General features: G+C 37.7%; 121 protein-coding genes, 2 tRNA genes, 1 pseudogene and 3 other annotated features (1 of these 127 cut by a window edge). Of the genes and pseudogenes, 101 read left to right on the forward strand and 23 right to left on the reverse strand.

Annotation, left to right across the window (positions count from 1 at the left end; genetic code table 11):
- Nucleotides 1-1,070, forward strand: partial view of an acetate kinase gene (locus tag MUN88_RS13790; RefSeq protein ID WP_244716013.1) — the 3' portion only. It extends 118 nt beyond the left edge of the window; 1,070 of the gene's 1,188 nt are visible here — the last part of the coding sequence; its start codon lies off the left edge, out of view; the stop codon is at nt 1,068-1,070.
- Between the two features lie 101 nt (nt 1,071-1,171).
- On the opposite strand, the gene MUN88_RS13795 is transcribed toward MUN88_RS13790, so the two are convergent.
- Entirely contained in the window at nt 1,172-1,486 is a 315-nt protein-coding gene (locus MUN88_RS13795; RefSeq protein WP_244716015.1) for a hypothetical protein, read from the reverse strand.
- Between the two features lie 753 nt (nt 1,487-2,239).
- Nucleotides 2,240-2,683, reverse strand: a complete 444-nt coding sequence (locus tag MUN88_RS13800) for a universal stress protein (protein ID WP_244716017.1) — start codon at nt 2,681-2,683, stop codon at nt 2,240-2,242.
- 205 nt (nt 2,684-2,888) lie between these two features.
- Between MUN88_RS13800 and MUN88_RS13805 the strand changes: the two genes are divergently transcribed.
- The 8 genes from MUN88_RS13805 to MUN88_RS13840 all read left to right on the forward strand — a co-directional run bounded on the left by MUN88_RS13805 (nt 2,889) and on the right by MUN88_RS13840 (nt 10,419).
- Nucleotides 2,889-3,641 (forward strand): SDR family oxidoreductase, encoded by a 753-nt coding sequence (locus tag MUN88_RS13805; protein ID WP_244716019.1) that lies wholly within the window; start codon nt 2,889-2,891, stop codon nt 3,639-3,641.
- Between the two features lie 86 nt (nt 3,642-3,727).
- On the forward strand, nt 3,728-4,237 hold the full coding sequence (locus tag MUN88_RS13810; RefSeq protein ID WP_244716021.1) for a DUF4178 domain-containing protein: 510 nt from the start codon (nt 3,728-3,730) through the stop codon (nt 4,235-4,237).
- Between the two features lie 19 nt (nt 4,238-4,256).
- Nucleotides 4,257-4,925 (forward strand): PspA/IM30 family protein, encoded by a 669-nt coding sequence (locus MUN88_RS13815; RefSeq protein WP_244716024.1) that lies wholly within the window; start codon nt 4,257-4,259, stop codon nt 4,923-4,925.
- 166 nt (nt 4,926-5,091) lie between these two features.
- Nucleotides 5,092-5,757 carry a DUF4247 domain-containing protein gene (locus MUN88_RS13820; RefSeq protein WP_244724534.1) on the forward strand — a complete coding sequence of 222 codons (666 nt, stop codon included), beginning with the start codon at nt 5,092-5,094 and terminating at the stop codon, nt 5,755-5,757.
- A gap of 22 nt (nt 5,758-5,779) precedes the next feature.
- Nucleotides 5,780-6,175 (forward strand): DUF350 domain-containing protein, encoded by a 396-nt coding sequence (locus MUN88_RS13825; RefSeq protein WP_244716026.1) that lies wholly within the window; start codon nt 5,780-5,782, stop codon nt 6,173-6,175.
- Nucleotides 6,176-6,295: 120 nt separating this feature from the next.
- Nucleotides 6,296-7,834, forward strand: coding sequence for a polyamine aminopropyltransferase (locus MUN88_RS13830; protein ID WP_369809995.1), 1,539 nt, complete (start codon nt 6,296-6,298; stop codon nt 7,832-7,834).
- Nucleotides 7,835-7,902: 68 nt separating this feature from the next.
- On the forward strand, nt 7,903-8,583 hold the full coding sequence (locus MUN88_RS13835) for a metal-dependent hydrolase (protein ID WP_244716030.1): 681 nt from the start codon (nt 7,903-7,905) through the stop codon (nt 8,581-8,583).
- Nucleotides 8,584-9,105: 522 nt separating this feature from the next.
- The gene (locus MUN88_RS13840) at nt 9,106-10,419 is read left to right on the forward strand and encodes a DRTGG domain-containing protein (RefSeq protein WP_244716032.1); all 1,314 of its coding nucleotides are present in this window, start codon (nt 9,106-9,108) and stop codon (nt 10,417-10,419) included.
- A gap of 64 nt (nt 10,420-10,483) precedes the next feature.
- Here MUN88_RS13840 and MUN88_RS13845 read toward each other — a convergent pair whose 3' ends face one another.
- Entirely contained in the window at nt 10,484-10,780 is a 297-nt protein-coding gene (locus tag MUN88_RS13845; RefSeq protein WP_244716034.1) for a YtpI family protein, read from the reverse strand.
- 165 nt (nt 10,781-10,945) lie between these two features.
- Here MUN88_RS13845 and MUN88_RS13850 point away from each other — a divergent pair, with 165 nt between their 5' ends.
- Nucleotides 10,946-11,884 carry a DHH family phosphoesterase gene (locus MUN88_RS13850; RefSeq protein ID WP_305852467.1) on the forward strand — a complete coding sequence of 313 codons (939 nt, stop codon included), beginning with the start codon at nt 10,946-10,948 and terminating at the stop codon, nt 11,882-11,884.
- A 57-nt stretch (nt 11,885-11,941) separates the two neighbouring features.
- Here the strand turns inward: MUN88_RS13850 and ytrI are convergent, their stop codons facing one another.
- A complete protein-coding gene (ytrI, locus tag MUN88_RS13855; RefSeq protein WP_244716036.1) occupies nt 11,942-12,406 on the reverse strand; it encodes a sporulation membrane protein YtrI in 465 nt (154 codons plus the stop codon).
- A gap of 44 nt (nt 12,407-12,450) precedes the next feature.
- A complete protein-coding gene (gene ytrH, locus MUN88_RS13860; protein ID WP_244716038.1) occupies nt 12,451-12,783 on the reverse strand; it encodes a sporulation membrane protein YtrH in 333 nt (110 codons plus the stop codon).
- Between the two features lie 143 nt (nt 12,784-12,926).
- On the opposite strand from ytrH, the gene dnaE reads away from it, so the two are divergent.
- From dnaE to MUN88_RS13895, 7 genes are all read left to right on the forward strand, one after another.
- Nucleotides 12,927-16,214, forward strand: a complete 3,288-nt coding sequence (gene dnaE, locus MUN88_RS13865; RefSeq protein WP_244716040.1) for a DNA polymerase III subunit alpha — start codon at nt 12,927-12,929, stop codon at nt 16,212-16,214.
- Nucleotides 16,215-16,302: 88 nt separating this feature from the next.
- Nucleotides 16,303-16,866 carry a FadR/GntR family transcriptional regulator gene (locus tag MUN88_RS13870; protein WP_244716042.1) on the forward strand — a complete coding sequence of 188 codons (564 nt, stop codon included), beginning with the start codon at nt 16,303-16,305 and terminating at the stop codon, nt 16,864-16,866.
- A gap of 58 nt (nt 16,867-16,924) precedes the next feature.
- Nucleotides 16,925-17,803, forward strand: coding sequence for an acetyl-CoA carboxylase, carboxyltransferase subunit beta (gene accD / locus MUN88_RS13875; protein ID WP_244716044.1), 879 nt, complete (start codon nt 16,925-16,927; stop codon nt 17,801-17,803).
- A complete protein-coding gene (gene accA, locus MUN88_RS13880; protein ID WP_244716046.1) occupies nt 17,781-18,746 on the forward strand; it encodes an acetyl-CoA carboxylase carboxyl transferase subunit alpha in 966 nt (321 codons plus the stop codon). Before accD ends, accA begins: the two co-directional genes overlap by 23 nt.
- Nucleotides 18,747-19,108: 362 nt before the next feature.
- The gene (gene pfkA / locus MUN88_RS13885) at nt 19,109-20,068 is read left to right on the forward strand and encodes a 6-phosphofructokinase (RefSeq protein WP_244716048.1); all 960 of its coding nucleotides are present in this window, start codon (nt 19,109-19,111) and stop codon (nt 20,066-20,068) included.
- Between the two features lie 59 nt (nt 20,069-20,127).
- Nucleotides 20,128-21,888, forward strand: a complete 1,761-nt coding sequence (gene pyk, locus MUN88_RS13890; protein ID WP_244716050.1) for a pyruvate kinase — start codon at nt 20,128-20,130, stop codon at nt 21,886-21,888.
- 252 nt (nt 21,889-22,140) lie between these two features.
- Nucleotides 22,141-22,533, forward strand: coding sequence for an FxsA family protein (locus MUN88_RS13895; protein ID WP_244716052.1), 393 nt, complete (start codon nt 22,141-22,143; stop codon nt 22,531-22,533).
- Here MUN88_RS13895 and ytvI read toward each other — a convergent pair.
- Nucleotides 22,514-23,635: a sporulation integral membrane protein YtvI gene (ytvI, locus tag MUN88_RS13900; RefSeq protein ID WP_244716054.1), complete on the reverse strand. Its 1,122-nt coding sequence runs from the start codon at nt 23,633-23,635 to the stop codon at nt 22,514-22,516. The two genes, MUN88_RS13895 and ytvI, sit on opposite strands and share 20 nt — an antisense overlap.
- A 96-nt stretch (nt 23,636-23,731) precedes the next feature.
- On the opposite strand from ytvI, the gene MUN88_RS13905 reads away from it, so the two are divergent.
- From MUN88_RS13905 to MUN88_RS14015, 23 genes are all read left to right on the forward strand, one after another.
- The gene (locus MUN88_RS13905) at nt 23,732-24,202 is read left to right on the forward strand and encodes a DUF441 domain-containing protein (protein ID WP_244716056.1); all 471 of its coding nucleotides are present in this window, start codon (nt 23,732-23,734) and stop codon (nt 24,200-24,202) included.
- A 178-nt stretch (nt 24,203-24,380) separates the two neighbouring features.
- Nucleotides 24,381-25,496 carry a citrate synthase gene (gene citZ, locus MUN88_RS13910; RefSeq protein ID WP_244716058.1) on the forward strand — a complete coding sequence of 372 codons (1,116 nt, stop codon included), beginning with the start codon at nt 24,381-24,383 and terminating at the stop codon, nt 25,494-25,496.
- Nucleotides 25,497-25,552: 56 nt separating this feature from the next.
- On the forward strand, nt 25,553-26,818 hold the full coding sequence (icd, locus tag MUN88_RS13915; protein WP_244716060.1) for an NADP-dependent isocitrate dehydrogenase: 1,266 nt from the start codon (nt 25,553-25,555) through the stop codon (nt 26,816-26,818).
- A gap of 813 nt (nt 26,819-27,631) precedes the next feature.
- Nucleotides 27,632-28,327, forward strand: coding sequence for a response regulator transcription factor (locus MUN88_RS13920; RefSeq protein WP_244716062.1), 696 nt, complete (start codon nt 27,632-27,634; stop codon nt 28,325-28,327).
- A complete protein-coding gene (gene pnpS / locus MUN88_RS13925) occupies nt 28,327-29,706 on the forward strand; it encodes a two-component system histidine kinase PnpS (RefSeq protein WP_244716064.1) in 1,380 nt (459 codons plus the stop codon). The genes MUN88_RS13920 and pnpS overlap by 1 nt, the downstream gene beginning before the upstream one ends.
- Nucleotides 29,707-30,321: 615 nt before the next feature.
- A complete protein-coding gene (hflK, locus tag MUN88_RS13930) occupies nt 30,322-31,320 on the forward strand; it encodes an FtsH protease activity modulator HflK (protein WP_244716066.1) in 999 nt (332 codons plus the stop codon).
- On the forward strand, nt 31,313-32,245 hold the full coding sequence (gene hflC / locus MUN88_RS13935) for a protease modulator HflC (protein WP_244716068.1): 933 nt from the start codon (nt 31,313-31,315) through the stop codon (nt 32,243-32,245). Before hflK ends, hflC begins: the two co-directional genes overlap by 8 nt.
- 526 nt (nt 32,246-32,771) lie before the next feature.
- Nucleotides 32,772-35,411 (forward strand): DNA polymerase I, encoded by a 2,640-nt coding sequence (gene polA, locus MUN88_RS13940; protein ID WP_244716070.1) that lies wholly within the window; start codon nt 32,772-32,774, stop codon nt 35,409-35,411.
- A gap of 12 nt (nt 35,412-35,423) precedes the next feature.
- The gene (gene mutM, locus MUN88_RS13945; protein ID WP_244716072.1) at nt 35,424-36,257 is read left to right on the forward strand and encodes a DNA-formamidopyrimidine glycosylase; all 834 of its coding nucleotides are present in this window, start codon (nt 35,424-35,426) and stop codon (nt 36,255-36,257) included.
- A gap of 68 nt (nt 36,258-36,325) precedes the next feature.
- Nucleotides 36,326-36,913, forward strand: coding sequence for a sporulation membrane protein YtaF (ytaF, locus tag MUN88_RS13950; protein ID WP_244716074.1), 588 nt, complete (start codon nt 36,326-36,328; stop codon nt 36,911-36,913).
- 122 nt (nt 36,914-37,035) lie between these two features.
- The gene (gene coaE / locus MUN88_RS13955; RefSeq protein ID WP_244724536.1) at nt 37,036-37,581 is read left to right on the forward strand and encodes a dephospho-CoA kinase; all 546 of its coding nucleotides are present in this window, start codon (nt 37,036-37,038) and stop codon (nt 37,579-37,581) included.
- A gap of 245 nt (nt 37,582-37,826) precedes the next feature.
- On the forward strand, nt 37,827-38,204 hold the full coding sequence (gene speD, locus MUN88_RS13960) for an adenosylmethionine decarboxylase (RefSeq protein WP_244716076.1): 378 nt from the start codon (nt 37,827-37,829) through the stop codon (nt 38,202-38,204).
- A 514-nt stretch (nt 38,205-38,718) separates the two neighbouring features.
- Nucleotides 38,719-39,108, forward strand: a complete 390-nt coding sequence (locus MUN88_RS13965; protein ID WP_244716078.1) for a cytosolic protein — start codon at nt 38,719-38,721, stop codon at nt 39,106-39,108.
- Between the two features lie 21 nt (nt 39,109-39,129).
- A complete protein-coding gene (gene nrdR, locus MUN88_RS13970) occupies nt 39,130-39,594 on the forward strand; it encodes a transcriptional regulator NrdR (RefSeq protein WP_244716080.1) in 465 nt (154 codons plus the stop codon).
- Between the two features lie 22 nt (nt 39,595-39,616).
- Complete coding sequence (locus MUN88_RS13975) at nt 39,617-40,978, forward strand: replication initiation and membrane attachment family protein (RefSeq protein WP_244716082.1); 1,362 nt, start codon at nt 39,617-39,619, stop codon at nt 40,976-40,978.
- A gap of 11 nt (nt 40,979-40,989) precedes the next feature.
- Entirely contained in the window at nt 40,990-41,925 is a 936-nt protein-coding gene (gene dnaI, locus MUN88_RS13980; RefSeq protein ID WP_244716084.1) for a primosomal protein DnaI, read from the forward strand.
- A 93-nt stretch (nt 41,926-42,018) separates the two neighbouring features.
- Entirely contained in the window at nt 42,019-42,867 is an 849-nt protein-coding gene (gene ytxC / locus MUN88_RS13985; RefSeq protein WP_244716086.1) for a sporulation protein YtxC, read from the forward strand.
- A gap of 40 nt (nt 42,868-42,907) precedes the next feature.
- Nucleotides 42,908-43,137: a binding site (T-box leader), on the forward strand.
- 75 nt (nt 43,138-43,212) lie between these two features.
- Nucleotides 43,213-45,159: a threonine--tRNA ligase gene (gene thrS / locus MUN88_RS13990; protein ID WP_244716088.1), complete on the forward strand. Its 1,947-nt coding sequence runs from the start codon at nt 43,213-43,215 to the stop codon at nt 45,157-45,159.
- A gap of 737 nt (nt 45,160-45,896) precedes the next feature.
- Nucleotides 45,897-46,029, forward strand: a sequence feature (ribosomal protein L20 leader region).
- A gap of 76 nt (nt 46,030-46,105) precedes the next feature.
- Complete coding sequence (infC, locus tag MUN88_RS13995) at nt 46,106-46,609, forward strand: translation initiation factor IF-3 (RefSeq protein ID WP_244724537.1); 504 nt, start codon at nt 46,106-46,108, stop codon at nt 46,607-46,609.
- Between the two features lie 58 nt (nt 46,610-46,667).
- A complete protein-coding gene (rpmI, locus tag MUN88_RS14000; RefSeq protein WP_244716090.1) occupies nt 46,668-46,862 on the forward strand; it encodes a 50S ribosomal protein L35 in 195 nt (64 codons plus the stop codon).
- Nucleotides 46,863-46,924: 62 nt separating this feature from the next.
- Nucleotides 46,925-47,281: a 50S ribosomal protein L20 gene (rplT, locus tag MUN88_RS14005; RefSeq protein ID WP_244716092.1), complete on the forward strand. Its 357-nt coding sequence runs from the start codon at nt 46,925-46,927 to the stop codon at nt 47,279-47,281.
- 322 nt (nt 47,282-47,603) lie between these two features.
- Nucleotides 47,604-47,813: a DUF1294 domain-containing protein gene (locus MUN88_RS14010; RefSeq protein WP_244724539.1), complete on the forward strand. Its 210-nt coding sequence runs from the start codon at nt 47,604-47,606 to the stop codon at nt 47,811-47,813.
- A 52-nt stretch (nt 47,814-47,865) separates the two neighbouring features.
- The gene (locus MUN88_RS14015) at nt 47,866-48,447 is read left to right on the forward strand and encodes a TVP38/TMEM64 family protein (protein WP_244716094.1); all 582 of its coding nucleotides are present in this window, start codon (nt 47,866-47,868) and stop codon (nt 48,445-48,447) included.
- Nucleotides 48,448-48,453: 6 nt separating this feature from the next.
- Here the strand turns inward: MUN88_RS14015 and MUN88_RS14020 are convergent, their stop codons facing one another.
- Complete coding sequence (locus MUN88_RS14020; protein ID WP_244724541.1) at nt 48,454-48,837, reverse strand: sigma-w pathway protein ysdB; 384 nt, start codon at nt 48,835-48,837, stop codon at nt 48,454-48,456.
- Between the two features lie 124 nt (nt 48,838-48,961).
- On the opposite strand from MUN88_RS14020, the gene MUN88_RS14025 reads away from it, so the two are divergent.
- A complete protein-coding gene (locus MUN88_RS14025) occupies nt 48,962-49,447 on the forward strand; it encodes a dUTP diphosphatase (RefSeq protein WP_244716096.1) in 486 nt (161 codons plus the stop codon).
- Between the two features lie 18 nt (nt 49,448-49,465).
- A complete protein-coding gene (locus MUN88_RS14030; protein ID WP_244716098.1) occupies nt 49,466-50,548 on the forward strand; it encodes a M42 family metallopeptidase in 1,083 nt (360 codons plus the stop codon).
- A gap of 323 nt (nt 50,549-50,871) precedes the next feature.
- On the opposite strand, the gene MUN88_RS14035 is transcribed toward MUN88_RS14030, so the two are convergent.
- On the reverse strand, nt 50,872-51,501 hold the full coding sequence (locus MUN88_RS14035; RefSeq protein WP_256463970.1) for a lytic transglycosylase domain-containing protein: 630 nt from the start codon (nt 51,499-51,501) through the stop codon (nt 50,872-50,874).
- 286 nt (nt 51,502-51,787) lie between these two features.
- On the reverse strand, nt 51,788-52,000 hold the full coding sequence (gene sspI, locus MUN88_RS14040; protein ID WP_244716100.1) for a small acid-soluble spore protein SspI: 213 nt from the start codon (nt 51,998-52,000) through the stop codon (nt 51,788-51,790).
- A gap of 99 nt (nt 52,001-52,099) precedes the next feature.
- Here sspI and MUN88_RS14045 point away from each other — a divergent pair, with 99 nt between their 5' ends.
- The 3 genes from MUN88_RS14045 (at nt 52,100) to pheT (ending at nt 56,688) form a co-directional block, all read left to right on the forward strand.
- Entirely contained in the window at nt 52,100-52,843 is a 744-nt protein-coding gene (locus tag MUN88_RS14045; protein WP_244716102.1) for a TrmH family RNA methyltransferase, read from the forward strand.
- Between the two features lie 76 nt (nt 52,844-52,919).
- Nucleotides 52,920-53,161 (forward strand) — a binding site (T-box leader).
- A gap of 53 nt (nt 53,162-53,214) precedes the next feature.
- The gene (gene pheS / locus MUN88_RS14050; protein ID WP_244716104.1) at nt 53,215-54,249 is read left to right on the forward strand and encodes a phenylalanine--tRNA ligase subunit alpha; all 1,035 of its coding nucleotides are present in this window, start codon (nt 53,215-53,217) and stop codon (nt 54,247-54,249) included.
- Nucleotides 54,250-54,264: 15 nt separating this feature from the next.
- A complete protein-coding gene (pheT, locus tag MUN88_RS14055; RefSeq protein ID WP_244716106.1) occupies nt 54,265-56,688 on the forward strand; it encodes a phenylalanine--tRNA ligase subunit beta in 2,424 nt (807 codons plus the stop codon).
- A gap of 70 nt (nt 56,689-56,758) precedes the next feature.
- Here pheT and rnhC read toward each other — a convergent pair whose 3' ends face one another.
- The gene (gene rnhC, locus MUN88_RS14060; protein WP_369809888.1) at nt 56,759-57,706 is read right to left on the reverse strand and encodes a ribonuclease HIII; all 948 of its coding nucleotides are present in this window, start codon (nt 57,704-57,706) and stop codon (nt 56,759-56,761) included.
- A gap of 121 nt (nt 57,707-57,827) precedes the next feature.
- On the opposite strand from rnhC, the gene zapA reads away from it, so the two are divergent.
- From zapA to uvrC, 7 genes are all read left to right on the forward strand, one after another.
- The gene (gene zapA / locus MUN88_RS14065; protein WP_244724543.1) at nt 57,828-58,088 is read left to right on the forward strand and encodes a cell division protein ZapA; all 261 of its coding nucleotides are present in this window, start codon (nt 57,828-57,830) and stop codon (nt 58,086-58,088) included.
- A gap of 7 nt (nt 58,089-58,095) precedes the next feature.
- Nucleotides 58,096-58,647 carry a CvpA family protein gene (locus MUN88_RS14070; RefSeq protein ID WP_244716110.1) on the forward strand — a complete coding sequence of 184 codons (552 nt, stop codon included), beginning with the start codon at nt 58,096-58,098 and terminating at the stop codon, nt 58,645-58,647.
- Nucleotides 58,648-58,708: 61 nt separating this feature from the next.
- Nucleotides 58,709-60,424, forward strand: a complete 1,716-nt coding sequence (gene polX / locus MUN88_RS14075) for a DNA polymerase/3'-5' exonuclease PolX (protein ID WP_244716112.1) — start codon at nt 58,709-58,711, stop codon at nt 60,422-60,424.
- 128 nt (nt 60,425-60,552) lie between these two features.
- A complete protein-coding gene (locus MUN88_RS14080; protein ID WP_244716114.1) occupies nt 60,553-62,901 on the forward strand; it encodes an endonuclease MutS2 in 2,349 nt (782 codons plus the stop codon).
- Nucleotides 62,902-62,915: 14 nt separating this feature from the next.
- On the forward strand, nt 62,916-63,320 hold the full coding sequence (locus MUN88_RS14085; protein ID WP_244716116.1) for a DUF350 domain-containing protein: 405 nt from the start codon (nt 62,916-62,918) through the stop codon (nt 63,318-63,320).
- Between the two features lie 197 nt (nt 63,321-63,517).
- On the forward strand, nt 63,518-63,832 hold the full coding sequence (gene trxA, locus MUN88_RS14090) for a thioredoxin (RefSeq protein ID WP_244716118.1): 315 nt from the start codon (nt 63,518-63,520) through the stop codon (nt 63,830-63,832).
- A 143-nt stretch (nt 63,833-63,975) separates the two neighbouring features.
- Nucleotides 63,976-65,694: an excinuclease ABC subunit UvrC gene (gene uvrC / locus MUN88_RS14095; RefSeq protein WP_369809996.1), complete on the forward strand. Its 1,719-nt coding sequence runs from the start codon at nt 63,976-63,978 to the stop codon at nt 65,692-65,694.
- Nucleotides 65,695-65,717: 23 nt separating this feature from the next.
- Here uvrC and MUN88_RS14100 read toward each other — a convergent pair whose 3' ends face one another.
- A complete protein-coding gene (locus tag MUN88_RS14100) occupies nt 65,718-66,143 on the reverse strand; it encodes a DUF2507 domain-containing protein (RefSeq protein WP_244716122.1) in 426 nt (141 codons plus the stop codon).
- A gap of 343 nt (nt 66,144-66,486) precedes the next feature.
- Here MUN88_RS14100 and MUN88_RS14105 point away from each other — a divergent pair, with 343 nt between their 5' ends.
- From MUN88_RS14105 to MUN88_RS14120, 4 genes are all read left to right on the forward strand, one after another.
- Nucleotides 66,487-67,095 carry a succinate dehydrogenase cytochrome b558 subunit gene (locus tag MUN88_RS14105; protein ID WP_244716124.1) on the forward strand — a complete coding sequence of 203 codons (609 nt, stop codon included), beginning with the start codon at nt 66,487-66,489 and terminating at the stop codon, nt 67,093-67,095.
- 34 nt (nt 67,096-67,129) lie between these two features.
- Entirely contained in the window at nt 67,130-68,881 is a 1,752-nt protein-coding gene (sdhA, locus tag MUN88_RS14110) for a succinate dehydrogenase flavoprotein subunit (RefSeq protein WP_244716126.1), read from the forward strand.
- Between the two features lie 15 nt (nt 68,882-68,896).
- On the forward strand, nt 68,897-69,658 hold the full coding sequence (gene sdhB, locus MUN88_RS14115; RefSeq protein ID WP_244716128.1) for a succinate dehydrogenase iron-sulfur subunit: 762 nt from the start codon (nt 68,897-68,899) through the stop codon (nt 69,656-69,658).
- Between the two features lie 787 nt (nt 69,659-70,445).
- Complete coding sequence (locus MUN88_RS14120; RefSeq protein ID WP_369809889.1) at nt 70,446-70,631, forward strand: helix-turn-helix domain-containing protein; 186 nt, start codon at nt 70,446-70,448, stop codon at nt 70,629-70,631.
- Nucleotides 70,632-70,666: 35 nt separating this feature from the next.
- Here MUN88_RS14120 and MUN88_RS14125 read toward each other — a convergent pair whose 3' ends face one another.
- The 5 genes from MUN88_RS14125 to MUN88_RS14145 form a co-directional block, all read right to left on the reverse strand.
- Nucleotides 70,667-71,515, reverse strand: coding sequence for a DUF4435 domain-containing protein (locus MUN88_RS14125; RefSeq protein ID WP_244716130.1), 849 nt, complete (start codon nt 71,513-71,515; stop codon nt 70,667-70,669).
- A complete protein-coding gene (locus tag MUN88_RS14130) occupies nt 71,505-72,797 on the reverse strand; it encodes an AAA family ATPase (RefSeq protein ID WP_244716132.1) in 1,293 nt (430 codons plus the stop codon). The genes MUN88_RS14125 and MUN88_RS14130 overlap by 11 nt, the downstream gene beginning before the upstream one ends.
- A gap of 57 nt (nt 72,798-72,854) precedes the next feature.
- Nucleotides 72,855-73,328 carry an ImmA/IrrE family metallo-endopeptidase gene (locus MUN88_RS14135; protein WP_244716134.1) on the reverse strand — a complete coding sequence of 158 codons (474 nt, stop codon included), beginning with the start codon at nt 73,326-73,328 and terminating at the stop codon, nt 72,855-72,857.
- A gap of 96 nt (nt 73,329-73,424) precedes the next feature.
- Entirely contained in the window at nt 73,425-74,108 is a 684-nt protein-coding gene (locus tag MUN88_RS14140; protein WP_244716136.1) for a restriction endonuclease, read from the reverse strand.
- A 1-nt stretch (nt 74,109) separates the two neighbouring features.
- On the reverse strand, nt 74,110-74,442 hold the full coding sequence (locus tag MUN88_RS14145; protein ID WP_244716138.1) for a helix-turn-helix domain-containing protein: 333 nt from the start codon (nt 74,440-74,442) through the stop codon (nt 74,110-74,112).
- A 168-nt stretch (nt 74,443-74,610) separates the two neighbouring features.
- On the opposite strand from MUN88_RS14145, the gene MUN88_RS14150 reads away from it, so the two are divergent.
- The 28 genes from MUN88_RS14150 (at nt 74,611) to MUN88_RS14285 (ending at nt 89,826) form a co-directional block, all read left to right on the forward strand.
- A complete protein-coding gene (locus MUN88_RS14150) occupies nt 74,611-74,829 on the forward strand; it encodes a helix-turn-helix domain-containing protein (protein WP_244716140.1) in 219 nt (72 codons plus the stop codon).
- Nucleotides 74,830-74,879: 50 nt separating this feature from the next.
- Nucleotides 74,880-75,194: a hypothetical protein gene (locus MUN88_RS14155; RefSeq protein WP_244716142.1), complete on the forward strand. Its 315-nt coding sequence runs from the start codon at nt 74,880-74,882 to the stop codon at nt 75,192-75,194.
- A gap of 101 nt (nt 75,195-75,295) precedes the next feature.
- Nucleotides 75,296-75,454 (forward strand): hypothetical protein, encoded by a 159-nt coding sequence (locus MUN88_RS14160; RefSeq protein WP_244716144.1) that lies wholly within the window; start codon nt 75,296-75,298, stop codon nt 75,452-75,454.
- A gap of 249 nt (nt 75,455-75,703) precedes the next feature.
- Nucleotides 75,704-77,914, forward strand: a complete 2,211-nt coding sequence (locus MUN88_RS14165; protein WP_244716146.1) for a phage/plasmid primase, P4 family — start codon at nt 75,704-75,706, stop codon at nt 77,912-77,914.
- A gap of 129 nt (nt 77,915-78,043) precedes the next feature.
- Nucleotides 78,044-78,463 (forward strand): hypothetical protein, encoded by a 420-nt coding sequence (locus tag MUN88_RS14170; RefSeq protein WP_244716148.1) that lies wholly within the window; start codon nt 78,044-78,046, stop codon nt 78,461-78,463.
- 12 nt (nt 78,464-78,475) lie between these two features.
- Nucleotides 78,476-78,772 carry a hypothetical protein gene (locus tag MUN88_RS14175; RefSeq protein WP_244716150.1) on the forward strand — a complete coding sequence of 99 codons (297 nt, stop codon included), beginning with the start codon at nt 78,476-78,478 and terminating at the stop codon, nt 78,770-78,772.
- Nucleotides 78,773-79,064: 292 nt separating this feature from the next.
- A complete protein-coding gene (locus tag MUN88_RS14180; RefSeq protein WP_244716152.1) occupies nt 79,065-79,238 on the forward strand; it encodes a hypothetical protein in 174 nt (57 codons plus the stop codon).
- A 135-nt stretch (nt 79,239-79,373) separates the two neighbouring features.
- Complete coding sequence (locus MUN88_RS14185; protein WP_244716154.1) at nt 79,374-79,517, forward strand: hypothetical protein; 144 nt, start codon at nt 79,374-79,376, stop codon at nt 79,515-79,517.
- Nucleotide 79,518: 1 nt separating this feature from the next.
- Entirely contained in the window at nt 79,519-79,677 is a 159-nt protein-coding gene (locus MUN88_RS14190; protein ID WP_244716156.1) for a PTS ascorbate transporter subunit IIC, read from the forward strand.
- A gap of 2 nt (nt 79,678-79,679) precedes the next feature.
- Nucleotides 79,680-79,892, forward strand: a complete 213-nt coding sequence (locus tag MUN88_RS14195) for a hypothetical protein (RefSeq protein WP_244716158.1) — start codon at nt 79,680-79,682, stop codon at nt 79,890-79,892.
- A 63-nt stretch (nt 79,893-79,955) separates the two neighbouring features.
- A complete protein-coding gene (locus MUN88_RS14200; RefSeq protein ID WP_244716160.1) occupies nt 79,956-80,132 on the forward strand; it encodes a hypothetical protein in 177 nt (58 codons plus the stop codon).
- A 21-nt stretch (nt 80,133-80,153) separates the two neighbouring features.
- Nucleotides 80,154-80,345, forward strand: a complete 192-nt coding sequence (locus MUN88_RS14205) for a hypothetical protein (protein WP_244716162.1) — start codon at nt 80,154-80,156, stop codon at nt 80,343-80,345.
- 79 nt (nt 80,346-80,424) lie between these two features.
- Complete coding sequence (locus MUN88_RS14210) at nt 80,425-81,462, forward strand: hypothetical protein (protein ID WP_244716164.1); 1,038 nt, start codon at nt 80,425-80,427, stop codon at nt 81,460-81,462.
- A 16-nt stretch (nt 81,463-81,478) separates the two neighbouring features.
- Nucleotides 81,479-82,861, forward strand: a complete 1,383-nt coding sequence (locus MUN88_RS14215; protein WP_244716166.1) for a fibronectin type III domain-containing protein — start codon at nt 81,479-81,481, stop codon at nt 82,859-82,861.
- Nucleotides 82,862-82,863: 2 nt separating this feature from the next.
- Nucleotides 82,864-83,025 carry a hypothetical protein gene (locus MUN88_RS14220; protein WP_244716168.1) on the forward strand — a complete coding sequence of 54 codons (162 nt, stop codon included), beginning with the start codon at nt 82,864-82,866 and terminating at the stop codon, nt 83,023-83,025.
- Nucleotides 83,025-83,474: a hypothetical protein gene (locus MUN88_RS14225; RefSeq protein ID WP_244716170.1), complete on the forward strand. Its 450-nt coding sequence runs from the start codon at nt 83,025-83,027 to the stop codon at nt 83,472-83,474. Before MUN88_RS14220 ends, MUN88_RS14225 begins: the two co-directional genes overlap by 1 nt.
- 1 nt (nt 83,475) lies before the next feature.
- Nucleotides 83,476-83,757, forward strand: coding sequence for a hypothetical protein (locus tag MUN88_RS14230; RefSeq protein ID WP_244716172.1), 282 nt, complete (start codon nt 83,476-83,478; stop codon nt 83,755-83,757).
- Nucleotides 83,751-83,891 (forward strand): hypothetical protein, encoded by a 141-nt coding sequence (locus MUN88_RS14235; RefSeq protein WP_244724704.1) that lies wholly within the window; start codon nt 83,751-83,753, stop codon nt 83,889-83,891. The genes MUN88_RS14230 and MUN88_RS14235 overlap by 7 nt, the downstream gene beginning before the upstream one ends.
- The gene (locus tag MUN88_RS14240) at nt 83,892-84,278 is read left to right on the forward strand and encodes a hypothetical protein (protein WP_244716174.1); all 387 of its coding nucleotides are present in this window, start codon (nt 83,892-83,894) and stop codon (nt 84,276-84,278) included.
- Nucleotides 84,279-84,296: 18 nt separating this feature from the next.
- Nucleotides 84,297-84,452: a hypothetical protein gene (locus tag MUN88_RS14245; RefSeq protein WP_244716176.1), complete on the forward strand. Its 156-nt coding sequence runs from the start codon at nt 84,297-84,299 to the stop codon at nt 84,450-84,452.
- Nucleotides 84,453-84,511: 59 nt separating this feature from the next.
- Nucleotides 84,512-84,880: a hypothetical protein gene (locus MUN88_RS14250; RefSeq protein WP_244716178.1), complete on the forward strand. Its 369-nt coding sequence runs from the start codon at nt 84,512-84,514 to the stop codon at nt 84,878-84,880.
- A complete protein-coding gene (locus MUN88_RS14255) occupies nt 84,880-85,506 on the forward strand; it encodes a zonular occludens toxin domain-containing protein (RefSeq protein WP_244716180.1) in 627 nt (208 codons plus the stop codon). Before MUN88_RS14250 ends, MUN88_RS14255 begins: the two co-directional genes overlap by 1 nt.
- Entirely contained in the window at nt 85,493-85,837 is a 345-nt protein-coding gene (locus MUN88_RS14260) for a hypothetical protein (protein ID WP_244716182.1), read from the forward strand. The genes MUN88_RS14255 and MUN88_RS14260 overlap by 14 nt, the downstream gene beginning before the upstream one ends.
- A gap of 15 nt (nt 85,838-85,852) precedes the next feature.
- Nucleotides 85,853-86,233 carry a hypothetical protein gene (locus MUN88_RS14265; RefSeq protein ID WP_244716184.1) on the forward strand — a complete coding sequence of 127 codons (381 nt, stop codon included), beginning with the start codon at nt 85,853-85,855 and terminating at the stop codon, nt 86,231-86,233.
- Entirely contained in the window at nt 86,223-86,933 is a 711-nt protein-coding gene (locus MUN88_RS14270) for a C40 family peptidase (RefSeq protein ID WP_440136854.1), read from the forward strand. The genes MUN88_RS14265 and MUN88_RS14270 overlap by 11 nt, the downstream gene beginning before the upstream one ends.
- Nucleotides 86,934-87,017: 84 nt before the next feature.
- Nucleotides 87,018-87,860, forward strand: coding sequence for a nuclease-related domain-containing protein (locus tag MUN88_RS14275; RefSeq protein WP_244716188.1), 843 nt, complete (start codon nt 87,018-87,020; stop codon nt 87,858-87,860).
- Between the two features lie 145 nt (nt 87,861-88,005).
- A complete protein-coding gene (locus MUN88_RS14280; protein ID WP_244716190.1) occupies nt 88,006-89,523 on the forward strand; it encodes a recombinase family protein in 1,518 nt (505 codons plus the stop codon).
- A 102-nt stretch (nt 89,524-89,625) separates the two neighbouring features.
- Complete coding sequence (locus tag MUN88_RS14285; protein ID WP_244716192.1) at nt 89,626-89,826, forward strand: hypothetical protein; 201 nt, start codon at nt 89,626-89,628, stop codon at nt 89,824-89,826.
- A 34-nt stretch (nt 89,827-89,860) separates the two neighbouring features.
- On the opposite strand, the gene MUN88_RS14290 is transcribed toward MUN88_RS14285, so the two are convergent.
- Complete coding sequence (locus MUN88_RS14290) at nt 89,861-90,457, reverse strand: hypothetical protein (protein ID WP_244716193.1); 597 nt, start codon at nt 90,455-90,457, stop codon at nt 89,861-89,863.
- Between the two features lie 1,146 nt (nt 90,458-91,603).
- Here MUN88_RS14290 and MUN88_RS14295 point away from each other — a divergent pair.
- Together MUN88_RS14295 and gerE are read left to right on the forward strand one after the other, a co-directional pair.
- Nucleotides 91,604-92,788: a DUF6161 domain-containing protein gene (locus MUN88_RS14295; protein ID WP_244716194.1), complete on the forward strand. Its 1,185-nt coding sequence runs from the start codon at nt 91,604-91,606 to the stop codon at nt 92,786-92,788.
- A gap of 92 nt (nt 92,789-92,880) precedes the next feature.
- Nucleotides 92,881-92,967: pseudogene (gene gerE, locus MUN88_RS14300) on the forward strand (spore germination transcription factor GerE); the annotation flags it as partial.
- Nucleotides 92,968-93,755: 788 nt separating this feature from the next.
- Here gerE and MUN88_RS14305 read toward each other — a convergent pair.
- From MUN88_RS14305 to MUN88_RS14315, 3 genes are all read right to left on the reverse strand, one after another.
- Nucleotides 93,756-94,163, reverse strand: a complete 408-nt coding sequence (locus MUN88_RS14305; protein WP_244716195.1) for a DUF5391 family protein — start codon at nt 94,161-94,163, stop codon at nt 93,756-93,758.
- Between the two features lie 323 nt (nt 94,164-94,486).
- Nucleotides 94,487-95,830, reverse strand: coding sequence for a S8 family peptidase (locus MUN88_RS14310; RefSeq protein WP_244716196.1), 1,344 nt, complete (start codon nt 95,828-95,830; stop codon nt 94,487-94,489).
- Nucleotides 95,831-96,273: 443 nt separating this feature from the next.
- Nucleotides 96,274-97,047: an alpha/beta fold hydrolase gene (locus MUN88_RS14315; protein WP_244716197.1), complete on the reverse strand. Its 774-nt coding sequence runs from the start codon at nt 97,045-97,047 to the stop codon at nt 96,274-96,276.
- A 598-nt stretch (nt 97,048-97,645) separates the two neighbouring features.
- Between MUN88_RS14315 and MUN88_RS14320 the strand changes: the two genes are divergently transcribed.
- The 5 genes from MUN88_RS14320 to MUN88_RS14340 all read left to right on the forward strand — a co-directional run bounded on the left by MUN88_RS14320 (nt 97,646) and on the right by MUN88_RS14340 (nt 103,421).
- On the forward strand, nt 97,646-99,388 hold the full coding sequence (locus MUN88_RS14320) for an ABC transporter ATP-binding protein (RefSeq protein ID WP_244716198.1): 1,743 nt from the start codon (nt 97,646-97,648) through the stop codon (nt 99,386-99,388).
- The gene (locus tag MUN88_RS14325) at nt 99,388-101,424 is read left to right on the forward strand and encodes an ABC transporter ATP-binding protein (protein ID WP_244716199.1); all 2,037 of its coding nucleotides are present in this window, start codon (nt 99,388-99,390) and stop codon (nt 101,422-101,424) included. The genes MUN88_RS14320 and MUN88_RS14325 overlap by 1 nt, the downstream gene beginning before the upstream one ends.
- A gap of 196 nt (nt 101,425-101,620) precedes the next feature.
- Nucleotides 101,621-102,448: an STAS domain-containing protein gene (locus MUN88_RS14330; RefSeq protein ID WP_244716200.1), complete on the forward strand. Its 828-nt coding sequence runs from the start codon at nt 101,621-101,623 to the stop codon at nt 102,446-102,448.
- 193 nt (nt 102,449-102,641) lie between these two features.
- A complete protein-coding gene (locus MUN88_RS14335; protein ID WP_244716201.1) occupies nt 102,642-102,887 on the forward strand; it encodes a hypothetical protein in 246 nt (81 codons plus the stop codon).
- An 81-nt stretch (nt 102,888-102,968) separates the two neighbouring features.
- Nucleotides 102,969-103,421 (forward strand): hypothetical protein, encoded by a 453-nt coding sequence (locus MUN88_RS14340; RefSeq protein ID WP_244716202.1) that lies wholly within the window; start codon nt 102,969-102,971, stop codon nt 103,419-103,421.
- A gap of 203 nt (nt 103,422-103,624) precedes the next feature.
- Here the strand turns inward: MUN88_RS14340 and MUN88_RS14345 are convergent, their stop codons facing one another.
- The gene (locus tag MUN88_RS14345; protein ID WP_244716203.1) at nt 103,625-106,873 is read right to left on the reverse strand and encodes an FIMAH domain-containing protein; all 3,249 of its coding nucleotides are present in this window, start codon (nt 106,871-106,873) and stop codon (nt 103,625-103,627) included.
- Nucleotides 106,874-107,197: 324 nt separating this feature from the next.
- Between MUN88_RS14345 and MUN88_RS14350 the strand changes: the two genes are divergently transcribed.
- From MUN88_RS14350 to MUN88_RS14385, 8 genes are all read left to right on the forward strand, one after another.
- Complete coding sequence (locus MUN88_RS14350; RefSeq protein WP_244716204.1) at nt 107,198-107,659, forward strand: MarR family winged helix-turn-helix transcriptional regulator; 462 nt, start codon at nt 107,198-107,200, stop codon at nt 107,657-107,659.
- Between the two features lie 14 nt (nt 107,660-107,673).
- Entirely contained in the window at nt 107,674-108,489 is an 816-nt protein-coding gene (racE, locus tag MUN88_RS14355; RefSeq protein ID WP_244716205.1) for a glutamate racemase, read from the forward strand.
- An 814-nt stretch (nt 108,490-109,303) separates the two neighbouring features.
- The gene (locus MUN88_RS14360) at nt 109,304-110,443 is read left to right on the forward strand and encodes a GerMN domain-containing protein (protein ID WP_244716206.1); all 1,140 of its coding nucleotides are present in this window, start codon (nt 109,304-109,306) and stop codon (nt 110,441-110,443) included.
- A gap of 1,024 nt (nt 110,444-111,467) precedes the next feature.
- Nucleotides 111,468-112,211 carry a ribonuclease PH gene (gene rph / locus MUN88_RS14365; protein WP_244716207.1) on the forward strand — a complete coding sequence of 248 codons (744 nt, stop codon included), beginning with the start codon at nt 111,468-111,470 and terminating at the stop codon, nt 112,209-112,211.
- A gap of 14 nt (nt 112,212-112,225) precedes the next feature.
- Nucleotides 112,226-112,819: an XTP/dITP diphosphatase gene (locus MUN88_RS14370; RefSeq protein ID WP_244716208.1), complete on the forward strand. Its 594-nt coding sequence runs from the start codon at nt 112,226-112,228 to the stop codon at nt 112,817-112,819.
- 15 nt (nt 112,820-112,834) lie between these two features.
- The gene (locus MUN88_RS14375) at nt 112,835-113,359 is read left to right on the forward strand and encodes a metallophosphoesterase family protein (RefSeq protein WP_244716209.1); all 525 of its coding nucleotides are present in this window, start codon (nt 112,835-112,837) and stop codon (nt 113,357-113,359) included.
- A 216-nt stretch (nt 113,360-113,575) separates the two neighbouring features.
- Nucleotides 113,576-113,649 (forward strand) — tRNA-Gly (locus MUN88_RS14380).
- Between the two features lies 1 nt (nt 113,650).
- Nucleotides 113,651-113,724 (forward strand) — tRNA-Arg (locus MUN88_RS14385).
- Nucleotides 113,725-113,736: 12 nt separating this feature from the next.
- Here the strand turns inward: MUN88_RS14385 and MUN88_RS14390 are convergent.
- Entirely contained in the window at nt 113,737-114,141 is a 405-nt protein-coding gene (locus MUN88_RS14390; protein ID WP_244716210.1) for a site-specific integrase, read from the reverse strand.
- Nucleotides 114,142-114,263: 122 nt separating this feature from the next.
- A complete protein-coding gene (locus MUN88_RS14395; protein ID WP_244716211.1) occupies nt 114,264-114,545 on the reverse strand; it encodes a site-specific integrase in 282 nt (93 codons plus the stop codon).
- On the opposite strand from MUN88_RS14395, the gene MUN88_RS14400 reads away from it, so the two are divergent.
- Together MUN88_RS14400 and MUN88_RS14405 are read left to right on the forward strand one after the other, a co-directional pair.
- Nucleotides 114,521-114,790 carry a holin gene (locus MUN88_RS14400; protein WP_244716212.1) on the forward strand — a complete coding sequence of 90 codons (270 nt, stop codon included), beginning with the start codon at nt 114,521-114,523 and terminating at the stop codon, nt 114,788-114,790. The two genes, MUN88_RS14395 and MUN88_RS14400, sit on opposite strands and share 25 nt — an antisense overlap.
- A 56-nt stretch (nt 114,791-114,846) precedes the next feature.
- Nucleotides 114,847-115,077, forward strand: a complete 231-nt coding sequence (locus MUN88_RS14405) for a peptidoglycan-binding domain-containing protein (protein ID WP_244716213.1) — start codon at nt 114,847-114,849, stop codon at nt 115,075-115,077.
- Nucleotides 115,078-115,343 lie beyond the last annotated feature (266 nt).

A 115,343-nucleotide genomic window follows, 5' to 3' on the forward strand; every position in this document is an offset into this window, starting at 1 on the left:
CGGTTTTTTCTATTGAGTTCGGAGAAAAAGAAGATGAAGAAACAGCTGATATCCCTGACCATGCGGTTGCGGTAAAATTATTACTAGAAAAATTAACATCTTTTGGTGTTATTAAAAGTTTAGATGAAATTGACGGAATCGGTCACCGTGTCGTTCATGGTGGTGAAAAGTTTAATGATTCTGTTGCGATAAATGACCACGTGATCGAGGAAATAGAGGAAGTGTCTGATTTAGCACCACTTCACAACCCTGCTAACTTAACAGGTATTCGTGCTTTCCGTGAAGTGCTTCCTAATGTACCTTCCGTGGCAGTGTTTGATACAGCCTTTCATCAGACGATGCCTGAACAGTCTTATTTATACAGCTTGCCATATGAGTATTATCAAAAATATGGCATCCGTAAATATGGTTTTCACGGTACATCACATAAATATGTATCAGAACGTGCTGCAGACTTAATGGGTGTACCACTAGAGCAGTTGCGCTTATTATCTTGTCATTTAGGAAATGGTGCAAGTATTGCAGCCATTGAAGGTGGTAAATCGATTGATACTTCCATGGGCTTTACGCCATTAGCTGGTGTAACAATGGGGACAAGATCTGGTAACATTGATCCAGCCTTAATCCCTTATATCATGGAAAAGACAGGTCAATCTGCAGCAGAAGTCATGAACGTATTAAATAAGAAAAGTGGTATGCTAGCATTGTCTGGATTCTCCAGTGACTTGCGAGATATTGAAGAGAAAGCCAATAATGGTGATGAGAGAGCAGAATTAGCCCTACAAGTATTTGCGGAAAGAATTCACAAATATATCGGTTCTTATGCTGCAAGAATGCATGGCGTGGATGCGATTATTTTCACAGCAGGTGTTGGTGAAAATAGTGTAACGATCCGTGAGCGCGTACTAAAAGGATTAGAATTCATGGGCGTTTATTGGGACCCATCCTTGAATAACATTCGTGGAAAAGAAAAATTTGTTAATTATCCACACTCACCTGTAAAAGTAATCGTGATTCCAACCGATGAAGAAGTTATGATTGCTCGCGATGTGGTTCGTTTAGCGCAATAAATAACACAACCGACTTTTTTCTGTGTAGTTAATCTATGTGGAAGGAAGTCGGTTTTTTATTATAATTTATCGTTATTGATTTCCATAGCAAAGGAATAGTGTTATTGTTCCTTATCAAATGAATAGCCGTGCTCTTTTAATCTGTAACTGATAATAAATAATTGTTTGATGACTTCCGCTATGCCAACTAATCCTAATCCAGTGGCTGTTCCAATTGAGGCATAAATGATAAAAACAAAAAATGAATTATTGGGAGTATTCATGGAGACAAATAATGACAAAACTGCGCCTGCTGTTAAAATAATCCATCCAGCGTAAGTCAAAAGCGTAGAAATCCAGTTTACCGGTGTCCCATTGGAGAGCCGTTTGACTTGATGTCTTCTGAAATCATTGAATTCGTTATGTTCCTCTGTCATAATTAAATACCTCCTCGAGCAATCTCTAACATATTTTACCACGCGCGCTAAAAACAGAACAGATTAAATAATGGAAAGATGTGGTGATGAAGGAATTTTCATACATTGTTCTAGTTCGAAAATCAAGTGTTGGTTATTAGTGTTGTTTTAATACACAATATTGAGCGAAACCCGATTGTCCTATCGAAATTACATATGGCTGGCTATAATAACGATTATATTAACTGGCATAGCGGTCATTTTAAAATGTTATTAGTGCAAGGATAACGCTTCGGCCAACCACTTCGCGTCCTGCGGCTACGGGAGTCTACATGGTTGTCCTACGCTAGGATAGTACTCTATAACTTTTATAAGAGCTAGCATATTCAGCGCCTTCCTTAAGCGTAGGAAGGAAATATGCGGAGACACCGTATGCGTCAGCGCGAGCTGAAGATCTACTGTGTCTGAACCTGTGTCTACAAGTATCGGTTTGAATCGGGCTCACTCGGCACAGGCAACAAAGAAGTTGTTCAAGTAGTAGCCTAGCTGAAGCCGTGCCCTACAGAACGCGGAGCATATTTCCGGAGCTTTGCCACGAATAAAAAATCTATCAAAATTACCATATTGTCATACAGTTCCCCTTTACATAATCTGTATTATAGAAACCTTTCCTATTTCAATCTTTTACACCATTCTTTCAATTGTGGCAATGACAGCAACATTATCTTTTCATCACGTATCAAAGAAAATCCGGGCATTGATGGCCCGGATTTTTTAGCTTCTGACGACTAATACATCGCATTTGGCATATCTGGTAATGCTTTCCGAAACGCTGCCGATTAAAAAGCGTTCGACTGCATTCATCCCTGTTGCGCCGCATATAATTAAATCGGCATCAAATGTTTTTGCAAGATCTTTCGGTATTTTCATTTTTGGTGATCCGATTTCAACGTGTGTTGTTATACTATTTATTCCATGCTTTTCCGCTTTTTCCTTATATTCATCAAGTAAAGTCTTGGCATAATTTTCAGATCGATTTGCCAAGGATTGATCATATACCTCAGGCGCGACTGTTGTAATGGTTCTGGTGTCAATCACATGAGCTAAAAACATCTGAGCATTATTTCGCAGGACAATGTCTACTGCTTTCTTAAATGCTAGTTCGGAGGCATCAGAGCCATCGACAGCTACTAAAACACGATTATATTCAAAAGCCATGTTATTTCACTCCTTCTTATATCTTATAAACAGTATATCATGTATCCGTTTACATGTGTTTAATGATACTAAATTATATTTATGTAATTCCACATATAATGCCTTTTTAAACGTTCGGAGAAAGGAACTGCACATTAATAGAAAAAAACGAAACATTGATGTAACATAGAACTATCATGTGTTTGAAGAAGTAAGGAGGATGAAAATGGGGCACGCCTTTATTACGGCTGGCACAAAAGGATTAGGTCGACAGGTAACCGAAGCCTTTTTGAAAGAGGGTCACAACGTATCCATTACATATTTTCGAGATTATAAACGCGCTCAGGAACTGGTGAACCTTTATCCTGATGCATCGATCGAAATTATCCAAGCTGATGTAAGCGACAAAGAAGATTTAAGTGCTGCAGTCAAGCAAGCCGTGGAAAGGTATGGTACCATAGATTATGTAATCAATAATGCTGGACCATTTGTGTTTGAAAGGAAAAAATTAATCGATCATACCGAAGAAGAATGGGACCAGATGATTCGAGGAAATTTAGATGCAGTCTTTCATCTATTGAAATTAACAATACCATCGATGCGGGAGCAGCGATTTGGCAGGATTATCAATTATGGATTCCAGAGTGCTAATACGGCTGCTGGATGGATTAATCGGGCAGCCTTCTCTGCTGCTAAAGTCGGTCTGGTCTCTTTGACGAAATCCGTTGCATATGAAGAGGCAGAAAATGGTATCACCGTCAATATGGTATGTCCTGGGGATATAGCGGGTGAAATGAAAGAAGCGACAATTAAACAAAGTAAACAAATTGCGGATCCTCATACACCGATTGGAAGGTCCGGTACAGGAGAAGATATTGCGCGTGCGGTGATGTTTTTTTGTGATGAAAATGCCGATATGGTAACAGGCACCATCCTTGATATAAATGGTGGGCTAGACGTCATCCATCAGCATCGTTAAATTTTTTTTGAAAAATTGAAACCTTTTTTGTCGAGAGATCGTAAATAAGAATAATAACCCATCACGGAAGAAAAGAGGTGCACCAAATGGGTTTCTTCTCGAAGTTATTTAAGAAAGAAGAAAAAAAACCAGAAGTAAGAAAACGAAATTTGCTATCCGTTGAGATAGGCGATATTATTGAGTACGACCTTACTGATTATGAAGTGATTGGTAAGATTACATATCGGCAAAACCGGTATGAATGGTACAGCTATCAGCTTCTGGGTGAGGCGAAGACCATCTGGCTTTCTGCAGAGATGGATGATGCATTAGAGATTGGTATTTATGAAACCATTCAATTGCCTGAAGCAAACAACTTTCCTGACAAATTAGTATATCAGGATAAACAGTTCTCCTTAGATGAAAAGGGGGAGGCGAATATTATCGGAGAAGGTAGGAGCAAATCCTTAACTGGTCAACGGATCCGATATGCCGAATATTATGATGAAGAGGAAGAAACATTCATAAGTTTGGAAGCGTGGGATAGTGATGTAGAAGCAAGTATTGGTTACTCAATAGAAGAATATGAAATTAAAATTATTGCAGGATCCCATTAATTATTAGGAGGAGATTTATATGTTTCAATTTTTTAAGCGTGTCAAAACGGTTGTAGGTTCTGAGTTGAATTCCATGCTGGATAAGGCAGAAGATCCGGTGAAAATGCTAGATCAATTTATGCGCGAAATGGAATCAGATATTCGTGAAGTAGAATCAGCAGTTGCAAAACAAATTGCTAACGAAAAAATGTTAAAACGTAAAGCAGATGATGCCCAGGCATTAGTAGACAAAAGACAAAAACAAGCAGAGCAGGCAATCGAATCTGGAAATGAAGATTTAGCTCGCCGTGCATTAGAAGATAAGAAAGATCACGAATCACAAAGCACGATGTTACGTGAATCATGGGAACGTTCGAAACAAGATGCGAATCAATTACGTGATAAATTAGACGAAATGAAAAAAGAACATCAGCAAATGAAAATCAAGAAAGATTCCTTGAAAGCACGTGCTGAAACAGCAAAAACACGTACGAAAATGAATCGCACTATGTCTTCTATCGGTAACGATGAATCAAAACGAGGCTTTGAGCGCATGGAGGAAAAAGTCATGCAATTTGAAGCGGAGGCGGACACAAGTGATGATATGTCCATGGCAAGTAAGTCTTTAGACGATGAATTCGAGGCGTTAGATAATAATGAAGTAGATGACGAATTGGCTGCTTTGAAAAAGAAAATGGGGAAAGAATAAGCGATTCTGAAAAACGTCAAGTAACTTCACTGTTTATAACGGATAATTTCTGATAAAGTAACAAATAGAGAATGAACTGGAATATGGGTGCTCATATTCCAGTTCTCTCTGTAATAGACTGTTGAAGGATAGATTATATATTGGGATTGGAGGTGGTGCGTCAGTGATGAAAAAAATCAGCTATGCGATCGGACTGCTTTTTCTATGTTTATTAGTCGGCTGTGGATCAAATTCATCATCAAACCTTTCTGCATTTAATGAGTCTAACGATATTTCAGAAGATGATTTAAAAGTGGAGGAATCGAAAGATGAAGTGCTAAATCAATTGCAAAATAACAGCAATGGGAATTTAGAAGCACTGATTTCTAATCATTTTCCATTTGTAGATTCTGTGACTGGTGAAGACACAACTGCTAATGTTTATGGAACGTTACTGTTTGAAGTTGAAGAATTAGCGGACATTTTATCCGAAATCGAACAACCTGATGAAAAAAGTGACTTTATTGATGGACAGCTAATTTTGATGTACTCAAATGATAATTTCATCATTCTCAAAGAAAGCGAAGAAATACCAGGTGCTACATTTATTGAGGTTGCCAGTGAACAATTTGTTCGTGATAATTATTCACCTAATTTCCTAACTACATATTTCACCATACGGATGCTAGATAGCGTCTTTGGAAATAATTGGGTTACAAACAGACGAAGCTACTGTAGCTCAAATGACTGTTATGGTGGTTATTCGACGTCACGAAGTTATAACAATGGAAATCTATCGACGAACAGAGGAATGGGGACATTCCGAGGTGGCGGTCCAAGTTCAGGTAAGTAAAAATAACAAAGGAGTGTGAAAAATGGGACCATTTATTTCAACGTTTATTTATTTCGCTGCAGCGATTATTATTGTCGTTATTGGACTTATTATTTTTGAATGGCTCACAACGAAATACAAAGATTGGGATCAAATCAAATCAGGTAATCAAGCTGTTGCATTATCCATTGCTGGAAAAATAATTGGAATTTGTGTTATTTTATCTTTTGCTATTTACCATAGTATTAATGTGGTAGAGACATTAATCTGGGGTGCCTATGGCGTAATCCTCCAGTTGATTGCTTATTTAATTTTCGAGGGTTTAACACGCCATTTTTCAGTGGAAGAACAGTTGAAAGCAAATAATGTTGCGGTCGGTATTGTTTCTTTTGCTGTTTCTGTAGGATTGGCATTTGTAATTGGTTCGTCAATTACATAATCGCAGTTCCAAAAAGAAGCGACAGTGTTATCTCGATGGTGGAGAGAAAACAAAGAAGCCTGATCATTATCAATGGTCAGGCTTTTTATATCAAGTTTAACTAGGAAGCGTGGATGAATGATGGATGATATAAAAAAGAAACAGAGTCATTTTATATATTGGGCATCAGGAATAGTTTCGATATGCGGCATAATCTTTGAAGTATTGTTTGGCGCACTGGGTTCATATATTTTAGGTGACGGTGTCAAACAGTATACATTGACGATTTCGCTGTTTTTAACCGGCATGGGAATTGGAGCTAGTCTTAGTGAACGTGTGACGAAAAAGTTAATTTTATCTTTTATTTACATAGAATTTCTAGTAGCGCTCATTGGTGGGTTTTCCAGTTTTCTAATGTTTGCTGTGACGGCCTTCTCATCCGATGGGACGGATGCTCTATTCCTCTATGTTGTGACGTTAATTATCGGGGCGCTTACAGGTGTCGAATTACCAATCCTGATTCGCAAAGCTAACGAAATTGGTGTAACGCTGCAAAAAAGCACGGCAAGAGTTTTATTTTCAGATTATGCTGGTGGTCTGATCGGCGGTTTATTGTTCGTCTTTTTGCTACGACCTCAGTTCGGGATGGTAAAATCAGCATTTATTGTAGGGTTGATCAACCTAACCGTTGCAATGGTTGTGTTGTATTTATTCCGCAAAGAAGTTAAACACCGATGGGTACATGGCATTATTGGTTCTATTATCGGTGCCCTGTTGCTTGCTGGCGTGTTTGTCGGGGAATCAATTGCTTTAACATTTGAACAGAAATTATATAAGGATCCTATTGTCCATATGGAAGAGAGTCAGTATCAAAAAATCGTCATTACCAAGCAAAATGAAGATATCCGATTATACTTAGATGGGGGATTGCAGCTAAGTTCAATTGATGAACACCGTTATCATGAAGTACTTGTCCATCCAGCAATGACCGCTTCTGACTCCCGAGAGCAAGTACTTATTTTAGGGGGCGGAGATGGTTTAGCAGCTAGGGAACTGTTAAAGTATAAGGATATCAAGGATATTACGTTAGTAGATTTGGATCCCGCCGTTATTGAACTAGCAAATGAAAATCCTCATCTGCTGAAATTAAATCAAGGATCACTTAAAGATGATCGAGTGCATGTTCAAAATCAGGATGCATTTGAATTCCTTGAACAGAGTGAAAACTGGTATGATGTCGTCATCGTAGATTTGCCTGATCCTAATAATGAAAGCTTAAATAAATTATATACAAAAGAGTTTTATTCCTTAATTCGAAATCACCTTAAGCCTGGCGGAGCAATGATGGTACAATCAACAAGTCCGGTTTTTGCGAGAGAAGTATATTGGACCATTTCTAACACGATTGCTTCGACTGGATTAACAACAGAAAACCTTCATGTCGATGTTCCGAGCTTCGGCAATTGGGGATTTGTATTAGCTTCCAGAGAAGAAATAGCTATAGAGGATCTCAATATAAATGTGCCGACTGACTTTTTAAACAACCATATGTTGGAGAGTTTAACTGTTTTCGGAAAAGATGAAGATGACAGTTTTGCAGATGAAGACAAATTAGAAGTCAATACTTTAATTGATCCGGTATTAATCGAAATGTATGAAAATGCTTGGAAATATTATTAAACATGTTTAAACTAGCGATGGAAAGGTAATATCTTAAGAAGAATGTCTAATAGAAGGAGTGTCGTTTGATGAAAGTTTCTTTTCACGGACAATCTTGTGTAAAGGTGGAAACTGCGAAACATACTATTTTAATTGATCCTTTCATTTCTGGAAATGAGACAAGTGATTTAGATCCAAACACGCAAAAACCAGATGTAATTCTGTTAACCCATGGACATAATGATCATGTTGGGGATACAATTCAGATTGCGGAACGGACGAACTGTCTCGTAGTTGCTCCGAACGAACTAGCAGAATATTTGGGTTCAAGAGGATTGAATACACATCCAATGCATATTGGCGGTGCCCATGCGTTTGATTTTGGTATAGTGAAGCTGACACCTGCATTCCATGGTTCAATGTTTCAGGATGAAGAAGGTAATCTTATTTATGGTGGTATGCCGGCTGGTATTTTACTATTTGCCGATGGACAAACCATTTACCACGCGGGCGATACCGGTCTATTCTCAGATCTGAAATTAATTGGAGATATGAATGAAATCGATCTTGCCTTCTTACCCATTGGCGATAATTTCACAATGGGACCAGAAGATGCACTGATTGCTGCTGATTGGATAAAAGCAAAAAGAGTAGTGCCAATGCATTACAACACCTTCCCACTCATTGAACAAGACGGCAAGGCATTTTGCGAACAAGTAAAAACAGGGGACGGAATCCACCTGCAACCAGGAGAAGCAATCGAACTCTAAGGTCAAAGCATTAATGCTTTGACCTTTTTTATACGTCAGGAACAAGTAAAATCATAAAACTGACTTAATCATGCTCAAGATTAAGTATGAATTCTTATAATACGGATTATGTAAAGTCGACTGTTTCGATATGTTCATTTTAACAAATAGTGTGTGCTTAACAAAGCTCCGGTAATATGCTCCGCAGGACGCGAAGTGATTGGTAGAAGATATCACATCACTAACAACATGTCAAAATGACCTCTTCGCTAGCATTACATAATCCGTATTAAAGGAACATTGATTTAATATCAATCATTTTCTTCGCTGCTTCCTTAAATTAGTCTGTCCAAAAAGTGATAACAGTTCGGATATTTTATTAATACAGATGCTTTCAGAAAATTACTACAGAAGAAGTTGTATAAATTTTCAAGTATAAGTAATCATAATATTTGCAGAAAAAATTGAATATTATGGTTATAAACTGTATAATAAAAATAGATAGCAAATTACTAGTACAGATGAAAGAATGGTGAGCTGCGATTGGCTACAAAACATGAACAAATTCTATCTTTTATAGATTCATTAAAAGTAGGAAACAAAATATCTGTAAGACAAATTGCGAAAGAATTAAATGTAAGTGAAGGAACAGCTTATCGTGCCATAAAAGAAGCGGAAAATAAAGGATTGGTTAGTACCATTGAGCGAGTTGGTACGATTCGAATCGAACGAAAGCAGAAAGAGAATTTTGAAAATCTAACGTTTGCTGAAATTGTCAGCATTGTCGATGGTCAAGTATTGGGTGGCAGAGACGGACTGTATAAAACGCTAAACAAATTCGTAATCGGTGCCATGAAGCTTGATGCGATGATGAGATATACGGAAAAAGATTCACTGTTAATTGTCGGGAATCGTACGGAGGCTCATCAGCTGGCTTTGAAAGAAGGGGCGGCGGTTTTAATTACCGGTGGGTTTGACACAGATGAGGAAACGAAGCAATTGGCAGACGAGAAACAGTTGCCAATTATTTCTACAAGCTATGATACCTTTACGGTAGCCGCGATGATAAATCGTGCAATCTATGATCAATTGATCAAAAAAGAAATTGTGTTAGTTGGCGATATCTATACGAACCTGGAAGATACTTATTACTTATCTGTAAAAGATCAGGTAACCAAATGGTATGAATGGGAAGAACGAACAACACACAGTAGATATCCTGTTGTAGATGACCGAAATAAAGTAGTTGGAATTGTTACTTCTAAAGATGTTATCGGAAGAAAAGCCGATGCATTGATTGATAAAGTAATGACGAAGAATCCATTAACCGTAATGAAGGAAACATCATTAGCGTATGCGGCACACATGATGGTATGGGAAGGGATTGAAATCATGCCAGTGGTGGATCAGCACCACCAGCTGGAAGGATTGATTTCGCGTCAAGATGTGCTGAAGGCATTACAGCATATTCAGAAACAGCCTCAAGTAGGAGAAACCATTGATGATATTCTCTCTAATTATTTGGAACCATCATCAGGCGACCCTCATTTATCTACATATCATGCTGAAGTAACACCTCAAATGACAAATCAGCTAGGGACCCTTTCCTATGGTGTTTTTGTTTCCTTTGTTATTGATGCAGCAAGACGAATGATGAGGCATCAGAAAAAACGAGATTTAGTAGTAGAAAATACAACCGTTTATTTTATCAAACCGATTCAGTTAGAAACAACGATCACCTTCCATCCGAGGATCATTGATCTTGGAAGGAAATCAGTCAAAATTGACGTTGAAGTATATCATGAAAAAAAAGTTGTAGGAAAAGCCTTGTTAATGGCACAGTTAATTGAGCGCTAAATAACAAAAGCAAATTGTCAGCTGGCAATTTGCTTTATTATCTATGTAACCTGCTACATCTGCATTATTCAGAAGTTGCTCTTTTTTGAAATTCACCTTTGTAATGGATCCACCTTTTAATTCCTCCGGTACCTTGTAACACACCAAAGAAAAGAAAGACAATCGTGATAAAAAGCGCTAATCGAGTTTGATAAAATAGATATTGATTAATACCGAAGAAGCTGATACAGACACCTAGTGCAATCCGTGCTTTAGCATTCTTAATTTCTTGTGCGAGCGGGTCACGATCTCGCAAAATCATTATTTTATAATAAAAATACATAAAAAATGAGACGATAATAATAATTGGAAACACAACCATTTTTTGCAAACCTCCATCTTCTTAAACAAAACGGTAACACTCTGTATTCGTATCTATTGTATCGCGTCAAATCGACAATTGCTAGTAAAATTACACAAGAACTGATAATCTAATAATCGAAAGTCGAAACGTAAATGTTAGACAGTAAAAAAAAGGAGAAATAATATGACAATAACTACAGACATACTATCCACAATTAATCAATACGAGACCATCATTATTCACCGCCATGTCCGACCGGATCCAGACGCTTATGGTTCTCAAGCTGGCCTTGCAGAAATCATCAAAGCAAGCTTTCCTGACAAATCAGTACATATCGTAGGAGAGGAAGAGGATTCGCTTGCATTTTTAGCGACGATGGATCGCCTGGAAGATCAAGCTTACCAAGGGGCACTTGTGATTGTGTGTGATACAGCTAATCAGGAGCGAATCTCTGACTCGCGTTATCAATCAGCGGATGCGATTGTGAAAATTGATCACCATCCTGTCGTTGACGTGTATGGTGATATTCAATGGGTGGATGTCAATGCAAGTTCTACGAGTGAATTAATTTATCGATTCTATCAAGAGCAGAAAGACAAAGGATTGAAGATGACGGATAAAGCGGCATTTCTTTTGTATAGTGGTATTGTTGGAGATACAGGCCGATTTCTATTTCCGAGTACTACGAAACAGACCTTTCAGATCGCTGCTGAGCTTGTGGGCTATGATTTTGATCGAACAGCGCTTTACGAGCAAATGTACAAAACGAATTTGCGAATTGCGAAATTAAAGGGGTATATCTTACAGAATATTAACATGTCGGATGCTGGTGTAAGTTATGTGAAGCTTACGAAAGAAACGTTGAAAGCATTTGATGTGACTCCATCTGAAACAAGTGCTGTTGTAGGCGTGTTAGGAGATATCGAAGGGATCAGAGTATGGGCAATTTTTGTCGAAGAAGACGAAGTAATACGCGTTCGTTTACGCTCGAAAGGTCCAGTCATTAACGAAATTGCTGCGAAATATGAAGGTGGAGGGCATCCACTGGCTTCTGGAGCGAAAATTCATCAATGGGAAACAATGCAACACGTATTAGCTGATTTAGAAGAAGCATGCAAGTAAACAAAAATAGCGGAAAGTACGCTTATCATCTGAAAGTGTATTTTCCGCTAGCAATACCTAATTGGCTTTTTCTAATTCTATTGATAAACGCAATGTCTCCCCAACGATAATCCGGCTCACTGTAGCTTGGAAACGGAAATCATCGATATTTATGACTTTATTTTCAATAGTGGAAATAAGAAGGTCAATTGAACTGGATAGATCATCCACGCTTTTTCCGATGGCATTCGATGCTTCGGTCCGTAATACTTGTTCAAGCTGCTGTACCATCGGTCTGTCATTATCGATATTTAATTCCTCTAAATTTAAAAATTCAATCTCGAGTTCTTGAATTTGGATACCGTCTTTCGTTTCCTGATCAAGCTGCTGGTGGTTTTTTAACAGCGTATCATAGCTGTGCTGTAAATCTTGTAATTCGCCCTGCATTGCCAACTTTTCTTCAATCCATTTTTGCTGTAATTCACCAAACATATAAATAAACACGAAATAACCTACGATGGCACCTATGCAAACGCCTGCCAAAAAACGCTGCCACCCCGGCCTTTTGTAATAAGGAGGAATATGCATTACTCGATCTCCTCTTGAATCAGCCACTCTATTATGAGTAAGGCAGTATGTGCACCACCCATTGCGGTGATGATCAGTAATATTTGTTTAAATAAATCTATCGTAGATCCATAATATAATCCTCTTTCAAAATTATAAATTGCATCAAATGTACCACCGATGGCAGCAACAATTGCCCAAATTCGTAACCCCTTCGCAATACGACCCATATGTGTAATTGGTGCATCCCCCGTAAGAAAAGCGCCGATACTTCCTATCATGGAACCGCCTATCATGACACCAAAGGCGATAAAAAAACAATGTATCGCCGTTTGCATAAATCGCTCTTCCATCCACACCCCTCCATCGTACAAGTGCATCTATACTACAATATATGTGAACTTGTCTACTATATGTTTATCAACTTACAAGTTTTACTTCGTCTGCTATAATAGAAGAACGAAACATTTGCTCGTATTTAGAAGGAGGTGAATCGATGCCGGAATTAACAGCTCTTCAATTAAAGAGTGGTTACTCGTTAATGAAGAGTACCATCCAAATTGATTCCCTGGTTGAGCAAGCTAAGCAGCTCGGCTATTCTTCACTTGCTATTACCGATCATCAAGTAATGCATGGTGCTATTCGTTTTTATACAGCATGCAAAGAAGCGGGAATTAAACCGATCATCGGTTTGTCCTTTGAATTGATGGTGGAGAATGAAGCGGTGCAAGTCATTAGCTTAGCGAAGAATTATCATGGTTATCAGCAATTATTGCAATTAAGTACTGCCATTCAATACGGGGAAAATATAACAATTGAGCGCATGAAAGATTTTCAGGAGGATCTGCTGTTAATTATTTCTGCTGAACAATGGAGTATAGATGATATAGAGGCTCAGGTCAATGCGTTATCCAGATTGCTGGCTCCGATGCGTTACTATTTAGGAATTTCTGAGAATATGTTGCCGTATCGTGAGCAATTACAAGGACTGACAATCGAAAAAGTGGCCATGCAGGATATTCGATATCTGACCAAGCAAGATGCTGTGGCCTATTCCTGTGTGAGAGCAATGGATCAAGGTGTGAAATGGAATAAAAATATACTTGATGATTTAGAAGGTACTTATCTGCCAACAAATCAGGAATTAGAATGGATATATCAATCATGGCCTGACCTGAGAAGCAATGCGAATCGAGTGGCAGATCAATGTGCAGTTGATCTGCCGTTGGATCAGCGATTACTGCCGAAATACCCTGTACCAGATGGCGAACATGCGGATCAATTTTTAGAGGTATTATGTCAAAAGAAATTACAAACTATATATCCGTCAGTAACAGAAGACATCAAGGCTCGTTTCCATTATGAGCTGGATGTCATTCAATCAATGGGTTTTAGTGATTATTTCCTGATTGTATGGGATTTTGTAGAGTATGCTAAACAACAGCAGATAATGGTAGGTCCGGGAAGGGGTTCTGCAGCTGGCTCGTTGATCGCCTATTTATTAGGGATAACAAATGTAGATCCGATTAAATATGAGTTACTGTTCGAACGTTTCTTAAACCCGGAACGTGTTACCATGCCAGATATCGATATTGATTTCTCGGACGAAAGAAGAGATGAAGTGATCCGCTATGTAGTTGACAAATACGGTGCCGAGTATGTCGCTCAAATTGTCACGTTTGGTACTTTTGCTGCAAGGTCGCTCTTAAGAGAACTTTTTAAAGTACTAGCGATTGAAGAAAGCGACCAGGCTTACATATTAAAGTCACTGCCGAAAGATAGCGGTCAATCCATTGCGGCAATGCTGAAACAAGCACCGGAGCTTACTGAATATATTAAGCAGTCAGACCCTCTGAAGAATCTTTTTAAAATTGCTAATCGGTTAGAAGGTTTACCTAGGCATGTATCCACCCATGCTGCGGGTGTCATCATCAGTCAGGATGCATTGGTAGATCATGCGGCAGCAATGCCAGCCCAGAATGAAGTGCCGCTTACGCAGTATGCCATGAACGACTTAGCGATAATAGGCTTATTAAAAATGGACTTCCTGGGCTTAAGGAACTTATCGTTAATTGAAAAAATTGTGAAACAAATCGAAAGGCAGCATAAGCGCAGAATTTCATTAGATGACATTCCGTCCGATGATCCGGCTACTTTTTCCTTATTGCAGAATGGACATACGAATGGTGTTTTTCAATTAGAATCACAAGGAATGCAGCAAGTACTGCGGGAGTTGAAGCCAACAGAGTTTGAAGATGTGGTGGCGGTTAATGCTTTGTATCGGCCGGGACCAATGGAATTTATACCTGCATATGTCGCACGAAAACATGGGAAGGAAAAGGTGCGCTATCCGCATCCGGATTTAGAACCGATTCTAGCCAAAACTTATGGCGTGCTTGTATATCAAGAGCAAATTATGCAAATCGTGAATCTGATGGCAGGTTTTTCATATGGAGAGGCAGACATTTTGCGAAGAGCTGTCAGTAAGAAAGATAAAGATGCCTTGATCAATAATCGTTCCAAATTCATAAATGGTTGTTTACAGAAAGGCTATGCTAGACAGATTGCTGAACAAATTTTTGATTGGATTGTCCGATTTTCTAATTATGGTTTTAACCGTAGCCATGCGGTAGCATACAGTGTGATTGCTTATCAGTTAGCATATCTGAAGGCAAATTATCCGGTTGCCTTTTTTATTGAAATGTTAAGCTCGCAAATGGGTAATCAAGACAAAATCCAAGTCTATTTACGAGAGGCAAAAGCCCGTGACATCCGAGTACTGCCACCTTCGATTAATGAAAGCATTGGTAAATTTAAAGCGGAGAAGCAAGGGATTCGAATTGGATTGAATTTGATTAAAGGAGTCGGTTATCAGGCGTTTCAGGAAATATTTGAGGTCAGAAAAAAACAGCGATTTAAAAGTTTATTCGATTTTTGTCTGCGAGTGCCACTTCAGAAAGTGAACCGCTCCATTATTGAATCACTTATTCTGGCTGGAGCATTTGATGAACTGCATGATAATCGTGCAACTATGTTAGCCAGCCTGGATGAGGCGATGGAACAAGGGGAACTCTTTAAAGAATTCGATGACCAAATGCGTTTCTTCGAAGGTGATCTTGCCCTTGATTTCTCTTACACAGAGACAGATCCATTTCCTGTCATGCATCAATTAATGATGGAAAAAGAAGTGATTGGCTTCTTTGTTTCCACACATCCATTAGCAGAAGTACGAGATAAGATTCGCCAAATCGGTTATATTACGATCCAGCAGGCTATTCAATCTAAGCAGAAAAAACTGAAAATGGCCGCAGTTATACAATCACTCAAGGTGATCCGTACAAAAAAAGGTGAGGCGATGGCTTTTGTGATGCTCGCGGATGAATCAGCTGAAGTTGATGCGGTTCTGTTCCCTGTTGTTTTTCGACAAGTAAATCATTGGCTCGAAGAAGACAGCTTTGTATTTGTGGAAGGACGAATCGAAGAGCGTAACCAGAAGAAGCAAATGATTATCGATGTCATACAACCTTACCAACTTGATGAGAAACAATTTACTAGTGATAAAATATATATTAAAGTAGAACGAGAGCAAACAGAGGCGATGACAAAGCTCAGTGAGTTCGCAACCAAGTATCCAGGAGCTTCCACTGTCTATCTCTATCAAGGAGATGCTAACAAACTGTTTAAAATGTCTGCGAATTATAATTTGGACAATACTTGGAATGTGATCAAAGAGTTAAAGCAATTCTTTGGAGAAGGCAATGTAGTCATCAGGCATTCTTCTTAGAAGTGTGCCTCTTTACATCATATATGGTTCTGATATAATGTAATAGTTAATTGGTCTGACCAGTAAAGACGGTTACAGGGGGAAAGTAATGTCAGAACGAACAAAGGTATATCAGCAAGTTTTAACCGAAATTCAACGTCTTATTAGAGAAGACGGTTATCTGCCAGGAGATAAATTACCTTCGGAACGTCAGCTGTCTGTACAGTTAGATGCAGCAAGGTCGTCCGTTCGAGAAGCGTTACGTGCTATCGAATTGTTAGGCATCATTGATACGAGACAAGGCGAAGGAACCTATCTCCGAAATTACCAGACCTATCAAGCTGTTGGATTGTTAGCTTCTTTCGTATTGCAGGATTCACAGACCCAATCGGAATTGGCGGAAGCTAAGCAAGTATTAGAAGATCATGTCATTTCATCGATGACAGCGACAGATCAGCAGATCGAGCAATTAACTGGAATTATCAATGATCCTGCCTTAACAAATGAAGAGAAGCATCATCGTTTTTTTTCTGTCTTTTTTGAAGCATATGGAAACCAGCTTTTGTTAAAGATATGGAGATTGATGGAAGATTTTTCACTGAACATCAAATCAGACGTTCAGTTGGATCCATATTACAAGGGTATTATGAAACATATACAGGATAACAGGTAGAATAAGAAAATTATGAAGTGAATATATTGATAGTGTAATGGAGAAGGAGGAATCTTCATTGTTGAAAGATTTGTTTGGAAAAAAGAAAAAATACACTCCTATTCCAGGAGAAAATGCAAAAAAAGATATACCACAAGGCTTAATGCAAAAATGTGACAGCTGTAAAAAAATTTTTTACCAAAAGGATTTACACAAAAACTTAAATGTTTGTCCGGAATGTGGACAGCATCATCTTATATCAGCTCATGACCGTATTAATAGTCTGTTTGATGAAGGAACGTTTAAAGAGTGGGATCAGGATCTTTTGTCTGATAATCCACTTCAATTCCCTGAGTATGAAGAGAAAATTGCCAAAGACCGTAAAAAGACTGGCTTAAACGAGGCAGTTGTTACGGGTGAAGGCAAAATCCATGACAGCCGTACAGCTATTGCAGTGATGGATGCACGCTTCCGTATGGGAAGTATGGGATCAGTGGTTGGTGAAAAAATTGCTCGGGCGATTGAACGTGCACGTAAAGAACGCATGCCTATTATTATTTTTACGGCATCTGGCGGTGCCCGAATGCAGGAAGGTATCCTTAGTTTAATGCAAATGGCGAAGACGTCCATTGCAATTGAACGATTGCATCGGGAGAAAGGTTTATTTATTTCTGTGATGACCAACCCTACAACTGGTGGAGTTTCTGCTAGCTTTGCTTCGATTGGTGACTATAATTTTGCAGAACCGGGAGCCTTGATCGGATTTGCTGGTCGACGCATCATTGAACAGACAATTCGAGAAAAATTACCGAAAGACTTTCAAACGGCAGAATTCCAATTAAAGCATGGCCAGATTGATAAGGTAATACCTCGACAAGAGATGCGAGATACACTAGGAACGATCCTGGAGATCCATACTATAGGAGGCGGAACAGATGAAGCAAGTGCTAGAGTTTGAGAAACCTGTAGTGGAATTGCGAGAGAAAATTGAAGAACTGAAAGCTATGACAAAAGATAGTGATATCGATCTGTCAGATGAGATTGCCAAAATGGAAAAACGACTGGCTAGATTAGAAAATGATATTTATGGAAAATTAAAACCGTGGGATCGTGTTCAAATTGCACGCCATTCTGAACGTCCAACGTCATTAGATTATATTGAGCAATTATTTACTAATTTTATCGAATTTCATGGCGACCGTTTTTATGGTGATGACGAAGCAATGATTGCCGGTATTGCTAAATTTAAAGACAAACCGGTAACAGTAATTGGACATCAGCGTGGTAAAACGACTAAAGAGAATATAAAGCATAATTTTGGTATGCCTCATCCGGAAGGCTATCGGAAAGCGTTACGCCACATGAAGCAAGCGGAGAAATTTAATCGGCCTATCATTACGTTTATCGACACGAAAGGCGCCTATCCTGGTAAAGCTGCAGAAGAACGAGGTCAAAGTGAAGCGATCGCCCGTAACTTGATGGAAATGGCTGGTCTAACTGTACCTGTAATCTCTGTTGTTATCGGAGAAGGAGGGAGTGGTGGAGCATTAGGTATCGGTGTTGCTGACCGCATTCATATGCTTGAGAATTCCACGTATTCTGTAATCTCTCCAGAAGGAGCCGCCGCATTGTTATGGAAAGATTCCGGACAAGCTGAACGTGCTGCGAAAACAATGAAGATTACAGCGAGTGATTTGAAAGACTTAGGTGTAGTGGATGATGTTATAGCGGAGCCATTAGGCGGTGCGCATCGCGATCTTGTGACACAAGCATTATCTATAAGTGAAGTCATCGATGACTCACTGCAGAAATTAGAATTAGAAAATGAAACAACGTTATTAGATAAACGCTGGGAAAAATATAACAAAATCGGAAAAGTCCGTTCACTTCTAGAAGTATAGCTGCAATCCCCTCATTCGTTGGAAGAGGGGATTGTTATTTTCTGTCAAAAGGGGATGTGTAATATTACCATTGTAATGCAAGGTATGTCAATGGAGTTGCCTTTTTCCATTACTTCATTCAGACAGCTTTTCACTTTTCTGTAAAAACTATTCAATAATTTAGCTCATTTGCTTTGAATTTGTTCAAAATCAAAGGAAATACTTTTATTGCGTGTCGAAATACGCTAAAATTATATTGTTTAGGGATGTGAATTTGAACGAATTCATGTATAATCTTATGTGGATATTCCTAGCGTTTTAAAAAAGAGATTATTGGGGAAAAATGTAGTAGGACAATTTATTTTGTTAAAGAGGTGATTTATTTGAAAAAAATCGGTGTATTAACAAGTGGTGGCGATGCACCTGGTATGAATGCCGCAGTACGTGCAGTTGTGCGTAAAGCTATATATCATGAATTAGAAGTGTATGGCGTTTATAATGGATATGAAGGCCTGATGCAAGGCAATATTAAAAAAATGGAATTAGGTTCTGTAGGGGATATTATACAGCGCGGTGGTACGATTTTGTATTCTGCACGTTCAGAAGAGTTTAAAACAGATGCCGGTCAACAAAAAGCAATTGAGCAAATGCGAAAAATTGGTATTGAAGGACTCATTGTCATTGGCGGAGATGGGTCATTTCGTGGTGCCGAAAAATTAACGCAAAAAGGATTTCCGTGTATCGGAGTTCCAGGAACAATCGATAATGATATTCCGGGAACAGACTATACCATTGGATTTGATACGGCACTAAATACGATTGTCAATGCAGTGGACAAGATACGTGATACTGCTACGTCGCATGAACGTACATACGTAATTGAAGTAATGGGAAGAGATGCGGGTGATTTAGCGCTTTGGGCCGGACTTGCAAATGGTGCTGAAACAGTAATTATTCCAGAGCAAGAAGAAAGTTTCGAGAGTGTGGTCAGTAAATTACAACGTGGTCAGGAACGTGGAAAAAAACACAGTATTATCATTCTGGCTGAAGGAGTCGGAAGCGGTGTGGAATACGGTAAACAAATCGAAAAAGAAACAAACATGGATACACGTGTCACCGTATTAGGACATATTCAGCGTGGCGGTTCGCCATCAGGTTATGATCGGGTGCTAGCAAGCCGTTTAGGCTCCAAAGCAGTTGATTTGTTAATGAATGGTATCGGTGGCCGCATGGTAGGAATTCAGAATAACGTAGTTGTTGATCACGATATCGTTGATGTATTAAGCAAAAAACACGCAATTAATATGAACATGTATACATTAGCAAATCAATTATCTATTTAATAATGTAAATATCTAACTAATTTTGAAATAGGGAACAGAACACATAGGGAGGAAGCAATATGAGAAGAACGAAGATCGTTTGTACGATAGGGCCGGCATCAGAAGCACCAGAAAAGTTGGAAGAACTTATTAAAGCAGGTATGAATGTTGCTAGGCTGAACTTTTCTCATGGTGACTTTGATGAACATGGGGCAAGAATTAAGAATATTCGTCAGGCTGCTAAAAAATTAGGAAAAACAGTAGCTATTCTGTTAGATACAAAAGGACCGGAAATTCGTACAGGTATATTGAAATCAGGTCAGGCAGATATTGTAAAGGGGAACACTGTTAACGTTTCGATGGACGAAATAGAAGGAGACGAGGAACGTATTTCTGTCACATATCCTCAATTAATTCATGATGTTCATGTTGGCTCTAAATTATTATTGGATGATGGGCTTATAGCATTAGAAGTTACAGAGATTCTGAAAGAAACCAATGAATTAAAAACTGTTGCATTAAACTCTGGCTTGTTGAAGAACAAAAAAGGTGTTAACGTACCGAACGTTAGTGTAAATCTCCCAGGAATTACAGATAAAGATGCAGCAGATATCAAATTTGGTATTGAGCAAGGTGTTGATTTTATTGCAGCATCCTTTGTTCGTCGTGCATCGGATGTATTGGAAATCAGAGGATTGTTAGAAGAGCATAATGCGACGCAGATTCAAATTGTTCCTAAAATCGAAAACCAGGAAGGTGTCGATAACTTAGACGCCATTCTGCAAGTGAGTGACGGATTAATGGTTGCTCGTGGGGATTTAGGTGTTGAAATTCCACCAGAAGATGTACCACTTGTGCAAAAAGATATGATTTTCAAATGTAATAATGCTGGAAAGCCAGTCATTACAGCAACACAAATGTTAGATTCGATGCAACGAAACCCAAGACCGACACGTGCAGAAGCTTCTGACGTTGCCAATGCAATTCTTGATGGTACAGATGCTATTATGTTATCCGGTGAAACAGCTGCAGGTGATTACCCAGTGGAAGCTGTTCAAACAATGAGCAATATTGCCAAAAAAGCTGAAACAGCGATCGATCATAAAGCGATGCTTGATTTGCGATCGAAATCTTCTGATATGACGATTACAGATGCGATCAGTCAATCGGTAAACCACACTGCGATGAATTTAAGTGTAGATGCAATCCTGACACCAACAGTCAGTGGCTTTACTGCACGAATGATTTCTAAATATCGTCCAGAGGCACCAATTATTGCTGTAACATTCGATGAACAAATCAGTCGCCGATTAGCGCTAGTTTGGGGTGTAGAATCTATTGTTGGGACGTTACTTCATACAACAGATGATGTGCTTGAAGAGGCAATTGAACAAGGTTTGAAGACCAATCACTTTAAACGTGGCGATCGCGTGATTATTACAGCAGGTGTTCCAGTTGGCGAAAGTGGAACGACGAACTTAATGAAAGTTCACGTAATTGGAGATGTGTTAGCGAAAGGCCAGGGTGTTGGCAAAGGAAGTGTTTATGGACGTGCTGTAACTTGTAAAGATGCAGATGAGGCAAAATTAAAAGTACAGCAAGATGATATTATCATCACCTATGGTACGGATAAAGATATGATGCCTTCTATTGAAAAAGCAGGAGGAATTATCACACAAGAAGGTGGTCTTACTTCCCACGCAGCAGTAGTAGGATTAAGTCTAGGCATTCCTGTTATCGTTGGTGTAGAAAATGCATTAGATGTCATTAATGATGGTCAGGATATTACGATTGATGCCCATAAAGGTGACATTTACGCTGGCCATGCTAGTGTCCTATAAGTAACGATAGAGAAGAAGCTGGTCTTCTTCTCTATTTTTTTAATAGTATAAATGCAAAGTCGTGAAGCAATTCTTTATATTGGAAAAAGTAATGATAGCTTTTCTACCGAACGGTATTTCAATTTGATTATTTGGATATTCTAAAATGGCTTAGCAAAACTCCAGCATCCAGTAGGAGTACCTAGCCAGGCTGTTAAAACAGTAATCAGATCAAAATGACACTGAACAATTATGCGAAAAAGGATGATGCAGATGTTTCGTTGGTTACTTCTATTTATATTAGTCGTTCCTGCCTTAGAAATTGGGATTTTCGTTTGGGCGGGTGGTTATATCGGCCCTTGGTGGTTAATCCTCTTGATTATATTTACAGGTGTGTTAGGTGCGTGGTTAGCGAAACAGCAAGGCATGGAAACCATTCGAAAAGCTCAGGAATCCATGCGAATGGGTTATCCACCACAGGAAACTATTTTTGACGGGATTTGTATATTAATTGGCGGCGTTGTCTTACTGACACCTGGTTTTATCACAGATGGGGTAGGCTTCTTCTTATTAGTTCCGGCGACAAGAAAGCCGTTTAAACGAATCCTGCAACAACTTGTCCAAAAATGGATAGAGAGCGGCAAATTTACGGTTTATCGACGTTAAGGTGATTATACTTTATATAATTCCAGATCAGTGAGAACAATTTAGCTTCAATGCATGCTTTGCCGATAAACAGAATAGCTGGTGCAATCCAGATGCCTTTAACTCCAAACAGCTGAAAACCTAAATAGATAGCCAGTATAGTGAGGATAGGGTGTACTCCTAGTGCATTTGCTATAAGCTTGGGCTCTGCTAACTGTCTTTGTAATAAGACTACGAGGTAGAGGCTGAATAGGCAAATGGCAAGTCCTGTTTGTCCAGTCATAAATAAATACAGACTCCAAGGGACAAAAATAAGTCCTGTTCCAATTACAGGTAGCAAATCAACGATAGCCATGATAAAGGCTATCGTTAATGCGTGTTGAACACGAAAAATCAATAAGCCGAGCAAGATGATGACAAACGTCATTGCGATCAGGATCAACTGTGCTTTTACATATTTTATGACTTTCTCTTTTACATGCTGGGAAATCGTGAAGGATAATTCGACAAGGCTAATTGGCATTGTCTCAGCAAGAAAGTGACTAAATCTCATCCAGTCTTTACAGATGAAAAACGTGCAAAGAAATGAAAAAATCAGGACTGTTAATGATCCGGGTAGACTTGCTAATTGATTACCTGTCCAATTTAACAGCATTTCGAGAAATGCTCCCAGTTGATCAGCGGCATTTTGACTTATTTCACTCAACTTATCCTCCATAATAGTATGCGGTTGATTGGGAAGGCTATGGATAAACAGATCCAGCCTTTCTAAAAGCGGTTGAATCCATAGATTAAACTGCTGGACAAACGCATCTATCAAAAATTGTATATTCTGTGGAATCCATTTTGCTAAATACATAATGCCTTGGAGTAATTCCATTCCAATAAAAACAAAGACAAACAACAGTAAACAAATAGCAAATAAAATCGCTAAGAGACAACTGACGACATGGGGGATGTTTAATCGGTTACTCAAGGCTTTAACTAAGGGGTACAAGATCAAGGCGAAGAGACACCCTAAAAATAAGGGAAATAAATAATTTATAACCAAATAAATTGAAAATACGATAAATAAGAGAGAAATCAGCAAATATAACATTCTTATGGACATATCCTTGGTCATGATAAACAAAGCTCCTTTAAGCAAAGGTTATTTTTAAAAATTACTTCTGCTTTGTGATAAAATATATTTTGGTTAACAACAGTGGAGGCACATCATATGTTCAATAGTTCAACTATTTTTTTATTGGTATTATTTCTGCTTGGTTATGTCGCGAAGAACCAGGCAATAATGGTAGCCGTGTACATCCTGTTTGGGATGAAATTATTAAAACTTGACGATAAATTTTTCCCTTACATACAAGACAAAGGAATAGGCTGGGGAGTTATCGTCATTACAGTAGCGGTATTAATTCCGGTTGCAACAGGTGAAATAGGTTTCAAAGATTTATTGCAAAGTGTGAAGTCCTATCATGCCTGGGTTGCCTTAATTGCGGGGATGTTTGTTGCGATAGTGGCAAAAAACGGTCTGACGCTCCTTGCCAATGATCCTGAAGTTACAACCGCTTTGGTATTGGGGACTATCATAGCTGTTGTCGCATTCCAAGGTGTGGCGGTGGGTCCACTCATTGGTGCCGGTATTGCCTATATGATTATAAAAATGCTTGAATCATTACCTTTTATTAAGTAATAAAAGGTAATACAAGCTATGCAAGAAAATCAGAATATATGATAAATTTTAATCGTTTTCATTTACTATCTTTTTTTGTTTGTTTATAATAGGCATGGGGATGTTCAAAAGCACCAGTTTTTTATCGCGCTTTGGACGATAGGAAAAGGATTAAGGATTAGAAAAGGAGAGGGATGTTATGTCAACAACGAAAGGACTTGAAGGGGTAGTTGCAACAGAGTCAAAGATTAGTTCCATTATCGATGATCAACTGACTTATGCTGGTTATACAATCGATGATTTGGCAGAGAACGCAAGCTTCGAAGAGGTTGTCTTTTTATTATGGAATAAACGACTGCCAAATAAACAAGAATTAGCGGAGTTAGAAAAAGCTCTATTCGAAAACATGACATTACCAGATGGTTTAGTAGAACATTTTAAGTCATACGATATACATAATGTTCACCCAATGGCAGCGCTCCGGACAGCGATCTCTTTATTAGGATTGTATGATTCGGAAGCAGATGAGATGACAGAAGAAGCAAATAAACGTAAAGCTGTTCGTTTGCAGGCAAAAGTAGCTTCAATTGTGACAGCATTTTCACGAATTCGTGATGGGAAAGAATTAATCCAGCCGAAACAAGGGCTTAGCTATGCAGCGAATTTCCTTTATATGTTGAACGGGGAAGAACCAAGTGATTTAGAAGTGGAAGCAATCAATAAAGCATTAGTACTGCATGCTGATCATGAATTAAACGCTTCTACATTTACTTCTCGCGTATGTGTGGCAACCTTGTCTGATATGTATTCAGGTATTACTGCAGCGATCAGTGCTTTGAAAGGACCACTCCACGGTGGTGCGAATGAACGCGTAATGTCGATGCTTCTTGAAATCGGCGAAGTAGAAAATGCAATTCCGTATGTGAAAGAGAAGATGGCAAACAAAGAAAAAATTATGGGAATGGGCCACAGAGTATATAAAACTGGTGATCCACGTGCCAAACATTTAAAGAAAATGTCTAAAGAACTGACAAAGAAACACGGCATGGAAAAATGGTATGAAATGTCTGAAAAAATTGAAGAATTCATCAAATCAGAAAAAGGGTTACCAGCAAATGTTGATTTCTATTCTGCTTCCGTGTACCATAGTTTAGGGATCAAACATGATCTGTACACGCCTATTTTTGCAGTGAGTCGATTCTCTGGATGGATTGCTCATATTCTAGAACAATATGAGAATAACCGTCTCATTCGTCCTCGTGCAGAGTATGCAGGCCCAACGAAGCAAGTATATACAGACATAGACGAACGATAAGCATTTTCAATATGAAAATGATATAAATATTATTGAAACTAGGAGGAGTTAGAATTATGGGTGAAAAAATTACAGTAGAAAATGGTGTCGTACAAACACCAAACAAACCAATTATTCCTTTCATTGAAGGTGATGGAACAGGTGCTGATATCTGGGCAGCTGCTAGCCGAGTACTAGAAGCTGCAGTTGAGAAAGCATATAACGGTGAAAAAGGTATCGAATGGAAAGAGGTACTTGCTGGGGAAAAAGCTTATAACCAAACTGGTGAATGGCTTCCAGAAGAAACATTAGATGTTATTCGCGAATATAAAATTGCGATTAAAGGACCTCTTACTACTCCGATAGGTGGTGGTATCCGTTCTTTAAACGTTGCTTTACGTCAAAAACTTGATCTTTTCACATGTTTACGTCCAGTACGCTGGTTTGAAGGTGTACCTTCTCCGGTTAAACGTCCAGAAGATACAGATATGGTAATCTTCCGTGAGAACACAGAAGATATTTACGCAGGTATCGAATGGCAAGAAGGGTCAGATGAAGTGAAGAAAGTAATCGACTTCCTTCAAAATGAAATGGGAGTAAAGAATATCCGTTTCCCTGAAACATCTGGTCTAGGTGTAAAACCAGTATCTAAAGAAGGTACAGAGCGTCTAGTGCGTGCTGCGATTGAATATGCCATTAATGAAGGACGTAAAAGTGTTACATTAGTACACAAAGGTAACATTATGAAATTTACAGAAGGTTCTTTCAAGAACTGGGGTTATGAATTAGCGGAAAGAGAATATGGTGATAAAGTATTCACTTGGGCTGAATATGATCAAATCGTGGAAGAAAAAGGTCGCGATGCTGCAGATAAGGCACAAGCAGATGCAGAAGCTGCTGGCCGTATTATCGTAAAAGACGCGATTGCGGATATTTTCTTACAACAAATTCTTACTCGTCCTAAAGAATTTGATGTAGTAGCTACGATGAACCTAAACGGTGACTATGTATCAGATGCACTAGCTGCACAAGTTGGCGGTATCGGTATTGCACCAGGTGCGAACATTAACTATGAATCAGGTCATGCGATCTTTGAAGCGACTCACGGTACAGCTCCAAAATACGCTGGACTTGATAAGGTAAACCCATCTTCGGTAATCCTTTCAGGTGTGCTTATGCTTGAACACCTTGGTTGGAGAGAAGCTGGAGAATTAATCCTTAAATCAATGGATAAAACAATCGGTTCAAAAGTTGTAACTTACGACTTTGCTCGATTAATGGATGGCGCAACAGAAGTAAAAGCTTCCGAGTTTGCGAATGAATTAATCAAAAACATGGACTAAGAAGTTTGCCATGCGATAGATAATAGTCAAAAAAGCACCAGGATTGATTCCTGGTGCTTTTTTATGTACTGAGTAAAGAAAGTATATAAGTTGGCTTCTTATAATATGGATTATGTCAACTAGCGTTGAAGTCATTTTGAAATGTTTAGTGTAGTGGCATACCGCTCCGTCCAACCACTTCGCGTCCTGCGGGGCACGGCTGAAGCTAACTTTGTGAAGAAGAGCGCTTCACAAAGTGGATCTTCAGCACCTGCACTTACCGCGGGAGTCTACGTGGTTGGCCTACGCTCACGTATAGCTCCACAATGAATGCGACAGGTAGGATGTGGAACTCTATCTGCTTCATTTGATGCTATACAATGCCTAGCACGACCGCTTTTAGCTGTTCCATACGTTGTAGCACTTTACATAAGCGTAGGAAATATGCCCCACAGGACGCGGAGCATATTTCCGAAGCTTGCATAGCAGATAAAATATTTCAAAATGACCTTATCGTCATACTGTTCCACTTGACATAATCCATATTATAGGTATTTGTATATTATTTTATTAGTTAGGACCGGATGGGCTTTCCGCTTTTTCTTAAGTATATAAGTACAGAGTCAAAGTGAACAGCAGACTAATCATGTGCAAGATTGAGACAGATAAGAAAGAATCAGTCTAATCTTATATAGGAACAATGTTAAAATACTTTAAATTATTGTAAACAAATTTTTACATAAGAATTGAAGTTTTGTGCTGAAAAGCTATTCACAATAAATACTCGTCCATGTATGATAAAATAGTATAGATAAAATAAGATGGGGTGCTTGGATGGAAGAGAAAGTATTAATTGTCGATGATGAACAATCTATTGTAACCTTATTACAATATAATATCGAAAAATCAGGGTTTAAAACAGATATCGCGTATGATGGTTCAGAAGGATTGGAAAAAGCGGTTAGCGGTGAATTCGATTTAATTATTTTAGATTTAATGCTGCCAGGCATGGAAGGTACTGAAGTTTGCAAAGCATTAAGACAGAAGCAAATTGAAACGCCAATTTTGATGTTAACAGCAAAAGATGATGAATTTGATAAAGTGCTGGGGTTGGAATTAGGCGCAGATGATTATCTAACAAAACCTTTTAGCCCAAAAGAGGTAGTAGCCAGAATTAAAGCAATATTGCGCCGGACAAGAAAACGGGAAAATGGAGAAGATCAACCATTTATTAAAATTTCTGATTTGCTTATTTACCCTCAACAGTACGAAGCAACCATAAAGGGAGATCCTTTAGCATTTACCCGGAAAGAGTTTGAATTGCTTCATTACCTTGCGAAGCATAAAGGTAAAGTGTTATCACGAGATCAATTATTAAGTGCGGTTTGGAATTATGATTTTGTTGGTGATACGAGAATTGTAGATGTTCATGTCAGTCATTTAAGGGAAAAAATCGAACCAGATACGAAACATCCGGTATACATTAAAACCATCCGAGGGCTTGGGTACAAGATGGAGGAGCCCTATTAATGAACACGAAAAATAAAGTGAATTTGTTTTACAGGTACATATTAATGCTTGCATCTGTTTTCATTTTAATCGGTATTATTATTATTCCACTTACATCAGATGAAGAGCAGTTATTCGTATTGTTCTCTTTAATAATAGGATTTATTATTTTACTTGTATTAATTTACCATATGTTTGAAAATTATGTTCGGCCAATCAGGGCTTCGATTAATGTAACGAATGAGCTTGTGAAAGGAAATTATAATGCTCGTACATATGTGAAGCCATCAGGTGAAGCGCAGCAGCTTAGCAGTGCAATCAATGTATTGGCAAGAAATTTACAAGAGATGTCCATTCAGGAGAAAATGCAAGGTAGTCAATGGAAAACAGTCATGAACAATATGGAAAGTGGTCTCATGCTGATTGATGAAAGAGGATATGTTCACTTAATCAATCGTAAATTTATTCACCTATTTGGTAAGAAGTCCGTGGATTTCTTAGGCTACTTATATTATGACGTGCTGGATGATCAGATCATTCACAAAGTCGTCCAGGAAACGTTCCTGTATGAAGAAAAAATGACAGGTAATATAACATTAATGATCGATGGAAAAAAACATTACGTTGAAGTAACGGGGGCACCGGTTATTAATGACGTAAAAGATTTAAAAGGTGCCGTACTCGTATTCCATGATATATCTGATTTGAAGCGGGTAGAAGAAATGCGAAAAGATTTTGTTGCTAATGTATCGCATGAACTGAAAACACCGATAACCTCAATAAGGGGTTTTGCTGAAACACTGCTAGAGGATGATATGGTGGATGAAGAAATACGGAATCAATTTTTAAATATCATATTAAAGGAAAGTACGCGTCTTCAGTCATTAATCCATGATTTGCTTGAACTATCCAAGATTGAAAAAGAAGAAATGAAACTATCATTGAAACTGATAGAATTTGATAGTTGGATGCAAAGCAGTCTAACATTGATAGAACAACAGACACAAAAGAAATCACTGCAGTTTACCAAAGAAATAGAGCCTGGTATTACATTTTATGGAGATCCAGATCGCTTGGAGCAAGTTGTCTTGAATTTAATGTATAATGCGATTAACTATACAGGTGAAGGCGGCAGTGTGACTTTGCGAGTGGCAGAAACATCGAGTGATATAGTGATAGAAGTAGAAGATACAGGTGTAGGTATACCCGAGGATGCGAGGTCCCGTATCTTTGAGAGGTTTTATCGGGTGGATCGAGCCCGCAGTCGAAACACAGGTGGTACAGGTCTAGGCTTAGCAATCGTTAAGCATATTGTTGAAGTACACCGAGGTACGATCACTGTCACCAGTGAAGTGGGAAAAGGCTCCTCTTTTACAGTTAAATTACCAAAGAAGTTGTGAAGAACCAAACCGGTTTCTTCACAACTTTTTTTAAAATAAGGAAAGTGTGTAATTAAAGTCAAAAAGGCGAAGTGCAGAATTAATGATGCTCAAACTGAATATGCGGCTGATCCCGCAGTCTTCTTATATTTCCTACGCTTAAGGTGAGTTCTACAATGATAGGAACAGCTAATAGCAGTGTTTTTAGCAATTATGTATGCAATTATTCAAGAACGATTGCGGGTGCGCTCCATGTGTTGGCTCTTGCAAAAGTTGTAGTGTTCCTATCCTAGCGCAGGCCAGCCACGTAGACTCCCGTGGGATCAGCACGAGCTGAAGATCCACTTTGGAAAGAAAAGTAGTTTCTTTCCAAAGTTAGCTGAAGCCTTGCCCCACAGGACGCGAAGTGGTTGGCCGGAGCGATATCATAGCACTAACAATATTTCAAAATAAGCTCTACGCTAGTTAATATAATCCATATTATAGGTAGCTTTGTATACAAATTAGCTAGAAACGGCTAGCATTGCTATTTACTTATTCATTTTTGTCAACTCATTGAAACCTTTTTGTAACATGATCCGTATGTATTCAATGAGAGGAATTATTACATATTTTTTAGCAGGAAGGGGAAATAGCATGACGTTAAAACAAGTTTACAGATGGATTGCAATTGTCATCGTCATTATAGTGCTTGGCTTATTTGCAGCCACAAGCTGGTATACCGTCGATGAATCAGAACAAGCAGTATTAATTACTTTCGGTGAAGCAGAAGAAGCTACAACCGAATCAGGACTTCATTTTAAACTCCCATGGCCCATTCAGTCGGTAGAGACACTTTCGAAAGAAACCTTCAGTTTGAATTTTGGATATGACCCTGAGCAAGCTGAACAGGCGAATGTAGTCCGAATGATCACAGGTGATGAAAACATTCTTCAAGCAGATTTAGTTGTGCAATGGAAGATCATAGAACCAAGTAAGTATTTATTCAGCTCAAGTGATCCTGAGCAAATTTTATACAATGCAACTTCCGCCTCGTTACGCAGTATAATAGGCTCTTCAACCATTGATGAAGCGTTAACAGATGGAAAAGCAGAAATAGAAAATAAGGTACTCGATTTATTAGTATCCGTAATGGAAGATTACGAAGTTGGAATCGCTATTCAAGACGTGAAACTTCAAGAAGTAGATTTACCTAACGAAGAGGTACGTCAAGCATTTATGAAAGTAACGGATGCAAGAGAAACAATGAATACGAAGAAAAATGAAGCAGACAAATATCGAAACGAGATTTATGAAGAAGCATTAGGGGAAAAAGATGCGATTATTACAAGAGCAGAAGGGGATAAGATTGAGCGAGTTGAAAGAGCTCGCGGAAATGTGGCAGAGTTCAATGCCTTGTACAACGCGTACAGCGATAATCCAAATGTCACCAGACAACGCCTCGTGTTAGAAACCTTAGATCAAGTGTTACCAAATGCGAACATTTATATCATGAATGATGATGGCAATACAATTAAGTATTTACCAATTGGTGAGAATGCATCGAAAAACACACCACCTGTTACCGAATCCTCAGAAGATGATACGACGGAAGAGGAAAATACGAATGAACAGGAGGAAAATAATAATGGTTGATGATAATAATGTTTTTGAAATGAAAAAGAAATCACCGAAAGAAATTAGACGATTAGTGAAGATAGGCTTGGCTATTTTGTTTACGGTTATTCTCCTTTTTCTAGTGTTCAGCAGTATGTTTGTAGCGAAAGAAGGCGAATATAAAGTGGTGCGGCAGTTTGGTGAGGTTGTACGAATCGTGGATGAACCAGGCCTGAATTTCAGAATTCCACTATTACAAACGGTATCAACATTGCCAAACAAAAAATTAGTCTATGACGTAATGGAGCGAGAAATTAATACATTAGATAAAAAACGGATGATCATTGATAATTATGCTATTTGGGAAATTACCGATCCGGCATCGATGATCGCTAACGCTAAAACAGAAATGGGTGCAGAAGCAAGAATGGGTGAGTTTATCTTTTCTGTGATCCGTTCAGAATTAGGTTCAATGGATTATGATGAGATTATAAATGATGAAGGTAGTACGAGAGGTGACTTAAACCAGAGGGTTACCCAGAAAGTGAACGAGTTGCTGGTCAGAGATAATTATGGTATTCAAGTAGATGATGTTCGCATTAAACGGACTGATTTACCAGAGGAGAATGAGCAATCCGTCTTTAACCGTATGATTTCCGAACGTGAATCGCAAGCACAGCAATACTTATCTCAAGGTGAAGCTGAAAAAAGCAGGATCAGTGCAAATGCAGAACGGGATGTAACGGAAATGATTTCAAAGGCGAACGCTGAAGCAGAACAGATTCGTGCCGAGGGGGAATTAGAAGCCTCTGAGATGTATAACGAAGCATTCTCACAAGACGAAGAATTTTATCAATTGTATCGGACGCTTGAATCCTACAAAAAGACAATTGACGGAGAAACGACGATTATTATCCCGCAAGGATCACCATATGCGGACATATTGTTAGGGTATACCGAATAAGAAAACCTCGGAGACAAAGTAGTCTCCGAGGTTTTTATTGTAAGCAACGAAAGTATATAATGACAGTCATTAAGGTGATTGACAGAAGTGAATCGCACGAAAGAACGGAAAATAGATTCTTATAATATGGATTCTGTAAATTGGATCTGTATGTCAATGGGTAATTTTGATTAGAAGTATGTGCTTAGCAAAGCTTCGGAAATATACTTCGTGCTCGCAGGACGCGAAGTGGTTGGCCGGAGCGATATTTTAGCACATTAATGATTTCAAAATTACCATTAAGCCAGTTATCATAATCCGTATTATAGGTAGCTTTATATAGTTTAGTTAGGGATTGAATAGAAAGTTCGATTTTTTAATGGATAAAGGGATATGAAATTCGAATTTGGTTGAGACGGAACAGAATTTTATTCGTATTACTAACATGTATGATGGTCATGCCGGGCAAGAATGACGAATATTTTCTTCTTGACAGCAATCATGGTAAAATGAAAGCAATGTTTTTATGAAAAAGGAGATCGGTAACATGGCAAACAAGCTAATTTTAATTGATGGAAACAGTATCGCTTATCGCGCTTTTTTCGCATTGCCGTTATTAAATAACGATAAAGGCGTGTATACCAACGCTGTCTATGGATTTACAACGATGTTATTACGAATGCTTGAAGAGGAACAGCCTACACATGTGTTGGTAGCATTTGATGCTGGCAAGACCACCTTCCGTCACGAAACCTTCAAAGAATACAAAGGTGGTCGTGAGAAAACACCATCCGAACTAAGTGAACAATTTCCGCTGCTGCGTGAACTGTTAGATGCCTTCGAGATCAAGCATTATCAGCTGGAGAAATTTGAAGCAGATGATATTATCGGAACAATTGCTAACGAGGCGAAGGATAAAAATTGGCAAGTTAAAGTTGTCTCTGGTGATAAGGATTTACTGCAGCTAGTTTCTAAGCAAGTGGACGTGCGTCTGACAAAGAAAGGTATTAGCGATGTCATGACTTATACTCCGGAAACGTTGAAAGAAGATATGGAAGTAAGAGCTGACCAAATTATTGACTTAAAGGCATTAATGGGTGACAAATCAGATAATATTCCTGGTGTTCCAGGAGTCGGACAGAAAACAGCTGTTAAGTTATTGAAACAGTTCGATACTATTGAGAATCTTTATGAGCATCTGGACGACGTTTCGGGACAGAAGCTGAAAGAAAAATTAGCCGGTAATAAAGAATTCGCATTTATGAGTAAAGAGCTTGTTACCATTAATCAATCTTCTCCAATTAAGATTTCTGCAGAAGACACAATATATGAAGGGTATCAGGACCAAACTGTGAAAGACTTTTTCATCGACCTAGGTTTTCAGTCATTACTCAATCGTATCGATGGTGGCAGTGAAGAAGAAGCAGAGCATACAGAATTGGCTGATATATCTTACGAAGTCATAACGAACATAACAGCTGATCTCTTTACAGGACGTGACGCTTTTGAAATCGAGATTCTGAATGAAAACTATCATATCGAAAAGATGCTCGGTGCATCACTAGTAAATGATAAAGGCAGTTATTTTCTTCCGATAGATGTCTTGGAAAAGTCGGACGTATTTAAAGAGTGGGCAAGTGATGACAGCCAGAAAAAATATGTCTTTGATGCAAAGAAAATAAAAGTATTACTTAACCGTATCGGCATGGACATGCAAGGGGTTGCTTTTGATACATTATTAGCTTCCTATTTGATCAATCCATCTGAAAACAATCATGATATCCCTGCAATCAGTCACCGATTTGGTGAGAAAGACATCCACTTTGATGAAGAAGTGTATGGAAAAGGTGCGAAAAAAGGAGTACCTGATGATGGAGCAGCACTTCAAGAACATATTGTCCGAAAAACAATGATGCTGTTCCGGTTGAAAAAACAGATGCAAGAAGCTTTACAGGAAAATAAACAATTAGAGCTTTTAATGGATTTAGAATTGCCACTTGCACTCGTACTCGGAGAGATGGAAGCAACAGGTGTGAAGGTGGACAAGCAGCGTCTGATCGATATGGGGAAAGAATTAAAAGAGACGCTTAGCCAGTTGGAGAAGGATATTTATGAACTGGCAGGGAAAGAATTTAATATTAATTCACCAAAGCAATTAGGGCCTATTTTGTTTGAGGAGTTAGAGCTGCCTGTCATTAAGAAAACGAAGACAGGTTATTCTACCGCAGCGGATGTTTTGGAGCAGCTGCAAGGTAAGCATGCGATTATTGATAAATTACTTCATTATCGTCAACTAAAGAAACTTGATTCCACCTATATCGCGGGTTTACTCAAAGTCATTCATGAAGATACCAATAAGATTCACACACGATTTAACCAAGCATTGACGCAGACGGGCAGACTTAGTTCCATTGACCCCAATCTGCAAAATATACCAATTCGGATCGAAGAAGGAAGAAAGATACGTCAAGCATTTATTCCGTCTAAAGAAGGTTGGAAGTTAATCGCAGCCGATTACTCCCAAATCGAATTGCGTGTGTTAGCACATATTGCTAAAGATGAGAAATTACAAGCTGCCTTTAAACAGGATAAAGACATCCATACTCAAACAGCGATGGACGTGTTCCATGTAGCAGAAGATGAAGTAACTTCAAATATGAGGCGTCAGGCAAAAGCCGTTAACTTCGGAATTGTTTATGGAATCAGTGATTACGGTTTATCACAAAGTCTAGGAATTACCAGAAAAGAGGCAAAATCCTTTATTAGTCGCTATCTCGAAAGTTATCCAGGTGTACAGGAATATATGGATGAAATTGTGCAAGAAGCGAAGCAACAAGGTTATGTCACAACGATAATGAACAGAAGAAGGTATTTACCAGATATCACGAGTCGTAATTTTAATCAGCGAAGCTTTGCAGAACGCACAGCGATGAATACACCAATTCAAGGAAGTGCTGCTGATATTATTAAATTAGCGATGATTGAATTGGATCGACGTTTAAAAGAAGATCAATACCAGGCGAATTTACTGCTACAAGTCCACGATGAGCTTATATTAGAAGTGCCGGACGAGGAATTAGACACTATCTCCAATCTGATTGTCGAGGTCATGGAGCAAGCACTCGATTTAAACGTACCTCTCAAGGTCGATGTCGAATATGGAGATACTTGGTATGATGCAAAATAAGGAGCTATAACGATGCCAGAGTTACCCGAAGTAGAAACGATAAGACAAACATTAAAACAGCTAGTCATTGGAAAAACAATTGAATCAGTCGAGGTCATGTGGCCGAAGATTATTCAGGAACCAGATGATAGCCAGCAATTTGGTCAAGCAATCATCAATCAAACGATTCAGGATATTAGAAGAAAAGGGAAATTTCTATTGTTTGATTTAGACGAGCACGTATTAGTGTCCCATCTTCGTATGGAAGGAAAATACGGTGTGCATCCTGCAGAAGAAACGGTGATGGACCATACACATGTTATTTTTCATTTCACTGATGAAACCGATCTGCGCTATCGGGATGTACGTAAATTTGGAACGATGCATTTGCAGGAGAAAGGTTCTGAAGAAACGAAAAAACCATTGCTTTTATTAGCGAAAGACCCACTTGAAGCTGATTTTTCATTGAAGCACTTTACAGAAAAAGTGCAAAAGAGTGAACGGAATATTAAGAACATTTTACTCGATCAATCGGTTATTGCTGGTTTAGGAAATATTTATGTCGATGAAACATTATTCCTAGCCGGTGTTCATCCTTTAACGAAGGGAGTCAGCTTAACAACAGAACAAATATTAAAAATCAAAGAAGCTGCTGTCCTTACTTTACAGGATGCGGTGAAGCAAGGTGGAACAACCATTCGTTCCTACGTAAACAGTCAAGGACAAATCGGCATGTTTCAACAGAAGTTAAATGTATATGCACAGAATGGTAAACCATGTCATCATTGTGAAGACACAATTACTAAAATAAAAGTAAATGGCCGTGGCACCCATTATTGCCCGACCTGTCAGCCGCAACCGCTCTAACCGCTCACATGTTTCTGATTACGCCATACTATATAGGGATGAACTGATAAAAAGGAGTAATCAGAAATATGATGTTGCCGTTATTGCTTTTTGCGATCAGTATGGATAGTGTGCTGGTGGCTTTTACTTACGGGTTACGTGGATTAACGTTACCCGCGAAAGAATTAGTGAAAATATCGTTCACAGTCGCGGTTTTCTTTGGGATTTCTATGGGATTTGGTTCGGTATTAGCTTCTTTCATTTCGATTAATTTGATGGAATTAGCCGGAGGTTTTATATTAACGATCGTCGGTCTCTGTTTAATTGTGTCATTACTGCAGAAAGAATCGGAGAAGAAAATCCCCTTTCCTATTAAAATCTTAAAAAAGCCAATGGAGGCAGATATTGACCGTTCCGGGAACATTAACGGAATGGAGCCATTTCTAATTGGAGTCGCCCTGTCACTTGATTCATTTGGGGCAGGGATTGGTATTTATCTGTTAGGGGCTTCTCCTATTTTTACTCCAATACTAGTCGGTTTTATTACAGCTTTTTGTCTTTTTGTCGGGGTGTACACCGGCAAGTATTTTGCCAATAGTAAGGGGCTGGGCAAAATGTCTTTCTTGCCAGGCTGCCTATTGGTCATCATCGGTATTTGGAAAATGATAGTAGTATAGTATGTAGGCCGCTTTGGCGGCTATTCTTCGAATGGACAAGCATAGATTAAGGTAAAGGGTGAACCAAATTGATCATTGGATTAACAGGGAATATTGCTACAGGAAAATCAACCATCAGCGAGATGTTTTTAAACCATTATCATATTCCGGTAATTGACGCCGATATCGTTTCCAGAGAAGTGGTAGAACCTGGCGAACAAGCACTACTGGAAATAACCAAAGTATTTGGCTCTGATATATTGCTTGAAGATGGGCGTTTAAATCGCGCAGAGCTCGGAAATATTATATTTAAAGAGAAAGAAAAGAGGCAAATGCTAAATGAGATCGTTCATCCAGCTGTTAGACAGCGAATGCTACATAAGAAGGACAAGCTCTATAGCGAAGGTTATCAGACCATTGTGATGGACATTCCTCTTCTTTTCGAAAACAACTTAACCTATTTAACAGATAGAAATATTGTCGTATATACGATAGAAGCTATCCAGTTGAAGCGATTAATGAAACGAAATCAGTTAACAGAAGAACAAGCAAAAGATCGAATGAAAAGTCAAATGGATATCAATCAAAAAAAACAGCTGGCAGATGCTGTTATTGACAATAGCGGCTCTATAGAAGCGTCTCATCAACAGCTAGAAGTTATCCTGAAAGAATGGGAATTATTAAAGTAGTTTTGTAAAAAATAAGAAAGCATTTATTTTTGTCTTGCTAAAATCGACAAAAGTAGATATAATCTTTTTGCACAAGTTTTCTAGATAAGATTTGTCAGGGTATGTTAAGCTTGTACAAAAGACTTTTGAATAATGACAAATGATTAATGCTTAAAGGGTTAGGACCTCTTTGGACTAACTTTCCCCCGTGGCATTTAAGCATAATTATTTAAAAGAATCTGTTGAAATGAAGGGGGATTAAATGCATGGATACAATGGGAAGACACGTAATTGCAGAATTATGGGAATGTAATATTGATTTATTAAATGATATGGAGACTTTGGAAAGAACGTTTGTCAATGCTGCACTTAAAGCAGGGGCTGAAGTGAGAGAAGTCGCTTTTCATAAATTTGCACCATTTGGAGTAAGTGGTGTTGTCATCATCTCAGAATCACATTTGACTATTCACAGCTTTCCTGAGCACGGTTATGCTAGTATTGATGTCTACACTTGCGGGAACATTATTGACCCAAATGTAGCAGTAGCGTATATCGAAGAACAATTAGAGGCGAAGTCATCGGAAAAAATTGAGGTGCCTAGAGGTATGGGTGCCGTTCAAATTAAAAATATAAAAGCACAATAGGCGATGGGAAAGAAGAATGGAAGTTAAAGAAAAAACCGAACGAAAATCGAATGTTTACTATCACATTCGACTCCGTTCGGTTTTTTCTTTTTCGGTTTCCATAAACGGCGAATTATCTGAGTAATGCTTATTTAAAAATGTATCAAATCGAGTGCTTATTCCATTCAACGCTCCGAAAAATATTCCCTTTTTTCTCGGGGACGCGTCTCCCAACTTTGGAAAGAAGATCGCTTGCGTAAGTGGATCTTCAGTTCGCACTGATCCCCCAGGAGGATCGCATTTTTCCTCCGCATAAGGTATCTTCATTGTTATTTTTTTATGTGTATCTGGATCAAAGTGTGAAAAGATTCTGCAAATGTTCGGTTTTTACAAGCGTTTGCTTTTTAGTGCTAAGAATGACTTCTGGGAAGCGCTAATAGATACTTCTGCACCATGAATAAGATTAATCGTTTTCTTTTTAAAAACATGTTACAATAAAAAGTAAACAATAATACATAATGAGGGGTATGTACTAATGGCATTTCGTGATACGTTAAATAAGAATTTTAATAATCATTCGGAAACGCGGGACAAACATTCTGACCCAGCGTTACAGACACACTATTTCAAAACAACAAAAGATAAAGCATTTGAGAAATTGGAACCATTATTCCGCAATATGAAGGAATGTCAGATTGTAGGTGTTTCCAAAGATCATGGGGAAATTAGTTTCAACTATAAAGCAGGCCGAAAAGTCTTTGTCATTATGACGATTATCATGGTAAAACCTTATCGTACAGCAATAGACATTTCAGCCACAACTGAATCAGCAATTCCTTTTGATTTCGGCTACAGCCATAAATTAATACCAAAACTTTATGGCATGATAAAGAAAGAATTAGATTTCGTCGGAATAAAAGAATAACGGAACGAAGGATGATAAAGATTGCGATGTCCACATTGCCAATATAAAAATACAAAAGTATTAGACTCCAGACCAATAGAAGAAGGTCGTTCGATCCGCAGAAGAAGAGAATGTGAATCGTGTAATTTTCGTTTTACGACATTTGAACGCATCGAAGAAGTACCATTGATTGTCGTAAAGAAAGAGGGGACACGGGAAGAATACAGTCGTGATAAATTAATGCGCGGTTTAATCCGAGCGTGTGAAAAAAGACCAGTTGCACTAGAACAATTAGAACACATTGCTGTAGAAATAGAAAAAGAATTGCGGAACCGAGGTACATCAGAAGTACAAAGTGATGAGATCGGTGAAATGGTAATGGATCGTTTAGCAGACGTAGATGAAGTAGCATATGTACGATTTGCTTCCGTTTACCGCCAATTCAAAGATATTAGTGTATTTCTAGATGAGTTAAAAGATTTAATCCGATCAGATAAAAATGAGTAATGGATAGGAAGGGGCTATGTATATGCAACTCGGCGATATTGGAAAAATACTACCATCAGAATTATATATAGTCGATATTTCGCAGGAATTACCGCTTTCCTATACCAACGCGTTAACCCATTTGTATCAGCCGTTAATCGGTATAGATGCTTTATCGTTGTATCAGACTTTGTATACCGAATCGACATTTGATGCCGGCTATCAAACCCATCACATGTTAATGAATTTTATCGGCTTACCATTAGACAGGATATATAGAGCAAGAAGAAAGCTTGAAGCGATTGGGCTATTGCAGACGTTTGAGCGGGAGCATGAAGAACAAGTTGTCTATCAATATGTGTTACAGCCTCCACAATCACCAAGCCGCTTCTTCTCTAATGATTTTTTAAGTCACTTGTTATATCACCAGTTAGGTAGTGAGAAATATAAAAAAATTAAGCGTAATTTTGTGAAAACCGATGAAAAAACGGCTGCGAGAAAAGAAACAACAGCAACTTTTGAGGAAGTGTTTCATCTGGCCGAACAACATCAGATGCCAGCGTCCTTGCAAGCGGAGGAGCAACAGCCGGATATTCCAATACGAGAACAAGTCGACTTTCAATGGCTGGAGCAAATTTTAAAGCAACGAATGTTGCCTGTTGATCAAATCTTGACACCGAATGCTCGGAAAATTATTAATCAGATGTATGCAGCGTATGATATGCATAATCAAGATGTTGAAAAAGCGTTGATATGGTCGATTAATGAGCAAAATGAAATGCAAATCGAAGAATTTAAACAAGCTTGTATGGATTTAATTCGTGCAACAGATAAAACAGTCCCGACACAAGTAGCATCTGACAAACAGAAAATTGCTGCTACCCCTAATGACAATGCTGGTAAATCAAAAGAGGAGCAGTTTATCGATATGTTAGAGCATATCTCACCAAGGGAATTATTAGAAGATCTTGCTGATGGTAATCAAGCGTCACAGCAAGATTTGAAGATTGTCAGTGATGTGATGACTAATCAAGGCTTAAACCCAGGCGTAATGAATGTCTTGATTCATTATGTCCTGCTGAAGACAGACATGAAATTAACCAAGAGTTATCTTGAAAAAATTGCCAGTCACTGGTCACGAAAGAATGTCAAAACAGTGAGACAGGCGATGACACTTGCAAAGTCCGAAAATAAGAAATATCAACAATGGACAACGAACGGCAAGTCAAACCAGCGATACCAGAACAAATCTACAAAGAAGGATATCGTTCCAGATTGGTACAAACAGCAAAAACAACAACAGAAACCAAAACGACAAGAAACATCGCAGGAAAAAGAACAAAAAGCAAAAGAAGCAGACGCAATGCTGGCAGATTATTTGGCCCAGCAGGCGAATGAAGAATAAGGGTGATCGTCATGGAGCCAATCCAGTCCGCTATGAAAAAATGGATGAATGAAAATAAACGAATGAAACAACAATTTACACAACAACGGGAAAGTGTAATTAATGACCCGGACATTCAGGCAATTTTGCGTGATCATGTTGAATTGGATGAACAGGATATGAACCGCCATTTGATGAAACTGTATGAATACCAGCAAGCTTCCAAGAATTGCGCAGATTGTCCCAATGTCGAAGGGTGTAAAAATATTATAAAAGGTTATACACCGCATTTGGATATAGACAATAACGACATGTCACTCCGCTATGAAAAATGTCCCAATAAATTGGATCAGGAAGCGCAACAGAAGAAAGAAGAACTCGTACAAAGCTTATATATTCCAAAGCAAATCAAACAGGCGAAACTGGAAGAGATGGATGCTTCATCCTACGAGCGTAAGGAAATTATTAAAGAAATAATCGAATTTGTCCAGCACTTCTCCAAAGGTGACTATCACAGAGGAATATACTTACATGGCCCGTTTGGTACAGGTAAGTCCTATATTCTTGGTGTAGTTGCCAATGAACTGAAAAAGCATTACGTTAAGTCTGATATTATTTATATGCCTGAATTTGTTCGCGAAATGAAAGCATCCATTGGTGACAATCAATTCCAGCAGAAGTTGGAATCATTTAAGACCGCTCAAGTGCTTATGTTCGATGACATAGGTGCTGAATCAATCTCTCCTTGGTTTCGTGACGAAGTGTTAGGGGCAATACTGCAATATCGGATGATGGAAGAATTACCTGTTTTCTTTACGTCTAATTACAATTTGGAACAGTTGGAGTACCATTTGTCTACTTCGAATCGCGGGGATGTGGAAACGATCAAAGCGGGTCGTATCATTGAGCGAATTACACAACTTAGTAAACCGATCGAGTTAACGGATCGGTTTCGATCGAGTGAATAAACATGACTTCTGTCTAATCATAAGACAGAGGTTATTTTTTTTCATCTTCACCCATATAATATATCAGTTCGATGGTGATGAGGGTGATGATATGTGTTAGAAGTATACTTTGAACAAGACAGTGAAGCAGAAGTGTTCTATCAGCTTGCTAAGCAAGAAAACATTTGGAAGGCAAACCGTAAACGGACTAAAAAAAATCAAATTCAACTTTCGCTGCAGCAGGAAATGGTTTTGGATGATGCGAAGAGGCATTTAGCACCATTATTAAGCAGGATATTTATTCAGTGTCGTGAGACAGCAATGATTCAACATATATTAAGAAAAAAATACTATTTCTCGAGTCAGGAAGAAATCGAGCGTATTACTGCGATTGCCAGATCCTTGCTTGAGAAAGATGAATCCGTTTATGAAGACAGGATCCATCAGCACGAACTCCGTGATACACTGACTACGATCTTTACGATGCAAATTGATTCAAGTTTTGTACAAGTTGATTCCATTATTCATTTCAGGCTCCATCATTACATTGATCTATTAACGGATATGGTGGGGATGGCGATCGATGAATTCAAAAGAGAAGAAGAATACCAGGATTTCATTCATTCCATACGCGAGTTCATCAAACGAAAAACACCGGAAGTGGATGTCGTACATGTGTTGCAGGGGGAGCATTTTCTTATTCATAAAGAAAACGGTGAGCAATACACGATCGAAGAATTTACTGAATTAAAAACTCGTTTTCCGTTATTTATTTTTGGACTTGAGCAAGAAGAATGGGATGTATCCCCATTAATCATGCTAGCTCCGAATCATGTTTACTTTTATGGTGACGACCAATTCGAATCAAGAACTCATACAATAATGACCATTTTTCAGGAGCGGTATACGTTTTATCCAGTGGAATACTTTCCTTTTTTATCGGCTGAGGAAAAAGAGTCTTGATTTTTTCTCCAGCAATCGTTATAATTAGCGCATAATAGTATTAATGGCTTTGACGAGGACAAGACTGTTTGAAAGGCTTACTTGATTAGAGAAGAAAACCTTGGCTGAAAGTTTTCTGTATGACCGCAAACTGTTACCACCTCTGAGCACTGCTGAGGAACGCATAGCTACTAATTAGCAGCGACTAATCATCGTTATCGATTTATCAAGCGTCTGCAAGTATTTGCAGGAATTTGGGTGGAACCACGGGTACTAACGCTCGTCCCTTTACTTTTTGTAGGGGGATGGGCGTTTTTTGTTTGTCGTCATAAGCCGAGCAACAGAGGAAAAAGGAGCGTGTTACCATTGGATCAGATTCACATTACGTTTCCAGATGGAAATGTCAAATCTTTTGACAAAGGAACAACAGGTGAAGACATAGCAGCGTCTATTTCGCCAGGGTTAAAAAAACAAGCATTAGCCATTAAGTTAGATGACACGTTTTATGATTTGCGTACACCACTCGCATCAGATGGCGCTATTGAAATCGTGACAATCAAATCAGACGATGGCGTAGAAATTACCAGACATTCGACAGCGCATTTGATGGCACAAGCTATTAAGCGCCTGTACAGCAATGTGAAATTAGGTGTCGGACCAACAATAGAAGATGGCTTCTATTATGATATCGACATGGAAGAATCGATTACACCAGAGGATTTACCACGTATTGAAAAAGAAATGAAACGTATCGTGGATAAAAATCTGGAAATAGTACGCAAAGAAGTTACGAGAGAAGAAGCAAAAGCCATTTATGAAGAAATTGGCGACGATTTAAAGTTAGAATTGTTAGAAGCAATTCCGGAAGGGGAAACTGTCACGTTATATGAACAAGGAGAATTCTTTGACTTATGTCGTGGTGTTCATGTACCCCAGACAAGTAAGCTGAAAGTATTCAAGCTGTTAAGTATTTCAGGTGCATACTGGCGAGGAGACAGCAATAACAAAATGCTTCAGCGTATTTATGGGACTGCTTTCGAAAAGCAGAGCCAGCTTGAAGACTATATGCGTATGCGTGAAGAAGCGAAAGAACGCGACCACCGTAAATTAGGAAAAGAATTAGGCATTTTCACTATTTCTCAAAAAGTTGGCCAAGGTTTGCCGTTATGGTTGCCGAACGGCGCAACGATCCGTCGTACGATTGAACGTTACATTGTCGATTTAGAGGAAAGATTGGGATACAACCATGTATATACCCCGATCTTGGGCAGTAAAGAACTATATCAGACAAGTGGGCACTGGGATCATTATCAAGATGATATTTTCCCTCCGATGGAAATGGATAATGAAGAACTTATCTTACGTCCGATGAACTGTCCACACCATATGATGGTGTACAAAAATGAGCTGCACAGTTACCGTAATCTGCCTGTTCGAATTGCAGAATTAGGCACGATGCATCGTCACGAAATGTCCGGGGCACTTGCTGGTCTTCAGCGTGTGAGAGCAATGACGCTAAATGATGCCCATATCTTTGCGCGTCCTGACCAATTGAAAGATGAATTTATCCGTGTCGTTGAACTTGTCAAAAATGTATATAAGGACTTTGGCATCGATGATTATTACTTCCGTCTGTCTTATCGTGATCCGGCAGATACAGAGAAATATATTGATAACGATGAAATGTGGGAAAAAGCCCAGTCCTTGTTAAAAGAAACAATGGAAGAAATGAATCTAGAGTATGTAGAAGCAGAAGGCGAGGCAGCTTTCTATGGACCGAAGCTTGATGTGCAAGTAAAAACAGCTCTAGGTAAAGATGAAACATTATCGACTGTTCAATTAGATTTTCATTTACCGGAGCGTTTTGACCTGACATATATAGGCGAAGATGGTAAAGAACATCGCCCGGTAGTTATTCACCGTGGTGTCGTGTCCACAATGGAACGATTTGTTGCCTTCTTGATCGAAGAGTACAAAGGAGCATTCCCTACGTGGCTTGCGCCAAATCAAGTAAGAATTATTCCTGTATCAGCGGATGCACATGCCGACTATGCGAAAAAAGTAGAAGAAGAATTACGATTCGCAGGTGTTCGTGTTGAAGTAGACGAACGCGATGAAAAAATCGGCTACAAGATCCGCGAGGCTCAAACTGCTAAAATTCCATTCGCCCTAATCGTAGGTGATAAGGAAGTAGAAGCAGGCGCAGTAAACGTAAGACGCTATGGCGAACAAGACTCCGAAACATTAAAACTTGACGCCTTCAAATCACTGATTCTCGATGAGATCCAGCAAAAAACGTTGCGTAAGAAATAAACAAAAATGCATCTTCTCATGTGGAAGATGCATTTTTAATTATAATGAAAAAATAATGCGAGTGGCAGAATGGAATCTAACTCCAGAACAAAAATAAAAAGTATTAGTTCTGATAATCGGATTATGTTAACTAGCTGCTTAGTGGTAATTTTGAAATTGTTCATGTACTGGCAGACCGCTCCGGCCAACCACTTCGCGTCCTGCGGGCACGGCTGAAGCTAACTTTGTAAAGAAGACCGCTTTACAAAGTGGATCTTCAGCACCTGCATGTCCCGCGGGAGTCTAAGTGGTTGGCCTACGCTGGGGTAGGTACTCTACAACTTTTATATGAATTAGGATTTTGAGCGCAATCCTAATTGTCCATAAATAATAGAATTAATTGAATGTTTAGAACCACTGCTTTTAACTGTTCCATACGTTGTAGAACTTTTCTTAAGCGTTGTTACCCACTATAAAAACCTCAAAATTACCACATTGTCATATAGTTCTAGTTAACATAATCCGGATTATAGGAGGAATTATGAACTTTATGTTAGTCAGTACCGGCCTAGGTTAAGGCTGGTTTCTTATTTGTGAAGATGATATAAAGATGCCGTCATTTTTAATGAATGTGAATGTTCTGGTTGATTCAATATCCAAAGCACTTCTTCCATGTGCAATGCATAAAAAATTAATGAATTGTTGACAAACCTTTCAATGGATGCTAATATAGTTTAGGTAAATTAAATATGATCAGAAGAGACAAGTAGAAGCACCCGCTTCTCACCTGATTGACACAACGTTGTAGTTGACAGGTATATATCCGACTTTATTGTAATGAAATAACAGGATGTGTGGGTGCCGTATGTGTACCGACACTTTTTTTATGAAAATCTTTAACTTGTCAATGATCATGTTTCATTACGCTTTGATTATATTTCGGAGGTGGCTGATTATTAGCAAAGATATGAACGTCAATGAGAGTATTCGGGCACGTGAGGTGCGTCTCATTGATTCAAATGGGGATCAATTAGGAGTTAAATCTCGTCAAGAAGCGCTAGACATTGCTCAAACAAGAAATCTAGATCTAGTATTGGTTGCGCCAAAAGCAAAACCACCGGTATGCCGGATCATGGATTACGGTAAATACCGTTTCGAGCAACAGAAGAAAGAAAAAGAAGCTCGTAAGAAACAAAAAGTCATTAACGTTAAAGAAGTACGTCTTAGCCCTGGTATTGAAGAGCATGACTTTAACACGAAGCTTCGTAATGCACGTAAATTCTTATCTAAAGGAGACAAAGTTAAAGTCTCTATTCGCTTCCGTGGACGTGCGATTACCCATAAAGAATTAGGTCAGAAAGTATTAGAACGTATGGCAGAAGAATGCAAAGACCTTTCTACGGTTGAACAAAAACCCAAAATGGAAGGCCGCAGTATGTTCTTGATGCTTGCGCCTGTAAACGAAAAATAATAACGCGCTAAGAATGCGACTGTTAAATAGATTCTAGTTTCAAGGAGGAAGAGTTACAATGCCAAAAATGAAATCACACAGCGGAACTGCTAAAAGAATGAGAAAAACAGGTAGTGGGAAGGTAAAACGTTCTCACGCATATACTAGTCACTTATTTGCTAACAAATCTCAAAAGCAAAAACGCAAATTGCGTAAATCAGCTCTTGTATCAGCAGGGGATTACAAGCGCATCAAACAAATGTTACCAAAATAAGTTAGAGTACGAACAGACATTAAAATTACAACAGATTTGATCGATTTTAGGAGGGAATTATTATGGCACGTGTTAAAGGTGGAACAGTTACACGTAAACGTCGTAAACGTATATTAAAGTTAGCTAAAGGTTATTATGGTGCTAAGCATTCATTGTTTAAAACAGCAAAACAACAAGTAATGAAATCAGGTCAGTATGCTTACCGTGACCGTCGTCAGAAAAAACGTGATTTCCGTAAACTTTGGATTTCTCGTATTAACGCTGCAGCACGTTTGAATGACCTTTCTTACAGCCGTTTCATGCACGGATTAAAACTTGCAGGTGTTGAAGTAAACCGTAAAATGCTAGCAGACCTAGCAATCAACGATGAAAAAGCATTTGCTCAATTAGCAGATCAAGCAAAAGCTGCTTTAAAATAAGTTGCAACGAATGACGGATAGTTCTGAATAAGAGCTATCCGTTTTTTGTTACATGTACGAATTATTCACGTGCGAATAATGAGAACAGCGGATTTACATGAGATAGTAGTAATAAAGAACTTGAGTAGCACTTGTTTTTAAACGATGTTGCGTGACAAAGGTTCGGAAACTTACTACGTTGAACTAAATTATTTCAAAGTGAATAAACATATACTTTTACAAATCATGAGAGGATGGCAGCCTGGTTAGTATTTTAATTGAAGGGGGAGAGTACGGATTGTATATTTATTTACTTATTATCAACCTCGTGGCATTTTTTACGATGTGGTTGGACAAACAGAAGGCCCGAAAACAAAAATGGAGGATTCCGGAGAAGAGAATCTGGTTACTAGCGATTGTGGGAGGGGCCTGTGGGGCAACGGTTGGCATGTATATGTTTCGACATAAAACACAGCACCGCACCTTCGTAATTGGCTTGCCAATGATCATTATACTCCAGATCGCTATGTTACTCATCGTTACGCAACGCTGATGTCATAACAGCTCGTCTCTTGTCATATACTTCAATGAAGGAGCTGATGATCATGATACCAATCGAAATGATTAGCCAATTAAAGGTAATGGAAAGTTATGCATTTGTTGCACCGGTACTGTTTATCATGATGCATATCTTACGACCGTTATTGTTCATTCCGGTATTGCTCTTATGTATAACAGGTGGTCTCTTGTTCGGCTTGTGGGCAGGTACTGTTTATTCCATTATTGGTTTAGTGATTTCGAGCGTGATTTTTTATATGATCATTCATTTTTTACCTGCGTTAGAAGCACGTTGCAAAAAATTAGAGAAACGACTGCTGGGAGATCAGCTTTCCCTGAATACCGTGCAAATCATGCTGTTACGCATGTTGCCATTTATTCATTTTCATTTAATGTCATTTTGTATTTATCAGAAATCAGTCAGTTTTACGTCTTATTTGCGCACAACCTTATTTACTGTGATTCCTGTTGCCATTTTTTATACAACATTAGGAAGAACGATACAGGAAATATCCGTATACTATGCGATACCGTTAGTCAGTACCATCTTAATACTTGCTTATTTCGTGCGGAAAAAGCAAGTAATTATTAAATGGCATACATTTTTTCAAGAAAAGCCAGTCTCGTGACATTGTTTATTTCAGTTGCAGTTTATTAATCGGATATTTCCACTCGATCTCAGCGTGAGGGTATCGAATCAGAATTTCTTCTTCAAGAAAATAAATATCCTTACGCTCAAATCCTTTTAATTTTTCAGGACTTTTGGTATGCATTATAATGTTGATGACTTCGAAAGCATCTTCTGTTGCTCCGAGATATTTTTCCCCTTCGAATAAAAAGCCTTTATACGTAATGAAAAAGTTTTTCTTTATATTATCATTGAAATCGAGAAAATAGAATTCTTTTTTCTCCTCTGCAACTTCCAGCTTGCGCTTTGGATTTACGAGATATTGGTATGCTGTATAAATGAGTACAATCATTGCGATAATAACTAACAAGCGAAATAAAATGACGATCATCATGTCCAACTCCTAACTTAGAAGACTTCTTAGTAGTATTACGTATGTAAGTAGCTTTGGTTTCAAAAAAATAATGGAATCATGCTATAATGATAGTGAATCCAAATGTAAAAGGGAGAATAAAATGAATTGGCAGACACTTTTTGATATGCAGCAACAGTTAGATAACTACATTTTATCACAACATGATTTGAAAAACGAAAATGTATTCGATAAAAAAATTTTAGCACTACTTGTTGAAGTTGGTGAGTTAGCGAATGAAACAAGATGCTTTAAGTATTGGAGTGTCAAACCGCCCAGTGATAAAGAAGTCATCTTAGAGGAATATGTAGATGGTATTCATTTCATTTTATCTTTAGGTTTGGAACTCGGTCTGGAACAATATGAGCACAAACCAGAAGGACAAGCCCTTGAACTGCCGGCATTGTTTTTAGAAGTATATCATGCTATTTCAACGCTCAAAGATACACCTTCTATCAAGGTATATCATCAGGTATTTAATACATATATAACGCTTGGAGAAGCATTAGGTTTTACTGCAGAAGATATAAAAGGTGCTTATATGGACAAGAATAAAGTGAACTTTGAGCGTCAAAATCAAGGCTATTAATCTGAGGAGGATGTTAAGATGTCAGCGAATGAACAATTACAAATGTTGCAGGAATTAACGGATGCAAGATCGGTACCGGGAGATGAGAAAGAAGCCCGTGAAGTGATGAAAAAATGGATCAGTCCATATGCGGATAAGGTGTATACTGATCATCTTGGCAGTCTCATTGCTGAAAAGAATGGGGATGCCAATGGACCGAAGATAATGGTAGCAGGTCACCTTGATGAAGTTGGTTTCATGGTGACACGCATCGATGATAAAGGATTTATTTATTTCCAAACAGTTGGCGGCTGGTGGAGCCAGGTAATGCTTGCACAGCGCGTAACGATTTTAACAAAAACAGGTGACGTCACAGGTATCATTGGTTCAAAACCACCGCATATTTTATCTGCAGAAGCACGGAAAAAACCAGTCGAAATCAAAGATATGTTTATTGATATTGGTGCATCCAGCAGAGAAGAAGCACAGGAATTTGGTGTAAAACCAGGTGATTCAGTTGTGCCATATTTCGAATTTACGCAAATGAAAAATGAAAAATTATTGTTGGCAAAAGCTTGGGATAATCGCATTGGTTGTGCAATCGCTATCGAGGTATTGCGTCAGCTGAAAGAAGAACAACATCCTAACCGCGTCTATGGCGTTGCGACTGTCCAGGAAGAAGTAGGCTTACGTGGTGCGAAAACATCTGCAAATGCAATAGAACCGGATATCGGTTTTGCTGTTGATGTTGGTATCGCGGGTGATACACCAGGTGTATCTGACAAAGAAGCAGACAGCAAGATCGGGGATGGCCCACAGATCATTTTATATGATGCCTCAATGGTTTCTCATAAAGGATTGCGTGATTTTGTGGTAGATACGGCTGAAAAGAATAATATTCCGTATCAGTATTCAACCATGGCCGGTGGAGGAACGGATTCCGGTTCTATCCATGTAACAGCTAATGGTGTACCAGCATTGTCCATTACAGTTGCAACGCGCTACATTCATACACATGCAGCGATTCTGCATCAGGATGATTTTGAAAATGCAGTGAAACTGATTGTGGAAGTTATTAAAAAATTAGATAGAAGTACTGTCGATTCCATTACATTTTCTTAATCGGTGTGGCAAAAGGAAAGGATAGGGGAAGCTGCTTCGCCTATCCCTTTTTCGTGCATAGAGAAACCATCAAGCAAATTGCAGAGACCACGCTCAAGGTGAAGGCTGTGTTATTGTAATACGGATTATGTAAAGTGGAACTGTATGTCAAGATGAACTCATAGCTGATCATCACGTTCATTTTTCACGATTATATAAGATGTATACATACAATGTAAGAGTAAAGCCGAACATAGCATGAATCTTGTTTGATAAGACTTCATGTTATGTTCGGCTTCTCATTTGACTACATTCTGTTACCCCAGGGTCTTACAAGTTTTCCGTTATGCTAAGTAACTCCCAAGAACTTTTTTGACATATGCTTGTGTTTCAGAGAAAGGTGGTATTCCTTGGTACTTATCAACATTCCCGGGACCGGCATTGTAAGCAGCTAGTGCCAGTGATTTGTTGCCATCATAACGATCCAGCATTTCTTTTAAATATTGCGTGCCGCCAAAAATATTTTCCGTGGGATTAAATGCATTTGTAACACCTAAACCACTTGCGGTACCTGGCATCAATTGCATTAATCCTTGCGCACCTGCCTGGCTAACAGCATCCGTATTATAGTTTGATTCGGTTTGGACTACTGCATCGATCAATTTTGCATCGACATTATACGTAGCAGCAGCTTGTTCAATGATCGATTGTATATCTTGATTCGATTGATCCGTTGATATGCTGGTCTGTACATTGCCAGCTAACACATCACGAATTGATTGACTTGTAGCAGTAGCATTTAAAAATTGTTCAGCCGGAAGCTGATTGTTGGTCGTATAGGCTTGTACGGAATTATTCATAACAGTTTGCAGGAGCTGTGCGAAATCGGATGAGGAAGAAGTACTATTTCCTGCACCGGTTATCGTAGACATTGCCTGCATCTGCATGAGTGGATAGAATGATTGAACGTTCAATGATATAATCTCCCTTTTAGTGCGTGTTCAACAAGGAGGACAAAAAGCGCAAAGAACGGAGAAGTAAGCGAACGCAGAAGTTCACAATGATTTTTCCTGGACTTTTTGAACATCCCTTTTAGTAAGATATAACTATGTTTACTATACCTTTAATCATTGGAAAAAGCAATCGATTTTTTAGGAGGTTATCCAGCCTTTTCATCATTTGTATGACAGGCAGTTCTAACAATTTCTTGGTATTAATTAAAAAACGTCGCAGTTCTAATTGAGCTGCGACGTTTTCTTCTTATTTTTGGCTAACTGCTTCTTCTAAAGCTTGTAAGACTTCTGTTTTTTCTTGTTCATCTGCATTTTGCCAATATAATTCAAACAAAACACCAAGACCAGGTAACATTTTTTCTTCACCACTTTGGATGGCGTCGACGATTGTAGCTTCTAATTGATTGGCATTATTTCCAGTGACATTGGAAATAATTGCTTTACGCAAATTTAAATCCATTTTTTCACCCCATCTTCTGTCATTATTTCATTTTAGTTTGACCTTAATGTGTCATAATATGTATGATAGAAGCAATTAAAGAAGAGGAATGAAGTAGACATGTTAACATCTGTGAAAAATGAAAAAGTAAAAAGCTGGCGCAAATTAAAAAAGAAAAAAGAACGAGATAGTGAAGGGAAATTTCTCATTGAAGGGTATCATTTAATCGAGGAAGCAATGAAAAGTGAATGGAACATAGAAGAAATTATTTACCAAACAGGTTCGGACGTAGAAGGTGGTTGGAAACACTTCCCGTTACATGAGGTGACAGACAATGTCATGATGGCAATAACGGAGACAAAGAATCCCCAAGGAGTATTGGCTGTTATCCACAAAAAAGAAGGGAGTAATGCTAATATATCACGAGCACTCCTTATTGACAGAGTACAGGATCCTGGAAATGTTGGGACAATGATTCGAACAGCAGATGCTGCAGGATTTGACACAGTTATTCTTGGAGAAGGAACCGCTGATTTATACAATGACAAGGTGATCCGCGCCACACAAGGTTCACTTTTTCATATGGAGATTTATCAAGCTAATTTGAACGATACCATGAATGAACTGAAGCAACATGGTATAACGGTGTGGTCTACCGGGTTAAGCAATGCCGACTATTATCATGATTTAGCTATCCCTGATAAACTAGCTATTATTGTCGGCAACGAAGGAGAAGGTGTTGCTGCTGAAATAATGGCGCAAGCTGATCAAAATGTAAAAATCCCGATATATGGAAAAGCGGAGTCATTGAATGTCAGTATCGCTGCAGCAGTTCTTATGTATGCAACAGCAAAAAAAGTTTAAATTTTTTCGGGAAAAGAGAACAAGGACTTGCATCCCGCTACAAGCTTGCTTATACTATATTAAGTAAAAACAATTATAAAAGGCGATGAAAGAGTCAGTAAATATGTCATGAATCGTTGGCAGGGAAGAAGCACCGTAGACTGAGAGTGTTTCTAGCGAGTACATATTGAAATTTCACTCTGGAGCTGACACTTGGACCTTGCCTGATGCAAGTAAAGGTGTTCCGGGAAAACCGTTATCTGATTACTGAGGTGGATATAGCTCATTTTGCTGTATCAACAAGGGTGGTACCGCGATACATACAGTCTCGTCCCTTTTATAGGGATGAGGCTTTTTTTATTGTTTTTGAAATCAAAAAGGAGGTTCCAAACATGAAAGAACAATTGCAAGCATTGGAACAAGAAGCATTACAAAAAGTAGATGAAGCAACATCACTGCAAGCATTGCAAGATGTACGTGTTGCCTATTTAGGGAAAAAAGGACCCATTACAGAAGTGTTAAGAGGCATGGGTAAGTTATCAAAAGAAGAAAGACCTGTCATTGGTGAGTTAGCTAACACTGTACGAGGCAATATCGCAACCTCACTAGACAAAAAGAAAGCAGCAATGGAAGCAGAAGAGTTAGAAAAACAATTAGCAGATGAAACCATTGATGTGTCCTTGCCTGGACGCCCTGTACCAACTGGTGGCAAGCATTTGTTAACTAGTATAGTTGAAGAAATTGAAGACCTTTTTATCGGTATGGGATTTGAAGTGCGTGAAGGTCCTGAAGTAGAAACAGATTACTACAATTTCGAAGCATTAAACTTACCAAAGGGTCACCCGGCTCGAGATATGCAGGATTCTTTCTATATTACAGAAGACATCTTACTGCGAACGCACACATCACCAGTGCAGGCACGTACGATGAATATGATTAAGGGCGAACGTCCGGTGAAAATGATTTGTCCTGGTAAAGTGTACCGTCGTGATACAGATGACGCAACGCATTCACACCAGTTCACTCAAATCGAAGGATTGTATGTTGATCGTAATGTGCGTATGAGCGATTTAAAAGGGGTATTAGACCGCTTTGCTAAACAGATGTTCGGTTCAGATCGTGAAATCCGCTTACGTCCAAGCTTCTTCCCTTTTACAGAACCGTCGGTAGAGATGGACATTTCGTGTAAGGTTTGTCATGGGGATGGCTGCAGCGTATGTAAAAAAACAGGTTGGATTGAAATTTTAGGTGCTGGTATGGTACACCCACGTGTATTAGAAATGGCTGGTTATGATCCAAAAGAGTATAGCGGATTTGCCTTCGGAATGGGCCCAGAACGAATTGCGATGCTGAAATATGGTGTCGATGATATTCGCCATTTCTATACGAACGACATTCGATTCTTGAAACAGTACCATCAAGCATAAGGAGGACGAGAAAGCATGTTAGTATCATTAAATTGGTTAAAAAATTATGTCGATATAGATCAGTTAAACTACGAAGATTTAGCGGAACGAATTACGAAATCAGGGATAGAAGTAGAAGGATTGGAAAATTTTGCAATACCAGCAAAGAACGTTGTTGTTGGTTATGTGGAGAGCTGTGAAAAGCATCCGAATGCAGATAAACTGAATTTATGCCAAGTGAATGTAGGCGATGAAACGTTGCAAATTATCTGTGGCGCACCGAATATTGCAGCAGGCCAAAAAGTAGCTGTAGCCAAACCAGGTGCCGTACTGCCTGGAAATTTCAAAATCAAAAAGGCTAAATTACGTGGTGTAGAATCTAATGGTATGATCTGCTCCATGCAAGAATTGGGTGTGGAAGAAAAGTATGTACCGAAAGAGTTCTCAACTGGTATTTTCGTATTTCCAGAAGATGCGGAAGTTGGTACAGATGTAACGTCATTGCTTAATTTAGATGATGTTATTATGGAATTAGGATTAACACCGAACAGATCGGATGCCTTAAGCATGTTAGGCGTTGCATATGAAGTTGCAGCTATATTAGATGTACCGATCCGATTACCACATACGAATTATCACACAATTGAAAAAAATGTAGCAGACGCTGTAACTGTAAAAGTAGAAGCAACTGAGCAGAATCCTTATTATGGAGCGTTTGTTGCAAAAGATGTAAAAATCGGACCGTCACCACTTTGGATGCGAAATTGTTTGATGGCAGCAGGAATTCGACCGATTAACAATGTTGTAGATATTACGAATTATGTGTTACTGGAATACGGACAGCCGCTTCACGCTTTTGATTACGATAAATTCGGATCCAACGAAGTAGTCGTAAGAATGGCAGAAGAAGGGGAGAAATTTGTAACGTTGGATGATCAGGAACGCACATTAACGAATGAACATCTTGTGATCACGAATGGAGAAGTCCCAGTAGCATTAGCTGGTGTTATGGGTGGAGCTGACTCAGAAGTATCTGAAGAAACGACGACAGTGTTACTAGAAGCTGCTTACTTCGCAGGTCCAACAGTTCGCAAAGCATCGAAAGATTTTGATTTAAGAAGTGAAGCAAGTACGAGATTTGAAAAAGGTGTCGATCCGAATCGTGTTCGTCTTGCCGGTGAGCGTGCCTGCCAGCTATTAGAAAAATATGCAGGTGCTCAAATTTTGACTGGTATCGCAGCTTACGATGCATTAGATTATACGGAAAAAACAGTAACGATCTGGTCCTCTGTTATTAATGATCGTCTTGGTACTGCTATTTCTAATGAAGACATTGCCGATATCTTGCGTAAGCTACACTTTAAATATGAACAAGATGATGAAACATTCACGGTTTACGCACCAACACGACGTCAGGATATTGTTATTTTCGAAGATATGCTCGAAGAAGTGGCACGTATTTATGGCTATGATAATCTGCCATTTACATTACCAGCTGGAGAACAAGCTGGCGGTTTAACAGAATACCAAGCGTTAAAACGTCACATTAAACGCTTTTTGGAAGGGGCAGGTTTATCAGAAACTGTCACTTATTCCTTAACCAGCGGGACAAGAGCAACGGAATTAGTAAGTCCAGAAGTCGCAGAGAAAATGGTCTCTGCTGTTTCGTTGTCCATGCCGATGAGTGAGGAACACAGTACATTACGTCTCAGTATATTACCAGAGATGCTAGCATCTGTTTCCTATAATTTAGCTCGAAAGCAGTCAAATATCGCTTATTATGAGCTAGGAAGTATCTTTCTTTCTGAAGAAGAGCAAGTGACGACACAACCAGAGGAAAAATTACGCTTAGCAGGTGCGTTAACCGGTGAGTGGACCTTGCAGCCATGGCAGCAAGAGAAAAAAGCAGTCGATTTCTTTGTTGTAAAAGGTATCTTAGAGGCGTTATTTGGGTCATTGAATACAGAAGTGACCTTTACACAGGCGAAATTGGAAGGCATGCATCCAGGTCGTACTGCTCAACTGTTCGTAGGTGACCGTTCTGTCGGCTTTGTTGGTCAATTACATCCACAATTGCAAAAAGATTATGATCTCAAAGAAACGTTTGTTTTTGATGTCGACATGGATTATATTTTAGCGAGCTATCAGAATGAACCAAGTTTTGCTAAGATTCCACGTTTCCCAAGCGTAACGAGAGATATTGCACTTGTGGTGGATCAACATGTTGCGGCAGGCGCTGTAGAGGCAACAATTGCACAAGCCGGTGGAGCTCTGGTTCAGCACATTCAAGTATTCGATGTCTACCAGGGTGAGCACTTGCCAGATGGTAAGAAGTCGATCGCTTTCAGCCTGTTCTATCAAGATCCGGAGCGTACATTAACAGATGACGAAGTAGAAGCATCGTACCAGGCAATATTAGACGCAGTAGCAACAGAACACCAGGCAGAATTAAGAGGATAAACAACAAGGCTGCATTTTTTAACAAGATGCAGCCTTCTTTAACACAACGAAACAAAAAAAGATCAAGATGTTATTTCTTAGCAAATTTCAGTGCTTTTTCGGTATTGGCAAAATGCATTTTTGCTAAATCAGATAGGTGTTCCAAGCCGTGCTTTTTAATTAGATATGCAGCTGTCTCGTCCACTTTACTCGAAGCCCCTTTCGGAATAGTGATGCCTGCTTGAGAAGACAGTTTCTCCATTTCTTTGACGAATTTTGCTCTTGCGATAATCGATGCAGCAGCAACAGCAGTAGAATAGCTTTCTGCTTTCGTCATAAAGTAAGTCTGCTTTTCTAATTGTATGCCTTCCTGCTTAATATGTTTGATATAGGAAGACGGCTGGCAAAATTGGTCGATAAGAATGCCTGCCCCTGGATCGGCTTCCAGTTTTTTTAGCAGTTTTTGAATGGCATGCTGATGAAGCATTGCTTTCATCTTCCCTTGATTCCAGCCTTTTTTCTGCAGTTGGTTGTACTTGTCATTATGTAATGTCATTAATGTGTACGGAATTTTCTCTTTCACGATTTCCTTTGCTAATACACGAATACGATCATCTGTCAGGGTTTTGGAATCGGTGATGCCTAACGATTTCAGTAATCCGGTTTTTTCTTCGGGAACATAGACAGCACTGACCGTAATCGGACCAAAATAATCTCCTGTACCAGCTTCATCTGTGCCTATATGGGCAGAGCGGAATAATGATTCTGGCGGCATATAATCATGTTCATTAACAGAACCTTGGTCACGAGAAGATCCCTTCGTATTAGTCGCGATTTTCTGCCATCTATTTGATTCGGTAACGGCTTGCTGTCCCTGGAACATTACTTTACCAGAGTGGTAGGCTGTAATCGTGACATTATTATATTTAGCTAAGAAAAGACTATTTGCCGGAACTTTGGTAATATAATCTACGTAATAATCTTTTAGCTTTGGTAAATCTTTTTTAGTAATCTGTAAAACAATAGTTGACACTAGCATTCGTCCTTTCTTATTTTCTATAATAAGTATAACAGGAAAGGTTTTATCAGAATAGTTTTCTAATTGAATGCTTCATGTTAATATTAATTTTAAGGTTATTTGTCTAGAAGGGGGAATCATGGTGTCCCAACCAGAAAAAGCACGGACCACCGTTGATATATATGGTAGATCCTACAATATTGTAGGGAATGAAAAACATGAACAAGTACGCATAGTGGCTAGCCTGGTCGATGAAAAAATGCGTGAAATACATGAGGTTAATAAATCATTGGACACTACGAATTTAGCAGTTTTAACAGCAGTTAATACAATGAATGATTACATAAAGTTAAAAGAAGAGTTTGACGTATTACAAAAATTACTTGAGGAGAAAGAGGAATAGCGTTGTCATGGTGAATTTAATATTGATTGTTTTATTTATAATTGGAGTACTTGTTGGAATGAGAAGAGGATTTATCCTGCAAGTTCTTCATTTGACTGGATTTATTGTTGCTTTTATTGTTGCAGCTACTTATTATGATGATTTGGCGTCTAATTTGGAGCTGTGGATTCCATATCCGGAAATTATGTCAGATGCGTCATGGGCTGTTTTCTTAGAAGCAGTTCCTTTAGAAACTGCTTATTATAATGCTATTGCATTTGGTGCATTATTTTTTGTAAGTAAAATTATTCTGCAGATCATCGCTACCATGCTTGATTTTGTTGCTGATTTACCGTTCTTGCGACTGATCAACAGCTGGTTAGGAGCGGTATTAGGCTTTGTTGAAGTTTATTTGCTTATTTTTGTTGCACTATATATATTAGCATTGGCTCCTGTATCACATATTCAGACGATGATTGATCATTCAGGTATCGCAACTTCGATTATTGAACATACTCCAGTATTGTCAGAGAAATTGACGAATTATTGGTTTGAAAGTGATCCATTTCATAAGGAGTAGTACATATGCCCTTGCAACGAGAGACAGCAAGGGTATTTATCTGTAAAGTGAGGGGAAATACATGACTGTGAACAAAAAAGACGTTATAAAATTATTAGAAAAAATCGCCACATATATGGAATTAAAAGGTGAAAATCCGTTCAAAATTTCCGCTTATCGTAAAGCAGCACAAGCTTTGGAAAGAGATGATCGTTCATTAGATGAAATAGATGATTTTACAAAGCTGCAAGGAGTGGGAAAAGGAACAGCTGGTGTTATCACAGAATTTGTTGCGAATGGTGAATCAGATACGTTACAACAATTAGAAAAAGAAGTACCGGAAGGACTGATTCCGCTCTTACATCTTCAAGGATTAGGTGGAAAAAAACTGGCGAAGCTCTATCATGAGCTGAATGTGATGGATGAGGAATCTTTAAGAAAAGCATGTGAGAATAACGAAATCCAAGTATTAAAAGGATTCGGCAAAAAAACAGAAGAAAAAATATTAGAAGCACTGAATAATATCGGTGCACGTCCAGAACGATTACCGGTATCTGTTGTAACAAGTATTGTGGAACAAATTGAACAATACTTAGCTTCTATTAAAGAAATTTCACGGTTTTCCATTGCTGGAAGTATGCGGCGTTTTCGTGAGACAGTTAAGGACCTTGATTTTATTATTGCAACAGATAGTCCTGAACAGGTTCGGGAACAATTACTAGCCTTCGAATCTCGAATTGATACGATTGCAGCAGGTGAAACAAAAGTGTCCATTGTAGTAGAAGGGCGTTATGATATCAGTGTTGATTTTCGCATGGTTACCGATCAGGAATTCGCAACGACATTACATCATTTTACCGGTTCAAAGGATCACAATGTGTTAATGCGGCAATTAGCGAAAGGGCAAGGAAAGAAAATCAGCGAGTATGGAGTAGAAGATGTTGAAACGGGTGAAACGGAAACATTCGATTCCGAACAAGCATTTTACCAAAGCTTTGGTTTGCATTATATTCCACCTGAAATACGAGAAGGAAAAGATGAGATCGATCTGGCGGAGTCCATGATTGAGCTGGTTGACCTGACATCGATTCGTGGTGATCTGCACATGCACACAACTTGGAGTGATGGTGCCCAATCGATAGAGGAAATGGTGAATCGTGCCAAAGAAAAAGGATATGATTTTATCGCGATCACGGATCATTCCAAGTTTTTACGAGTGGCAAACGGATTAAATGAGGAACGTTTACGATTGCAACGGAAAGAAATCGAACAAGTGCAAGCGAAACATTCGGATATCCAGTTGTTTACAGGGGTTGAGATGGATATTCTCCCTGATGGTAAGTTGGATTTCGATAATGATATGCTGCAAGAACTGGATTTTGTCATTGCGTCCATCCATTCCAGCTTTCAACAATCACAGGAGAAGATTCATGAACGACTGCTTCAAGCATTACACAATCCGCATGTTGATATGATTGCACATCCTACTGGCCGTCTAATCGGGAAAAGGGACGGATATTCGGTTGATGTAGAATGGTTGATAAATGAAGCCAAGGGTACCAACACGATACTTGAACTAAATGCTAATCCAAATCGACTAGATCTCGCCGCTAAATGGGTCGAACTTGCACAGAAGAAAGGTGTAAAAATCGCCATTAATACAGATGCACACAGCTTTCAAATGCTGGAAGATATGAAGACTGGTGTCGGTACGGCCAGACGCGGTAAATTGAGAAAAGAAACAGTCGTAAATACTTGGACAGCCGAGCAATTACGTCAATGGCTGGAGAGTAAATAAATTGCTGTTATAATGAGAAGCAGCTTCATTTATAAGCTCATAACAGATAAATCTTAAGGCAAGGGATGGGATTTATCGGGACTACATGAATCAATTGCATAACACAAATTAATGGAGGATCATGTTTAATGAATAAACGAATTCTTAGAATATTAGAATTTCATAAAGTGCTGGACCAGCTATCGGAATTAGCAGCGTCTTCCTTAGGGAAGGAGAAAGTGCGTAAGCTGCATCCTGCAACGGAGCTTGATAAGGTTGTAAGATGGCAAGACGAAACCGATGAAGCCTATCATGTGATTCGCTTGAAAGGTCATGTTCCATTAGGGGGAATTGTCGATATAAAACCAAGCGTAAAAAGAGCGGTAATTGGCGGTATCCTTTCCACTAATGAATGTCTTGATGTAGCAAGCACTATTTATGGAGGCAAACAGCTCAAGCATTTTATCGATCACTTAGAAGATGTCGACATTCCGATCTTACAGGAATTATCGGAGCAAATCGTGCCATTAAATGAACTTGAACGTGAGATTAAAAGCTGTATCGATGATCATGGCCATATGATGGACGGTGCTTCGGACAAATTGCGCGGCTTACGTTCTAAAATTAGAACGAACGAGAATAAGGTTCGAGATCGGTTAGATAATTATACAAAGACGAAGGCAAAGATGTTATCCGATGCGATAATAACAATCCGAAATGATCGCTACGTGTTGCCGGTAAAACAGGAGTACCGCTCTGCCATTGGTGGCATCGTACACGATCAGTCTGCCTCTGGACAGACACTATTTATGGAGCCACAGTCTGTTGTTGAAATAAATAATGAACTGCAATCGGCTCGTGTTGAAGAAAAAAGAGAAATCGAACGGATTTTGAAAGAACTATCGATCCGAATTGCTGAGGACGAAAGCTTTCTTATGACAAATGTGGAAGCTCTAGCAGCTATTGATTTTATTGTAGCTCGGGCAAAATTAAGTCATCAGATGAAAGCAAGTCGTCCAACGATGAATGATCAAGGCGTCATTAAAATGAAACAGGCTCGTCATCCGTTGCTTGACGCTAGTGAAGTAGTTGCCAACGACATTGCACTAGGTAGGGATTATACGGCAATTGTTATTACAGGGCCAAATACAGGTGGTAAAACCGTTACATTAAAAATGGTAGGTATTTGTACACTGATGGCACAATCAGGCTTACAGGTTCCTGCTCAGGACGGCTGCGAAATGGCAGTGTTCTCAGATGTGTTCGCAGATATTGGGGACGAACAATCGATCGAGCAGAGTCTGAGTACGTTCTCCTCGCACATGACAAATATTGTGGACATCTTAGCGCAGTTTGATGACCAGTCGTTAATCTTGTTTGATGAACTTGGCGCAGGTACAGACCCACAGGAAGGGGCAGCTCTAGCGATGTCGATTCTGGATCATGTGATCGAACGCAAGGCGAATGTAATTGCAACGACTCATTATCCGGAACTAAAAGCATATGGATATAACCGTGATGGTGTTATTAATGCCTCTGTTGAATTTGATGTACAGACACTAAAGCCGACATACCGTCTGTTAATCGGAGTACCAGGACGAAGTAATGCCTTCGAGATATCGAAAAGACTGGGATTAACTGATGGCATTATTGAAGAGGCGAAAGGACATATTGGTACGGATTCGAAGAGTGTAGAGAATATGATTGCCTTACTGGAAGATTCCAGAAGAAAAGCAGAAACTGACTATGATGATGCCCATGAATTACTCGAAGAAGCCGCTCAACTGAAGCAAGAATTAGAAAAGAAATGGCAGCAATTCGAGCAGGAACGGGAATCTCTATACAAAAAAGCAGAAGAAAAGGCAGAGAAAGCAGTGACGAAAGCGAGAGAGGAAGCGGAATTAATCGTATCCGAAATTCGTAACATGCAATCTGAAGCTGAAATTAAAGAACATGAATGGATTGAAGCAAAAAAATTACTTAATGAAGCTCAGCCGGAGTTAACAAAGAAACAGAAAAAACAAGAACCTGTCTTCGATGAAGCAAAAGCCAAAACGCTGCAGACAGGCGATGAAGTTCGTCTTTTATCACTTGATCAGAAAGGCTCTATCATAGAACAGACTGGAAAAAACGAATTTCAAGTACAAGTTGGCATCATGAAGATGAAAGCAAAAAGAAAGGATTTGCTATTCATTAAACGGGATGAACCAGTTATGGAAAAGCCTTTAGCTACTGTCCGGGGTTCACAGTATCATGTGAAGCCAGAACTAGATCTTCGTGGCGAACGTTATGAAGATGCTCTTAATCAATTAGAGAAATACATCGATGATGCCCTTCTCGCAGGATACAACAAAGTATCAATCATTCATGGGAAGGGTACAGGAGCACTTAGAAAAGGTGTGCAGACTTTTGCCCGGAAACATTCCAAGATCACCAATTCCAGAGATGGTGATATGGGTGAGGGTGGTCTAGGTGTTACGGTTCTAGAATTGAAATAGGAGGAGACTGGAATATGAACTTTTGGGAGAACGTGTTTGTGGAGACTGCTGCCAGATACAGTGTCGCTGTTTTATGTTTACTTGTGTTTCTTGTTGTATTTGAGCTAGTAACTTCCTACAAAAATTGGGACGAAATTAAAAAAGGTAACCTGAGTGTTGCGATGGCAACAGGCGGAAAGATCTTTGGGATAGCGAATATTTTCCGCTACTCCATTGAGCATAATGATACCATTTTGCAAAGTATCGCCTGGGGTGGCTTCGGATTTTTATTATTATTATTTGGTTATTTTATTTTCGAATTTTTAACCCCAACTTATAAAATCGACCAGGAAATAGCAAATGATAACCGTGCAGTTGGTTTTATATCACTTGTCATTTCAGTCGGTTTATCTTATGTGATCGGTTCAAGTATCCAGTAAGGGAGTGGACTCGTGAAGACTTTAGCGTATGTATTACTTGTTATTGCCATCATATTTATGGCGGTTGGTATCTATTACGTAACTTCGGTATAGTTTTGACTTGCTGTCATAGGATAACAATAAGCAAAGTATTAGTATGATTTTTTTGTCAATGTTATACTTGTTAGGAACTTGGAATAATGAAGGAGGAATTATAAATGGCAATCGTAGCAGCTAATGATGGGACTTTTAGTAATGAAACTAGTGAGGGATTAGTGTTAGCAGACTTTTGGGCTACTTGGTGTGGACCTTGTAAAATGATCGCACCAGTGCTAGAAGAAATAGATGGAGAAATGAGCGATACTGTTAAAATCGTAAAACTGGATGTAGATGAAAATCAAGAAACAGCTGGTAAATACGGAGTAATGAGTATCCCTACACTTCTTCTTTTCAAAGACGGTGAAGTAGTCGAGCAAGTAGTAGGCTATCAGCCAAAAGAAGCACTTGTTGAAATCATCAACAAACATGCATAAGGAATGCGCGAATCCCTTGTTATAGCAGAAGCTGTAATGAGGGATTCTTTTCGGAAAGAAGATTGTAGCTGGGAGGTGAGTAGTTGGAGGAGCATATAAGAGAGAAGTTGGCTGTTTTACCGACGCAGCCAGGGTGTTACCTAATGAAAGATAAGCATGACACTGTTATTTATGTCGGTAAGTCCAAACTGCTTCGTAACCGTGTGCGCTCTTATTTTATAGGCGCTAATGATCAAAAAACACAACGTCTTGTTCGGGAAATAAAAGACTTTGAATATATTGTAACCAGTTCTGAAATAGAAGCATTAATACTGGAAATGAACCTGATTAAGAAATATGATCCGAAGTACAACGTGTTATTGAAAGATGATAAGTCCTATCCATTTTTGAAAATCACGAATGAAAGGCATCCACGGCTCATTATCACGAGAAAAGTGAAAAAGGATAAAGGGAAATATTTTGGTCCATATCCGAATGTGCTCGCAGCGAGAGAGACAAAGAAATTACTGGACAGATTATATCCATTACGAAAATGCAATAATCCGAAAGGGCGTCATTGTCTCTATTATCACATGCATCAATGCTTGGCGTGTGCAGATGATCCACCGTCCAAAGAAGATTATCAAAAAATCACACAGGAAATCGTCAGTTTCTTAAATGGTGGGCATAAGGCAATCAAAAACGATTTGCAAGAAAAAATGTTAGCCGCATCGGAAGACTTAAACTTTGAGCGGGCCAAAGAATTTCGTGATATGATTCAGCATATAGAATCGGTGATGGAACAGCAGAAAATGACGATGAATGATCAGGTTAATCGTGACGTATTCCATTACAGTTATGATAAAGGCTGGATGTGTGTACAAGTCTTTTTTATTCGCCAAGGGAAGTTAATCGAAAGGGATATTTCGATTTTTCCGTTTTTTGATGAAGCACAGGAGACTTTTATCAGCTTTATTGGTAGTTTTTATTTGCATCATCATCATCCGAAACCGAAACAAATTCTTGTGCCACTTGCAACAGATACAGAGTTATTAAAACAACTGTTAGAAGTGGACGTTCACATACCTATGCGGGGGAGAAAGAAAGAGTTAGTTGAACTTGCAGGAAAAAATGCTGAGATAGCCTTGCAGGAGAAATTCAGCTTAATTGAACGAAATGAAGAACGAACGATACGAGCGGTTGAAAGCTTGGGGGAAAAGCTTCACATTGAAACACCTCACCGAATAGAAGCCTTTGATAATTCCAATATTCAAGGAACAGATCCAGTTTCAGCGATGGTTGTGTTTATCGATGGCAAGCCTGCTAAGAAAGAATACCGCAAATACAAAATAAAAAGTGTTGAAGGACCGGATGATTACGAAACGATGCGTGAGGTCATCAGGAGACGATATACGAGAATATTAAAAGAGGACGCACCGCTTCCGGACTTGATTCTTGTCGATGGATCGAAAGGACAGATGTCGGCTGCCATCGAGGTGCTGGAAAATGAACTTGGTCTTGATATTCCACTTTGCGGTCTAGCGAAAGATGATAAACATAGAACGAGTGAACTATTATATGGGGACCCTCCAGAAATTGTAGGGTTAGACAGGCGCTCCCAGGAATTTTATTTTATTCAACGAATCCAAGATGAGGTACACCGGTTTGCGATTACTTTTCACAGGCAGCTAAGAGGTAAAAGTGCGTTTCATTCTAAATTAGATGAAATTGAAGGAGTAGGAGCCCAGCGCAAAAAAACACTCCTTACTCATTTTAAATCAATCAAAGAGATTGAACAGGCCTCCATTGAAGAAATAACGAAGCTGGGAATTCCAAAGCCGATAGCAGAGCGGATTCTGCAACAATTAAGCACAATGAATTAAAGCTCCTTACGAAATAAGGAGCTTTAATTATGTAATACGTGAAAGAGTACGTGATCTTTTTTCATTTCCGCTAATCCTTCACAGCTTTTATTGGTAAGTTGAAAAATGGTTTCCGCAAGAAAGCCTGCTTCCAAATGGAAGTCTATATCTTTAATCGTTTCTAATCTCGCTTTCACTAACTCTCCATCTAGCTGATAAATAAAACCGCGACGTTTTTCCTGAATCAGTCGTATTTCTCCCCAACCAGCATGCTGAAAAAATTCCTGGATTTCGTTATATGTAGCACATTCAGCCTGACGGGCGAAGCTTTTCCCCATTACATATAAGATCAGATTGGAATCCTGTCCCAATACTTCTGGTAATCCAATATAACGTAACAAATCATAACCACTGCTGGTAGATTGTAAGTTTGAAAGTATAGTTGCTAAGCTTGTCTTATTCTGTGTCACAAATTGTTCCCCTCTCTAGCCTACATCAAAACGATACTGTTTGTATTCATTATCTCCTTTTTTCATTCATTCTGCAATCGTTCAAAAGTAATTTTCTCTAAAATTCTCCAGATTATCGACAAATTTTTGAATAAAAAGAATTCGTTTTCTTGACGCTTTTTCATGATAGAAGTACAATGAATGTGGTACCAATATACGAATTTCTTTGGATGGGAGCTCTCGTATAATTGAGATGAAACGAAAGATAGAATCTCCGTACGAGATGTAAAGCGCTTCACTGTAAAAGCGTTTAGAAGAGTCGTATGTTGCAAATTGACATGAATGACAGAGGGGGGTACAAAAGGTGGAGAATAGGGAATTCTTTTATCGCAGGTTACATTCGCTATTAGGGGTTGTGCCGATCGGTATTTTTTTAATGCAGCATTTAGTTGTGAATCATTTTGCTGTTTATGGTGAGAAAAACTTTAACCAGGCAGCTCATTTTATGGAATCATTGCCATTCCGATATGCGCTGGAGATCTTCGTTATCTTCTTGCCGATCTTGTTTCATGCCGTATTAGGTGTCTATATCGTATTCGTTGCCAAGAATAATGTGAGACGTTATGGCTTTTTCCGTAACTGGATGTTTTACTTGCAGCGAATCACAGGTATTGTCACATTAGTATTTCTTGTGTGGCACGTTTGGGAAACAAGAATTCAGATTGGAATGGGAACGAAAGAACTAGATTTTAGCCTAATGGAAGACATCGTATCTAATCCGGTAATGTTATGGTTCTACATTATTGGTATTATTTCAACCACTTTCCATTTTGCGAATGGTTTATGGAGCTTTTTAGTCAGCTGGGGTATTACGGTAACACCTCGCTCACAGAAGATAGCTACATATGTAACATTACTAATTTTCTTAGCAATATCATATGTCGGAGTTAGTGCTATTTTAGCATTCGTTTAATTAAGTAGCAGGAAAGTAGAGGGAGTGAGTTTACATGAGTGATCGCAATATTGTTATTGTTGGTGGTGGCCTGGCTGGGTTAATGGCCACAATAAAAGCAGCAGAAGCAGGCGTACACGTTGATCTATTGTCAATCGTACCTGTAAAAAGGTCTCACTCTGTTTGTGCACAAGGTGGAATTAATGGTGCCGTAAATACGAAAGGGGAAGGGGATTCTCCTTGGGAACACTTTGACGATACCGTGTATGGCGGGGATTTCTTAGCAAATCAGCCACCGGTAAAAGCAATGTGTGAAGCAGCACCAGGAATTATTCATATGTTGGATCGTATGGGTGTTATGTTTAATCGTACACCTGAAGGTTTATTAGATTTTCGTAGATTCGGTGGTACACAGCATCACCGTACAGCATATGCCGGTGCAACAACAGGACAGCAATTGTTGTACGCTTTAGATGAACAAGTACGTCGTTATGAGGTACAAGGCTTAGTAACGAAATATGAAGGCTGGGAATTCATTTCTGCTATCATTGACGATGAAGGGATTGGCCGTGGTATTATCGGTCAGAACATTAAGTCACATGAGTTGAAAGCCTTCAAAGCAGATGCAACGATCTTTGCATCTGGCGGACCTGGAATTATCTTTGGTAAATCTACCAACTCCGTTATTAATACTGGTTCAGCAGCTGCAGGACTTTACTTGCAAGGTGCTATCTATGCCAATGGGGAATTTATCCAAATTCACCCGACAGCGATTCCTGGTGATGACAAACTTCGCCTTATGAGTGAATCTGCTCGTGGTGAAGGTGGCCGTGTCTGGACGTATAAAGATGGGGAACCTTGGTACTTCCTTGAGGAAAAATATCCTGCATACGGAAACCTTGTTCCACGTGATATCGCAACTAGAGAGATTTTCGATGTATGTGTCAATCAGAAACTAGGTATTAACGGGGAAAACATGGTTTACCTGGATTTGTCACATAAAGATCCGAAAGAGCTGGATGTTAAACTCGGTGGTATTATTGAAATTTATGAGAAATTCGTAGGGGAAGATCCACGAAAAGTACCAATGAAAATTTTCCCTGCTGTGCATTATTCAATGGGTGGTCTATGGGTCGATTACGATCAGATGACCAATATCCCGGGAATCTTTGCTGCAGGTGAGTGTGATTATACACAACACGGTGGTAACCGTCTTGGTGCCAACTCATTATTATCATCTATTTACGGTGGAATGGTAGCAGGACCTAATGCCATTAAGTATATGGACGGTCTTGAGAAAACGATCGAGGATGTTTCCTCCGATGTATTTGATCGTCACTTACAAGAAGAAGAAGCAAAATTTGAAGAATTACTAAATATGCGTGGCGAAGAAAATGCCTACCAGATTCATAAAGAGCTTGGGGAATGGATGACGGATAATGTGACCGTTGTTCGTGACAACGCCAAACTATTAAAGACAGATGAAAAAATCCAGGAATTACTGGAACGTTGGGAAAACATCAATATGGATGATACATCTCGCTGGAATAACTCTGGTGTGATGTTCACAAGACAATTGAAGCACATGCTTCATTTAGCTCGAGTGATTACACAAGGTGCTTATAATCGTAATGAAAGTCGTGGCGCACACTACAAACCGGAATTCCCAGATCGTAACGATGAGGAATGGCTAAAAACGACCAAGGCATCCTTTGATACAGCTACCAACAGTCCAAAGTTTGAATATGAGGCCGTTGATGTATCACTAATTGAACCGAGAAAACGTGACTACAGTAAGAAAAAATAAAGGGGGTAGAGAGAAATGGCAGAAGAGAAAATGACACTAATCGTCACTCGTCAAGACAGCCCGGATTCTCCTCCCTATGAGGAGACTTTCAAGGTCAACTATCGTAAGAACATGAACATCATTTCTGCATTAATGGAGACGCAACAACATCCAGTCAATGCAGATGGTAAGAATGTTGCGCCAGTACAGTGGGAATCAAACTGTCTGGAAGAAGTTTGTGGTGCATGTTCCATGGTGATTAATGGAACGCCACGTCAGGCTTGTTCCACTTTAGTCGATCAGCTCGAACAACCGATTCGCGTAGCACCGATGAGTACGTTCCCGGTTGTACGTGATTTAGTAGTAGATCGAAGTCGCATGTTTGATTCTTTGAAAAAGGTAAAAGCATGGATTCCAATCGATGGTACACATGATTTAGGTCCTGGACCAAGAATGCCTGAGAAAAAACGTCAATGGGCATATGAATTATCTAAATGTATGACTTGTGGTGTATGCTTAGAAGCTTGTCCAAATGTAAACAGCAATTCCGATTTCATCGGCCCAGCACCACTATCACAAGTACGTTTATTTAATTCTCACCCTACAGGTGAAATGAACAAAAGCGAACGTTTAGAAGCATTAATGGAGGATGGCGGCATCTCCGGTTGTGGTAACTCACAAAACTGTGTACAGGTTTGTCCAAAAGGTATACCTTTAACAACTTCTATCGCAGCACTTAACCGTGATACGAACATCCAATCATTTAAGAACTTCTTCGGAAGCGACAACGCTTATTAATCAAGAAAACCCTTTTCCGCATATGCTGGAAAAGGGTTTTTCTTTTAAAAGCTAAGAAAATATAGAATTACCTCTTTAAAGCCGAATTATAAAATTTTCGCTTAAGATTGAGATAATAGAAGTTTACTTATATAATACGGATTATGTCAAGCGTTGGGACCATTTTGATATATTATGTGTGCTGGGATACCGCTCCGGCCAACCACTTCGCGTCCTGCGGGGCACGGCTGAAGCTAACTTTGTGAAGAAAGGCACTTCGCAAAGTGGATCTTCAGCACCCTACGCTAATGTTAAAGTTCTAAAACGGATGCAAGAGATAGCATATTGGTCTGTTTAAAATACAATTTATTGAACATTTTAATGCCTAGCACCACTGCTTTTAGCTGTTTCATACGTTGTAGCACTTCCTTTAAGCATATTTCCGGTGCTTTGTTACACATATATACCATTTCAAAATAGCCAAATTGACATACTGCTACACTTGACATAATCCGTATTATAGGTAGTAGTGTAAATACCTACGTTAGTTAGGACCAGGCGGTTATGCTAAATTACTCTTATTTAATGGTTGAGATGATAAAAGCCTTACACTTTTTGATTGTTTCCCCATAAATACAGTTTCCATTACATTATAGGAATCTTCACTTTCAGAAATAAAATAATAAAATATCGGGAATTAGACGGTTTGTAGGAGCACACCTTCCCATCTGTTTACATATTATAATTTTGACTAAGTAATTACCCTCTTATTTTCAACGCCCTAAAGTTAGCAAGGAGGGGTTCACATTTGAAAGAAAATGACTACAAGCCGAAGCAATTACTAACGAAACGGGAAAGAGAAGTATTTGAGCTACTAGTACAAGACAAAACAACAAAAGAAATAGCTGAGGAATTATTTATCTCGCAAAAAACTGTTCGTAATCACATCTCGAATGCAATGTGGTATGATAACAAACCAAAAGTATCTGAATAAATACAGATACTTTTAATTTATTAACCAATTTACTGTTAAAGTGATACAGATAATATTTTCTGAAATCTATAGTCAATACTATCTAATAATTCGTTTGCATGAGTACAACTATTAATGTGTCTTATTAAATCAACTTTAAATGGATTTATGCCTCTATGAGCCATATGGTCTGGAAAATGTTTTTTGAACATTTTATAGATAGCGTCTAATTTATGTTTACCATTTAAAAATTTATCTATTGAGTGGGTTTCGAGTAAGTTTTCATATTCTTCATTTAACTCTGACCAATTAATATCAATTTCGAAGTCACGTTTCTTTAATTCATCATCTATATAAGCATGCATGTTAGAAATGGTTATTCTTTTTTCACTATTATGCCACCATCTTTCTATATTTTGATCTTCTAGGGAAATGGGCAAGTCATATTTAATCTTTGCTATACAAGATAGAATAAATGGGATAATTGCTTCAATAGCTTCATTCAAGATATCATCTTCATTAATATGCTTACTACTTACCGAATTAAAATCCTTAATTATACGTTTTAATACATTTTTAGTAGTTAAATAATTCTCCATATTGTAAAATTTTGTATAAATTAAATTATCATCGTCTATAATTTGATCAAAATAATAATCATAATCTGCATCAAGTAAAGCGACATACTTAAATGGTAGTCCCTGGTCATGATGTTTTAGAATGTTAGACTTACTTAACCCTATAACTATATCGATTTCTTTCCAATCAAGTTGACTATTAATTAATAACCGTTCATAAACCATAGTATCCGTTTTTCCCTCTACTATCAGAGCAGGAGTATTATCGCCAAAAAATCTGGTATTTAATTTATCTTGTATTGTTAATTTAGGTGTACTAGAATTCATATGAATACTCTCCTACTTCTCCGAGTTCATATATATGTTTGTGACTATTTGAAATTATAAATGGTGAGTGAGTAGAGATAATGAATTGCTTATCGTTCTCACCATCCATGAGAGCTTCTATTAATTCTCTTTGCCATTTAATATGAAGTGATAATTCAGGCTCATCAATTATTACTATAGATTCATTATCTGCAGATAATTTTGTGTAAACGAATAAAGCAACTAATTGTTTTTCCCCTGCCGATAAATCTTCATATTTTAATATTCTCCCCTTTTTTATAAAGATTAGATTTCCATCCTCTAATTCTACTTTTTTGTTTAAGAACTTACTTAATGTCATCTTTAAATTGTCAAATTGAGCTTTTTTCTTACTAATTTCTTTATGAGCCTCATTGTACATTTGGATAAGTTTTTCAACTTTCTCATACGAAATCATTACTTTTAATGCTTCTGTTATATTATCATTTGAATTAGGAGTTTCCAAAGTTTTTTTGGACCATTCAATTGAGTTAGTATATTCCTTAATCATGTTTAAGGAGCTAATGTCATCTCTTTCTATGTAACCAGCTGTTACAAACAAATTTTCTAAACCATTATTAATTTCGTCGATTTCTATATTGTTTGTGAGTGGAAAACCATTATCTATCATAGAGATGTCAACTAAAGATAAAAAGAAGTCTTTAATAAGTTGATTTAATTTTGTTTTTTCAAACTCTATTACTTCATTCCACTTCTTCGAAATTAGTTTATTAATATCTTTATTAGTTAATCCTAATATAATTCTATTTTGTTCAGATAAACGAATCGAAAGATCTTCAATATATCTTTTGCCTACATATTCTTCATGTCTATGTAATTGATTTATCGAATTTCTATAGAGTGAATTACTAAGTTCTAAAAAATCTGTTTCGATTCTTCTGAACGTTGGAAAGTAAATAGAATTAAAGTTAACAAATGGCTCGGGAGATTCAGATTCATCTCTATTATTCATTACCTTAAATTCGAAAACGTCATTTGAAGTTGAAATCTTTACATTCAAAATTTCTGCGTTTGTTTTTGAAATAGAAATAACTTCATTGCTAGTATCTAGTATTATGCTACTAAATTCATGATTAAATAATTTTAAGTATGAATTTGTTAAAATTGAATTTAAAATGTCTAGGCAAGTAGTTTTTCCTGAACCATTATCTCCAACTAGTATTGTCAAATCATTATAAAATCTAATGTTTTTGTTATTATCTTTCTCTCCATTCAGTTCATTAATCTGTAATTTATAAATCATCTAATCCCTCCTACAAGTTTTAAATAATATACATATATTATACAATAAATAGTTATATTATCCTATTCTTTTATTTCTATATATTCCCTCTAATCTCTCTTTAACAATAAATGAATTAATGTTAAATTTGTAGGACATTTCTTCTATTACGAAATCACTTTTTAAATCAAATTGCTGCACCATATGTAACGGAATGGCAGCATAACGAGTAAAGCGTTTAGCATCCCATTCTTGAAGATCTCGAAATGCTTTAGGCATGATTAATTGAGATCCACAGTGCCTAAGGATATGACAGAGTTCGTGAAAAAACTGTTCATGCTGTTCTTCAATGGTCAATTTAGAATCAATGCTGATAATTTTGCTGTTTCCATATGCAAAAGAGTAAGACCGTTTTTCTCTATATCCTAATTGTACGTCAAATGATTTAGCTATTTCTTCGATATCCATATGTGAAGGTTTAGTAATCCCTTTCTTTAAATAATGCTTAGATATCCATCTTTCTAAGTCGAATGGTTTGTATATGTAGGACAATTTAATCACCTCTTTAATATTATACGAACAAACGTTCTATTAATCAATAAAAAAATAAGCCTTTAAGACTTATTAAAAAATTTCAAATAGACAATATTATTCGTATTTTAACCGTGTAGCTTCTTTTCTTCGCCATGTATCAAGGGTACTTCTTACCCACTCAATACTATTTGTTTCAATCCTTCTATCACCAGCTTCTATCATTGCTGGATTTGTAAAAGTAGTAGAAGCAATAAACCTTCCTAATGGACAACCTTCATTTTTTTTTGCTGAGTCTAATTCCCTTATTGGTCTTACGTCGATCTGTCTTCCTGAGTTTATGTAATGTTTTATTTGAACTGCTTCATAGGCCATATCTTTCTTTGAATAAATAATTAAATCAACTCCACCATCTGCTCCTTCACTTGTACGTCTTGGTCTACATCCTTTTGCTTTATAGTATAGGTAGCATATTTCTTCAAATTCACGCCATGATATTTTTTCTAAAGGTAAAGTTAGTATTTCTTTTTTTGATCGCAAGATATTAGGGGGAATGTCTTTATTATTAACAGATTTAGATTTTACTTTTTTAGTCCTTTTATTAGCAGTTTTTCTCTTAGTTTTCTTAACTGGAATGAATGAACATATAATTTCAGCTACAATGGCTCCCCCAAGAAAAAGCCCTAATAAGTAATAGATAGCAGAAAAATTCATAGGGAGCTTGTTCCACAGTAATAGACCAATAATTACTATTGATCCTCCTATTAAACTTTTTAAATTGTTTATATCTTTCTTTGTCAAGTTACTCTCCTCTTTCTTGTTTAGCCTTCCACTTTACGTAGTCGATATGCCGTTTTATATCATTGATTTCCTCTTCAGTTAATCCTTCCATGTCAAAAAAGAATAAGTTATCATGATCTAATTGCTTTTCTTCTCTCCCATATAAATAATCCACCGATACTTCAAAGAAATCGGCTAATTTAATCACCAAGTCCATATCAGGTTTTCTATTCCCGTTCTCATATCCAGAAATCGTTGACTCAGCTAAAGAAAACTTTTCTCCAAGTTGTTTCATCGTTAGTTTTTTGTCTTGACGTAGCTTTCTAATTCTTTTTCCTAAGATTTTTTCATCCAAGAGAACTCCTCCTTACTTGTTTAATCATTATCTTTAATTATACTTTGCAGTTTGCGAATATTAAATAATTCTACAAGAACTTTGCAAAATGAATTGGCGCTTTGCAAATTGTGAAGTAAGATATAATCAAAGCTATTCAAAACGCAAAGTTAAAGGTGGTGTTTTATAATGAATTCTTTGAAAAAGGCTAGATTTAATGCTGGTCTTAGTATTGAAAAGGCAGCGTGTTTGTTAGAAATTTCAGCAGGATATTTATCACAAATAGAAAATGGTCACAGACAAGTAAGTTCTCAGAGAGCTGAACAAATTGCAAAGTTATACAATCTGGATAAGGATCAAATTTTTTTACCTAGTCGCTATGCAATTCGAAAAGTTAATACTGCATAAGATCCTTTTTTGCTTACGGTATTGATTATAAATGAAATGAGGTTTTATTAATGAAAATCAAAACATTCAAAACAAGAGGCTTAGACAATGATCTAATTGCTGATCTGCATTCTGAATCAGTAGTGAAACGAATTCAAGCTGTTTTAAAAATGAATGATGCTTTAGATAATGTGAAGCTTTGTGATATTACACACTTTCTAAATCAAGGAAGGACGTCTTTGCTTATCGTTACAGATGATTGGACATATGACATTCATTTCGATAACAGATTTAACGAATTAAGACACTGTAAATCTTATAACTACACCATTCAAAAAATGAATCAGTTAATAACTGAATCAAAACAACTAACGATGAAGAGCTGATTAAAGATAACTTACTATAAATGGTCAGCTTAACCAATAACAAAAAAAGAAGGTTAGTCCACATAATGTTGCTGCATATTTTAGTAACAGGGGTGATGTAAATGGCAAAGCAAGCAACGAAGAAAAAAGTAACGTATAAGATCAGAAAAGTTACTTATGGTGATATGCCAAGAGAAGAAGCCTTTGAAAAAGCATTAAAGCCATATTTTACAGCAGAAGAGATTTCAAATAATCCGACTATGAAGTTGGTGAATACCTAAACTATGAAACTAGCAAAATACAATAAGAAACAGCGTTTAATTATATTAGTGAACGATCTACAAAGAAAAGGCGTAAAGATCGATTTTGCAGTGAAGTTTATCGAGAAGTAGGTGTGAGAGTTGAATGATAAAGCCATAAAAAAAGTAGCAAGTGCGACAACACTTACTACAGTCAAATACTACCTATTTATACTTTATCATTCTTCTCCTATTTTTAAAAGTTTATACAACTAGAAGGAGGAAATACTTTTGAGTTTAGCAGTTGCGACAGTAGATGAAACTAATTTATCACAACTATTCCCGTCAGCTGAACATTCATTAAAAATCATTAAGCTGATCGGTTATTCCAAAATAAATAGAGAACAAGATTACAGTGTAGCCAAACGACCATTTATGAAGAAGTGGCAAGACCTTAATCTTCCTGGATTAACGGAAAAAGAATCGAATCAATGGCTGCATCAAAAAGGTTGGACAGGCTTAGTCATCCCTGATGGCTATGATGTGATTGATATCGATGATCAGCAGGAAGGACAAGCTATATATGATGCACTATATGCAGCTGACTTCCAGTTTCATGCTATTAAAACAGTTAGAGGGTATCAATTCTTTTTTAAGTCTACTGGCAAAGTTAGAGGTCAAGATGCAAAGGTACTTATGGCAGGTGGTTTCGTTGGCGATTATCGACTATCAGGTAGGGGACAAATCGTATTGCCTAGTGAGAACACAGAAGGACGTGAATGGGTACATATTGCAAATGGTGATCTCGATGAAATGCCGATTTTCTTTGAAAGATTAAAGAAATTATCCAATGATCATGCACGACCTTTTCATTTACCAGTAAGCGAAGGATCTCGAAACAATACAATGTATGCCCACTGTTGCAGATTGATAGAGTTTGGTTACTCTCAGAAAGATGTTTTATACATTGTCAGTTTCTTAAATCGTTATTTTTTTGTTCCTAGCATAGATCAAACAGAATTTGCGAATACATTACGCAGTGCATTTCAATTTGAACCGTCTGGTACTAATTATCAAGTTACTGAATCAATACCACCACGACAGCAATCAACACATACAGTGAGTGATGATGATAAACCTAGCTTTAATTTAACGGAAATGGGTAATGCGGAACGTTTAGTTTACCGGAACGGACAGGATTTAAAGTATTGTGTGGAATTTGAGGAATGGCTGATATGGAACGGCTCAACGTGGAAGCAAGATCATAAACGAAAAATAGAACGAATCGCAATCAAAACGTTTCGTGAAATGTATGGGGAGATCCAAGACTTAAATGATACCGACGAACGTAAAAACCTTTGGAAATGGGCACAAAGCACAGAGAGAAGTTCCGTTTTTTTAAATAGTATAGCAAGGGCACAAGCAATGCTGCCAGTATCACAAGAGGAACTCAACCAAGATAAATATAAATTGAATTGTGCCAACGGTGTTATTGATTTAAAAACTGGCGAGTTATTAAGCCATGACAGAGATCGGTTAATGACTAAAAATACTCACATTAATTATGATCCACAGGCTCAATGTCCGAACTGGCTTGGTTTCTTACAGAGTATTTTCAAAAAAGACAGTGGTGAAATTAAATTCGAATTGATCGATTTCATTCAAAAGTCAATGGGTTATGCACTAACTGGAGATACAAGCGAACAAGTAGCGTTTTTCCTTTGGGGAACTGGTCGTAATGGTAAAAGTACATTGATCAATATAGTAAAAGACTTGTTAGGTGATTACAGCAAACAAACGAATGCAGATACATTCACCACGAAAATAAATGAAGGTGGAATTAACAATGATATTGCGAGATTGCATGGGTCACGCTTTGTATCAGCTGTTGAAAGTGAAGACGGCCAGAAGTTATCAGAGGCACTGATTAAACAGCTTACAGGTGGTGAACCAATCACAGCACGATTTCTTAGAAAAGAATTCTTTGAATTTATGCCAGAGTTTAAGATTTTCTTTACCACGAATCATAAGCCGATTGTTAAAGGTGATGATGAAGGCATATGGCGCAGAATTAGGTTGATTCCTTTTGATCGTACAATTCCAAAAAAAGACGTGGACAAGCACTTGCCAGAGAAATTACAAGCTGAATTGCCTGGTATTTTAAAGTGGGCAGTGGATGGCTGTATTAAATGGCAAAAGGAAGGCTTAGGAGAGCCGGAAGAAGTGAAGAACGCTACAGATGAATATAAAGAGGAAATGGATCTATTAGCAACCTTTTTAGATGAACGATGTGTGATTAATCCTGAAGTAAAGGTCCAGGCTACAATTTTGCACAAAGAATATTTAGAGTGGGCTGAATCAGTTGGAGAATACCCAATGAAGAAACGTGCCTTTAATAATCGTCTCGTAATGAAAGGTTTTCCTAAACGTAAATCTACTGGTAACAAATTGTACTTTTTTGGTATTGGTTTAAGTTCTGATTTTGATGAAGATATCATTTAAAGTTACTTAGTTACCTTAAGTTATCTATTTTACGATTACTGCTATATGAAAAATATTAATAGATTAATAAGGATTTTAAGTAACTAGTGGTAACTAAGTAACTCAAAAGTAACTAGAGGAGGCAAAAAGATGCTAAATAACCTCTTAGATGAACTATATGTCCATAATATAGAAATCATACTACATGATAACAAAAAATTGAAATTACTATATGACAAAAATCATAACATAGAAACATTAAAACAGAAAATAAAACAAAATAAATATAAAATCATCGCTCGATTACAAGAGAACCAGGATGCATATAGTAAAGGTTTTAATATCTATGGTCATGGTGATCTATATGAGTATCGCTATGGCTATGGTTCCTATCTGTATATCGAAAGGTATGAAAATGAATTGGTCAGTGTCTACAGACTAAATTACTTTAAAGGGGGTGTGAAACCCTACAAGGTTAAAATCGTCCGAGAAAACTGTTCATTTGAACGTGGTTTAAAAGATGCAACAGGATTCATACAGTGGTTGAATAAACGGCAAAAAATAGGATAGGAGGAGTTTTTATTGTACTTGGAAAGAGTAAAAGCGAAAGGCAAGACATATCTTTACCTGAAAAAATATTGTGTTAGAGAGTTTTATGAGAGAAATAATAAGACTGTATATGGATTTGGAAGAATTGAGAAGGCATTAAAGCAAATGTATAAATGGCAACAAGACTATTCCACATTTCCACAAGAATTAAAGAAAGAAGGATGTACCAAGAAAGATTTAATGACATGGATCGATACATTAGAAACTGGAATACATAAAACAGGAAGATCCTTTGTTCATCAAACTAATAGTGTTAAATCAGTAAATTAAATCTTAAAAACGTGTGGTATTTTAATATATTTATATATATAAAATTTTGCACGTCCTTAAAAACTAAATAATAGAAAACACATGATGCCAAAAGTAGTTATTTAATAAGTTATTTTCTTCATTGAATTTGAGAAAAGTTTTGGCATATAAGTAGGCCTATATACATGATAACTTTGTATTATATTAATGCAATGTAAAAAATGTTGTAGACCTTTTCTTTATAAAAGGGTCTAACAGGTGTATACACCTAGCGATATTTCATTGCTTTTTATGAAAAGGTAGGTAAGGCGATATGACAGAACCGCAAGTAACGTCACCGATTGACCCTAGAGAAATGACAAGGTTCGTGACCGATTCAGGCGAAATTCATGTTATTCATGAAATGACATTGGGTGACCTAGTCATAATGTTGGCTCTAGCTGCTATTTTGTTATTCCTGGTCATTGATCGAGTGGTTAGGAGGTAGAAATGCAATGTTTGAAGTAGTAGAAAGTAGTCCGAAAGAAGTATTCCTTGTGTACGTTGCTTTTATCTCAGCTTGTCTTTTAATCGCTCCTATTTGCCAACTACTCTTTACATCGATAGAAAGGGGCACTAGAAGATGGAAATAGGCGGACTGATGGCAGAAGCCTTAAAGATTTTTCTAGGGAACCCGGACGTGATGACAACGCTAATTACGTTTGCTGTTACTTTATCTATTAGTTTAACAGCCTTGAAAATCTATCGACTAAGTAAGGGGGAATAACATGAATTTATCCGGCGTTTGGGATTGGAATTTTTATTGGGAGTCATTTGGTTTTTTTCTTAAAACAGTTGCGCCGTTTCTAATGATTACTGTTGCTGTTATTACCGTTGGTTTGTTACTTTTTGTAGTCATTAGAGCAGTGAAGAACAGTAGGGAATGATTATGCTTTATACGATTACATTTTGGACAGATCAGAACATGGGCGAGTTTTGGGGTAATGTGAAGATGTTACTACAAACAATTCAGCCAGGTATTATGCTAGTTTTTGCTTTATCAACAGCCGGACTATTAATAGGTTTAGTCGTTAGACTCTTTCACAAGTCAGCTAAAGACGGGGAAGATCACGAAGACGATTACGAGATAAGGCGCTATTAAGTTAATAATCGGCACAGCCGATATTATAAATTTTATTTCTACATTTAAGGGAGGATTTTTATTATGTCAATCGACTGGACAGGTTTAACTTTACCATTTGATGTAACAGATTTAATTACAAGCGGTAACGGATTATTAGGAATGGTAGGTGGATTCGTACTCCTAGCGCTAGCCTTTGTGTTTGTACCAAAAGTTATTGGTCTTATCCGTCAATCATTTTCAGCAGCAAGAAGTAAATAGTTTTAAAGGGAGGTCATAAGCATGGAAGAACCGACACCTGGAATTGATTGGTCAGGTCTTTCTTTACCATTTGATGTAACAGATTTAATTGCAAGTGGTAATGGTCTTTTAGGTTTAGTTGGTGGATTCGTACTCTTAGCATTAGCCTTTGTATTTGTGCCAAAAGTTATTGGTCTTATCCGTCAATCTTTTTCAGCAGCAAAAAGTAAATAGTTTTAATTAGGATGGTAAAAAAGCCGGGTAGATAGTTTAAATGCTATCCTCCTGGCTTTTTATATTAAAGGAGAAGATTATGCAAAAAATACTACTGTTTTTAATTGTTGTATTTTTTATGTTTCCTATCAATGCTTTTGCTGCCGGTATAACAAGTAGCGAATATAGTGCAGCAGATGATACCTATTATGTCTACATGGACACGTCGGGTGCAGATAGCTTTACGATCACACAAGATGCAACTGGAACGACCTGGAACTACGATGTTGTAGATGGAGACGACTATACAACGCTAACGTGTAATGGTTCCTTTACGTACACGTTTTATTCCGGAAACAGCGTTATAGCGACAGAAACCGTTACAGCATCCGGAATTATAGAGCAGAACAGTAATTGTGAAGGGACAAGCGATGGGAATGGCAATAATAATTGTGGATGCATTTTCAATACACCTGGTTGGCAAGATTACATGGATAAAATGGACGACGTTATATCAGTCATACCCCCTGCACCAGATTGGGATAGCGTTGCAGATACATTCAAAGATTCGATTGTACCTAGTTTGGTTGGAGAAGTTGAAAACATGCTAGGAAGTCCACCAGGCGAAATGTCAGCTCCTCCGTACCCTCCACCATTAGACGATGGTAATTTGCAAGAACCAACAGGACAAGAGGCAAATGGATTAGAAGGTTTTGACGCAAACGACATTAAGGACAACGCTCCGGATATCGAGGTGCGAGAAGACGAAAGTGGAGGGTTTGACATTAATGATCCACTAGAATCCATGCCAGAACAAGAAATATTTGTGCCGAGCGAACCGGAGAACCCGGCTCCAAGCGAACCGGAGGAACCGGAAAATATTGCACCGGAACCAACCGAGCCGGAGAATGTAGCGCCAGCACCTTCTGAACCCGAAAATGTTGCACCATCACCGGAAGAACCGGAGAACGTCGCACCGACACCCGGAGAAGGAGAAAATACAGCGCCTACACCAAGTGAGGGAAATAATACGGCTCCTATTCCTAGTGAAGATGGAACAGTAGCACCAACACCAGGAGAACCGGACAATGCTTTTCCTGTGCCGGGGCCCAATACAGATGACTATCCAATGCCGTAAAAGAAAGGAGTATTTTATGAAAAAGTTTAGTGTTTTACTATTTGGGGTTGTTTTGTTTCTGATTCTGATTCCTTTTAGTAATGTATTTGCTGCTGAATTTGACTACAATGATGGCTTACTAGACGACCCTAGCAACGTTTTATCGTCATCTATGCCTAGTGAATTTTACGACAACGATCTTGAAACAGGCAGAAAGATATATGCGCATAATTACTATGACATTCAACTTAATGGAAAATTTCATATTGATTCTATGTATCTAAAGGCTACTACTGGTTACTCGAAAATTCAGTTATTTGCAAATAACGAAATGGTTTTTTATGAAAGTAGCGCAGGAACGAGCATCGATGAATTAATAGAAGTAAACAAAGACGATGTAGATCTTATTAGGGTTTATCAGCCTTCTACTACATCAAATGCTACGGTTTACGAATTAGATGCGTTCGGTTACAAAACTGGCCAGTTATCCATTCCGAATAACGTTACCAACTTAAAAGCTGTACCGGGAGGAAAAAAAGCGGAATTAAGTTGGACGAATCCTACTGGCACAGGCTTTCAAAGTGTGAGCATTTACCAGGGTGATAATTTGTTAGTGGAAAATGTGACAGAAGAAAGTTACACCGTTGAAGGATTGAACTTCAACACTAGTTATACATTTAAAGTTGTTTCAGTTGGTGCTGATGGTAATTCAAGTGGTCAAACCGTGGAAGTGACCACTAAAGCAGAACCGGACACCGATGGTGATGGTATACCAGATAGTGAAGATCAATACCCGGACGACCCAGAAAACATTCCACCACCAGAAACAACCGAAGACGTTCCGGAAGTGGAAGAACTAAAAATCGAAGCAACACCCGAAAGAGTGGATCTGTCCTGGAAGAATCCACCGAGGTATTTTGAAAAAGCTACTATCTATCGAAAAGTGACTGGAACAGCAACGGCAGCAAGTTTTAATTTAAATCCTTTTGCACCTATCACCGTGCAAGCTGCCGAAGATTATGAGCCGTTATTTGAAACCAATGGAACAACATTTGGGGATTTAAGTGTTAAGGAGAATGAAGAATATGAGTATAAAGTGACGAATACGTACAACGGTTTAGAGAGTGCAGGGGTAACGGTTCAAGCATCGATTCCTGAACCTCCACTAGTAGACACTACGGGCGCAACTTTGCCATTTGGTATAGGGGAATTAATTGCAAGTGGAAATGGTCTTTTAAATTTAATTGGTGGTTTTGTACTTCTAGCACTAGCATTTGTGTTTGTACCGAAAGTGATCGGTCTTATCCGTCAATCATTTATTAGTAATGCTACTGGACAAGCTACCGACAACCGATTGACCGAAAGGCAACAAAAAATGATAGTCGGGCAAGGAAGACAACCGAGACAAGGGAGGTCATAACAATGGACAACGATCTTATGCAGTCGGTAATTGAGGTTGTATTTATGGGGCACATGAAATATGTCGCTCCCTTCCTCTTACTCATGATGTCAACGTTATTTGTAGATCAAATCATTAACTTGGTCAAAGGCATTCTAGCAAACAATAAAAGGGTTCGTTATTAATGGGGATTATTGGTGATGCGCTTTCCTGGATAGGTAATTTAATATGGAATGCTATCCAATGGTTGTTAGGCGGTATAGGAGACTTTTTTCAAACACTAATAGATATTATCGTTGGCTTTTTCCAGGTCATATTTGAAGTTATCGAAGGTTTGCTTTATTTGCTCTACATGATCGGTGTGTTAGCTGTTAAGCTGTTCCAAGTTATATTAGAGTCAGCCGGATTATTGTGGGCACTTGTAAAAGGATTTAGCAATACATTGACAAGCTTATCCTATGCGCCGAAGTCTTCCGGTGGTCATGGTTATAGCGAAATGATCGGAAGAATATTTGACGCATTAGAACCAATGCAGTTAGAGCCGATTGCTTACGTATTATTATTTGTTTTATGGTTTACGACAGCTATTGCGGCTATGAAATTAATATCTAGCATTCGAGTAGGAGGCGATTAGATTGGACGTATTAACGACAATCAAAAGCTTTATAGACAAGATTTTTCAGCCTCCTATTGCTTTTCTTGATTTAGCAATAGAGAGAATCCAGGGCGTTCATTTAGGAATGTCGCAAGGGTTGAATATAGGACAGTATTTTACAGTATTCGGAGACTTGCCTGGCATATGGCAAACGGTAGTCTCTTCTATTTTGATTAGTACCGTGCTGTTAGGAACACTTTTGATGTTCCGGTCAGTAATGCGTATGTATTACAGTGTGAAAGAAGGTGTTAAGTGGTGGTAGATGCATTTTTTTATATGTATGTAGTGGGAGCTGGAGCAAGCGCCGGGATTGCTAGCGTTGTTTTTGTCTCCTGGAAGGTTTATCAACGATCAGCAGCACAACCAAATAAAAAAAGAAAGGCAGTTGTTCGCTAAATGGGATTAAGTAAAAACAAAGAGGAAGAATTTAACCTGGAAACCAATGATCTATTAATTGTATTTGACGACGAAAAGAAAACAAGTGACATAAGACATATAACCGAAACGACCGACGAGGCAGTTATAGCAGCAGGCTATTACAAAGTGCCGTTGCAAGATTGCGAGATAACAGTAGGTAACGACGGAAGGAACTTCTTTTATAGAGCGCCTTCCAGGTCAGTTACGGAAACGGAACGACTAGCACAGCTAGAAATGAATACCGTTCTAACACAGATTACAGCATATAGACCGCCGGTTTTACCTTCTAGCCTGGATTGGACGAAAGGGATCTTGTTCGCTTTGATCTTTATTGCATTTATTATTATTGCGCTTGTCGCAACCTAATAACAGGAGGGATGAAACATGGACGAAACAGTATGTAGATTAATTTATGAATTAAAAGGAATGGTAACCTCCACTTTGGAGGCTGCCGAACATTCCGACGAAGTGTTACGACCTTGCCTAGACTTAGCAGAAAACAAGTTGATCGAGATACTAGAAAGAATACCGAATAAGTGATGTTGCTAGAGGGCGCTCAAGCTTAACGAAATCTAAAACGAAAGGTAGTTGTTCATTCAATGCAAAATACAGAGCAACAAAATGCACACTCAAACGCCGATAAGCTGCAATCTGTGATAAGTGATGATCTTTTCCCGCAAGTGCAGCACATATCAGATGTAAAACAAGTCATAGAAGAAATGCAGAGCAAGTCGCAGAACCTCCGAGAACCACAAATAAAAGCGCTGCTGTTCTTGAAACGCTTAGGGCAAAACAAATACTTACACGGCGATAAAAACCCTTATGACGAGATTTACAAGTACATTACAACGCAAGGGAAAACAGATATAGCGAATCCAGAGTATTACCTGGACACGATCGAGGCGCTTATTCCAAAACCGCCTAAACCAATCGTGATGGCTCCAGATGGCAAGGGGGCAAAACGATAATGGCACACCACTTTTTTATCCAGGGACCACTTGGGGGCGGTAAAACATTTTTAATGTCGCTCCTGGCTCACCACTGGAAATCAAAAACGATCAGAAACGGCGGTCATGTTGAATTGTTCAGCAATTATGGCTTAAAAGACAGTTATCCAATGTCTCACTATACAGATTGGTATGAGGTGGCCGAGGCGCAAGGTTCTATTATTTGTTGGGATGAGGCACAAATGGCGTTTAGTAATCGTAAATGGAGCAAGTACGGTCAAGGAATCGCAACCGAAACGATGATGTTCACTAGAAAGATGAAATCCGTTCAGATTTATTGCAGTCCGTCGATCAACAACGTAGATAGCCGTATTCGTCAGATCGTCGAGGTTTTAATCACGACAAGAAAGATCGGTGACAAAGGTTTCTCCTTGCATTTCAGAGACTATCAGACCGGAGAACACTTACACAACCAATTTATTCCGATGTGGAAAGCAAGGAGATTTTTTAAAATGAATCTCTATGACAGCTTTAACATGGTGCAGTCTTTTCCTTTGCCTGCAACAGAACGAGAAGGGAAAGAGTTTTTTGAAACGTTAGAAGAAATTCACGACAAAGCAAGGGGGAAAATCCGTGTTAGAAGTTAAAGAATTAAGTGTAGTACCGAATGATTACAAACAGAAAGACCCTAGAATGCTGCTTTACTTATACCCAGAAACCCTAAACATAGTCGCTTACGCCAGGTCATTACAAAAGTTTAGCTTTTACCAAACGTTAGAGGTAGCCGAGGACTTAGCAAAGCGCCAGGGATTTATCCTGCTGCCATATGGTTGTATTCACTGGCAACGTGCGAAGAATTACGGATCAGATCGCAAAATCAAGATAGGAAGAAAATCATTTTTCCTAATGAAACCGAATGAACTAACTAACGGTGAAAAGCGTAAATTAGAAGATTATATAGACGAATTAAAAACATAGGAGGTTAAAAATATTATGCTTTTACGATTAAAACATTCTGAGAGTGCTTTAATTTTGCTCCATATGGCTATGACAAGAAAGAGCGCTAGAAATACTTTTAAACGAAACCATAAAAAAGAATCAAAAGAGTTGCTAGCATCATTTGATGAGGTGAAAGAAGAATTGGAAAAAGCAGTAGATCAAACAGACGAGAATCAAGGCTTCCTGGTCACGGATTATCATTTTAATGTACGTGAAATACAAATGCTATATTCCTTCTTGTCCAGTTATATTCCTTTATTATCCGATACTGTGAAAAAAGCAGGCGATAAAGACGAAGATCGTTACCAGGTGTTGGATTTGCAAAGAATCAACGTCCAATTACAAAAGATGTTAGAAGGTGCTGGTGTTGTTTAGAAAACTATTATTCTTGTTTTCTATTATCTTTTTCATTAGTCAGCCGTTGAAAGCAGATTTGATAGACGACCTGCAGCAGCATAAAGAAGATTTGCAAGCCATTGAAAAAGCTGTCCAAGAGTCCACCAAAAGAGAAGAAACGATAAAACTTGCACAGGATGAGGCAAGACTAGCAAAGATCGTAACAGCTTATGAAAATGCAATAGCTTTTGATCGGGAAGAAACAGAAACAAAGACAGCCACTAGGAATATAAACTCGAATCAAACCTTATTTATCGATCTGCAAGATATGAATGCAAGCGACAAGCAAAAGAAAGTTGTCAGCGTCGGAACGAAATGGATAAATAATTCTAAGTATGTCTTTGGTGGTGGCAGAAACCAATTAGACGTAATGACAGGGCGCTTTGATTGCTCTTCCTTTGTCTATTGGGCGTTTGACCAGGTAGGCATTACATTAGGCAATATGACGAGCGTTACAACCGATACACTAAAAAGCATGGGATCAGGTGTGACTATGGATAATATTCAAATCGGTGACCTGGTTTTCTTTAATACGTATAAGATAGATGGTCATGTAGGCATATACGCCGGGAACGGTCGATTTATAGGAGCGCAAAGTAGTACAGGTGTTTCATATGCAGACATGACTTCTGGCTATTGGAAGGAAAAATTTAATGGAAGAATTATAAGAGTGTTCTAATCTATTATTTCGCTTATCAGGTAGAATTAGTATATTTATAATGGTAATATTATACTAATTAAATATAAAAGGTAGGCGATTGCATTGAAGTTACTCGACAAATTATTTAAGAAAAAGGAAACAGAAACGAAAGCAAATTCAACTGCAAAAACGACAAAGAAGCCAATTAAAAAACACAATGAAAAAATTGCAGCAAGAAAAGGGGAAATCGGAGAACACAAAATAAACATTCAACTGGATCAATTTCCAAAAGAGTATAAACATTTAGAAGATATTATGATCAAGAATCCGAAGGCAAAGAGTGGATACTCACAAATAGATCATATACTCATATCTTCTTATGGAATATTTGTTATAGAAACAAAAAACTATGAAGGAACTATTTATGGTGGTAAGGACAGAAAAGTATGGTCAGTGAATGGTAAATTTAAAATGATGAATCCATTCATACAAAATTATGGTCATATTAAGGCTTTAAAAAGTGAGATAAGTGAAAAATACCATTCTTACTTTGTATCTGTGGTGTCTTTTACAAAACGATGCAAATTTAAAATAGATGAAACTGAATTAAGAAAGATCGCTTCAGATGAATTACTTGTATATGACATTGAATTAACGGAGTTTATTAATCGTAAGGTGAATATAAATGAACATCAACATGAAGAGCCATTTTTAACTGATAGACAAATAAACGAGATTTATGACCAGCTAAAAGCAGTTAATATAGAGGACCAAGCTATTAGAAAACAGCATGTTCAGTTATTAAAAGAAGGAAATAAAAAAGGAACTTCACAAAATAAGGATAGTGCAAAGTGTACCGTATGTAATAAACCTGTATCAGAAAAGGTAAAAGCATATTGTCATTCCAATTCAAAATTCAAAGGAAAAATATACTGTTATGAGCATCAAAAGACTATAAGTAGCTAATTTTTGTGTCTTTTTAGGTGAGCTATAAGGTATAGCACCAGGTTTAAGGAAGACTTGCATTGATTAATTAGAACATGCGTTCTATAATTATTTTGTGAAGTGCTTCGTATGATATTAATAAGTAATGATATAGAGGTGGCTAATTATGATTGAAGAAAATGAAAAGCTAACCACATATCGTGAATATCCTTACCTGGTGTATGCCCGTGTTTCTACTGACAAAGATGAGCAAAAGGATTCCCTAACAAACCAAGTGGATATATGTCGTTATTGGTTAGAACAAAATAAATTTGAATGGAATGAAAGATCTATTCTTCAAGACGAAGCAAAATCTGGAACGATGTTTCTAGAGAGAACAGCCATGCAGTTGATTCTCAAGAAAGCAAGAAACAGAGAAATCAAAATGGTTATTTTTAAATCCATTCATAGGCTTGCCAGGGATCTTAAAGATGCCTTAGAAATTAAAGAGGTATTACTTGGTCATGGTGTACGTGTAGTGACGATTGAAGAAGGATACGATAGCCAATATGAGGGAAAAAATGATATGAAATTTGAAATGTTCTCAATGTTTGCTGCGCAGTACCCAAAAACACAATCAGTTTCTATTAGTGCTGCTCTTGCTGCAAAAGTAAGGAAAGGTCATCACATAGGGAAGATTCCATATGGATATGATCGAGTTAACCAATTACTAGTAATAAAGGAAGATGAAGCTGCAGTTATAAGAAAAATTTTCAATTGGTATAACTATTATGGATATGGACAGAAGACCATTACTAATAAATTAAATGAAGGTGTTGAAGAAGGAACTATATTACCACCTAAATCAGGTGGAATATGGCAACTTACAACCATTCAACGAATTTTAAGAAATCGTACTTTTTGTGGAGATTTTATTCTAAATCAATACACCAATGTGAAAGTGGATGGACGTAAAAAACAAATTAAGAATCCAAAGTCGAAATGGACAATTATTAAAGATCATCATCCAGCAATCGTACCGAGAGAAGAATTTAATAAAGCCAATAATAAGAAAGTTGTAAATAATAAAAGAAAAGTAACTCCTTGGAATGAATTTAGGGGATTATTAAAATGTGGCCATTGTGGCAGTAATATGATCATAATGCAAAGCTGGAAAAGGAAAAAGGACGGAACTAAAACTCACTGGAAATATTTAAAGTGTAGTAAGTATAGAAGGTCTAATAAGTGTGTTAATCATCCACCTATAACTTATGAGGATTTTAGAAAATTAATACTTCAGAAATTGATTGTAGAAACAACAAAAGCAAGATTTAATCTAGAAGCCAATGTATCAAAAAATGATCAAATTAAAGTAAAAAAAATAAAAAATGAAATTGCCAATTTAAATAACAAAATTGATAGATTATTAGATATTTATCTAGAAGGTATTCTCAATAAGTTTGATTACGAAAATAAAAGAGAAGAATTACAAAAAAGGATACAGCAACTTGAGGATAAATTATTTACTTTAAATATGGAGAAAGAAAGAGCGATAAGTATAAAAACTATTAAAGAAGCCTTAGATCAATTAAATGACACAAATAAAGATTTATTCCATGTATTTAATGTTTTGATTGAATATGGTGTTATATATATAGATGGTACTATTGATTTGAAATATAAGTTTAATGAAGACAATGAATAAAAATATCGATTTAATCATAGGTTTAACAAATATTAAAATTATTTGGGTTTTTATGTTATAATTTGAATAGTTTACAAAAAATTATTTAAAGGTTGTGTTGTTTTGACTGAATTAACAAAAGAAGACTGGAATAACCTAGTGAATAATGTCGGTAATGTAGCAGATAAAACACAGCAACAATTACTTGATTTAAATGCTTACGTGACTGAATTAAATAATACTTTAACGGTAACGAACATTATACTGGGTATTATTGCAATAACCTATATTTTATCGACTATTATTAAGTTTATGAAAAAATAAAAAAGACTGCGTCAAAGCGCAGTCTTTTTTTAGATTAATATAATGAATAATTAAAGCCTAGTTCAATATATTTTCGGTAATAATTTGTAGAACCAGACGAACCTCCAATTGAAAATCCAGCTGCTTCCCAACCGGCAGAGAATTCTTGAGTGGTAGCTATTTGTATTGTAGCATCTCCCAATACCTCAATTGAAGTGGTTGGAAATTGTCCTCCATTAGGTAGAGAATCTGCAGTAGCACTTTCAATAGTATGGTTACCAGATCCGGTAAACCACTGTGTATTAAGTACATTATTTATTTGTCTAAAGGAACCAGAAGAATAGATTTCTATTCGAGCTCGCAATCTAGTATCTAATCCATTGTCAGTTCTAGTTCTACTAACATTACTTAAGTAAGTGTCATCAGCTGCTAAAGTGCTGACACCTGATAATGGTTCATTTTCTACTGTGAAAGTATCTAGCAATTCATCTGTTTCGTTGTCGTAAACCTCTATACTTCCAACTAAATTGGTCTCACTTTTTTCTATATAAACATCTGACTGGTCGTAGGGAATTTCAAATTCAATTCCCTTTATATGTTCAGTGAATAACCCTTCGCCATTTTCTGCCGCACTTGCCGTAATTCCTGGCAAAATAAATAATACTCCTAACACTACACTTAACGAAACTACTGTTTGCTTGATTTTTTTGATAAATATTCCCTCCTTTGTATTTAACTAGTATTCTATATTAGTTTATGTATATTTTCAACAGTTTTACCACTAAAATTACAAAAAAATTACTTATTATGGTTTTTGTGAATGTTATTCTTTGAATCATGAAAAATTCTATAATTATCTGAAATAACTTGATAGATTTGTGAAAAGAGTAGAAATAATCTAAAATTAGTAATGTAGTAAATATTTCTTATTTTAGGTGGTTAATATGAAGGGTTTTGAAGGATTTGCTGTTTACATATTAATAATGGTGGTCGGAATTGTAACCATGGGTTTGTTTTTTTGGACTATTACAAAACTTTCAGAAAAAATATCATCAAGACTGTCTTTCAAGTTATTGAAAAAAGGATCTATTATAAAGCAAATAACACTGCTTGAATTTATATCCATCTTGTTTTTGATGATGATGCTAGCTAGTCTAATTTCCTTTGTATTTAGAGTTTGGATGAATTTCTTTTCTTTCTTATTTTTGATTAGTTTTATGTTTTTTTGTTTGCACGGACTTACTTCACCATTTTAAAAGAAAACAAAAATATATCGAAACACCTCTAACCAAATTTTCAAAAACCATATTAGTTGTAATTTCACGATATAATAATAGGTATCTTGTTAATCGGTTAAAAATTTTATTTTCGGTAAAATTTATTCAAAGTTTTGTGTGTTTTTCAACTTTTGGATTTATTGTAAGTATTGGGGCATTGAGCTTTCTTAGTATTTCAAATGGAATTAGCTTTTTATTATCATTATCTATGCCCTTTTCTTATGTGATGTGGATTTATACATTTAATGACAAAAATGACAAAAAAAGTTGGATAAGTATTAAGAGAATGATTACAAGAGTAATGGTATTTGTTTTATTATTTTTTATATTATTTATTAAGTTTAATAGTTATTCTAATGTTGGTCATTATGATACTGTTGAAATTTTTGTATATATTCTTATTCCTTCTTCATTTCTCTATCTGGAAAACATCATAAAACTAATATACGACGATAAGAAGTTGTTCGAGGAAAATTCACATGGTAATATAACTAAAAAAGCTATAATAAAGAGGTGATGTATTGGATAAGACAAAAACACAGGAAGATAATATACAAATACTTTTAGACTATTTCAAGTCAATGAATTATCAGTTTGAAAAATATCCTAGTAATAATGTTGGAAACTACTACGATTTAAAGAAACTAAAGAGTTTTATAAATAATGAAGTTGAGTTTTGGGATGATGTTGTTAATAATTTCAACATTACAGAAACCGCGAAATTTCCAATTTTATTAGTATCGCAAAATTTTAACAATATAAATAAAAATATAGAATATTTGTTAAAAAATGAAACTGAAGATATCGATAGTAAAAAGAAAAGATTAGATACAGTATTGAATACGATTAAAGGAAATAAATTTCCATGTATTTTTTCGATTAGCAATGAAGCAAAAATTATAAAAATGTTAAGCGATAACAAGTCCATCAGAACTATTAATGGATTTTTGAAAGGTTATTTTAGTCCGAGAGAACATCAACATCTAAAAATAAGTAATAATGAATTTTTAAACAATGAATTTATTTTAGGTATAACAATAGCAAGTAAGTTATTATACCCTGAAATCACCAGTGACCTAAATGATGAATACTATCGAAACCTCGAAGAATTAGTTGAAAATACAAATATTAATAGTGTGAATGTGATAAATTCACTAAATAAATCATCTAACGAGATAAAGGAAAAATTCACTTCTTTTTTAAATGAAATTAATCAAGAAAGAGAGAATTATTCAGAAAGAAATGAAGTTTTTTTGAATGAAAAACAAGAAACTTTTTTAAAGTTGGAAAACAAATATAAAGAGCATCTAAAATTAAAAGAACCAGCAGAATATTGGAATGTAGCTGCAAATGAATATGAAAACAGAGGTGAAAAATGGAGGAATTGGTCTTTGGGGTCTAGTATAATATTTATTTCTATTTTAACTGTGATATTAATATTTACGAATGTTAAAAACACTCTTGATCTAAGTTCAGTAAAATTTACAATAATACTAACTGTGATTATTTCTGTTGGTTTTTTAATTATTAATCTCTTTATAAAATTGTCTACTTCTAATTTTCATTTAGCTAATGATGCTCATGAAAGACATCATTTAACTTATGTATACCTAGCGCTTTTAAATGAAACTGAATTTAGTCCAGAAGAAAAAAATATTGTCTTACAAGCCCTATTTTCTAGGTCAGATAGTGGTAACAAAAGCTGATTCTGGTACTCAACTCCCTGGTCAAGCTATTACTTCACTAATGAAACAAAAACAATAAATGTCAACTGATTTTAAGTTTGCAATAATAATGCATAACAAATGCAATGCAGAAGCTGGGTGTTAAGGGGCGCTCACAAGCTGTAGTGGAATTGTTGCGAATGGGCGAGTTAGAGCTCTAGATGAAAACCAGTTATTCTATAAAGGAATAACTGGTTTTTCTGTTGGTAAAGAATTTATTTGTGAAATAGCGGTTGGATTATGCAGCAGCTTAAAGATTTTTCCGATATATGATATAACCAGATACAATAAAATTATATTTGCCATCAATGGGACCATGTCAACTGAATAAGCATTGTTTACAGACAGGTGCTGTAAAATGAAGCTAGAATTATTTTCGCTGTAAATAGTCACAAATGGAAAAGGAAAACCAAAAGTATAAGCATATTTAGTCGTATGAAGTAATGTAGGTGACGGATCAGGTATAATGCCGGAAAGGGTTAAAAATATAGCAAGTGCTACTAATAAGAGAGGGGGTTTTTAGGTGATGTCTTTTTATTACACGACTTAAAAAGATTCCAAATAATAAAAGTGTAATAGAATATAGTAAGATGTTAGTGAATGTGGGATTGATGTTAAGAGCAATAGAACATATTTCCAAAACAGCTCCAATTCCAGTTAAAATAAGAAATACAAAAATAAATTCGATGATAGATTTTAATGTGTCACTCATGATAACGCCTCCTTTATCTTTTGATATAATTGGTTAAATGTGTAAAATGTTATAGCAAATCAAACCTTTTTAAGCAATTAGCTATGAAAGTGTGAATAATCAGATAAAGAACTCAATGCAACTTGATTTTAAAGGAATAGTATATAATTTGTAGTTGTAATCTTCTCTTTACTAACAATGGCACTAGAATTGTAGGAAATTAGAAAAGAACTGACACTATTTATAGATAAAAGTTAATTACGAATCTTGCAATGCCTTTCTGCTGCGAAAAGCAATCACATACCATATAATATTAACAACGCATGTAGCCGCACATATAGCTATTACAGCCATAGTGATAGGGGCGTTCTGACCGGAAACTTCACCAATTAGCAGGTTTATGGGAATTAAAGCTAAGTTAATTAATAACCCTATACCACAAAATACTGCCAGCACATATTTCATAGTATCCATTCCAGTCATATAAAGGATCAAAGGGATTATGTAAAACATAAGAATCATAATGATTGCAAGCCACATACCTATTGAGTTAAATGTATTCGTGTTTGGTCCCGAATCAGCAAGTGGCGAAGCGGAGCTTAGTGTCATCATGGAGCAAAAGAGAATAGCTGATAATAAAGTGGTGATAACCACACGTTTTTTCATTCTTTTCACCTCACATAAAAATAGGAACAGAACTTAATAAAACAACACCAAACATTTCCTTGTAAAACATTTACAAATACATTTTCTGGTATCTTATTAGATTTGTCAAGATTAACTTTGAAAATTAATCTGTATTTGTAAAAATGGAAAGACCAGTTATCCTTACATGAGAGTAACTGCTTTTATTTTATACGTTAGGAAAGCATTAAATTTTTGCAATGAAGCAGATCGACGAAGTGAAAATTTAGAAGGTACAAAGTATAAGCAAAACTTCGGCACTCGTTAATGATGGGGCGAATGCCGAGTTTTACTAGATATAATTGTTAATTATGATTGATCTGCTGCGGTATAGACTGCTCCGCATTAACATAACCAGCACCATAAACATTTTCGTCGCGATCCACCCAAATATCAGTACCAGACTTTAACCTTTCTTTTATCTCGTCAGCTGTTAGGTCAGGATTATGTTGCTTCATTAAACTTACTACGCCGGCTATGATTGGTGTCGCCATGGACGTGCCGGACATAATATAGTAATCTCCGTCGACGCGATTGGATTTCTGAAGTCGGTCAAGATAGGAATTAGGGGAGCGTAAGGAAATAATATCGACGCCAGGTGCAAGAATATCTGGTTTTATTTCTCCATAGAGTGTCGGACCTCGGCTTGAGAAGCTTGCAACCTCATCATCCCGGCGTGTATTTGCTGTTGTGCGATCATCAAGTGCTCCGACTGTAATGACACGATCACTTAGACCTGGACTGGAAATAGTTTGTGGGTCTGGCCCACTGTTACCAGCTGCCACACAGACAGTAATACCACTTTTCCATGCTTCCTCTACTATTTGAACCATAGGATCGCGGTCTTCTTCGCCATAACTTTGTGCTTCAGAACCTAGAGACATGCTGATAATGTCAATAGGAGTAGTAGGGTGATCTTCGTTATACTGAATACACCATTCTACACCTTGCATGATCGTATCTAATGTACCTGATCCCATTTTATTTAATACTTTTACACCAGCCAGATTTGCTTTAGGGGCAGGTCCCATATATTTTCCGTCAGAAGCAGATGCGTCTCCGGCGGCATCACCGGCACAATGTGTTCCGTGACCATTATCATCATATGGTTCTGTGCGATTATTAATAAAATCTACAAAATCAGTAATTCTACCCGATAAATCCTGATGTGGATATATTCCTGTATCAATAATGGCAATTTTAGTTCCTTTTCCAGTTAAAGCTGTATTATTTCGAAATACCTGCTTCGCTTTTGCCGACTCAACTGCAACATCTAATAAAGCTTGCACCTCTTTATTCTTATATACTTTTTTGACATGATTACAGGTGGATAGCATTTCCTCTAAGCTGTCAGGAGTCATATCTGCTGTACAACATGAAACCCTGTTATAGTAATGATATAACTTATTGTTTTTATGTTTCTTCGTAATTTCTGCTATTTGCTGACAACCGTCTTCATATGCCTCAGGCTGAAATTGCACAATAACAGAAAGTTTTTTCTTACGCATTAATTTTCTTTCAAATAATCCATGCAAGAAGCACGGTGTATATTTAAAAGGACGATACAAATGAATTAAATCATCACGCAATGATCGGTCTAGCTGTTTACTATAATTTCGAACGGTCTGAATCATAGAATATCCAAACAAAATTATCCCCTCATTTCTTCTTTGTCTACTTCAATCTATGAGAGGATGAAAGCTTTGGCATCCATGATTGTCCAATAATTATCGAAAATAGGTAAATTTAAGAGATTAAATAGTTTAATCTAAAAATGAATAAAAAAAACCGGGCATAAACCAGCCCGGTCGTCAACGAACTAAAATATTTAGCTTCTTATAATACGGTTTATGTAACTGGATGTCTGCTTAGCAAAGTTCCGGAAATATGCCTCGCAGGACGCGAAGTGGTTGGTAGAAGGTATCCCAGCACACACAATATATCAAAATGGTCCCATAGCTAGTTAGCATATTCCATATTATGGGGATATGCTTTTTTATCTCTCAATCTTAAGTCTAAATTTTCTTATTAAAAACCAGTATTTCATATGAAATAACTGGTTTTAAAGTGTCTATGTAATGACCACACAGCTTTACTTCATCAATTCTTTCCGCTTTGACCATTCATAAATAATCGCATTACACTCATTATAATATTTTGTTGGTACTTGGTGCTTGGAATGATGTATATAAGCAACCTCTACATCATTAATTTTTTTGCGAAAAGCATGCTGGTAGGAGTGGACATAAAAATCATTCGCTCCATAAATAAGCAGAAGTGGGACATGGATAAGGTGTAAACGATCTGCAGCCTGATAATTTAAACCTAGCTGGTATTGTTGCGTCAGCATATGTGGGGCTGTTTTCTTAATTTCCAATTCCATTTCTTTAGCGGCTCTTTTATCACGAAAGTGGTTGAAGCTAAGTCCTTTTGCCAGTAAACCGATCCATTTCCACTTCGCTATCGTGATCCCCAATCCGTACTGCGTTCGCAACGTGATATTCCCAGGAGTGTAGTAACCACCGATCAAAATAAGGGCCAAGGTATGATTCGGGTATCGTAAGGCGAACTCCTGTGCAATTAAGCCGCCATTTGAGTAGCCACAAATGATGGCTTGACTAATTCTATTCACATCCATTATGCGTTTTACGTCTTCAACAAAATCGGAGAATTGAAGGATTCCCTCTGTACCACTACTTCGGCAGTCACCTCTGTTATCAAAGGTGATGAGCTTAAAGTGATCTTTCAGTAATTGTTGATAGCGAAAAGTTAAATGTCCCATGGCTGGCGGGGAAATAAAAATAATTGCCGTTCCTGATCCGGTACATTGAAAATACAAAGCAGGTTGTGTTTCGGTATATGGCATAATTACACTCCCTATCTGACTGTTCGTGTCCATCTATTAAGAGTGTTCACTACCAATCCATATTTTATCCGAATTGCTTCTTTTATCGGTGCGACACCCCTGTTTTATAGATCTTTACTTAAGTTTTCGTTAAAATTGGAATTTTTTCGTAAATAGTGTTGACGTCAAAATATTTTGAATATATAATTATTGAGCATTGATAAAAAATTTTAAACAAAGGAGGTTACGCAAAATGAATACGAAACGTTTATTTCCTGTTCGCATTCTACAACTGAATGATATTACCGTGACCTCCTTTTCGATGAATTAATAGTTCATTTCACAACTATTATCATTAGAAAACTGTATCTATAAAATTCGGAAGATCACGGACTTGTTCGTGATCTTTTTTTGTTGCCTGTCAGAAGTGGATAGATGCAACATTTTAGCGTATACGTCACGAACGTATGCGCTTTTTTTATTTTTTATCAATGCACAAAAAAACGAAGGAGGAAGAATGATGAAATGTTTGATTGGAGCAACTGATAACAAAGATAGGATAGATGGTGGATAGCTAGATCAGAAGGGAACCGTCAGCAGAGAGGAGAGAGGTTAGCGTATGTTTTCAGTATTTTATAAATTATCATGGTTTTTTAAAGAGCAATGGGTTCGTTATTCCATTGCGATTACAGCATTAATCATCGTAAGTTTTATTGATTTATTGCCACCAAAGTTAGTAGGGATGGCCATTGATGCGATTCAGTATAACGAATTGACTGCGGAACGCTTAATGCAGCTTATTGTTATATTCGTCGGATTAATTATCATCAGCTATGGCATTATGTTTTTGTGGGATTACCATTTATTTGGAGGATCCTTATTACTAGAAAGAAAAATGCGCTCGAAATTGATGAGTCATTTTATGAAAATGAGTCCTCGCTTTTTTAGTCATAATCGGACAGGTGACTTAATGGCGCGTGCGACTAACGATTTGAAAGCGATTATGATGACGGCGGGTTTTGGGATACTTACACTGGTCGATTCCACGATTTTCATGTCCTTTATTATTCTCATGATGGGATTTACAATCAGCTGGCAGTTAACACTTGCTGCATTAATACCGATGCCGTTAATGGCCATTATCGTTCACCAATATGGGAAGATCATTCACACTCGTTTTACCGCAGCACAGTCAGCTTTTAGTGAATTGAATAATTATACGTTGGAAGCAATTCGAGGAGTTCGTGTCACCCGTGCATTTGTACAGGAGCAACAAGATTTCGAGCGCTTTTCAGACATGACAGAAACCGTTTTTCAGAAAAATAAGTCTGTAGCCAATATGGAAGCATTTTTTGAACCAACGATCAAAATTTTAGTAGGAATTTCGTACACGATTGGTCTTGGTTACGGTGCGATGATGGTGATCGACAATCGTATTTCATTAGGAGACCTGGTCACGTTTAATGTTTACTTAGGAATGCTGATATGGCCAATGTTTGCAATTGGAGAGTTAATTAACGTGATGCAGAGAGGGAATGCATCGATTGATCGTGTGGATCATGTATTTGCACAACAAGCCGATGTAACTGATCCAGCCAAACCAAAAACGATAGAGATTCCAGAAGTAATTGATTTTCATCAAGTGGATTTTTTTTATCCGGATGTGAATGGCAAGCAATTAGATTCGGTCAATGTAACGATTCAGCGAGGAGAAACGATTGGAATCGTCGGCAAAACAGGTGCAGGAAAAACAACATTATTTAAGCAGCTATTGAGAGAATATGCACCACCACAAGGGGGTCTGACCATCAATCAAATTCCGATAGCAAGCTTTTCACTGGACACAACAAGATCCTGGATCGGATATGTGCCACAAGAGCATGTATTATTCTCCAAAACAGTCAAAGAAAATCTTCTTTTTGGTTGTGGACACAAAACCAATCAGGAAATTGATCGTATCCTGGAATCGGCATGTTTGAAAGCAGATATGGAAGCTTTGCCGGAAGGACTTGAAACATTAGTTGGTGAGAGTGGCGTTACCTTATCTGGAGGGCAGAAACAGCGTGTTTCATTAGCGCGAGCGTTATTAATGGATCCAGAAATTTTGATTTTGGATGATTCTTTGTCTGCGGTAGATGGAAAAACAGAAGCAAATATCATTGCCCATTTAAAACGAGAACGACAAGGGAAAACGACTTTGATAGCTGCCCATCGTTTGTCAGCTGTTAAACACGCTGATCAGATTATTGTATTAGACGAAGGTCACATCGTGGAAAGTGGCCGGCATGATGACCTGATGAAGCAAGGTAGCTGGTATAAAAAACAATTTAACATGCAAAAAATGGAAGGCGGTGAAGAATAATGAATCCTTCAACAGAAAAAAGATTATTACGCTATGCTTTTACGAGTAAAAAGTTCATTATGATCGGTTTAGTCTGTCTTATCATTGCAGTTGGTCTGGAATTATCTGGTCCGCTGATTGCTAAAAGGGTCATCGATCATCATATTGTCGGTGTTCAAGCTAATTGGGTGCAAGTAGATGCTAATGATGATCAGGATACTATTTCCTATCAGGATATGTTTCTAAAAAGAGCCGATCGTGTGAAAAGTGAGGATAATGCTGTGAACGATTTTACCTTGCTGCAATCCGAAAGAAGTTATTATTTAATAGAAGGAAACATTTCTGCAACAAGCACAGTTCAGTCAGCAGAGAATGGATTGATAACGATTAATCAGAAAGAAGCAACAAAAGAAGTCGAAGGACAACGAGTACTTGCAGCTGATCTGGTTACGTTCTTTCAGCCGGAATTTCACCCGATCGTTCTGCTGTTAGTGTTATATATCGGATTAATTCTGATAGCGGCTGTTTTCCAATATTTTAAAACGTATTTGCTGCAAATTTCAGCAAACAAAATTATTCAGCGTATGCGAGATGATGTGTTTATCCAGATCGAAAAATTGCCAATGAAGTACTTTGTTGATCGGCCGGCTGGTAAAATCGTTGCACGAGTGACCAATGATACGGAGGCCATTCGAGAATTATATGTAAAAGTGTTAGAGACTTTTGTTAACGGTTTTGTCTATATGACAGGTATTTTTATTGCGCTGTTTCTATTAAACCCACCATTGGCGAGCATCTGTTTAATTTTGATTCCGCTTCTTTATTTGTGGATGAAATTTTATAAGAACTATGCAGGAAAGTATAATCGCGTAATTCGTTCGACCAACAGCGAAATCAATGCATCGATAAATGAGTCGATCCAAGGGATGCCGGTTATTCAAGCATTTCGCAGAACAAAAGAAACACAAGAAGAATTTGAAGTACTGAATAATCGTCATTTTGTTTATCAGAAGAAAATGATCTTGTTAAGTGCACTTACTTCTTTTAACCTTGTCAATGCTATTCGTGGTATTGCTTTTGTCGGGTTTATCTGGTTTTTCGGTTCTGCATCATTATCAGGAGAAAATATTGTGACAGCTGGAGTCTTATATGCGTTTGTCGATTATCTGACTCGTCTATTTGAACCAATGACACAAATTGTGAATCAATTACCACAGTTAGAGCAGGCAAGAGTAGCAGGTGGCAGAGTATTTGAATTGTTAGATGAAGAAACAGAAGAAGTAGGTTCGGTGGAACAGCAGAATGTCCAGGGAGATATTCGTTTCCGAGATGTAAGCTTTGCCTATGAAAAGAATGATTACGTATTGAATAATCTCAGCTTTCACATTAAGCCAGGGCAGATGGCGGCCTTTGTCGGTCACACAGGCTCGGGAAAAAGTTCGATCATGAATGTATTATTTCGTTTCTATGATCCACAGCATGGTGAAATTGAGATTGATGGCGTGAACACAATGACACGTACCAGACAGCAAGTTCGCCAGTCAATCGGCATTGTATTACAGGATCCGTTTATTTTTACCGGTACGGTTCTATCGAATATTACATTAAATGATCCAGCCATCTCACGAGATAAAGCGATTGCTGCCTTAAAAGCAGTAGGAGCGGATCAATTTATCGAAAAATTACCGAAACAATACGATGAGCCAGTGGGTGAAAATGGAAGTCAGTTCTCTACCGGTCAGCGGCAATTACTGTCATTTGCCAGAGCGCTAGCCTTTGATCCTGCCATTCTGATATTAGATGAGGCTACTGCGAACATTGATACGGAAACTGAAGGAATCATTCAGGAAGCAATGCAGGTATTAGCAAAAGATAGAACGATGCTAGTTATTGCACATCGATTATCAACGATTCAACATGCCGATCAGATTATAGTGTTAGAACGTGGTGAAATTATTGAAACAGGTACACATCACGAATTGTTGATGCAGAAAGGTAACTATTATCAGATGTATCAGATGCAGTTGGGCACCGACCATGAAGTAACAGCAGTATAAGATAAAATCTTTCGGGAATCTTGTATTAAACTAGTTTAACATTCATGCAAAGAGGGTATACAGGTCATGTGTATAAATCGATCGTGTATGATACCCTCTAAATCTCTTATGTAGTAAGGTTAATGGTCGATAATAACTTTCCAATATTGCAAAATATTTATGATAAAGTTTATTGAAGTTGTTCTAGGAGGATATTATGACGCCATTAGAAAAAGAAAATCTAGCAAGCATTTCTCAAAAAATATTGAATGAAAAAGATAAGCTAGTAAACGAACTACCTGTACCTAAACTTAACGGCGTTGATATTACCAAAGATTTAATTCAATGGCGTAAAGAATTACTAGATGTTTATGCAGAATCTATTGTTTCTAACATTCATATACCAATTAACGAATTGGAAGGATGGGGCGTTGAAGTTAGTAACCGTTTATTGGATTTAATGCTGCCACTCGATCTTGTATTAGAAGAAATTAGTAATTATCGTGAGACGATTGGTGAAATTATTCATCAGGAAGCAGTGGAAACGGAATTCACTTTAGATGCTTATCATAAAGCTATTGTTAATTTTAACTATATAGTGGATCAAGCAGTAAAAATAGTGAGCAATCATTATATGCAGGATTATAATGATACAATCGCGAAAGCACGTTATGCAGTGGATGAATTATCCATACCGCTTGTCAAGATAACAGAGCAAATCGGGATAATCCCAATTATCGGTGAAATTGATACCCACAGAGCAGATCAGTTAATGAAAAACGCTTTAAATCAAGGTAATAGCAATGATTTAGATTATATTATTATGGACTTATCAGGGGTCAGTGCAATTGACACAATGGTAGCACAGCAATTATTTAAAGTTATTGAATCATTGGAATTGATCGGTATTCATCCATTGTTAAGTGGTATCAGACCAGATATCGTCCAGACGATGGTGAGTTTAGGGATCAATATGAGACATATTGATACATTTAGTAGCTTACATCGTGCTTTAGCTACGATTCATTCGCTGGACGCAAAATAAACGAAATAATGCAGCCAGTTATTTCATTTAATGAAGTAACTGGTTTTTATTTTACTATAGCTGTTAAAATTTGATGGAATATTTCAGGGTCCTATGAACTCTATCAATAGGTTTTTTAACCATTTTTTAAGGGAATAGTTATATATTCATTATTACCGGAGCAACAATAGAAAGTGAAAGTAGGGGGAGAGAGATGGATTCAGGTAGAAAGTACAAGTATTGGTCTCTAGCTTGTTTGGTGGTCTGTTTATTACTGTGGTTGCCAAATCTGTGTATATCCAAAAGCAGTGCCTTTTGGCTGTTGACTTATATTGTGGGGCCATTAGGGATTTATTTCGCATTGAAGAATAAAAATCTGATTTTAATCACTCTGAATGCGTTGATGAGTGTTAGTTTCTTTCTCTTTTTGGCACTTGATTACTATTTTGCTGGACCATAATCTCATGCCGCTTCCCTTGAATTCATATCATGTTTGTAAGATAATGTTAATTAACAAAGGTTGTATGAAAGGAGTGCTACTTTGCATTATCAATATTCCTCAATGGTCAACTGGCGAAAATTTAGTATCTTCAGTTTACTCGTGGCACTCTTGATTATTTTTATAGGTTCCTATTATTTATTGCAGTCTCCAGATATTGTATCTACTACAAGCGCAATCATTACTGTTCTTTATTTAGCCGTTATTTTATTTTGGCTCTTAAGAGGGTTTTATTATTGGAGAATTCCGAATAAAAACTACATCGTTTTTGATAAGGATCAGCTAACGGTTGATCGAATTTCCTTCTTTCGTACACGTGCCATTCCGCTTGAACAGGTGCAACGCATTGTTGACAAGGAAGAGGTGTTTATCGTTGTAGTGTCCGAAGGAAAAGAAGAAGTCATACATAAAAATTGGCTGTTAGAGGAAGATATCTCAAAATTACAGAGAGATTTGCATGCGTTGTTGGGAGAGAGTTATATTACATCCTATTAGTGGTGGTAAACAAAGCATATAAGAATGCAGAACAAAAGAACCTCGATGTTTGAGGTTCTTTTGTTTTTGTGTTTATAAGAGCTTTAAATATCTTTAAATGAATTAGAATCGGGCGGGTTAAAGCCCGCTCAGTTTTTTTCTTGCTATGTGCTACATAAAAATCGGAAAATCAAGCTTTCATTTAGTACAAACGCGTTTCAAATTTATTTCTTCTCCAATTCATTTAAATAGGACGATGCATAATGCGTTAATATACTATTGGCAAAGGATGAAATATTGTCTTGTTTTGTCCCGCGATCTACCTGCTTGACGAATTTGTTAAGGAATTTAATCGCTTGTTTAGTCGAACCTTTATCAAGATGATGTTTCGCTTGCTTAAGGCTATTTTCTAATTCGGCAGATGCAGATCCTTTCATATCAGCTGATTGTTTAAATTGACTGATACGATTTTTTAATACAGTATCATGTCCAGGTGTGACCGATACACGATTGGAAGCTTCAGATTCCCCTGCGGCATTTTCGCCTTTAATAAAATACGTATAGTGCACACCAGGTTCCGCACTGCGATCGTAGAATGTATTGACTTTTGCATAGCCAAGGTTTACCACTTCTTTACCATTTTTTCGATAAATATTGTACTTGCTGGCACCACCGTTAGCAGTCCAAGCCAGGCCGACAAAATCAGTTCCGGTTTTAGAAATTCTTAATTCACTTGCTGCTTGCGGTAAAGGCATCTCAATCAAAAGGGGTTCTGAAAAGTCCGATTCACCTAATTCATTGATGGCCTTTATTTTGTAGCTGTAGCCTGTTTGACTAACACTGATCGAATCATCAAAGAAGCTGTTCGTATCTGTCTGAGCTAGCATACTGTAGTTACTATCTTCGTTCGCTTTTCTATAAATATCATACTGTTCAGCATCCTGGACTGCATTCCATGATAGTTCAAAAGAGGATGTCGTAGCATTCTCAGCTTTTATACTTGTTGGCTTCGCAGGAAATTCAATAGCTTCTTTCGTTTCGGTAGTCAGCACTTCTGACTTTTCGGATTCACCGCCAACTCCTATTGCAGAAACCTGATAGGAATAAGAGGTGGAAGGCTCCAGAGATTTATCGGTATATACTGGAAAATTTGAATACCCAATCATCTCGACATTACTAGAAGAATTCGAAGATCTGTATATTTTATAGCTCTTGGCACCTTCTACTTCATGCCATTCTAACACAGCGGTAATAGATTTGACTTCTTTGATGCTAAGGTCTGCTGGTTTATTTGGAGCAGCTGTATTGGCATCAAAATACAAGATCTCTTCCGGTTCCGAAAGGACTGATTCACCCGCTGCATTAATAGAAGATACTTTATATTGATACGTTACCCCCAATTCTACAGTATTATCTGCATAGCTTGTTGAATCTGAACTGGCAATGGCACGATAAGCAGGGTCCATGGAAGAAGACCTGTAGATTAAATATTTATCAGCTTCCGTTTGGTTGGACCAATTCAACTGGACTTGTTTATTTTCTACCTCGGCCGCTAGTTCCATTGGTTTTTCTTTTGGAGGTGTCTCATCTGTTACTGTCGGTTTTACCAGCACAAAATAATTCATTCGTTTACTATTGTTGTTAGGACCGAGTACAGCATGTTCCCCAGAGGCGTAATGTTTTTTATACAATTCATAGGTGACCGGCTGATCGTCTTTTATCGATAAGCCTGTTTCTTCATAAGAGGATAACCAGTCTGGTTTGTCACTTATTCTGCTGTCATGAGCGACATATACATCAGCCTCTGCAGCTAGATAAAAGGAAACTAAATCTTCACTAGATGCACTTCTAGAGTTAACTGCAGAGCGAATCCATTCGACACCTAATAATTCTTGAGGAATGGTTGTAAATCGGTAGCTATCACGATCTCCTGCCACAAGGTTCCCCGTTTGTAAATTTTCTTCGATTGACCAATTAAGCGCATTGGAATCACCGTTACTACTATTATCATTTATGACTACATTTCTTAGTATGTCTCCATCTAGTACAGGCAATGGTTCAGGATCTGTTTCAGGTTCTGTATCTATTTCAGGTGGCTCAAACGGTTTTTCATTCCAAACTGGAGGTTCCGTTGGATAATTTTTTGGGAAAGTTGAACTGGCTAGCTCATTCAGATAATCTTCTAGATTCGTATATCCGTTTCCGTTAATATCCTGATTTCGATCTGCTGGATCCTCATAATTAAGGTTATGTTTCATTTCCCATTTATCTGGCATGCCATCCTGATCGGTATCATCGTTACTAGTCTTTGAACCTAACTCAGGGTAGCCGCCAACATCATTTTCATGTCCAATAATAGCACCTGTTTGATTTCTAACGTCATAGATCACTTGTTGATCCGTAAGATCCCTTTCTAGTGAGGAGCCCGCATAATCTAATACATGCTGATAGGCATCATCAGGATTCTCAGTATTGGTTAACGGATAAGCGAAACGGTTTTCAACTATAACGCTCGGGCGGTCTTCTTCCATCATATCCGTTCCAGTATTTGATCCATCCAATTTCCCATTTTTATTACTATCAATCTTGTTGTTATGCAGGAACAAGCTATAATTTTCATTTCCGCGAACGATGGCATATTCAGGATTTGCCGAATTTACCCCAGCTACAAAATAATTACCAACGACATTGCCGTAGCCTTTGGTCGCTGATTCGCCGCCAGCTACATAGGGGTATCCACCCCAATTATATACAACGTTATTTACAAAATCGATTTGACCTTTTGTTTTTGGATTCCGGTCGTTATTATGGGCATAAAGGTTATGGTGCATGGTTATGGTATTCATTTCAATCAGGCCGCCCATTGAATGAGTTAACAGGCCTTCTGAGATAATCGACCATTGAACGGTAATATTTTTAGATTCAGGTTTTTCATAATTCTTACTTAAGATGGACAAGTTCTCGTCGGTACCCCATGAAAAGGAGGAATGATCAATGATGACATTTTGACTATCTTCAAAGTACAACGCGTCATCTTGGAAATCATTTTTACCCAGTCGGAACCGCATGTAGCGAATCACGATGTCATGACTATCAATAAAACGAATATTATTTCCTTTAATGGTTACTCCAGCTCCAGGTGCTGTCTGACCAGCTATCGTAATGTTAGCTTTATTCCTAACAATGATTTGCGGAATCGTAATGTTGCCGGAAATATCAAAAACAATTGTTCTTGGTGTATCATCAGCGGTTGTTAAGGCGTCATGAAAAGTTCCTGGTCCTGTTAAATCATAACTTGTAACATGATACACCTCGCCACCACGTCCACCTTTTGCATATTGACCAAAACCTTCCGCACCCGGAAAGGCGAGTTGGTCTGTTTCTTCAGTTGATGCTTGAGTGACAGGGGAGATGGCGTAAAAAGCACAAAAACAAACAAGTGCATAAAGTGTAATGGCAAACAGTCGTTTCATCTGATCCCTCCAATAAATTTTTTAACTGTTAATATATGCGTGATCCTCCTTTCTTCCGTATTACAATACAGTCTATCAGTTTTGTAAACGCTAACAATGTACAATTTTTACAATTGATATACAAAAACGCTATACACCGATTTAGTGTGTTTGTAAGGCTCTCCTGGATGAAAGTTTCACTTTATTGAAATGCTTCATACAATATAAGAACTGTTAATTATACTAAATTCTTTTGTTAACTAAAAAAAGCAACAATATAACAAATTTGCTTAAAAAGTGTTATAGTATAATTATGTATTTATAGGTGTGAAGGAGCGTTAAAACTTGGCAAAAACGAAAGAGCAAGAAAGTATTGCAGATATTGAAAAAGAATTACGATATATCTCAGGTATTATCAAACAAAAAGGTCGTGAAATTTTAAATAATTATCCGATCACTACACCACAATTTATCGCTTTGCAATTTTTGTTAGAGCACGGTGATTTAACACTTGGAGAGCTGTCCAAGAAAATAAACCTCGCTTTCAGTACGACAACCGATCTCGTAGACCGTATGGAAAAGAATGATATCGTGGAGCGCGTGCGAGATACAAAAGATCGGAGAGTTGTCCGAATCCATCTGTTGGAAAAAGGAAGAGAAATTATTCATGAAGTAATTGAAAAACGACAGAAGTATTTGGGTGAGGTTCTATCGAATGTTAAAGAGGAGGACATGGAACAGTTATCAACACTTTTACATCTCCTTCACCGTGAGATGCGACAACAAACAAAAAATGCAAAATTGTAAAGAGGCGATGAGAAGTGAAACAACCAATTGGTGTAATTGATTCAGGTGTTGGCGGACTAACAGTTGCGAGTGAATTAATCCGGCAGTTGCCGAAGGAATCCATTATATACTTAGGTGATACCAAGCGATGCCCTTATGGTCCACGCCCTAAAGAAGAAGTAATACAGTACACGTGGGAAATGGTTAACTTCCTGATGACCAAAGATATCAAAATGCTTGTTATTGCATGTAATACAGCAACGGCATTTGTCTTAGAACAATTGAAAGAAGCTTTATCGTTTCCTGTTGTGGGTGTTATTCAGCCTGGTGCCCGAGCGGCGATTACGAGTTCAAGAACAGGCGAAATAGGTGTAATTGGTACAGAGGGGACGATTAACAGCCGTGCTTATGTGGATGCGCTAAAGCAAATCAATTCACAGATTACGGTGCGGGATTTAGCTTGTCCAGCATTTGTACCTTTAGTAGAGAAAGGTATCGTTAAAGGATCTGAAGCTTATCAAGTTGTCCGTGAATCCTTGGGTCAAATGAAAGTATATAATGATATGGATACGCTGATCCTTGGCTGTACCCATTATCCGATGATTAAAGACCTTATTCAGGAAGTGATTGGCTCAACTGTGACAGTCATTTCATCTGGAGAAGAGACAGCCCGGGAGGTTAGTACGATTCTTGGCTATCAAAAGAAACTGTATCAAGGACAACTAGAACCACAAAATCATTTCTATACGACAGGGGATGTGGAAGTATTCCAGGCAATTGCATCGCGCTGGTTTGACCAAAGAGTAGACGCAGTTAGCAAAATCGATTTACATTCCGTCAAAAGCTTATGAAAACATAAGGGGGAGGACCTCTTATGTTTTTTTGTCATGTGATAGCATAAAAGTACAATCATTGAAGTAATTATGCTGAACATAAAGCTGGATTCTTATAATACGGATTATATCAACTAACTGGTTAGTGTATATTTTGAAATGATTCATGTGCTAGGAGATCGCTCCGGCCAACCACGTCCTGCGGGGCACGGCTGAAGCTAACTTTGTGAAGAAAGGCACTTCACAAAGTGGATCTTCAGCACCTGCCTGTCCCGCGGAAGTCTACGTGGTTGGCCTGCCCTAGCATAGGGGCTCAATAACTTTTGTAAGAGCTAGCATATGGACAGCATGCATATATAACAGCAATTGAATGAATAACATATGCCTAGAATAACTGCTTTTAGATGTTTCATAAATTGTGGAACTTCCTTAAGCGTAGGAAATATGCGGAGACTCCCGTGGGATAAGCACGAGCTGAAGATCCACTTAGGAAAGAAAAGAATTTTCTTTCCTAAGTTAGCTGAAGCCGTGCCCACAGGACGCGGAGCATATTTTCGGAGCTTTGCTTAGCAGATAAAATATATCAAAATTACTATTTTGCAATACAGCCTTAGTTAACATAATCCGTATTAAAGGAAGTGGTATTTGCGATCGCTAAAAAAAAGCCGTTTCAAAATCGAATAACGTCTGTGAGATAGTTGATTTGCTTCTGTAAAAGAGTACCTTGGATGCTCATTCTGTTGAATTATACAGGAAAGATTTTTTTGTTTGGTCTATTTTAATTAAAAGCTCGTATACATAATAGTACAAACCATCGTAGGAGGTATCGGTTATGAAAATCGATGTGACTAAAAAAATCTTAGGGGTTGCATTACTGAGTATGTTTTTCTTTTTAGCTGGATGTGGTGTTTTTGAAGGAGAGCAAACAATGGAAGAAATAGATGCTCCTCCAGAAGACGCAGAAATGACAGATGATCTGGAAAATGTACCTGACGAAGAAACAGACGAAGCAGAAGAAAATCCAGCTGAAGAAGGTGAAGGAGAAACAGAAGAAGGCGATACAGAAGGAGAAGAATCAACTGATGCTGGACAGACGGTGACGCGAGTATTGTACTTAATGGATCAAAGTGGACTAGTTGTGCCTCAGGAAGTTGATTTACCGGCACCACAATCAAAAGAAGTAGCAAAACAAGTGTTAGAATATCTTGTGAAGGATGGTCCTGTTTCTTCCATGTTACCAAATGGTTTTGAAGCAGTATTGCCAGCAGGAACAGAGATAATCGACTTGAACTTAGAATCAGACGGTACTATTGTAGTCAATGTGTCAGAGGACTTTAAAACATACCAGGCTGAAGATGAGCAAAAAATTCTTGAGTCGATGACATATACGTTAACACAATTCGAGAATGTGAAGCGCGTCAAGCTATGGATCAATGGAGAGGAACAATCAGAAATGCCGGTGAATGGCACGCCGATTTCAGAAGGCTATTCACGAGCTAACGGTATTAATGTGTTGCAGGCAAAAGGTATTGACTTGATGGAAAGTAAAGCTACTACGCTTTACTTTCCAATGCAAGGTGACAATGAAGTTTACTATGTACCAATTACGCAGCATGTTACTGTTGACAAAGACAATCAATACCAAACAGTAGTACAAGCTTTACTAAATGGACCTGCATATGAATTAAATATGCAGCCATATATCAATACTGGATCACAACTAGCAGCAGAGCCAGTGATGGAAGATGGCGTATTATCCTTAACATTCAATGAAAACATTCTATCCAATAGCGAGAAAAGCGTGATTGCGGATGAAGTCATGAAATCGATTGTATTAACTTTAACCGAGCAGGAAGGTGTTGATGCGGTTGATGTATCTATCGAAAACCATGAAGAAGTAATGGGGGAAAATGGACAACCATATACAGAGCCTGTCTCACGTGATATGGTGACTCCTACAGAAAGTATCTAATGAAAAACATCTCATGCTTCGGTATGAGATGTTTTTTCCTGTTTACATCAGGAAAGTATAATTTTTTCAATGAAGAAGCTCGAAGCAGTGAAAAATTGGAGTGTAACAAGTATAAGAATAAAGCCGAATCACAGAAATCTGTTTAAGATTGAGAAAAAAAGTGTATGTTCTTATAATATGGATTGTGTAAAGTATAACTGTATTGTAATATGGTAATTTTGACATGTTTTATCTGCTTAGCAAAGCTCCGGAAATATGCTCCGCGTCCTGTGTGGCACGGCTACGCATGCGGAGACTGCGCATATTTCCTACGCTTAATAAAGTGCTACAAAACGTATGGAAAAGCTAAAAGCATTGGTTCTAAGCATTATGTTATTCATTCAAATGCTGATATTTATGGATGCACCCAATATGCTAACTCTTACAAAAGTTGTAGAGTTCTTATCTTAGCGTAGGCCAACAACGTAGACTCCCGCGGGACGTGCAGGTGCTGAAGATCCACAAAGTCTGCACCTGTGTCATCTAGTATCTGCTTCGAAGTAAGCTTCCTCGGTGCAAGGCAGCAAAGAAGTAATTCGTGTAGTAGCCTAGCTTCAGCCGTCCCCCGCAGGACGCTAAGTGGGTTGGCCGGAGCGGTATCCCAGCACAGCACACACAATACAACAAAAGGGTCCCAACGCTAGTTGACATAAACCGTATTAAAGGAAGTTGTATATAGTTACGTGTGCGGGTGTATGCACGGTTTTCTTAGCAGGTAATAAGTTTTAAAATTTAAGGCTTCGTACCGCTTTCTAACATGAACAGCCATGTCCACTCGGCGCCCGGAAATTAGACGACTTCCTGCATCGCTCTTATAAAGTCATCATCTATCTCAGTTGATGCCGTCCAGTCGCCAAGTTTTTAAACGGACGCTTACGCTTTTCTTTTATTTGGCTTAGAATGTTCTATTTCTAATTGAATGTATGAAAAGGACAACTACTGAAAAAATATGTTAAGATAGTACAGAATGTAAGGAGGAAATAGAATGCGCGAAACTGGGAGAGAAGTAGATCAACTAAGACCTATCGACATCCAAACGAATTTCACCAAACATGCAGAAGGTTCTGTATTAATTACAGTAGGTGATACGAAGGTCATTTGTAACGCTAGTGTGGAGGATCGTGTTCCACCTTTTATGAGAGGTTCAGGAAAAGGCTGGATTACAGCAGAATATGCGATGCTGCCAAGAGCTACAGAAACAAGAAATATTCGGGAATCCTCTAAAGGAAAGGTTTCAGGCAGAACAATGGAGATCCAGCGCTTAATTGGCAGATCACTGCGAGCAGTTGTCGATTTAGATGCGATTGGTGAACGTACCATATGGGTGGATTGTGACGTAATTCAAGCAGATGGTGGTACGAGAACAGCATCAATTACAGGCGCTTTTGTCGCAGTAGTTCATGCGTTAGGAAAGCTATTAAAAGAAGAAAAGATCAAATCATTGCCAATAACTGATTATTTGGCGGCCATTTCTGTAGGCGTGTTACCAGATGGCACAGAAATCTTGGATCTGGAGTATTCGGAAGATTCTCAGGCACATGTTGATATGAACGTCGTGATGACTGGCAAAGGTCAATTTGTCGAGCTGCAAGGAACTGGTGAAGAAGCGACATTTTCAACAGAACAGTTAAATCAGATGCTGGCACTAGCAGACAAAGGCATGAAAGAGATCTTTACCATACAGCAAGAGGCAATCAAACCGTATCAAATCAATCTTGATCAGGCGTAAGGAGTTTTATGCAGATGAAGGAATTAATTATTGCCACGAAAAACGAAGGGAAAATGAAGGACTTTCGCCGTTTATTTGAACCATACGGCATCAAGGTTCTTTCCCTGTTGGACCTAACTGATCCCGTGGAAGACATTGAAGAAACCGGCACGACGTTTGAAGAGAATGCTGCGATTAAAGCAGAGGCGATCTGCCGAAAATTTAATACAGGAGTGATAGCGGATGATTCAGGTATTGCCATTGATGCATTAGATGGAGCGCCTGGCGTTTATTCTGCTAGATATGCTGGAAAAGCGAAAGATGATCAAGCAAATCTTGAAAAAGTGTTAAACGAACTAGAAGATGTGCCCGCTGAAGATCGTACTGGCAGATTTGTATGTGTGCTTGCTATCGCTCAGCCTGAGCAAAAGACGATTTTCAAGCGTGGTGAGTGTGAGGGAACGATCGCCTCTGAACCAAAAGGAGTACATGGTTTTGGTTATGACCCTATTTTTTACCCGTCTGGCAGAGCTAAAACGATGGCAGAATTGACACCCGAAGAGAAAAATCAAATCAGCCATCGCAGAAAAGCGTTAGATCAGATCGAGAACTGGGTAAAACAGTTGTAAGAAGGGGTGAAACAAATGACAAAAATTCTAATAGTAAGTGATAGTCATGGATGGACAGATGAAGTAATAGCAATCAAAAAACGTCACCAGGACGAAGTACATACGATGATTTATTGTGGTGATTCCGAATTAGCCTATGATGGATCAGAATTGGCTGGCTTTGAAAAAGTCCAAGGCAATATGGATATGGATTTTCAGTTTCCGGAAGAAGTTGATTTTCGCGTGGGTAACATGCATTTTTTCGTAACGCATGGGCACTTATATCAAGTGAATTCCACGTTAATGCCATTATCCTACCGAGCGGAAGAACTGGGAGCAAACATAGTCTGTTTCGGGCATACCCATAGAGCTGGTGCTGAGAAAGTCAATGGTCGACTATTTATCAATCCAGGCAGCATACGCCAGCCGAGAACAGCACATCCAGGATCTTATGCGATATTATCAGCGGATGATGGATTGACGAATATAGAGCTTCGTTTTTATACGAAAGAGGGAACGGAAATACCAAGCCTTGCTTACCAAACTTCTTTGAATGAGTAGGAAAATAGTCAGCAGTAGTTTAAGGACTACTGCTGATCACTTTTCTGTCAGTAAAAAAAGATTAAAAAAATTTTGATGAATGTGTTGACAATAGCTGCTTAAGTTTATATAATGGTACTTGTCCGTTAACGAGATACATAAATTTTTGAAGCGAAACATACATATTAATTAGCAATTGTGATCAATTTTTATTTTTACAAAAAGATACTTAATCATGCGGGTGTAGTTTAGTGGTAAAACCTCAGCCTTCCAAGCTGATGTCGAGGGTTCGATTCCCTTCACCCGCTCCATGTCCCAGTAGCTCAGCAGGATAGAGCAACAGCCTTCTAAGCTGTGGGTCGCAGGTTCGAATCCTGCCTGGGACGTTAGCTAAAGCCTTACAACGACAAGCGTTGTGAGGTTTTTTTATTTTTGAAGGAAATTAGCTTTTTTATCCTGGGGACCATTTTAAGCTTTTTTAAATAAATCATTAAAATGATTAACTGCACTTTTGCAGTGTCTTGTAATATATGACCATAAACATCCATAGTGTTACTAATTTTAGAATGACCAAATCGTTCTTGAATTACTTTAGCATGAACTCCTTTATCGATTAGTAACGTAGCTGATGTATGCCTTAAATCATGAAATCTAATTCTTTTTAACTTAGCTTCTTTATATTTATCAGTTTCAGTAAATCTGATCCACCATTGACTAATAGAATCTGGACGAAGCGGTTGCCCGAATTCATCTGAAAATAAAAACAAATGATTCTTCCATTTCCATAAATTTTGTGATTCCATTTGCTGCTATAATTTTAAAGTTCTTTTTTATAATGCTCTCATAAGATCTTCAGGAATAGAAATTTTTCGAGTTCGATCTGTTTTAGTGAATTTTAAGCGCAAACCTTCATCTTGTACATTAACTAACGCTTGCTGACGTTGTTTTCAAAATTTAACTGTTTACCTTCGAGTGCTGCTAGTTCATCTTGACGTGCTCCTAAAACGGCTGCAAGTTGTATAATCAGTTGCCATACTAAATTTTCTTCTTGAAGTAGGCTAAATAATTGTTTGGATTCTTCAACACTATAAACCTCAGATTTTTTATGCTTAACTGTTGGTGTCTTGATTTTGGCACATGGATTCTTATCAATTAATTCCCATTCTTCAGGATTTGATATCCATGGAAGACGTTTTAATCTTTGCAACCGTTCTGTTACCAATCGTTACAGCTCTAATTGAGTTGGTTAAGCGATCTATTAACATCCCAAAAAACATTGTACCTGTAGTTAGCTTAGTGGTGGGTTTATTAATCAGTGCAGATGCAAGTCCATTTACTGATTTAGAATTAATTTTGCGATTATGGGCAGGTTGTTTTGCGGGTTTAGCAAGTACAGGATTATTTGAATTAACATATAGAATGTTTGAAGATGGTACTACTGACGAATCTTAAAAATGAGGCATTCACCTTAACTGGTGAATGTCTTTCTTGTTTATAAAGGCGGAAAAATGATGTTACAAAGAGGTAGTTATGGCATCGAGGTAAAAAATCTTCAAAATGAAATCATGAAACTTGGATTTGGTGAGTTTTTAGATAAATGGGGCGCATATAGTGATTTTGGTGAAGCTACTGAGAGAGCTGTTGAAGCAGTTCAAACATTCTTAGGTATTAAAGTGGATGGTATTGCTGGACCACAAACCGATAATGCGAGTATCTTATTAATGGTGGGCTTTCTTTAATTTATAAGCAAAGAGACTGCAAATTTAGATATTTTCTCCATAATAAACTTCACTATTTTCCAGTAACCACCATAGTTCCGTGTCTAAGTTCTACTTGGATATCATTTAAGGTAAGATGAAGAATATTTTTAATACCTCATATCCAGTCATCGTTTGTGTAGCCATATGGAGATGTAAGGAAAAGTGTTTTCTTTCCGTTTTCTAAAAAATATGTGTATTTTTACTTGAGCTCGTAAATATATTCTTACAATGCTGCCGTTTGTTAG

Source organism: Gracilibacillus caseinilyticus, from assembly GCF_022919115.1.
Lineage (GTDB): Bacteria > Bacillota > Bacilli > Bacillales > Amphibacillaceae > Gracilibacillus > Gracilibacillus caseinilyticus.

Excerpts from the sequence above, each read along its gene's own strand:
- MUN88_RS14375 (WP_244716209.1), top strand. The coding sequence starts at position 112,835 with ATGACAAAAATTCTAATAGTAAGTGATAGTCATGGATGGACAGATGAA.
- MUN88_RS13800 (WP_244716017.1), bottom strand. The coding sequence starts at position 2,683 with ATGGCTTTTGAATATAATCGTGTTTTAGTAGCTGTCGATGGCTCTGAT.
- rnhC (WP_369809888.1), bottom strand. The coding sequence starts at position 57,706 with ATGCTAGTGTCAACTATTGTTTTACAGATTACTAAAAAAGATTTACCA.
- hflC (WP_244716068.1), top strand. The coding sequence starts at position 31,313 with ATGGTTGATGATAATAATGTTTTTGAAATGAAAAAGAAATCACCGAAA.
- MUN88_RS14210 (WP_244716164.1), top strand. The coding sequence starts at position 80,425 with ATGCAAAAAATACTACTGTTTTTAATTGTTGTATTTTTTATGTTTCCT.
- MUN88_RS14195 (WP_244716158.1), top strand. The coding sequence starts at position 79,680 with ATGCTTTATACGATTACATTTTGGACAGATCAGAACATGGGCGAGTTT.
- ytaF (WP_244716074.1), top strand. The coding sequence starts at position 36,326 with ATGATGTTGCCGTTATTGCTTTTTGCGATCAGTATGGATAGTGTGCTG.
- MUN88_RS13870 (WP_244716042.1), top strand. The coding sequence starts at position 16,303 with ATGTCAGAACGAACAAAGGTATATCAGCAAGTTTTAACCGAAATTCAA.
- coaE (WP_244724536.1), top strand. The coding sequence starts at position 37,036 with ATGTTTTTAAACCATTATCATATTCCGGTAATTGACGCCGATATCGTT.
- MUN88_RS14325 (WP_244716199.1), top strand. The coding sequence starts at position 99,388 with ATGAATCCTTCAACAGAAAAAAGATTATTACGCTATGCTTTTACGAGT.
- MUN88_RS14255 (WP_244716180.1), top strand. The coding sequence starts at position 84,880 with ATGGCACACCACTTTTTTATCCAGGGACCACTTGGGGGCGGTAAAACA.
- MUN88_RS13810 (WP_244716021.1), top strand. The coding sequence starts at position 3,728 with ATGGGTTTCTTCTCGAAGTTATTTAAGAAAGAAGAAAAAAAACCAGAA.
- sspI (WP_244716100.1), bottom strand. The coding sequence starts at position 52,000 with ATGGATTTAAATTTGCGTAAAGCAATTATTTCCAATGTCACTGGAAAT.
- MUN88_RS14010 (WP_244724539.1), top strand. The coding sequence starts at position 47,604 with ATGTGGTTGGACAAACAGAAGGCCCGAAAACAAAAATGGAGGATTCCG.
- dnaI (WP_244716084.1), top strand. The coding sequence starts at position 40,990 with ATGGAGCCAATCCAGTCCGCTATGAAAAAATGGATGAATGAAAATAAA.
- mutM (WP_244716072.1), top strand. The coding sequence starts at position 35,424 with ATGCCAGAGTTACCCGAAGTAGAAACGATAAGACAAACATTAAAACAG.
- MUN88_RS14155 (WP_244716142.1), top strand. The coding sequence starts at position 74,880 with ATGAAAATCAAAACATTCAAAACAAGAGGCTTAGACAATGATCTAATT.
- MUN88_RS14280 (WP_244716190.1), top strand. The coding sequence starts at position 88,006 with ATGATTGAAGAAAATGAAAAGCTAACCACATATCGTGAATATCCTTAC.
- MUN88_RS14020 (WP_244724541.1), bottom strand. The coding sequence starts at position 48,837 with ATGATCGTCATTTTATTTCGCTTGTTAGTTATTATCGCAATGATTGTA.
- uvrC (WP_369809996.1), top strand. The coding sequence starts at position 63,976 with ATGAAAGATAAGCATGACACTGTTATTTATGTCGGTAAGTCCAAACTG.
- MUN88_RS13895 (WP_244716052.1), top strand. The coding sequence starts at position 22,141 with ATGTTTCGTTGGTTACTTCTATTTATATTAGTCGTTCCTGCCTTAGAA.
- sdhA (WP_244716126.1), top strand. The coding sequence starts at position 67,130 with ATGAGTGATCGCAATATTGTTATTGTTGGTGGTGGCCTGGCTGGGTTA.
- MUN88_RS13820 (WP_244724534.1), top strand. The coding sequence starts at position 5,092 with ATGAAAAAAATCAGCTATGCGATCGGACTGCTTTTTCTATGTTTATTA.
- MUN88_RS14125 (WP_244716130.1), bottom strand. The coding sequence starts at position 71,515 with ATGAATTCTAGTACACCTAAATTAACAATACAAGATAAATTAAATACC.
- MUN88_RS14070 (WP_244716110.1), top strand. The coding sequence starts at position 58,096 with ATGGTGAATTTAATATTGATTGTTTTATTTATAATTGGAGTACTTGTT.
- MUN88_RS14335 (WP_244716201.1), top strand. The coding sequence starts at position 102,642 with ATGGATTCAGGTAGAAAGTACAAGTATTGGTCTCTAGCTTGTTTGGTG.
- rplT (WP_244716092.1), top strand. The coding sequence starts at position 46,925 with ATGGCACGTGTTAAAGGTGGAACAGTTACACGTAAACGTCGTAAACGT.
- MUN88_RS14320 (WP_244716198.1), top strand. The coding sequence starts at position 97,646 with ATGTTTTCAGTATTTTATAAATTATCATGGTTTTTTAAAGAGCAATGG.
- MUN88_RS14190 (WP_244716156.1), top strand. The coding sequence starts at position 79,519 with ATGAATTTATCCGGCGTTTGGGATTGGAATTTTTATTGGGAGTCATTT.
- MUN88_RS14370 (WP_244716208.1), top strand. The coding sequence starts at position 112,226 with ATGAAGGAATTAATTATTGCCACGAAAAACGAAGGGAAAATGAAGGAC.
- MUN88_RS13815 (WP_244716024.1), top strand. The coding sequence starts at position 4,257 with ATGTTTCAATTTTTTAAGCGTGTCAAAACGGTTGTAGGTTCTGAGTTG.
- MUN88_RS13830 (WP_369809995.1), top strand. The coding sequence starts at position 6,296 with ATGGATGATATAAAAAAGAAACAGAGTCATTTTATATATTGGGCATCA.
- MUN88_RS14240 (WP_244716174.1), top strand. The coding sequence starts at position 83,892 with ATGGGATTAAGTAAAAACAAAGAGGAAGAATTTAACCTGGAAACCAAT.
- citZ (WP_244716058.1), top strand. The coding sequence starts at position 24,381 with ATGTCAACAACGAAAGGACTTGAAGGGGTAGTTGCAACAGAGTCAAAG.
- pnpS (WP_244716064.1), top strand. The coding sequence starts at position 28,327 with ATGAACACGAAAAATAAAGTGAATTTGTTTTACAGGTACATATTAATG.
- MUN88_RS14080 (WP_244716114.1), top strand. The coding sequence starts at position 60,553 with ATGAATAAACGAATTCTTAGAATATTAGAATTTCATAAAGTGCTGGAC.
- sdhB (WP_244716128.1), top strand. The coding sequence starts at position 68,897 with ATGGCAGAAGAGAAAATGACACTAATCGTCACTCGTCAAGACAGCCCG.
- MUN88_RS14170 (WP_244716148.1), top strand. The coding sequence starts at position 78,044 with ATGCTAAATAACCTCTTAGATGAACTATATGTCCATAATATAGAAATC.
- MUN88_RS14185 (WP_244716154.1), top strand. The coding sequence starts at position 79,374 with ATGGAAATAGGCGGACTGATGGCAGAAGCCTTAAAGATTTTTCTAGGG.
- accA (WP_244716046.1), top strand. The coding sequence starts at position 17,781 with ATGAAGCAAGTGCTAGAGTTTGAGAAACCTGTAGTGGAATTGCGAGAG.
- MUN88_RS14025 (WP_244716096.1), top strand. The coding sequence starts at position 48,962 with ATGAATTGGCAGACACTTTTTGATATGCAGCAACAGTTAGATAACTAC.
- MUN88_RS13835 (WP_244716030.1), top strand. The coding sequence starts at position 7,903 with ATGAAAGTTTCTTTTCACGGACAATCTTGTGTAAAGGTGGAAACTGCG.
- rpmI (WP_244716090.1), top strand. The coding sequence starts at position 46,668 with ATGCCAAAAATGAAATCACACAGCGGAACTGCTAAAAGAATGAGAAAA.
- MUN88_RS13965 (WP_244716078.1), top strand. The coding sequence starts at position 38,719 with ATGGCATTTCGTGATACGTTAAATAAGAATTTTAATAATCATTCGGAA.
- MUN88_RS14250 (WP_244716178.1), top strand. The coding sequence starts at position 84,512 with ATGCAAAATACAGAGCAACAAAATGCACACTCAAACGCCGATAAGCTG.
- ytrH (WP_244716038.1), bottom strand. The coding sequence starts at position 12,783 with ATGGAAGAGCGATTTATGCAAACGGCGATACATTGTTTTTTTATCGCC.
- MUN88_RS14405 (WP_244716213.1), top strand. The coding sequence starts at position 114,847 with ATGATGTTACAAAGAGGTAGTTATGGCATCGAGGTAAAAAATCTTCAA.
- MUN88_RS14215 (WP_244716166.1), top strand. The coding sequence starts at position 81,479 with ATGAAAAAGTTTAGTGTTTTACTATTTGGGGTTGTTTTGTTTCTGATT.
- MUN88_RS14150 (WP_244716140.1), top strand. The coding sequence starts at position 74,611 with ATGAATTCTTTGAAAAAGGCTAGATTTAATGCTGGTCTTAGTATTGAA.
- MUN88_RS14345 (WP_244716203.1), bottom strand. The coding sequence starts at position 106,873 with ATGAAACGACTGTTTGCCATTACACTTTATGCACTTGTTTGTTTTTGT.
- trxA (WP_244716118.1), top strand. The coding sequence starts at position 63,518 with ATGGCAATCGTAGCAGCTAATGATGGGACTTTTAGTAATGAAACTAGT.
- MUN88_RS14200 (WP_244716160.1), top strand. The coding sequence starts at position 79,956 with ATGTCAATCGACTGGACAGGTTTAACTTTACCATTTGATGTAACAGAT.
- MUN88_RS13845 (WP_244716034.1), bottom strand. The coding sequence starts at position 10,780 with ATGGTTGTGTTTCCAATTATTATTATCGTCTCATTTTTTATGTATTTT.
- MUN88_RS13805 (WP_244716019.1), top strand. The coding sequence starts at position 2,889 with ATGGGGCACGCCTTTATTACGGCTGGCACAAAAGGATTAGGTCGACAG.
- MUN88_RS14045 (WP_244716102.1), top strand. The coding sequence starts at position 52,100 with ATGTTAACATCTGTGAAAAATGAAAAAGTAAAAAGCTGGCGCAAATTA.
- speD (WP_244716076.1), top strand. The coding sequence starts at position 37,827 with ATGGATACAATGGGAAGACACGTAATTGCAGAATTATGGGAATGTAAT.
- MUN88_RS13920 (WP_244716062.1), top strand. The coding sequence starts at position 27,632 with ATGGAAGAGAAAGTATTAATTGTCGATGATGAACAATCTATTGTAACC.
- MUN88_RS14330 (WP_244716200.1), top strand. The coding sequence starts at position 101,621 with ATGACGCCATTAGAAAAAGAAAATCTAGCAAGCATTTCTCAAAAAATA.
- MUN88_RS14305 (WP_244716195.1), bottom strand. The coding sequence starts at position 94,163 with ATGAAAAAACGTGTGGTTATCACCACTTTATTATCAGCTATTCTCTTT.
- MUN88_RS14160 (WP_244716144.1), top strand. The coding sequence starts at position 75,296 with ATGGCAAAGCAAGCAACGAAGAAAAAAGTAACGTATAAGATCAGAAAA.
- MUN88_RS14225 (WP_244716170.1), top strand. The coding sequence starts at position 83,025 with ATGGGGATTATTGGTGATGCGCTTTCCTGGATAGGTAATTTAATATGG.
- MUN88_RS13975 (WP_244716082.1), top strand. The coding sequence starts at position 39,617 with ATGCAACTCGGCGATATTGGAAAAATACTACCATCAGAATTATATATA.
- MUN88_RS14400 (WP_244716212.1), top strand. The coding sequence starts at position 114,521 with ATGGAAGACGTTTTAATCTTTGCAACCGTTCTGTTACCAATCGTTACA.
- pheT (WP_244716106.1), top strand. The coding sequence starts at position 54,265 with ATGTTAGTATCATTAAATTGGTTAAAAAATTATGTCGATATAGATCAG.
- MUN88_RS13905 (WP_244716056.1), top strand. The coding sequence starts at position 23,732 with ATGTTCAATAGTTCAACTATTTTTTTATTGGTATTATTTCTGCTTGGT.
- MUN88_RS14180 (WP_244716152.1), top strand. The coding sequence starts at position 79,065 with ATGACAGAACCGCAAGTAACGTCACCGATTGACCCTAGAGAAATGACA.
- MUN88_RS14085 (WP_244716116.1), top strand. The coding sequence starts at position 62,916 with ATGAACTTTTGGGAGAACGTGTTTGTGGAGACTGCTGCCAGATACAGT.
- dnaE (WP_244716040.1), top strand. The coding sequence starts at position 12,927 with ATGCCGGAATTAACAGCTCTTCAATTAAAGAGTGGTTACTCGTTAATG.
- icd (WP_244716060.1), top strand. The coding sequence starts at position 25,553 with ATGGGTGAAAAAATTACAGTAGAAAATGGTGTCGTACAAACACCAAAC.
- pyk (WP_244716050.1), top strand. The coding sequence starts at position 20,128 with ATGAGAAGAACGAAGATCGTTTGTACGATAGGGCCGGCATCAGAAGCA.
- MUN88_RS13795 (WP_244716015.1), bottom strand. The coding sequence starts at position 1,486 with ATGACAGAGGAACATAACGAATTCAATGATTTCAGAAGACATCAAGTC.
- polA (WP_244716070.1), top strand. The coding sequence starts at position 32,772 with ATGGCAAACAAGCTAATTTTAATTGATGGAAACAGTATCGCTTATCGC.
- MUN88_RS14360 (WP_244716206.1), top strand. The coding sequence starts at position 109,304 with ATGAAAATCGATGTGACTAAAAAAATCTTAGGGGTTGCATTACTGAGT.
- rph (WP_244716207.1), top strand. The coding sequence starts at position 111,468 with ATGCGCGAAACTGGGAGAGAAGTAGATCAACTAAGACCTATCGACATC.
- polX (WP_244716112.1), top strand. The coding sequence starts at position 58,709 with ATGACTGTGAACAAAAAAGACGTTATAAAATTATTAGAAAAAATCGCC.
- MUN88_RS13850 (WP_305852467.1), top strand. The coding sequence starts at position 10,946 with ATGACAATAACTACAGACATACTATCCACAATTAATCAATACGAGACC.
- MUN88_RS14245 (WP_244716176.1), top strand. The coding sequence starts at position 84,297 with ATGGACGAAACAGTATGTAGATTAATTTATGAATTAAAAGGAATGGTA.
- hflK (WP_244716066.1), top strand. The coding sequence starts at position 30,322 with ATGACGTTAAAACAAGTTTACAGATGGATTGCAATTGTCATCGTCATT.
- MUN88_RS13825 (WP_244716026.1), top strand. The coding sequence starts at position 5,780 with ATGGGACCATTTATTTCAACGTTTATTTATTTCGCTGCAGCGATTATT.
- pheS (WP_244716104.1), top strand. The coding sequence starts at position 53,215 with ATGAAAGAACAATTGCAAGCATTGGAACAAGAAGCATTACAAAAAGTA.
- MUN88_RS14205 (WP_244716162.1), top strand. The coding sequence starts at position 80,154 with ATGGAAGAACCGACACCTGGAATTGATTGGTCAGGTCTTTCTTTACCA.
- ytvI (WP_244716054.1), bottom strand. The coding sequence starts at position 23,635 with ATGACCAAGGATATGTCCATAAGAATGTTATATTTGCTGATTTCTCTC.
- MUN88_RS14315 (WP_244716197.1), bottom strand. The coding sequence starts at position 97,047 with ATGCCATATACCGAAACACAACCTGCTTTGTATTTTCAATGTACCGGA.
- MUN88_RS14030 (WP_244716098.1), top strand. The coding sequence starts at position 49,466 with ATGTCAGCGAATGAACAATTACAAATGTTGCAGGAATTAACGGATGCA.
- MUN88_RS14130 (WP_244716132.1), bottom strand. The coding sequence starts at position 72,797 with ATGATTTATAAATTACAGATTAATGAACTGAATGGAGAGAAAGATAAT.
- MUN88_RS14015 (WP_244716094.1), top strand. The coding sequence starts at position 47,866 with ATGATACCAATCGAAATGATTAGCCAATTAAAGGTAATGGAAAGTTAT.
- infC (WP_244724537.1), top strand. The coding sequence starts at position 46,106 with ATGAACGTCAATGAGAGTATTCGGGCACGTGAGGTGCGTCTCATTGAT.
- MUN88_RS14390 (WP_244716210.1), bottom strand. The coding sequence starts at position 114,141 with ATGGAATCACAAAATTTATGGAAATGGAAGAATCATTTGTTTTTATTT.
- MUN88_RS14220 (WP_244716168.1), top strand. The coding sequence starts at position 82,864 with ATGGACAACGATCTTATGCAGTCGGTAATTGAGGTTGTATTTATGGGG.
- MUN88_RS14265 (WP_244716184.1), top strand. The coding sequence starts at position 85,853 with ATGCTTTTACGATTAAAACATTCTGAGAGTGCTTTAATTTTGCTCCAT.